General features: G+C 40.8%; 99 protein-coding genes, 1 tRNA gene and 1 pseudogene (2 of these 101 only partly in view). 39 read left to right on the top strand and 62 right to left on the bottom strand.

The genetic code is table 11. The features are described 5' to 3' along the window. Together rho and GVX98_RS02775 are read left to right on the top strand one after the other, a co-directional pair. Positions 1-668, top strand: the 3' portion of a protein-coding gene (rho, locus tag GVX98_RS02780) for a transcription termination factor Rho (RefSeq protein WP_004692266.1). It extends 601 nt beyond the left edge of the window; only the last 668 of its 1269 coding nucleotides appear in the window; its start codon lies beyond the left edge, outside the window; it ends in the stop codon at positions 666-668. Positions 669-1079: 411 nt separating this feature from the next. Continuing rightward, entirely contained in the window at positions 1080-1337 is a 258-nt protein-coding gene (locus GVX98_RS02775) for a hypothetical protein (protein ID WP_087011554.1), read from the top strand. Positions 1338-1479: 142 nt separating this feature from the next. On the opposite strand, the gene GVX98_RS02770 is transcribed toward GVX98_RS02775, so the two are convergent. From GVX98_RS02770 to pheS, 3 genes are all read right to left on the bottom strand, one after another. Next, on the bottom strand, positions 1480-1776 hold the full coding sequence (locus GVX98_RS02770; protein WP_004649746.1) for an integration host factor subunit alpha: 297 nt from the start codon (positions 1774-1776) through the stop codon (positions 1480-1482). Continuing rightward, positions 1773-4154, bottom strand: coding sequence for a phenylalanine--tRNA ligase subunit beta (gene pheT, locus GVX98_RS02765; protein WP_159127199.1), 2382 nt, complete (start codon positions 4152-4154; stop codon positions 1773-1775). Before pheT ends, GVX98_RS02770 begins: the two co-directional genes overlap by 4 nt. Positions 4155-4294: 140 nt before the next feature. Then, a complete protein-coding gene (pheS, locus tag GVX98_RS02760) occupies positions 4295-5275 on the bottom strand; it encodes a phenylalanine--tRNA ligase subunit alpha (RefSeq protein WP_004979194.1) in 981 nt (326 codons plus the stop codon). A 157-nt stretch (positions 5276-5432) separates the two neighbouring features. Between pheS and GVX98_RS02755 the strand changes: the two genes are divergently transcribed. After that, on the top strand, positions 5433-6449 hold the full coding sequence (locus GVX98_RS02755; RefSeq protein WP_159127198.1) for a hypothetical protein: 1017 nt from the start codon (positions 5433-5435) through the stop codon (positions 6447-6449). Positions 6450-6509: 60 nt separating this feature from the next. On the opposite strand, the gene GVX98_RS02750 is transcribed toward GVX98_RS02755, so the two are convergent. Beyond that, positions 6510-6722, bottom strand: a complete 213-nt coding sequence (locus GVX98_RS02750; RefSeq protein WP_004692273.1) for a hypothetical protein — start codon at positions 6720-6722, stop codon at positions 6510-6512. A 129-nt stretch (positions 6723-6851) separates the two neighbouring features. Next, entirely contained in the window at positions 6852-7403 is a 552-nt protein-coding gene (locus GVX98_RS02745) for an adenylate kinase (protein WP_035326386.1), read from the bottom strand. A gap of 192 nt (positions 7404-7595) precedes the next feature. Between GVX98_RS02745 and GVX98_RS02740 the strand changes: the two genes are divergently transcribed. Beyond that, complete coding sequence (locus GVX98_RS02740) at positions 7596-8804, top strand: hypothetical protein (RefSeq protein ID WP_159127197.1); 1209 nt, start codon at positions 7596-7598, stop codon at positions 8802-8804. A 29-nt stretch (positions 8805-8833) separates the two neighbouring features. On the opposite strand, the gene rplT is transcribed toward GVX98_RS02740, so the two are convergent. Together rplT and rpmI are read right to left on the bottom strand one after the other, a co-directional pair. Next, the gene (rplT, locus tag GVX98_RS02735; protein WP_004692276.1) at positions 8834-9193 is read right to left on the bottom strand and encodes a 50S ribosomal protein L20; all 360 of its coding nucleotides are present in this window, start codon (positions 9191-9193) and stop codon (positions 8834-8836) included. Positions 9194-9204: 11 nt separating this feature from the next. Next, the gene (rpmI, locus tag GVX98_RS02730; RefSeq protein ID WP_004278281.1) at positions 9205-9399 is read right to left on the bottom strand and encodes a 50S ribosomal protein L35; all 195 of its coding nucleotides are present in this window, start codon (positions 9397-9399) and stop codon (positions 9205-9207) included. A 221-nt stretch (positions 9400-9620) separates the two neighbouring features. Between rpmI and GVX98_RS02725 the strand changes: the two are divergent. Both GVX98_RS02725 and GVX98_RS02720 read left to right on the top strand, forming a co-directional pair. After that, positions 9621-10873: pseudogene (locus GVX98_RS02725) on the top strand (MFS transporter). A 104-nt stretch (positions 10874-10977) separates the two neighbouring features. Next, positions 10978-11709, top strand: coding sequence for an energy transducer TonB (locus GVX98_RS02720; RefSeq protein WP_078388717.1), 732 nt, complete (start codon positions 10978-10980; stop codon positions 11707-11709). Between the two features lie 104 nt (positions 11710-11813). Here GVX98_RS02720 and GVX98_RS02715 read toward each other — a convergent pair whose 3' ends face one another. The 3 genes from GVX98_RS02715 to GVX98_RS02705 form a co-directional block, all read right to left on the bottom strand. Next, positions 11814-12242, bottom strand: coding sequence for a YqaA family protein (locus GVX98_RS02715; RefSeq protein ID WP_078388718.1), 429 nt, complete (start codon positions 12240-12242; stop codon positions 11814-11816). Position 12243: 1 nt separating this feature from the next. Continuing rightward, the gene (locus tag GVX98_RS02710) at positions 12244-12537 is read right to left on the bottom strand and encodes a hypothetical protein (RefSeq protein ID WP_114836810.1); all 294 of its coding nucleotides are present in this window, start codon (positions 12535-12537) and stop codon (positions 12244-12246) included. Between the two features lie 115 nt (positions 12538-12652). Further along, the gene (locus GVX98_RS02705; RefSeq protein WP_159127196.1) at positions 12653-13273 is read right to left on the bottom strand and encodes a glutathione S-transferase N-terminal domain-containing protein; all 621 of its coding nucleotides are present in this window, start codon (positions 13271-13273) and stop codon (positions 12653-12655) included. Positions 13274-13595: 322 nt separating this feature from the next. Here GVX98_RS02705 and GVX98_RS02700 point away from each other — a divergent pair, with 322 nt between their 5' ends. Then, positions 13596-14048 carry an Hsp20 family protein gene (locus GVX98_RS02700; protein WP_125274092.1) on the top strand — a complete coding sequence of 151 codons (453 nt, stop codon included), beginning with the start codon at positions 13596-13598 and terminating at the stop codon, positions 14046-14048. Positions 14049-14109: 61 nt separating this feature from the next. Here GVX98_RS02700 and infC read toward each other — a convergent pair whose 3' ends face one another. Both infC and thrS read right to left on the bottom strand, forming a co-directional pair. Beyond that, complete coding sequence (infC, locus tag GVX98_RS02695) at positions 14110-14661, bottom strand: translation initiation factor IF-3 (RefSeq protein WP_078425166.1); 552 nt, start codon at positions 14659-14661, stop codon at positions 14110-14112. A gap of 5 nt (positions 14662-14666) precedes the next feature. Beyond that, positions 14667-16589, bottom strand: coding sequence for a threonine--tRNA ligase (gene thrS / locus GVX98_RS02690; RefSeq protein WP_159127195.1), 1923 nt, complete (start codon positions 16587-16589; stop codon positions 14667-14669). A 497-nt stretch (positions 16590-17086) separates the two neighbouring features. Here thrS and GVX98_RS02685 point away from each other — a divergent pair, with 497 nt between their 5' ends. Further along, positions 17087-18730 carry an acyl-CoA synthetase gene (locus tag GVX98_RS02685; protein ID WP_159127194.1) on the top strand — a complete coding sequence of 548 codons (1644 nt, stop codon included), beginning with the start codon at positions 17087-17089 and terminating at the stop codon, positions 18728-18730. Positions 18731-18808: 78 nt separating this feature from the next. Here GVX98_RS02685 and yjgA read toward each other — a convergent pair whose 3' ends face one another. From yjgA to mazG, 9 genes are all read right to left on the bottom strand, one after another. After that, on the bottom strand, positions 18809-19342 hold the full coding sequence (gene yjgA, locus GVX98_RS02680; protein WP_159127193.1) for a ribosome biogenesis factor YjgA: 534 nt from the start codon (positions 19340-19342) through the stop codon (positions 18809-18811). Positions 19343-19344: 2 nt separating this feature from the next. Then, the gene (locus GVX98_RS02675; RefSeq protein WP_010325935.1) at positions 19345-19614 is read right to left on the bottom strand and encodes an HPr family phosphocarrier protein; all 270 of its coding nucleotides are present in this window, start codon (positions 19612-19614) and stop codon (positions 19345-19347) included. Next, entirely contained in the window at positions 19611-20462 is an 852-nt protein-coding gene (rapZ, locus tag GVX98_RS02670) for an RNase adapter RapZ (protein ID WP_004692298.1), read from the bottom strand. The genes GVX98_RS02675 and rapZ overlap by 4 nt, the downstream gene beginning before the upstream one ends. A 26-nt stretch (positions 20463-20488) precedes the next feature. Continuing rightward, entirely contained in the window at positions 20489-21331 is an 843-nt protein-coding gene (gene panC / locus GVX98_RS02665) for a pantoate--beta-alanine ligase (protein WP_004979164.1), read from the bottom strand. 3 nt (positions 21332-21334) lie between these two features. After that, a complete protein-coding gene (gene panB / locus GVX98_RS02660; RefSeq protein WP_159127192.1) occupies positions 21335-22144 on the bottom strand; it encodes a 3-methyl-2-oxobutanoate hydroxymethyltransferase in 810 nt (269 codons plus the stop codon). Between the two features lie 36 nt (positions 22145-22180). Further along, positions 22181-22669: a 2-amino-4-hydroxy-6-hydroxymethyldihydropteridine diphosphokinase gene (folK, locus tag GVX98_RS02655; protein WP_159127191.1), complete on the bottom strand. Its 489-nt coding sequence runs from the start codon at positions 22667-22669 to the stop codon at positions 22181-22183. Then, on the bottom strand, positions 22666-24135 hold the full coding sequence (pcnB, locus tag GVX98_RS02650) for a polynucleotide adenylyltransferase PcnB (protein ID WP_078388725.1): 1470 nt from the start codon (positions 24133-24135) through the stop codon (positions 22666-22668). The genes folK and pcnB overlap by 4 nt, the downstream gene beginning before the upstream one ends. Positions 24136-24271: 136 nt before the next feature. After that, a complete protein-coding gene (locus GVX98_RS02645) occupies positions 24272-24670 on the bottom strand; it encodes a ComEA family DNA-binding protein (RefSeq protein WP_159127190.1) in 399 nt (132 codons plus the stop codon). A gap of 18 nt (positions 24671-24688) precedes the next feature. Then, positions 24689-25450, bottom strand: a complete 762-nt coding sequence (gene mazG / locus GVX98_RS02640) for a nucleoside triphosphate pyrophosphohydrolase (protein ID WP_004979152.1) — start codon at positions 25448-25450, stop codon at positions 24689-24691. A gap of 117 nt (positions 25451-25567) precedes the next feature. Between mazG and GVX98_RS02635 the strand changes: the two genes are divergently transcribed. After that, positions 25568-26335 (top strand): SDR family oxidoreductase, encoded by a 768-nt coding sequence (locus GVX98_RS02635; RefSeq protein WP_004692309.1) that lies wholly within the window; start codon positions 25568-25570, stop codon positions 26333-26335. A 39-nt stretch (positions 26336-26374) separates the two neighbouring features. Here the strand turns inward: GVX98_RS02635 and GVX98_RS02630 are convergent, their stop codons facing one another. Genes GVX98_RS02630 through cysM form a run of 4 tightly spaced genes read right to left on the bottom strand, consistent with a single transcriptional unit; the run spans position 26375 to position 31883 of the window. Next, the gene (locus GVX98_RS02630) at positions 26375-28681 is read right to left on the bottom strand and encodes a bifunctional (p)ppGpp synthetase/guanosine-3',5'-bis(diphosphate) 3'-pyrophosphohydrolase (RefSeq protein ID WP_004979149.1); all 2307 of its coding nucleotides are present in this window, start codon (positions 28679-28681) and stop codon (positions 26375-26377) included. Positions 28682-28714: 33 nt separating this feature from the next. Further along, complete coding sequence (gene rlmD / locus GVX98_RS02625; protein WP_159127189.1) at positions 28715-30103, bottom strand: 23S rRNA (uracil(1939)-C(5))-methyltransferase RlmD; 1389 nt, start codon at positions 30101-30103, stop codon at positions 28715-28717. Between the two features lie 6 nt (positions 30104-30109). After that, positions 30110-30931: a 3'-5' exonuclease gene (locus GVX98_RS02620; protein WP_159127188.1), complete on the bottom strand. Its 822-nt coding sequence runs from the start codon at positions 30929-30931 to the stop codon at positions 30110-30112. A 22-nt stretch (positions 30932-30953) separates the two neighbouring features. After that, positions 30954-31883: a cysteine synthase CysM gene (gene cysM / locus GVX98_RS02615; RefSeq protein ID WP_159127187.1), complete on the bottom strand. Its 930-nt coding sequence runs from the start codon at positions 31881-31883 to the stop codon at positions 30954-30956. 153 nt (positions 31884-32036) lie between these two features. On the opposite strand from cysM, the gene GVX98_RS02610 reads away from it, so the two are divergent. The 5 genes from GVX98_RS02610 to rsfS all read left to right on the top strand — a co-directional run bounded on the left by GVX98_RS02610 (position 32037) and on the right by rsfS (position 37952). Beyond that, positions 32037-34850, top strand: coding sequence for an ATP-binding protein (locus GVX98_RS02610; RefSeq protein ID WP_159127186.1), 2814 nt, complete (start codon positions 32037-32039; stop codon positions 34848-34850). 113 nt (positions 34851-34963) lie between these two features. After that, the gene (locus GVX98_RS02605; protein WP_159127185.1) at positions 34964-35752 is read left to right on the top strand and encodes a crotonase/enoyl-CoA hydratase family protein; all 789 of its coding nucleotides are present in this window, start codon (positions 34964-34966) and stop codon (positions 35750-35752) included. 34 nt (positions 35753-35786) lie between these two features. Next, the gene (locus tag GVX98_RS02600; RefSeq protein ID WP_159127184.1) at positions 35787-36662 is read left to right on the top strand and encodes an NAD(P)-dependent oxidoreductase; all 876 of its coding nucleotides are present in this window, start codon (positions 35787-35789) and stop codon (positions 36660-36662) included. Positions 36663-36677: 15 nt separating this feature from the next. Continuing rightward, positions 36678-37472 (top strand): hydroxypyruvate isomerase family protein, encoded by a 795-nt coding sequence (locus GVX98_RS02595; protein WP_159127183.1) that lies wholly within the window; start codon positions 36678-36680, stop codon positions 37470-37472. A 75-nt stretch (positions 37473-37547) separates the two neighbouring features. Beyond that, positions 37548-37952 carry a ribosome silencing factor gene (gene rsfS / locus GVX98_RS02590; RefSeq protein WP_004692321.1) on the top strand — a complete coding sequence of 135 codons (405 nt, stop codon included), beginning with the start codon at positions 37548-37550 and terminating at the stop codon, positions 37950-37952. 47 nt (positions 37953-37999) lie between these two features. Here the strand turns inward: rsfS and GVX98_RS02585 are convergent, their stop codons facing one another. From GVX98_RS02585 to GVX98_RS02560, 6 genes are all read right to left on the bottom strand, one after another. Further along, positions 38000-38608, bottom strand: a complete 609-nt coding sequence (locus tag GVX98_RS02585) for a hypothetical protein (RefSeq protein WP_159127182.1) — start codon at positions 38606-38608, stop codon at positions 38000-38002. Positions 38609-38624: 16 nt separating this feature from the next. Next, positions 38625-39962: an ammonium transporter gene (locus GVX98_RS02580; RefSeq protein WP_159127181.1), complete on the bottom strand. Its 1338-nt coding sequence runs from the start codon at positions 39960-39962 to the stop codon at positions 38625-38627. A 185-nt stretch (positions 39963-40147) separates the two neighbouring features. Further along, positions 40148-40849: a hypothetical protein gene (locus GVX98_RS02575; RefSeq protein WP_004979135.1), complete on the bottom strand. Its 702-nt coding sequence runs from the start codon at positions 40847-40849 to the stop codon at positions 40148-40150. A gap of 97 nt (positions 40850-40946) precedes the next feature. Further along, positions 40947-42401 carry an NAD(P)(+) transhydrogenase (Re/Si-specific) subunit beta gene (locus GVX98_RS02570; RefSeq protein WP_004692329.1) on the bottom strand — a complete coding sequence of 485 codons (1455 nt, stop codon included), beginning with the start codon at positions 42399-42401 and terminating at the stop codon, positions 40947-40949. Positions 42402-42404: 3 nt separating this feature from the next. Further along, positions 42405-42728: a proton-translocating transhydrogenase family protein gene (locus GVX98_RS02565; protein ID WP_004692331.1), complete on the bottom strand. Its 324-nt coding sequence runs from the start codon at positions 42726-42728 to the stop codon at positions 42405-42407. A gap of 11 nt (positions 42729-42739) precedes the next feature. After that, on the bottom strand, positions 42740-43867 hold the full coding sequence (locus GVX98_RS02560; RefSeq protein ID WP_004979125.1) for an NAD(P) transhydrogenase subunit alpha: 1128 nt from the start codon (positions 43865-43867) through the stop codon (positions 42740-42742). A 1065-nt stretch (positions 43868-44932) separates the two neighbouring features. On the opposite strand from GVX98_RS02560, the gene GVX98_RS02555 reads away from it, so the two are divergent. Continuing rightward, complete coding sequence (locus GVX98_RS02555; RefSeq protein WP_159127180.1) at positions 44933-46123, top strand: MFS transporter; 1191 nt, start codon at positions 44933-44935, stop codon at positions 46121-46123. A gap of 61 nt (positions 46124-46184) precedes the next feature. On the opposite strand, the gene GVX98_RS02550 is transcribed toward GVX98_RS02555, so the two are convergent. The 4 genes from GVX98_RS02550 to GVX98_RS02535 form a co-directional block, all read right to left on the bottom strand. Continuing rightward, a complete protein-coding gene (locus GVX98_RS02550) occupies positions 46185-46829 on the bottom strand; it encodes a HEPN domain-containing protein (protein ID WP_159127179.1) in 645 nt (214 codons plus the stop codon). A gap of 1011 nt (positions 46830-47840) precedes the next feature. Then, on the bottom strand, positions 47841-49805 hold the full coding sequence (locus GVX98_RS02545) for a DUF3732 domain-containing protein (protein ID WP_159127178.1): 1965 nt from the start codon (positions 49803-49805) through the stop codon (positions 47841-47843). After that, the gene (locus GVX98_RS02540) at positions 49802-50287 is read right to left on the bottom strand and encodes a three component ABC system middle component (protein ID WP_159127177.1); all 486 of its coding nucleotides are present in this window, start codon (positions 50285-50287) and stop codon (positions 49802-49804) included. Before GVX98_RS02540 ends, GVX98_RS02545 begins: the two co-directional genes overlap by 4 nt. Next, positions 50284-51492 (bottom strand): ABC-three component system protein, encoded by a 1209-nt coding sequence (locus GVX98_RS02535; protein WP_159127176.1) that lies wholly within the window; start codon positions 51490-51492, stop codon positions 50284-50286. The genes GVX98_RS02540 and GVX98_RS02535 overlap by 4 nt, the downstream gene beginning before the upstream one ends. A 260-nt stretch (positions 51493-51752) precedes the next feature. Here GVX98_RS02535 and GVX98_RS02530 point away from each other — a divergent pair. The 3 genes from GVX98_RS02530 to GVX98_RS02520 all read left to right on the top strand — a co-directional run bounded on the left by GVX98_RS02530 (position 51753) and on the right by GVX98_RS02520 (position 55364). Further along, positions 51753-51837 (top strand) — tRNA-OTHER (locus GVX98_RS02530). Between the two features lie 10 nt (positions 51838-51847). Next, the gene (locus GVX98_RS02525; RefSeq protein WP_159127175.1) at positions 51848-52615 is read left to right on the top strand and encodes a hypothetical protein; all 768 of its coding nucleotides are present in this window, start codon (positions 51848-51850) and stop codon (positions 52613-52615) included. 46 nt (positions 52616-52661) lie between these two features. Next, positions 52662-55364 (top strand): ATP-dependent RecD-like DNA helicase, encoded by a 2703-nt coding sequence (locus tag GVX98_RS02520; RefSeq protein ID WP_159127174.1) that lies wholly within the window; start codon positions 52662-52664, stop codon positions 55362-55364. Between the two features lie 47 nt (positions 55365-55411). On the opposite strand, the gene GVX98_RS02515 is transcribed toward GVX98_RS02520, so the two are convergent. From GVX98_RS02515 to GVX98_RS02500, 4 genes are all read right to left on the bottom strand, one after another. Next, positions 55412-56296 carry a hydrolase or metal-binding protein gene (locus tag GVX98_RS02515; RefSeq protein WP_159127173.1) on the bottom strand — a complete coding sequence of 295 codons (885 nt, stop codon included), beginning with the start codon at positions 56294-56296 and terminating at the stop codon, positions 55412-55414. Between the two features lie 184 nt (positions 56297-56480). After that, a complete protein-coding gene (locus GVX98_RS02510) occupies positions 56481-57524 on the bottom strand; it encodes a YqaJ viral recombinase family protein (RefSeq protein ID WP_159127172.1) in 1044 nt (347 codons plus the stop codon). 143 nt (positions 57525-57667) lie between these two features. Next, entirely contained in the window at positions 57668-58714 is a 1047-nt protein-coding gene (locus tag GVX98_RS02505) for a DUF932 domain-containing protein (RefSeq protein ID WP_159127171.1), read from the bottom strand. 66 nt (positions 58715-58780) lie between these two features. Next, positions 58781-59005, bottom strand: a complete 225-nt coding sequence (locus tag GVX98_RS02500; RefSeq protein WP_227557090.1) for a hypothetical protein — start codon at positions 59003-59005, stop codon at positions 58781-58783. A gap of 693 nt (positions 59006-59698) precedes the next feature. Between GVX98_RS02500 and GVX98_RS02495 the strand changes: the two genes are divergently transcribed. From GVX98_RS02495 to GVX98_RS02485, 3 genes are all read left to right on the top strand, one after another. Then, the gene (locus tag GVX98_RS02495) at positions 59699-60115 is read left to right on the top strand and encodes a hypothetical protein (protein WP_159127170.1); all 417 of its coding nucleotides are present in this window, start codon (positions 59699-59701) and stop codon (positions 60113-60115) included. A 50-nt stretch (positions 60116-60165) separates the two neighbouring features. Further along, entirely contained in the window at positions 60166-60756 is a 591-nt protein-coding gene (locus GVX98_RS02490) for a hypothetical protein (RefSeq protein ID WP_159127169.1), read from the top strand. A gap of 447 nt (positions 60757-61203) precedes the next feature. Further along, positions 61204-61518 (top strand): helix-turn-helix transcriptional regulator, encoded by a 315-nt coding sequence (locus GVX98_RS02485; RefSeq protein ID WP_159127168.1) that lies wholly within the window; start codon positions 61204-61206, stop codon positions 61516-61518. Positions 61519-61670: 152 nt separating this feature from the next. Here the strand turns inward: GVX98_RS02485 and GVX98_RS02480 are convergent, their stop codons facing one another. The 3 genes from GVX98_RS02480 to GVX98_RS02470 form a co-directional block, all read right to left on the bottom strand. Then, a complete protein-coding gene (locus tag GVX98_RS02480; protein WP_159127167.1) occupies positions 61671-62546 on the bottom strand; it encodes a type II toxin-antitoxin system HicB family antitoxin in 876 nt (291 codons plus the stop codon). 276 nt (positions 62547-62822) lie between these two features. Further along, positions 62823-63785, bottom strand: a complete 963-nt coding sequence (locus tag GVX98_RS02475) for an inovirus-type Gp2 protein (RefSeq protein ID WP_159127166.1) — start codon at positions 63783-63785, stop codon at positions 62823-62825. Between the two features lie 253 nt (positions 63786-64038). Then, a complete protein-coding gene (locus GVX98_RS02470) occupies positions 64039-65460 on the bottom strand; it encodes a hypothetical protein (RefSeq protein ID WP_159127165.1) in 1422 nt (473 codons plus the stop codon). Between the two features lie 247 nt (positions 65461-65707). On the opposite strand from GVX98_RS02470, the gene GVX98_RS02465 reads away from it, so the two are divergent. The 4 genes from GVX98_RS02465 (at position 65708) to GVX98_RS02450 (ending at position 68217) form a co-directional block, all read left to right on the top strand. Further along, positions 65708-66055: a hypothetical protein gene (locus GVX98_RS02465; RefSeq protein WP_159127164.1), complete on the top strand. Its 348-nt coding sequence runs from the start codon at positions 65708-65710 to the stop codon at positions 66053-66055. 484 nt (positions 66056-66539) lie between these two features. Beyond that, positions 66540-66917 (top strand): hypothetical protein, encoded by a 378-nt coding sequence (locus GVX98_RS02460; RefSeq protein ID WP_159127163.1) that lies wholly within the window; start codon positions 66540-66542, stop codon positions 66915-66917. Positions 66918-66947: 30 nt separating this feature from the next. Beyond that, complete coding sequence (locus tag GVX98_RS02455) at positions 66948-67907, top strand: hypothetical protein (RefSeq protein WP_159127162.1); 960 nt, start codon at positions 66948-66950, stop codon at positions 67905-67907. Positions 67908-67944: 37 nt separating this feature from the next. Then, entirely contained in the window at positions 67945-68217 is a 273-nt protein-coding gene (locus GVX98_RS02450) for a pyocin activator PrtN family protein (protein ID WP_159127161.1), read from the top strand. Here the strand turns inward: GVX98_RS02450 and xerC are convergent. Continuing rightward, positions 68201-69349: a tyrosine recombinase XerC gene (gene xerC / locus GVX98_RS02445; protein WP_159127160.1), complete on the bottom strand. Its 1149-nt coding sequence runs from the start codon at positions 69347-69349 to the stop codon at positions 68201-68203. The genes GVX98_RS02450 and xerC overlap by 17 nt on opposite strands. 142 nt (positions 69350-69491) lie before the next feature. Here xerC and dusA point away from each other — a divergent pair, with 142 nt between their 5' ends. After that, positions 69492-70499 carry a tRNA dihydrouridine(20/20a) synthase DusA gene (dusA, locus tag GVX98_RS02440; protein ID WP_171503321.1) on the top strand — a complete coding sequence of 336 codons (1008 nt, stop codon included), beginning with the start codon at positions 69492-69494 and terminating at the stop codon, positions 70497-70499. Between the two features lie 76 nt (positions 70500-70575). Here the strand turns inward: dusA and GVX98_RS02435 are convergent, their stop codons facing one another. The 12 genes from GVX98_RS02435 to GVX98_RS02380 all read right to left on the bottom strand — a co-directional run bounded on the left by GVX98_RS02435 (position 70576) and on the right by GVX98_RS02380 (position 87331). Then, on the bottom strand, positions 70576-71466 hold the full coding sequence (locus tag GVX98_RS02435) for a LysR family transcriptional regulator (RefSeq protein WP_004979118.1): 891 nt from the start codon (positions 71464-71466) through the stop codon (positions 70576-70578). 343 nt (positions 71467-71809) lie between these two features. Then, positions 71810-72319, bottom strand: a complete 510-nt coding sequence (locus GVX98_RS02430) for a hypothetical protein (protein WP_004979114.1) — start codon at positions 72317-72319, stop codon at positions 71810-71812. Positions 72320-72383: 64 nt separating this feature from the next. After that, positions 72384-73493, bottom strand: a complete 1110-nt coding sequence (locus GVX98_RS02425) for a DUF695 domain-containing protein (protein ID WP_004979111.1) — start codon at positions 73491-73493, stop codon at positions 72384-72386. 99 nt (positions 73494-73592) lie between these two features. Further along, a complete protein-coding gene (locus tag GVX98_RS02420; protein WP_159127158.1) occupies positions 73593-74360 on the bottom strand; it encodes a ThiF family adenylyltransferase in 768 nt (255 codons plus the stop codon). Positions 74361-74474: 114 nt separating this feature from the next. After that, positions 74475-77228, bottom strand: coding sequence for an aconitate hydratase AcnA (acnA, locus tag GVX98_RS02415; RefSeq protein ID WP_004979107.1), 2754 nt, complete (start codon positions 77226-77228; stop codon positions 74475-74477). A gap of 127 nt (positions 77229-77355) precedes the next feature. Beyond that, positions 77356-78171: a TatD family hydrolase gene (locus GVX98_RS02410; protein WP_171503320.1), complete on the bottom strand. Its 816-nt coding sequence runs from the start codon at positions 78169-78171 to the stop codon at positions 77356-77358. A gap of 12 nt (positions 78172-78183) precedes the next feature. Further along, on the bottom strand, positions 78184-79134 hold the full coding sequence (locus GVX98_RS02405; RefSeq protein ID WP_004979103.1) for an RsiV family protein: 951 nt from the start codon (positions 79132-79134) through the stop codon (positions 78184-78186). 47 nt (positions 79135-79181) lie between these two features. Further along, positions 79182-80000: a hypothetical protein gene (locus GVX98_RS02400; RefSeq protein WP_004979100.1), complete on the bottom strand. Its 819-nt coding sequence runs from the start codon at positions 79998-80000 to the stop codon at positions 79182-79184. Between the two features lie 90 nt (positions 80001-80090). Continuing rightward, positions 80091-81680, bottom strand: coding sequence for a peptide chain release factor 3 (locus tag GVX98_RS02395; protein ID WP_004979098.1), 1590 nt, complete (start codon positions 81678-81680; stop codon positions 80091-80093). Positions 81681-82060: 380 nt separating this feature from the next. Continuing rightward, on the bottom strand, positions 82061-82567 hold the full coding sequence (locus GVX98_RS02390) for a hypothetical protein (RefSeq protein WP_159127156.1): 507 nt from the start codon (positions 82565-82567) through the stop codon (positions 82061-82063). 224 nt (positions 82568-82791) lie between these two features. After that, the gene (locus GVX98_RS02385; RefSeq protein ID WP_159127155.1) at positions 82792-84870 is read right to left on the bottom strand and encodes an EAL domain-containing protein; all 2079 of its coding nucleotides are present in this window, start codon (positions 84868-84870) and stop codon (positions 82792-82794) included. A gap of 265 nt (positions 84871-85135) precedes the next feature. After that, complete coding sequence (locus tag GVX98_RS02380) at positions 85136-87331, bottom strand: carboxy terminal-processing peptidase (RefSeq protein WP_159127154.1); 2196 nt, start codon at positions 87329-87331, stop codon at positions 85136-85138. A 241-nt stretch (positions 87332-87572) separates the two neighbouring features. On the opposite strand from GVX98_RS02380, the gene nagZ reads away from it, so the two are divergent. Together nagZ and GVX98_RS02370 are read left to right on the top strand one after the other, a co-directional pair. After that, positions 87573-88589, top strand: coding sequence for a beta-N-acetylhexosaminidase (gene nagZ / locus GVX98_RS02375; protein WP_159127153.1), 1017 nt, complete (start codon positions 87573-87575; stop codon positions 88587-88589). A 158-nt stretch (positions 88590-88747) separates the two neighbouring features. Then, positions 88748-89623 carry a class I SAM-dependent methyltransferase gene (locus GVX98_RS02370; RefSeq protein ID WP_159127152.1) on the top strand — a complete coding sequence of 292 codons (876 nt, stop codon included), beginning with the start codon at positions 88748-88750 and terminating at the stop codon, positions 89621-89623. Between the two features lie 58 nt (positions 89624-89681). Here GVX98_RS02370 and GVX98_RS02365 read toward each other — a convergent pair whose 3' ends face one another. Then, on the bottom strand, positions 89682-91013 hold the full coding sequence (locus GVX98_RS02365; protein WP_159127151.1) for an alpha/beta fold hydrolase: 1332 nt from the start codon (positions 91011-91013) through the stop codon (positions 89682-89684). Positions 91014-91319: 306 nt separating this feature from the next. Between GVX98_RS02365 and GVX98_RS02360 the strand changes: the two genes are divergently transcribed. The 4 genes from GVX98_RS02360 (at position 91320) to GVX98_RS02345 (ending at position 97828) form a co-directional block, all read left to right on the top strand. Next, positions 91320-92585: a glutamate-5-semialdehyde dehydrogenase gene (locus GVX98_RS02360; protein ID WP_159127944.1), complete on the top strand. Its 1266-nt coding sequence runs from the start codon at positions 91320-91322 to the stop codon at positions 92583-92585. 611 nt (positions 92586-93196) lie between these two features. Continuing rightward, positions 93197-94414: an acetate/propionate family kinase gene (locus tag GVX98_RS02355; protein WP_125281610.1), complete on the top strand. Its 1218-nt coding sequence runs from the start codon at positions 93197-93199 to the stop codon at positions 94412-94414. A 55-nt stretch (positions 94415-94469) separates the two neighbouring features. After that, positions 94470-96611, top strand: a complete 2142-nt coding sequence (gene pta, locus GVX98_RS02350) for a phosphate acetyltransferase (protein WP_159127150.1) — start codon at positions 94470-94472, stop codon at positions 96609-96611. 233 nt (positions 96612-96844) lie between these two features. Beyond that, positions 96845-97828, top strand: a complete 984-nt coding sequence (locus tag GVX98_RS02345) for a hypothetical protein (protein ID WP_228716253.1) — start codon at positions 96845-96847, stop codon at positions 97826-97828. A 55-nt stretch (positions 97829-97883) separates the two neighbouring features. On the opposite strand, the gene GVX98_RS02340 is transcribed toward GVX98_RS02345, so the two are convergent. Further along, on the bottom strand, positions 97884-98393 hold the full coding sequence (locus tag GVX98_RS02340) for a DinB family protein (protein WP_004979069.1): 510 nt from the start codon (positions 98391-98393) through the stop codon (positions 97884-97886). Between the two features lie 111 nt (positions 98394-98504). Further along, positions 98505-99410 carry a DMT family transporter gene (locus GVX98_RS02335; RefSeq protein WP_159127148.1) on the bottom strand — a complete coding sequence of 302 codons (906 nt, stop codon included), beginning with the start codon at positions 99408-99410 and terminating at the stop codon, positions 98505-98507. A 179-nt stretch (positions 99411-99589) separates the two neighbouring features. Between GVX98_RS02335 and GVX98_RS02330 the strand changes: the two genes are divergently transcribed. The 3 genes from GVX98_RS02330 to GVX98_RS02320 all read left to right on the top strand — a co-directional run bounded on the left by GVX98_RS02330 (position 99590) and on the right by GVX98_RS02320 (position 103520). After that, positions 99590-100450 (top strand): AraC family transcriptional regulator, encoded by an 861-nt coding sequence (locus tag GVX98_RS02330; protein WP_159127943.1) that lies wholly within the window; start codon positions 99590-99592, stop codon positions 100448-100450. A gap of 891 nt (positions 100451-101341) precedes the next feature. Next, positions 101342-102868: a fumarate hydratase gene (locus GVX98_RS02325; protein WP_131263948.1), complete on the top strand. Its 1527-nt coding sequence runs from the start codon at positions 101342-101344 to the stop codon at positions 102866-102868. A 103-nt stretch (positions 102869-102971) separates the two neighbouring features. Beyond that, on the top strand, positions 102972-103520 hold the full coding sequence (locus GVX98_RS02320) for a DUF2059 domain-containing protein (RefSeq protein ID WP_159127147.1): 549 nt from the start codon (positions 102972-102974) through the stop codon (positions 103518-103520). A gap of 5 nt (positions 103521-103525) precedes the next feature. Here the strand turns inward: GVX98_RS02320 and GVX98_RS02315 are convergent, their stop codons facing one another. The 4 genes from GVX98_RS02315 to tig form a co-directional block, all read right to left on the bottom strand. Further along, positions 103526-104242 (bottom strand): DUF2846 domain-containing protein, encoded by a 717-nt coding sequence (locus tag GVX98_RS02315; protein WP_159127146.1) that lies wholly within the window; start codon positions 104240-104242, stop codon positions 103526-103528. A gap of 158 nt (positions 104243-104400) precedes the next feature. Continuing rightward, positions 104401-105711: an ATP-dependent protease ATP-binding subunit ClpX gene (clpX, locus tag GVX98_RS02310; protein WP_010325894.1), complete on the bottom strand. Its 1311-nt coding sequence runs from the start codon at positions 105709-105711 to the stop codon at positions 104401-104403. Positions 105712-105739: 28 nt separating this feature from the next. Then, positions 105740-106345 carry an ATP-dependent Clp endopeptidase proteolytic subunit ClpP gene (gene clpP / locus GVX98_RS02305; RefSeq protein ID WP_004692427.1) on the bottom strand — a complete coding sequence of 202 codons (606 nt, stop codon included), beginning with the start codon at positions 106343-106345 and terminating at the stop codon, positions 105740-105742. A gap of 192 nt (positions 106346-106537) precedes the next feature. Next, entirely contained in the window at positions 106538-107869 is a 1332-nt protein-coding gene (tig, locus tag GVX98_RS02300; protein ID WP_159127145.1) for a trigger factor, read from the bottom strand. Between the two features lie 272 nt (positions 107870-108141). Here tig and GVX98_RS02295 point away from each other — a divergent pair, with 272 nt between their 5' ends. The 4 genes from GVX98_RS02295 to leuA form a co-directional block, all read left to right on the top strand. Beyond that, positions 108142-110280, top strand: a complete 2139-nt coding sequence (locus tag GVX98_RS02295; RefSeq protein ID WP_159127144.1) for a TonB-dependent receptor — start codon at positions 108142-108144, stop codon at positions 110278-110280. A 338-nt stretch (positions 110281-110618) separates the two neighbouring features. Next, positions 110619-112919: a TonB-dependent siderophore receptor gene (locus tag GVX98_RS02290; protein WP_159127143.1), complete on the top strand. Its 2301-nt coding sequence runs from the start codon at positions 110619-110621 to the stop codon at positions 112917-112919. A gap of 100 nt (positions 112920-113019) precedes the next feature. Further along, entirely contained in the window at positions 113020-113703 is a 684-nt protein-coding gene (locus GVX98_RS02285) for a Fe2+-dependent dioxygenase (protein WP_004979045.1), read from the top strand. 426 nt (positions 113704-114129) lie between these two features. Next, positions 114130-115343: the 5' portion of a 2-isopropylmalate synthase gene (gene leuA, locus GVX98_RS02280; RefSeq protein ID WP_159127142.1), read on the top strand. The gene runs 484 nt beyond the window's last position; the window shows 1214 of its 1698 coding nt (coding positions 1-1214); it begins with the start codon at positions 114130-114132; its stop codon lies off the right edge, out of view.

Raw genomic sequence — 115343 nt, 5'->3', positions numbered from 1 at the left:
AGTGCTTCCTGATCGTTCTTCTCATTGACGAACGTCCTGAAGAAGTGACGGAAATGGAACGTACAGTTCGTGGTGAAGTCATTGCGTCAACGTTTGATGAATCTCCTGCTCGTCACGTTCAAGTGGCTGAAATGGTGATTGAAAAAGCAAAACGTTTGGTTGAGCACAAGAAAGACGTTGTGATTCTACTCGACTCCATTACCCGTTTAGCACGTGCTTACAACACGGTTGTTCCTTCATCTGGTAAGGTTTTAACTGGTGGTGTGGATGCACATGCGCTGGAACGCCCTAAGCGTTTCTTCGGTGCAGCACGTAATATTGAAGAAGGTGGCTCACTAACCATCATCTCTACTGCCCTGATTGAAACTGGCAGTAAAATGGATGAAGTGATCTACGAAGAATTTAAAGGTACAGGTAACCAAGAAATTACACTAGATCGCCGTATTGCGGAAAAACGTGTCTTCCCTGCGATGAACATCAAAAAGTCGGGCACCCGTCGCGAAGAGCGTCTAATGTCTGAAGACAATCTACGTAAGGTTTGGATTTTACGTAAGTTACTTCATACTCAAGATGAACTTGCAGCAATGGAGTTCTTACTTGATCGCATGAAAGAAACCAAAACCAACGATGATTTCTTTGATCAAATGAAGCGTAAAGCGACCAGCTAACCCGATCTGCTTCACCTAAAAAGGCTGTCTTAACGACAGCCTTTTTATTTGGTTGACTTAGCTTACACAAAGCAACATTTCATCCGATTCTCTGTAAACTTATTTGCAAGTTTTTGATAAACAAAAATTTGAAATAAAAAACCTTCATCTTTTTAAATGTTTATTCAGCACTTCTCCAATACAAACCTCATCATTGATTGTTATTTTCTGTTAAAAAATCCCTGTTTTTAGACCTTTTTTATCACTTTTTTCATCCCAGCTAGTAGCAATTCAAAATGCGCAGTGATAGCATATTTGCAGACCAGTTAGGCTGCTCCTGCATTGTTAGTCCCTAGCAAAATTAGGAACAATAAAAGCACACAACAGACTAACGTCGGTTTTTTTTAATCTCATATTTTAGAGAGTGATGCCATGTTATTCAAAAAAATCGCTATTGCTGCTGCAGTTGCTACTACTTTAGCTTTCGTTGGCTGTGCTAAGAAAGAAGAAGCTCCTGCTGCTGCTGCTGCATCTGAAGTTGCTGCTGCATCTGAAGCTGTTCAAGCTGCTTCTGAAGTTGCTGTAGACGCTGCTGCTGCTGCTTCTGAAGCTACTGTTGCTGCTTCTGAAGCTACTGCTGCTGCTTCTGAAGTTGCTACTGCTGCTGCTTCTGAAGCTAAAGCTCACTAATCTCTTAGAGATTAGTCAGAAAAAGAGAGCCCTTGGCTCTCTTTTTTTATGCTCAAAATTTATCAAAAAACGACGTTCCATTATTTGGCAATAATTGAATCAGCCAAATGATCACCAAAAATTCTAAGCAAAAAAAAGCAGATCAATCGATCTGCTCATTTCCCACACGCTGGCGGAATTTCTGCCCTGCGCGGAAGGTTACTACACGGCGTGCAGAAATCGGAATTTCTTCACCCGTTTTCGGGTTACGACCTGGACGTTGACGTTTATCACGCAACTCGAAGTTACCGAAACCAGAAAGTTTAACTTGCTCACCAGAGATTAGCGCTTGGCTAATCTCGTCAAAGAACAACTCGACCATTTGCTTAGCTTCACGACGGTTTAAACTCGTGAGCTCACTTAGATGGTCAGCCATTTCCGCTTTTGTTAATGCTGTCATGAAGCCCTCAATGTCGCCTGATAAGTGTTTTCCAACACTTGTAAAATATGATCCATACCGGATTTAATTTCAGCATCTTCAAGCGTACGTGATGGGTGTTGCCAAAGAAGTGCAAATGCCAATGAGCGCTTACCGTCTTCAACGCCTTGCCCAGTGTACACATCGAACAACCAAGTCGAGTCTAAAAGCTCACCACCTGTTTTTTCGATAAGTTGCTGAATTTCACTTACATTTATCTTATCACTAATTAAAAGCGCAATATCACGTCTAACCGACGGAAAACGTGATAATTCTGTAAAATTAGATACATAAGTTTGCAAAACAGCCGATTGATCAAGTTCAGCCACCCAAGTTGTGCTCAAATCCAATGCATTTTCTAAAGATGGATGTAAACGACCAAAGTAACCAATAGACTGGCCATCGACTAAGACCTCAGCAGACTGTCCTGGATGTAACCAGCTACGCTCAGAACGAACATAGTCTACTTGCACACGACCTGCTGCCAATACTTCTTCAATTTCACCTTTGAAATCAAAGAAATCCATAGCTTGAGGTTTAGCATGCCAAGTTTCTGAAGTTTTTGCACCTGTTGCAATCACTGCCAGGGTAGGAATTTGTTTCAAATCATGAATAGATTCAGCATCTTGATAGTCAAAACGTAAGCCTAGTTCAAAGAAACGTACACGGCTTTGTTGGCGGTTTACGTTGTATTGCACACACGGAATCAAACTAGAAAGCAGTGTTGAACGCATCACCGCTAAATCGCTTGAAATTGGGTTAGCCAAAGCCAAAGGATTCACAGCCGCATTGAGTTGCTTCTCAAGCTTTAAATCTGCAAAGCTAAAGCTAATTGCTTCTTGATAACCCAAAGTCACGAGAGTTTGACGCAGCTGAGTCATTTCAAATTGGTCTTGATATTGCGCCAATTTCGCTTCAATTTTTGGCAAACTGATTTGAATATGGTCATAACCATGAATACGCGCAACTTCTTCAATCAGGTCTTGGTAGATCGCCATATCATAACGGTGTGATGGAGGAACGATAGACCACTGACCTTCTGCTTTAACCGTCACAGCACAACCTAAACGGGTTAAGGCATCCGCAATAAATGCAGCATCTACACGATAACCGAGCAATTGATCCACTTGTGCTTGTTCTAGCTCAATCGCTTCACGCTTAGGCAAAACTTCAGCTTGTTCAGCAACAGTAATCGGACCGAACTCACCACCCGCCAATTCTGCAATCAATTGTGATGCGCGGTACATCGCGAGCATTGGGAGTTCAAAATCCACGCCACGCTCATAACGCTGCGATGCGTCGGTATGTAAGCCAAAGCTACGGGCACGACCTGCAATTGCTAATGGGGCAAAGAATGCAGACTCTAAGAAAATGTCTTGGGTTTCATCGCTAACAGATGAAGATAAGCCCCCCATGATGCCTGCAATCGCCAATGCTTTTTCATCATCCGCTATCACCATGACTTTTTCATTGAGCTCAACTTCTTGTTCATTCAGTAGAACCAATTTCTCCGCCGTATTCGCTTGACGAACTTGGACTGAACCTTGAATTTTTGCTGCATCAAAAGCATGGAGCGGTTGACCCAACTCCATCAGTACATAATTGGTAATATCAACCAAAATACTGTGTTGGCGAATCCCTGAGCGAACCAAAGCGCGTTCCATCCACTCTGGGGTTGCTGCTTTGGTATTCACGTTTTTAATCACACGACCTAAATAACGTGGGCAGCCTTCAGTACTCACCACAACTTTTTTCTCATCAGCAATAGTCGCAGCAACGGCATTAATTTCAGGTGCAGTCACAGTCAGTTGGTTAATCACCCCAATTTCACGGGCAATACCACGAATACTGAAACAGTCACCACGGTTTGGCGTGATGCTGATGTCAATCACATGATCATCTAAATTTAAATATTCACGAATATCCACACCGACAGGTGCATCAACGGGTAACTCTAAAAGGCCATCAATTTTATCTTCTAGATCAATTTCAGATGCACCACACAACATACCTTGTGATTCAATGCCACGAAGTTTGCCTTTCTTGATTTTGAAATCACCTGGAAGCACAGCACCAATGGTTGCCACAGGGGCTTTCATACCAACCCGTACGTTTGGTGCACCACACACTATTTGCAACGGCTCGCCTGAACCAATATTCACTGTGGTCACACGTAAACGGTCTGCATCAGGATGTTGCTCTACCGTCAACACTTCACCAACAACCACGCCAGTGAACGGTTTTGCCGCAGGCGATAAATCATCGACCTCTAAACCCAGCATGGTCAGTTGGTCAGATAAAGTATTGCTATCAACGGCTGGGTTAACCCATGTACGCAACCAATTTTCGCTAATTTTCATAAATTCAATGTCCTTAATCTCCCCTAACCCCTCTTTTAAAGAGAGGAAAACACACCACCGTTTTAGGTAGACCAGTCCCCCTTTATAAAGGGGGATGATTTAGGGGGATTTCAATAATTCTAAAATAACTGTTTAAACTATTAAGCAAATTGGCGTAAGAAACGCACATCGTTTTGGTAGAACATACGCAAGTCATTGATGCCATAACGAAGCATCGCAAAACGTTCCACACCTAGACCGAAAGCAAAGCCTTTGTATTTTTCAGGATCAATCCCTGCTGCCTGTAGGACATTTGGATGTACCATGCCACAACCAAGCACTTCTAACCATTTACCACGCTCATCCATAATATCCACCTCAGCGCTTGGCTCTGTGAATGGGAAATAAGATGGACGGAAACGTACTTTTAAGTCTTTTTCAAAGAATTCATTTAATAGATTAACCAATAAACCTTTCAGTTCTGCAAAGCTAGTATTTTCAGCTACATACAAACCTTCAATTTGATGAAACATTGGCGAATGCGTTTGGTCAGAGTCACAACGATATACACGCCCCGGGCACACAATACGAATCGGGGGTTGCTGGGTTTCCATGGTACGAATCTGCACACCCGAAGTATGGGTACGTAGCAAATGTGTCGCATCGAAATAGAAAGTATCGTGCATTGCACGCGCAGGGTGATGCCCTGGAATATTTAAAGCTTCAAAGTTGTGATAGTCATCTTCAACTTCTGGGCCAGTTTCAATCACAAAACCAGCTTTAGTAAAGAACTGACAAATACGCTCTTGTACTTGAGTAACGGGGTGAATACTACCAATCGTTTGACCACGACCCGGTAAAGTAATATCCACCGTTTCACTTGCAAGTTTTTGCGCCAACGCTGCTTGTTGTAATTGTGTTTGGCGTTCAGTCAAAGCACCGGTAATTGCTTCACGGACTGCATGAATTTGCGCACCAAAATTTTTACGCTCTTCAGGGTCCATTTTACCTAAAGCTTTGGATTGCTCAGCGAGCTGGCTTTTCTTACCCGTAAACTGCACTCGTACTTGATCGAGTGTAGCAAGGTCCTCTGCTGCTGCAATCGCAGCAAGCGCTTCAGTGGTCAGGGCTTCCAGTGACATAGTAACTCTCAAAGCAACAATTTATAAAATTAATAAAACCCCATATTCTATCAGTTTTTAAGCACGTTGATGAAGCTCTACGATCAGGAAAATTTGTTTAGTACATGGTTTTATAAACAGGTTAAGATAGTGTCATTACAGAAGAGAACAACAAACGATGTCGCTTGATCCTATTTGGCAACAACAACTTACTTTAGTTACTTATGGCAATGAATATTTACGCCACAACCTAAGTTTCCAACGTTGGTTAGAACATGCCATTTTTGACCGACATTGCTTTCAGTTTCGTGATCTAAATAGCCAACATTTACTGGCTCAGCATTTTCAGGTCTGGCTTGAAGCCTTAAAAAAACAAGGGGTCAAACAGCTCAGTCTGCATAGTTCAAAATTGCTAGCAGATGAAAAGAACCCCAACTCAAATATTGAACTGCTTGCTACACCACATATTATTGTGAGCCATCAAGCACAGCAAAAAACTGCTTGGATTTTTGGTAAAGAACTGGCAGAGTGGTACAGCGCTGAACACGATTTTATAATTCCAAAAACACAACAAAGCTCAATCCGTAGTGAAAATTTATGGCGTTTTGAACTGAATCACAAACTCAGCAAACGCATTGAAGCGGACTTACAAACGCCGAAATGGGATGAAATCGAAAACTTTACCGAACAAGAACTGTTTAGTGCGCCATTTGCACAAGGTTTAGTAGAGCCTGAGACGATAGACTTACCTTACTATGGGCAACAAGATGCCTCAGATGAAGCTCATCATCTCGCTCTTTTACCAACAGACTACGCTGCTGATTATGCACACCAAACGCTGTATCGTTTAGATGCACTATCAGCATTGATCCAAACTAAGATTCAACATCCTTACAATGCCGAAGGCCAAGTGCTCACGCCAGATGAGCAATTGAACCTACGTCATTTTGAACAAAAGGTTGATGATTTAAGTACCAAGTTTATCGTGAAAGTGGCCAATCACTATCAAACCGCCCAGCTCACACCCAAAGATACGACCACACCACTGGATGCACGTAATCATCCAACACCTAAATTAAGTGCGATAGAGAGCAAGCCTCATGAAATACACCATAAATCAGGGAAAACTGGGGTATTTGCTTTAATCGTGATTACGATTTTGATCTGCGTAGTTGGCTATTATTTTGGCTTATAAGTTATTAGCGAGATATCAAAGCGCTCCTCTCAAAGGGCGCTTTTTACGGGCTCAACTTCTTCAGGCGGTAATTAGAAGATTGAAGGGCCGGATTTTGATTTGTACCTTATGCTGATTGGCATGTTGATTAATATAATGATTAACCGAAACAACCTCGCCCTCTAGCTCCGCATCAGGTCCATACATAATTTTGACTGACTCACCTTTTCTGGGAATCATTTGTAATTCCACCGTGATACTTCCCTGTCCCATTCCAGTAATTTCTGCAAGCATATCCCGCTCCTTTTCTTTTTAATCTTTTTATTTATTAGGCATCGACCACCTTTGAGATTAAAGCAGATTTATGTAACTAAAGCTTAGAGGTTCATCTTAATCGCTGAGTATGCACTGCTATTCTCTGATTTAAACGCTAAGCTTTTCAACAGCCAACTGATCTAAAAAATGACTCACCTGCTTCGGTGTCTTTAAATGAATCCACTGTATATGTTGATATTCAGGCATCTGCATCATTTTTAGGTATTTCTGTCGGTTTTTAGCATGTGTTTTAATCATCCACCAAATAATCGAGTCCCGACCAAACATCCGCAGCAAACTTTCCCGATTATTCGAGTTTTCCCATAAATCCTGTTGTGCCCATGCCCGCTGAACCGCACGCTTCACAGAACGGTAAAGGTTGACTGGAAACGGTAAGTCCAACCAAATGACAGTATCAATTTCCGCCCATTTCACAGGAATGGCGCGGGTATAGTTACCATCGATCACATAGCCCTGTGTCGCCTTCTGTACTTCTGCCTCAATCTTGGCAAAGAACACCTCATCGGGACATTCTTGCCAGTCATCAAGCCAAAATAGATTATCCAACTCGATATAATGCAAATCTAACTTTTCGGCCAAAGCTCTGGAAAATGTAGATTTGCCTGTAGCAGAAGTTCCTACAACATTGATTCTTTTCATAACCATCTACCAAGACTCGAAAAGAGTTAAAAAAACTATATCTAGAAGTTTCAATACTTAAAACATTATTAGCAATAAAATTACAATTAAAGTAATAGCCTAAAAACGTAAACACCGATATTCTCTGCACCGACAAAACAATAATTTTTAGTATTTATTCAATTAGTAAAATATAGTTATCGGAATTAAAAAGTGTACCTAAATAGAGCTTATCGCCAAATTGCATTTGTGAGTTATGGAAATGAATATTTAAATGGTGCGGTTGATACAGAGATCCTAGATAGGCATCCATTATTATTCAACCATTTTCCAATATTACGTGATACTAAATACGGTACGCTTTTATGCGGTTCTGCTTCACATCTCTTAAGTAGGTTACAAGAATCCGGAGCCATAAAACTGAGTTTACATGTTGCTCAAGACTTGCATATGGAACTCAATGACTCTTCGATTTTTTATTTTTCAACCGATGAAGAAAGTTTCTGTATTGTTGTGCATTATCCTCATAATGAATATAAAGTTTTAATCCATAGCGATGAAACACCAACATGGCAAAGTTTTGATGAACATGGAAACAAAGATTTTTATAATTATTCCAATTATTACCAAAATGTAGAGGCATACACGTTGCACCACCCATCCCCTCAAGCAATTTCTACTATAGAACAAGACTTAAAGCCAATTAATTGGGATACTTTTTTTAAAGACACAGAAGCACGTCTTTATTTTAATGATATGGCAAAACAATATGGCAGTTATCCAATTCCATTAGATATCAATAATTGCTATGTCGGCGATTTATTCAATGATTCTATAAAAGAGCAGTATCCGATATTTCCATTCACTATCCGAAAAAATTACGCTTCGAATTTGATAGAAAATACAGCTTTATTAGAACAGCAATATTCCGCTGCATCACATTCAAAAAATGAATATTCCGATTATATTCAAATGAATAATAACGAAAGGGATACTTTTTCAGCAGCCTATAATCAACTGACCCTACTCCGCCCACTAATCTTTAAACACTGTGCAAATCAATATCAGTTTTCAGACATTAAAAATTGTAATTACTTGTCCAATATTCCAGAAACAACAAAAGATTCTTCTTTTTCTATTGAAAAAAATACCGTTCAAATTCGGACATCTAACGATGTAGTAGAAAACACCGCACACCTAAAAGACATAGAACATCAAGTAGAAACAAAGTGCGTAGCTGTAAGCTCTTTTAATTTATTCAAAATCATGAAATTTTTATGGCACATCATTTGGTGTTACTGTGCATTGTGGACTTTGGCTTTCTATTCCGTATCATGGGGAAATACTTTTATACTAACGATTGCATTTTTATATGCACTTTATAAAAGCATCATTCATTCAAACAATAAAAAAGACCGCTAAAAAGCGGTCTTTCTTTAAGTCTTAAAGACTTATGCAGCTAATGCATCTTTAGCTTTAGAAGCTAAAGCAGCAAATGCAACTGCGTCATGCATAGCGATGTCAGCAAGTACGCGACGGTCGATAATCACTTGAGCTTTTTTCAAGCCAGCGATCATACGGCTGTACGATAAACCATTTAGACGAGCACCAGCATTAATACGCGCAATCCATAGAGCACGGAATTGACGTTTTTTCTGACGACGGTCACGGTAAGCGTATTGACCCGCTTTGATTACTGCTTGGAACGCTACGCGATATACGCGTGAACGAGCGCCGTAGTAACCTTTAGCACGAGCAAGAATTTTTTTATGACGGCGATGAGCCTGTACACCACGTTTTACACGAGCCATTTATAATCTCCTTAGATGTATGGGCACATACGACGAACTGAAGCAACGTCACTCACGTGAACCATTACACAGCCGCGTAATTGACGAATACGCTTAGCAGATTTTTTGGTCAAAATGTGGCGTTTGAACGCTTGTTTACGCTTGAAACCGTTAGCAGTAGCTTTAAAACGCTTAGCTGCACCACGGCGAGTTTTCATCTTAGGCATAACAACCTCTTTTGAACACCTGTTCGGAACGTTTGCACCATTGCAAAACGACCTGCAGGTAAGGGAGCGAATATTCTAATCGAACTTTGTCTAAAACAAAAGCAAATAATCAACAATAAAAGCAAGCTTAGTTTATTTCCCGATAAGCTTTAAGCGATGAATTTATAACCGTGGTTTAGTCCAAGTCGTATAATGCCTCATCCATTCCATACTGTACCCTTATGAACGCTACACAGGATGCTTTTGCCGCACTTCGATACCGAGACTTCTCTATTGTTACGCTCAATCAATTTTGTCTGACGCTTGCCATTTTAATTCAGGAAATTATTGTGGCGTATTCTTTGTATAAAATTACCAAAGATCCTCTCACTTTAGGCTTGATTGGTCTGGCAGAAGCAATCCCCTTTATTGCGCTCTCCTTATGGGGTGGTTATTTTGCAGATCGCTTTAATAAGCAAACCATCATGAAAATCTGCTTATTCTTTGCCATTCCTCTGCCCTTGATTTTATGGGGGTTATTTCATGCTTATACCTTAAAGCAAATTGAACTCTCCACCCTGTCATGGGGTGTCTATGCCGTGATCTTTGGCCTAGGAACAATTCGGGGTTCTATAATCCATCTGCAACATCACTCAAACCCTTTTTAATTCCACGAGACATTTATACCAATGGCGCCACATGGACCACCATTGGTTGGCAAAGCGGGGTGATTATTGGGCCGATGCTCGGTGGATTTATGCTGGCATTTTTAGGCCGTGAAACCAGTTTAATTAGTGTAGCGGTACTGCTCAGCCTATGCTTCTTACTCGTCAATCTTTTAAGCAAACGCACTTTTCCTAAAATTGAAACGAAACGTGTACTACAAAGTTTAGGTGTAGGTTTTCGCTTTATTGCTAAAACTAAAATCGTCCTCTGGGCCATCTCACTCGACTTAGTTTCAGTGCTGTTCGGCGGTGTGATCGCTTTACTCCCGATCTTTGCTGAAGATATTTTGAAAATTGGGCCTGAAGGATTGGGCTATTTACGGGCAGCACCATCGATTGGTGCACTCATCACCATGATTGCGCTGACGCGTTTTCCGCCCACCCGACATGCATGGCGCAATATGCTGCTTGCTGTTGCAGGTTTTGGCCTATTCACCTTATTGTTCGCTTACTCAAACTACCTCTGGTTGTCTTTGTTTGCTCTTGCTATGACGGGTGCATGTGACAGTATTTCAGTGGTAATTCGTCAGACCATTTTACAAATTTATCCTCCTGAGAATATGCGAGGCCGTGTTGCAGCGGTAAATGGCATGTTTGTGTCGAGTAGTAATGAACTGGGAGCATTTGAGTCAGGTCTTGCAGCAAAATATTTAGGCCCTGTGATTGCAACGGTTTTTGGCGGCAGCATGACGCTCTTGGTGGTCGCACTCAGTTGGGCTAAAACCAAAGACTTATTTGGTGTAGACATCACCCAAGCCGAGCAAAAATAGTTTTAATTTAACAATATAACTTGCGAGTCTTTCTAATTCAGGAAATACTCGCAACAATTATTTAAGTCATGCGCACTGGATGCGTTATAAAAGAAATCGATCATATGAAACCACTCTTCTTGCTCGCATTATCTACACTGCCCTTTCATCTCAGTCATGCAGCTCAGCCACCATTAGAACTCACCATTCAAAAAAGTTCAGCTCAATCGGCGCATTTGACCACGCGTATTCAATGGGTAGATTTTCCCAAACCCCAATATAAAAATAGTGATTTAAACCAACAAAACCGTGCAGCGATTATTCGTGTGTATGCAGATGAAACAGGTGATGTAACCAAAGCGACAGTCCAAGAAACAACTGGACTCAAAGCTTTGGATGAAAAGCTGGTAAATGCCGTGCTTCAAGCCAAAGTAAAACCGTTTATAGAGGACGACACCGCTTTAGCTGTCATTGGTTATCAAGTTTTTAATTTAAACTTGACCCCAGATGATGCCGAAGCATGTAGCTATAGCTTTGACTCGAAGAATTGGCGTGCGCAACAACAGCAGCAAAAAGTGCCTTTTCAATATCAGGCTCAACCTACGCTTGCGCTAGATTCAACCCAGTTAAATGATCATGACCGTCAAATTAAATTTAGCTTTAAAGCCGATAAACACGGCAACATCAAGAAGCCTAAAATTATCAAAGGTTCAGGTATTTACGCGCTTGATCAACAAGTTTTACAAGCCGTTGCAAACAGCAAAGTCAGTGTTAAACGCACGGCAAGTACACTGTGGCTCTATAAAAAGTCTAAATTTAAAGATGCAATTGAATTCGATCTGAATGCTTGTCGTTAAAAATTTAGCATGACACGAGTTTTCACTCACTCGTGTCATCTCTATATCAACTTTAAACCCATTCAGCCAATATAAGCATGTGGCCAGTTGGTCTCTGAAAATAATTAGAACTGACTAAACATCCAATACACAAAAAGATAGCGTCCTATTTTTGCAATACTCACCATCACGACAAAACGAACAAAGTGTTCCTTGAGTAATCCTGCAATGAGGGTAATCGGATCACCAATAACGGGCACCCAACTGAGCAATAAAGACCAAAAACCATATTTTTGATAAATGCCCTGCGCCTGCAACATCTTTTGCTCTGAGACGGGAAACCATTTTTTGTTTTTGTATTGCTCAACTTTCAAGCCGAGCCACCAATTCACACAGCTACCTAAGATATTACCTAGACTGGCAACAGCTACCAACAACCACACTGGATACTGCGTCTGAGCCAACAATCCCACCAAGACTGCTTCTGACTGTAACGGCAGCAGTGTCGCCGCCCCAAAAGCAGAAAGGAAAAGTAGTCCTAAGGCCCACATCATTTTATGATTTTAAACCCAGCTTTTTCTTGGTTGAGCTATAGGCAAAACTTGACCAGATCAATGCAAGAATCAACAAAGACCAACGTGACCATGAATATTTATCGGCAATCGGTTCAATTGCAGCACGCAGTACCACCTGATCTTTAGTATTCAGCAGTTCAATGATTTTTTGAATGTGTACCGCTTCAGCTACAAATAGCACCAAACATCCTGCAATCCCCACAATAATACTGAGATAGATTTTAGGATTCGCTTCAATAATACGGGTTAAATTGAGGAAAAACTCTTTTTTCATTACGCTGATGTCCAAACAACCTTTCAACAAAAAAGCCACCCATCGGTGGCTTTAAAGAATGGCTTATACCTTGAAGGCGCTAAGCTTAACACAGTTCAAGTCAGCGCTTCTGTAACTAATTAACTCGAAGCGCCAACGCACGCTGAACCGCAGAACGCGCTTGAATACGCTCCCTATAAGCCTTCACATTTGGATAGTCATTTATGTCAATTTGCTGCCACTCATAACGCAAAATCCATGGGAAAATTGCCATATCCGCTATCGAATACTCTCCAGCCACATAGTTTTGACCAAAAAGCTGCTTGTCTAGTACACCATACAAGCGCTTGGTTTCATTGACATAGCGTTCAGTTGCATACGCAATACGTTCGGGAGCAAATTTATTAAAGTGATGGTTCTGTCCAAGCATTGGACCGAAGCCACCCATTTGCCACATTAACCACTGCTCAACCTCAACACGAGACTGTTCATCGCTTGGATAAAACTGCCCTGTTTTACGCCCTAAATACTGCAAAATCGCCCCTGACTCAAACACAGAAATGGCTTCACCTTTAGGACCATCTTGATCCACAATTGCAGGGATTTTATTGTTGGGGGAAATGCGTAGAAAGTCGGGTTGAAACTGATCATTTTCTAAAATATTGATGGGAAAGACTTGATACTCCAAACCCATCTCTTCTAATGCGATGCTAATTTTATGTCCGTTGGGTGTTCCCCAATAGTACAAATCGATCATGTGGTTATCCTGTTACTTTTCTCGTTTTAGTTCATATTGTCGAGGTTTGATACTGTTTATAGCATGATTCCATGCTTAGAAACATCAGGTTAAACTAAAATTGAAATCTTAAAATATGCATGATTAACTTCATATAAATAGAATAATTATCAACCAAAGCGAATTTTAAAAAAATCTTTTTTTAATCTTGAAATTTTATAGAGCATCCAAATATTAAAAGTACAGCAAACATCCACACCGATAATTGCTGTGACAACCATGCTAACCGAGTCGCATAGGTTGCTTATTTATATCACTTTTCCTAATAGTGGAGGTTTTATCAATGAGTAATTTAAGCTTAATGCCATTATTCCGTCGTAGTATCGGCTTTGACCGTTTAAACGATTTGTTTGATCATGCAATGCTCAGTGAAGCACCACATTATCCTGCGTACAATATTGAAAAAGTCGGTGATAATCACTACCGCATTGTCGTAGCTGCGACTGGTTTCAACAAAGATGAGCTCGCGATCGATTTAGAGAATCAGGTACTTAATATTTCAGGTCAACATGCTGATCAGACCAAAGACAATCATGCTGAGTTCTTGCATAAAGGCATCACACAGCGCTCATTTAAATTATCTTTACGTTTAGATGAACACATTGAAGTACAAGAGGCCAATTATGAAAATGGTTTACTCACCATCCAGCTACGACGGATTGTTCCAGAAGAAAAAGCGCCATGCCGAATTCCAATCGGACAAAAGAAATTAACAACTGAAAACACTTCGGCATAGTCAATCAACAAAATAAAAAAAGCACTGCATAGGCAGTGCTTTTTTTAAGATCAATGGATCATTACTTTTTCTTTTTAGGACCAAGCAACATACCCATTTGACGACCTTCCATTTTCGGTGCTTGTTCAACTACGCCCAAGTCAGCCACATCTGCTTCAACTTTTTGAAGTTGAGCCAAACCAAGCTGTTGGTGCGCCATTTCACGACCACGGAAACGAAGAGTAATTTTTACTTTGTTGCCTTCTTCAAGGAACTTAGTGATTGCACGTAGTTTTACGTTGTAATCACCAACATCAGTACCCGGGCGGAGTTTGATTTCTTTCACCTGTACTTGATGCTGTTTTTTCTTCGCTTCTTTCTGCTTTTGCTTTAGATCAAACAAATGCTTGTTGAAGTCCATGATTTTACAAACAGGCGGTTCAGCGTTTGCTACGATCTCAACAAGATCAAGCTCAACACTTTCAGCAGCGCGTAATGCTTCTGCCAAGCTAACAATACCTTTTTGCTCACCATTTTCGTCTACAAGACGGACTTCTTTCGCACGAATTTCATCATTCAAAGCAGGACGGTTTGATTTGTTACCGCCCTGTTGATTACGGTCAGGCTGTTTAATCGCTGTTACTCCACAATGTACCGGCCGCGTTCGGCAACGGCTGCTTTTACTAGGTCAACGAAAGCGTCGATTGACATAGTACCCAAATTTGTTCCTGAGCGGGTACGCACGTTCACTGTACCTTCCTCTACCTCACGGTCCCCAAGTACCAGTAAGTAAGGAATACGCTCTAATGTACGTTCACGAATCTTAAAGCCGATTTTCTCATTTCTCAAGTCTGAAATCGCACGGAGACCGTTTTCTTTAAGTTTAGCGACGACTGACTCACATGCTTCCGCTTGTGAATCGGTAATGTTCATCACACATGCTTGAATTGGTGTTAACCAAGGTGGCATAAAGCCCGCATAGTGTTCGATTAGTATACCAATAAAACGTTCAAAACTGCCAAGTATTGCACGGTGCAACATTACAGGTTGATCACGATCATTGTCTTCAGTGACATATGACGCATCTAAACGTTCTGGCAAATTGAAGTCACATTGGATTGTACCACATTGCCATACACGGCCTAAGCAGTCTTTCAGTGAGAATTCAATTTTCGGACCATAGAATGCACCTTCACCCGGTTGAAGTTCCCACTCCAAACCAGCAGCATCTAAAGCATCTGCTAAAGATTTTTCAGCCATATCCCAAAGTGCATCATCACCCACACGTTTCTCTGGACGTGTAGACAACTTCATTTGCACTTCTTCGAAACCGAAGTCTTTATACACATCTAAAGTCAGTTGAATGAAATCAGCCACTTCTTGACCAATTTGCTCTTTGGTACAGAAAATGTGTGCATCATCTTGAGTAAAGCCACGAACACGCATAATGCCATGCAATGAACCCGATGGTTCGTTACGGTGACACGAACCGAACTCAGCCAAACGAATTGGCAAATCACGGTATGATTTTAAACCTTGGTTGAACACTTGTACGTGACAAGGACAGTTCATCGGTTTAATTGCATAGTTACGGCTTTCTGAATGCGTCGTGAACATACCATCTGCATAGTTTGCAGCATGGCCTGATTTTTCCCAAAGCGTGAAATCAACCACTTGTGGGGTACGAATTTCGAGGTAGCCATTATCTTGTTGTACTTTGCGCATGTATTGTTCAAGTACTTGATAAATGGTCCAACCGTTTGGATGCCAGAACACCATACCTGGTGCTTCTTCTTGCATATGGAATAGGTCTAAAGCTTTACCAATTTTACGGTGGTCACGCTTTTCAGCTTCTTCAATACGTTTAATATATGCAGCTAACTGTTTTTTATCAGCCCAAGCAGTACCATAAATACGTTGTAACTGCTCATTCTTCGCATCACCACGCCAGTAAGCGCCTGACATTTTAGTCAACTTGAATGCTTTTAAAAATTTAGTATTTGGCACGTGTGGACCACGGCACATATCCAAATAATCTTGATGGTAGTACAAGCCCATTTCTGTTTCTTCAGGCATGTCTGCAATCAAGCGTAATTTATAATCTTCACCACGCGCTGTGAATTCTGCAATCACCTCATCACGTGGTGTCATTTTTTTGATGACATCATAGTCTTGATCGATGAGCTTTTTCATGCGCTCTTCAATGGCTACCATGTCTTCTGGTGTAAATGGCTTTGCGGTAAAAATATCGTAATAGAAGCCATCTTCAATGACAGGACCAATCACCATTTTCGCTTCAGGGAACAATTGCTTCACCGCATGTCCCACCAAGTGAGCGCAAGAGTGACGAATGATTTCGACACCTTCTTCGTCTTTAGGCGTAATAATTTGAAGGCTAGCATCTGTGGTAATCAAGTCAGATGCATCGACTAAACGACCATCGACTTTTCCTGCAACTGTATTTTTCGCAAGACCTGGACCGATGCTCAGTGCAACGTCCATCACAGATACAGCTTGATCAAATTGTTTTTGATCGCCATTTGGCAAAGTGATAATTGGCATAAAAAATCCTTAAGGAGTGATGCCCCGTACCATGGAGCATGTCACCGCGAGATTATGATCGAGGTATAACCTCAAAAGATAAAAACGGTGGATAAATAAAATCAGTCGAATTTTACACGTGTTATCCACAGGATTAAACCTTTTCCCCTAGAAAATTCACGTTTCGGCGCATTTTGAATTCATTTGCCAATCCCGCAGCCTCCCTAAAATGGGGGAATTGATGTGCCGCAATCCTCATCGCTACATTTTATAATGACTGTATCGGTCACTTTTTATTGAACAATGTAGCAACACAAGCATATACATATTGCTCATAAAATAGGCTAAAATCGCTTATATCGCACAGAATCCATAGATTCAGTTTAGATAAACTAAACAAAAAAGTTCAATGAATTCATCTAAAAAGCGCAACTCGACTAAAGCATAAATGCAAGATGGCTGAAAAATGCATATCTTTTAAGCAATGGAAAAATAATACTGAATTTGGAGTGATAAACATGGTCAGCGCTTATGACGAACTACCAAGAACCCCCGCAAACTTTGTGGCTTTGTCACCGCTGCGTTATTTAGAACGAGCTGCCTATATTTATCCCCATCAAGATGCCATCATTCATGGTCACCGTCATATTTCATGGCGTGAAACCTATCAACGTTGTCGCCAATTTGCTTCTCAGCTGCAAAAACTGGGGATCACTAAGAATGATACCGTCTCGGTACTATTACCCAACATCCCTGCAATGATCGAAGCACATTTTGCAGTACCCATGACAGGTGCGGTACTAAATACGCTGAATACACGTTTAGATGCAAAAACCATTGCGTTCATGTTGGAACATGCCGAAACCAAAGTCCTTTTGGTCGATCCTGAGTTTGCATCGGTTGCACAAGAAGCTTTGACTTTGGTCAAGCGTGACATTTTTGTGATTGATGTAGATGATGCTGAGTACGAAAACTGTTTTGCAGCTCCGATTGGTCAGATCGAATATGAAGACTGGTTAACCGAAGGCGATGAAAACTTTGAGTGGCATTTACCTCAAGATGAATGGGATGCCATTAGCCTAAATTACACATCGGGAACGACAGGTAACCCAAAAGGGGTGGTGTATCATCACCGCGGGGCTTATATCAATGCAGCCAGTAACATCATTGCTTGTGGCATGACACCACGTGCGACCTACTTGTGGACCCTTCCCCTGTTTCACTGTAACGGCTGGTGCTTTGCATGGACTATGGCAGCCAATGGGGGCACCAACATCTGTTTACGTAAAATTGACCCTGAACTCATTTTTAAACTCATCACTGAACACAAAGTCGATTATTTCTGCGGTGCGCCGATTGTGTTATCAATGCTGATCAATACCCCTGAAGAACAACGGGTTCACTTTGAACACCGCGTCGAAGTAATGGTGGCAGGTGCTGCGCCCCCTGCTGCAATTATTGAGGGCATGCGTCATATTGGCATCAATGTCACCCATGTCTATGGCCTCACTGAAACCTATGGCCCTTCTGCGCTTTGTGCCTCTCAAGCAGGTTGGTCAGACTTATCGATTCAAGAACAAGCGCAGCTGCACTCACGCCAAGGTGTACCGTACCCTCTGCAAGATGGCATGAAAGTCCTTGATCCAGACACCATGCAACCTGTCCCACATGACGGTCAGACCATGGGCGAAATTATGTTCCGTGGCAACATTGTGATGAAAGGCTATCTCAAAAACCCTGAAGCGACCGCAGAAGCCTTTGCAGATGGTTGGTTTCATACAGGCGATCTTGCAGTCTGCCAACCCGATGGCTATGCCAAAATTACTGACCGCTCTAAAGATGTGATCATTTCTGGAGGTGAGAATATCTCATCACTAGAAGTTGAAGAAATTCTCTATCAACATCCTGCTATTTTAACGGCTGCGGTGGTCGCGAAGCCCGATCCTCGCTGGCAAGAAGTGCCCTGTGCATTTATTGAACTCAAAGCAGGTAAAGAAACCACACCTGAGGAAATCATTGAATTCTGTAAGCAACATCTGGCACGTTTTAAAGTTCCCAAAGATGTGGTGATTACTGAAATTCCAAAAACGTCGACAGGCAAGTTACAGAAATTTGTCCTGCGCGATTGGGCCAAAGAGCGTGCAACTGGCGAGTTTAGCTAAACATTCAGCAAATCGTACAAGCAAAAATCCTCACATAAAAAAGCGACCGTTAAGGTCGCTTTTTTATGTCTAAATGGCTTAATTATCTGAAATTAAAGCCACTTGCTGAATGTAGTTAAACAACTTCAAACGCGAAGCTTTAAGTTGTTCTTCATCAGCCTGCTGTTTCACATCACGGTGAATACGCAATACATGCTGACGAATGGTATGACGTTCCGCGGCATTATAGGTTTTGGAAAACTCATTAATGACCACATCACCATCTTTGATCATACGATCAACCCAACGCTGCAATTGAGCGGTTTTTTTCGCGCCTTGTTGCGGTGTCAAATAAGACAAAATCACCGTTTCATCTTCATTACGCAACAACTTACCAATACGTAAAAATTGGCGACGACGAGCTTCATTTGATGTAATTAGTTTTACATCCAAAAGAGCTTCAATCAAACGCTCTTCAACAGGTAAGTTTTGAATTTGTTTAGTGTTCAACTCTGCAAGTTGAGAACCCAAAGATGCCATACGTTGTACGGCTTTTTTCTGTTCAGTTTTACTTGCACGTCCTTCTAAAGATTCAAAGTCTTCTTCAGTAAAACTATGCGGTCGACGTGCCACGATTAATCTGCCTCGTAAAATTTTGCTGCAAATAGTGCCTGAATCTCAGATAAAGCTTGTTCTTCATCTGCGCCTTCAAGCACCAAGCGTAAAGTGGTGCCCTTTCCTGCGCCTAGCATCAGGAGGGACATAATATTTTTGGCATCCACCAATTTGTCTCCTTTTCCAATTTGGATTGAAGAACGGAATTTGGTGGTCACTTCAATGAGCTTGCCAGATGCACGCGCATGTAACCCTAGTTTATTAATTACGTCAACAGTTGTGTCAATCATGCCCAGTGCTTCATTTCTCGATGGAGGACCTGAATAGACCATTTTGCCTCAAGGGCTTTTTTTAGTCTATCCACAATATATACAGAGCGATGCTGCCCACCCGTACAACCAATTGACACGGTCATATAGTGACGATGCCCTTCAGCAAAAGCTGGTAACCATTTATCTAAAAACTTATAAATATCTTGGAACATTTCGTGCGTTTGCTCACTTTGTTCCAAAAATTTTTGCACAGGGGCATCCAGTCCTGAATACTTCCGCAGTTCTAAATCCCAATGAGGATTGGGTAAATGTCGAACATCAAACACATAGTCAGCATCTAACGGAATGCCATGTTTAAAGCCGAAAGACTGCAAAATCAAAATCAGGTTATCTGACTGCCCCAACTTTGACAGTAAGGTATGCTTTAAATCGTGCACACTTTTATCGGTGGTATCAATATGCACGGTTGAGCGCAAATTAATCGGCAATAAAAGGGTTTTTTCTTCTTGAATACACTGGTTCAAACTTTGAAAGCGTGTCGCCAACGGATGCGGACGACGTGAAGCACTAAAGCGCGCAATCAGCTCTTGGTCACGCGTGGTCAAATAAATAATATCGACCGTACCATGCCTTTGCAATTGTTCAAACACCAAGTCAAACTCTTGCAAATCTGCACGTGTACTGCGTACATCCACACCAAGCGCCAACTGCTCAAGATTATTTTCCCGATCTAGCTTAGCCACAATCTCTGGGAGTAGGGCCAAAGGCAAATTATCAATACAGTAATAACCGAGGTCTTCCAATACTTGTAATGCAGAGGATTTACCCGAACCAGACTGTCCTGTAACAATTAAAATGCGCTTCATCTTAATCCTTTGAGAGGTGAGCTTGCCTAAATATGTTTCACTTTCAAGTTATCAATTAAACGAGTTGCCCCGAGTTTTGCCGCAACAAAAAGCACCACATCTTGGTCAAACGCATCCAATTTCTGCAATGCAGGTGTGCGTGCTTCCACATAATCCACAACAAAACCAGCCTGTGTCAATGTCGCCTTTATATTTGCTAACACATCAGCTAAAGCGGTACCAGTTTGTAGCGACTGTTCTGCCGCTTTTAAGCTTTGATAAATGGTCGGTGCCTTTTGACGGTTTTCTTCGCTTAAATAACCATTACGGGAACTTAAAGCCAAACCATCTTCAGCACGTGCAATTGCCACACCCATCACTTCAAGCGGCATATTCAAATCGCGAACAAACTGACGAATCACAGCCAACTGTTGATAGTCTTTTTCACCAAAGAAAGCAAAATTAGGTTGCACAATATTGAACAATTTCGTCACCACAACGGCGACACCATCAAAATGACCTGGGCGTTGTAGACCACACAAATCATTGGTGATATCTGAAACAGTAATATTGGTTAAACGTGGACTGTTGCCATACATTTGCTCAACCGATGGTGCAAACACGATGTCACAACCAACCTCGGCCAACAAGCGCTGATCTTGCTCCAAGGTGCGTGGGTAACTGTCAAAATCTTCATTTGGTCCAAATTGAATAGGATTCACAAAAATGCTGACTACAACCACATCACAGAGTTTTTTCGCTTCGCGCACAAGGTTCAAATGCCCCTGATGCAAGTTCCCCATGGTCGGGACGAAACCAATACTTTTTCGAGCCGTTCGCGCAGGGTTCAATGATGCTGATAGGCCTTGGATCGTGGTTTCAGTTTTCATGTTTTACAGCTCGACTTGGAATGTTTGTTCTTTCGCAGGGAATGAGCTATCTAGCACCGCTGCATGGTATGCCTTGAACGCATCCAAAATCGCCGTTTCCCCTGCTTGTTCTTTCATAAAGTTACGCACAAATTTTGCAACACGACCAAAAGTCAGTCCAAGCATGTCTTGTACCACCAAGACTTGACCATCGGTATCCACACCTGCACCAATGCCAATCACAGGGACATGTGGGAACAATTCACTAATTTCTTTGCCTAATTGTGCAGGCACACATTCTAATAATAATAAAGCAGCACCGGCTTCAACCACCGCTTTACAATCGGCAATCAATTGATCCGCAGCTTCACGGGTACGTGCTTGTAATTTATAACCACCAAACACATGGACAGATTGCGGGGTTAAACCCAAGTGTACACATACAGGAATACCATTTCGGGTCAAAACCTGAACCGTTTCAGCCAGCCATGCACCACCTTCCACTTTGACCATTTGTGCACCCGCTTGCATTACCGCTTTTGAGCTTTGTAAAGCATCATTTAGGGTGGCATAGCTCATGAACGGCAGGTCAGTCATAATCAAAGCATGCTGGTTGCCCCGACGTACAGCAGTGGTATGGTAAACCATATCTTCAACCGTAACAGGCAAAGTGGAGTCACGACCTTGAATCGCCATACCTAGTGAATCACCAATTAAAATCGTATCAATTTCAGCAAGTTCCATTGCCTTTGCCATGCTCGCATCATAGCAAGTCAGGCAGGAAAATTTGCGACCTTCTGCTTTAAATTTTCTTAAGTCATTTAAACTAATCATCAAACCATTCCTTTCAACATCTTTAGCTCGGCTAAATTAAATCTTTGCCCAATTACCTGCATCCAGCACGCTCAACGTAGGTTGTTGTACAGCAGGCAACTGTTTCAACGCAATACCATCAATGTGTAAATCTGGGTCTAAATCCAGCAATGGAATCAACACAAAATCACGTTCCATTACACCAACATGAGGCACAACTAAACGTTCATGCTGAATTTTTTCTTGTGCGTAGATCAGTAAATCTAAATCTAAACTGCGCTCACCCCAACGGCGTAAACGTACACGTCCCGATTCTTGCTCAAAACGTTGCAGCTCATCCAGCAAAGCCAACGGCGCCAAGTTTGTGCTGAGTTGCACCACGGCATTTAAATAATTAGGCTGGTCTTGTGGTCCCATCGGTGGGCTTTGATACAGCTTGGAGGTTTTTACATCTCCTAGACTGGCCAACTTGTGCACCGCTTCAGTCAAAATCACTTTAGAATCGCCTAAGTTACTACCTAGACCAATGTACGTGACGATGCTCATTGTGTCGGTCCAAAAATCACGCTGCTTAAATCACGCTGAACACGTTTACGTTTTAAAATTGGATGATCTGCACTAATCTCGGTTGAGCTGTGACCTGTTCCCTTACCAGTCTGGGTACGAGCTTCAGCGTGTTGCTTCGGTTTACGTGCACGACGACTACGCGATTCTTGCTCTTGCACCAGAGGCTCAATTTCATGACTTACCGTTTTGGCAATCGCCGCTTCTTCAGCACTTGCTTTACCACTGCGACGTGATTTTGCACGTTGGCGGTTATATTGGCTGATGGCACGTTCTTTTTCATCGGTGCTCATCAACTGATAGGCATCCCACCACTGTCCCATGCCGAGCGTACCCTCATCACCGGATTTTTCGCGAAGCAACAAGAAGTCAAAGCCTGCACGGAAACGTGCATGGCTAGATAAGGCTTGAATTTGCTGTGCTTTCGGGTTGAGTAGTCGAGTTTGCATTTCCCACACTTCACGAATGAAGGTTTCGGCAAAGCGCGGAATAATAGTCCGCGTGGCTTGGCGTTTTAATACATCAAGTCCCGCTTGTGCACGAGCTTCAGCCGCAACCATACCTTTACTGCTATAAAACTCACAACGCTCTAAGAACGGCTGCCATAACAACACCGCATAGAAAAATGCAGGGTTGATGGTTTTGCCCACTTGAATACGCTGATCGGTATTTTTAGCGGCACGTTCAATAAATGGGGTGATATTCGGTTGGATATCTGCAAATAACTGCTTCCAAATGCCGAAATCGATCAACATTGGCAACACACGATTTAAATGTCCCATCGTGAACAACTTCTGAGATTCATCATATAAACGGTGCGGCGAAACATCACGCAGTAACTGCGTCATTTCCAAGGTGAAAACGTCGAGAATTTGCTGATCGATTGAGAAACCTAATTTTGCAGCAAAACGCAAAGTCCGTAGCATTCGCACAGGATCTTCTTCAAAACGCGTTTGTGCATCGCCCAGTAGACGTAAGGTTTTATTTTTAATGTCATCCACAGCATGACAGAAATCTAAGACAACGCCCTTGCGTGGCTGATAGTACATTGCATTAATTGAAAAATCGCGACGGGCAAAGTCTTGCTCAATCGTGCCCCAATTGTTATCACGCAAAATCATGCCTTGCGCAGAGGTGACTTCTTTCTTCGGCGGTGCACGGAAAGTTGCCACTTCAACCAACTCACGACCTGAATAGACGTGAGCCAGCTCAAAACGGCGCCCAATAATACGGCAACGTCGTCCGAAAACTTCTTTTACCTGTGACGGTGTTGCATTGGTCACTGCATCAAAATCTTTGGGATTTAGGCCAAGCATCATGTCGCGGACACCGCCACCGACGATATACGCTTCATAGCCTGCCTTAGTTAATGCATCGATCACATCTAAAATGTAAGAAGGTAATTGAGCGGTTGATAAACCACATTTTGACGCGCGCAAAGTTTGCAAAAGCCGCTGTCTCCTACGCCTAAACGTAAAATTCTAAGATGACGCTAATCATATATCTAACACAATCAAAGGGCAATTTGATTATCGAAAGCAAAGCAGGATTCTGATCAATTCACCAATAAATGACACCGCTTTTTCACAAGCCCAAACGGGTTTTATTTTTTGCAAAAATTGCCGGTCCAATCCCGCGCACCTGTTGTAGCTCATCTATACTCTTAAATGGCCCTTGTTTCTGGCGATAGGCCACAATTGCCTGTGCCTTTTTTAGACCCACACCCTGAAGTTGCTGTAATTGATCAACACTGGCTTGATTTAAACTAATTTTATTTGTGCTCGACACAGGTTGAGCCTGAAGAGGAGACACAGCACGTTTCACGCTTTTAGGAGCTTGAATACGATCATCCCACGCCTGCTGCTCTGCTTTCCAGTTCAGGTAGTTCTGATCAAAAGACTGCGCATAACCACTGGGTATCCAAGCCAGTAAACTCAGTAACAACAACGCAATGATCAAGAAACTTACTTTTATTTTTATCAATTCAAGCCACCATTTTTATTATTTCAGTTGTAATTTGGCTTGCTCCCACAGTTGATCCATTTCTTCTAAGGACATCTGCTCAATCTTTTTTTGTTGTTGCAAAGCTTGATCTTCAATGAAAGCAAAACGAGTACGAAATTTATGAATCGTACTCAAAAGCGACATTTCGCTTGAGACGCCCAGTTTACGTCCAACATTGATCATTGAAAATAAACAATCGCCAAATTCATCTGCTATTTCATCGGAATTTTGCTGTTGAACCGCATCTTTCAGTTCAGCTAATTCTTCTTCAAGCTTGGTATAAGCACCGGCTACATCAGGAAAGTCAAAACCGATTTGTGCTGCATTTTTTTGAATCTGTTCCGCTTGTTGTAAGGCTGGACCATGTTTGATGCTGTCTAATCGTGACTGTGCCTTACCTTGTTTTTCCTGTTGTTTAATTTGCTTCCAAAGCTCGCCCACATCTTCGGCAGACAAAGCTGAAAACTGCTGTGCTTGAAAAACATGGGGATGACGACGAACCAGTTTTTCTGTGATGGCATGGACCACATCTTGAAAATTAAAAGCCCCTTGCTCGGCATACATCTGTGACTGGAACACCACCTGTAGCAGTAAATCACCCAACTCATCGCGCACCTCATCAGCTTTACCTGAACGCACAGCGGCTTCAACTTCATAAGCCTCTTCAATGGCATAGCGGGTTAAGCTTTCTGGGGTTTGTTGTTGATCCCATGGACATTTTTCACGTAATTCACGCATCACGTTCAGCAATTGTTCCATGTTTATCTCTCTTCAAAAATCATATTGATAAAATTACATTATGACGGCATTCATTTGTTATGCTCAATCCAATCACAACAATAACATCAAGAAAAAAAGCAACAAGGAGCCATTTCAATGCGCAGTATTTTGATTAGCGGTGCAGCCCAAGGTATTGGTGCGGCCATCGCCCGTTTATTTTATGCACATCATTATAAAGTGGGAATTTACGACATCAATAGCGCTCAAGCCCAACAGTTGGCAGCTAGCCTCGGCCCAAATGCCAAAGCAGGACAACTCGATGTTTCCAACTATCAAGACTGGCAAACGGCTTTAGCCGAGTTTGTCGCATGGGCGGGCGAGCTCAATATCTTGGTCAATAATGCAGGAATTCTATTCTCAGGGCCTTTTGAACGAACAGAGATCAGCGCACATCACAAAACTATCTCGATCAATGTCAATGGTGTACTGAATGGCTGTCATGCTGCATTGCCCTACCTCAAACAAGCGAATTTTTCCCGCATCATCAATCTTTCTTCAGCTTCAGCCATCTATGGTCAAGCCGATTTAGTCTCGTACTCGGCCAGTAAGTTTGCGGTACGCGGCATCACCGAAGGCTTAGATACCGAATGGCAAAAATATGGCATTCGCGTATTAGATGTCATGCCGTTATTTGTACAAACTGCCATGGTGCAAGATATGCAAGCGAAGAGTATTCAAAACATGGGAGTACACTTAACTGCAGAAGATGTAGCGCACCACGTTTTTCAACGTGCTGTTGCAAAAGATACGGCACTCACTGCAACCCATCAAGCCTTGGGTGCCAAAGCCAAGCTTTTATTTCAACTGAGTAAAATCAGTCCTCAATTTCTCAATCGCCTGACCAATTTGTACCTTTCCAAATAAAAAGAGCCTGCAATTGCAGGCTCTTTCTTTTCAATTCGCTTAGTTACCTTGCACCAAACGACGCGCACTAATAATGCCTGGTTGTTGCTCTAACCGCGCCAACAGTTTTGATAATTGTGATAAACCTTTAACTTCAATCAACAATTTCATATTGGCAATACCGTCTGCTTCAGAGATGGTGTTGACCTGACGAATATTGATTTGATCGGAGAAAATCACTTGGGTCAAATCTTTAAGCAAACCACGGCGATCATAAGCTTCCACCACAATTTGTACACTCTGACCACGCGTTGGCTGCATTTCCCAATCGGCTTCTACTGCACGCTCCGGTTCATTTTGAATCATGCGTAAGTAGTCAGGACACGCCACTTTGTGAATACTCACCCCACGGTTCAAGGTGATATAACCCGCAATTGACTCACCATGCACAGGCTGACAACACTGCGCCACATGCAGCTCAACGTTATCTAAACCATCAATCAGAATGCCATGCGCTGACAAGGTATGACTAGCACGTGGATTCAAAGTTGGCTTCAGCACCAGTTCAGGTTCGTCCTGATCCAAATGCATATGGCGGTTCACCTGATTGATCAAGGCATGCAGACTAATGTCACCATTGACCAGTGCAATCAGAATATCTTCACCTGCTTTGACATTAAAATGATTGCAGTAATCATTCAAATCAATACTTTTTGGATGGATTGCTAAACGTGAAAGCTCTTTGTTGAGCAGGTCACGGCCCACTTCCAAGTTTTTGCTGCGGTCTTGTTGTCTAAACCAATGGCGCAGCTTGTCACGCGCACGTGCCGTCTTGATATAACCTAAAGAGTTCACCAACCAATCACGGTTTGGCTCACGGTCTTTCTTGGTTAAAATCTCAACTTGCTCACCCGTTTTTAAGGTATAAGTCAGCGGAACATAACGCTGATTCACCCGCGCGGCATAACACTTGTTACCAACTTGAGTATGCACATGATAAGCAAAGTCGAGTACGGTCGAACCACGTGGGAGCTCTTTAATATCGCCATCACGGCTAAATACATAAATCTTTTCAAAGTCTTCAAAATCTTGAATTTGCTCAAAATTTTCAGAGTCCTCATCCGACTTATGTACATTCGCATCATTGCGCTCTTGATAGTGTTCAAGTACTGCACGCAATGAATGTAAACGATGGTTAAAAGAGCGATCGGTATTCTTACCGCCTTCTTTATAGTTAAAGTGCGAACACACCCCGAGCTCTGCTTCTTCATGCATGCTCTTGGTACGAATCTGAACTTCAAGTGACTTGTTTTCCGCAATCACAGCCGTATGCAGTGAGCGGTAACCATTGGCTTTCGGATTGGTAATATAGTCATCAAACTGATGCGGAATATGCCGCCAAATTTGATGCACAATCCCCAACGAGTGATAGCACTCAGGTACGGTTTTAACCAAGACTCGAACGGCACGAATGTCATACAGCTGATCGAAGCTCAGGTTCTTACTTTTCATTTTTCGATAAATCGAATAAATGTGTTTTACCCTGCCGCTAATTTCAGCTTCAATGCCATGCTCGTTCAAAGATGCACGCAATGTATCAATCACAAACTGAATATATTGCTCACGCTCCAGTCGCTTTTCATTCAGCAGCGTCGCAATTTCTTTATAGCGATCGGGTGCTAAATAGCGAAAGGCTAAATCTTCCAGTTCCCACTTTAACTGCGCAATCCCTAAACGGTGTGCCAGAGGTGAGTAAATGGTTAAGATTTCTCGTGCTACACGCTCTTGACGTTCTTTAGATGAAGTCGCCAATTCACGCAGTGCATAAGTTCGCTCAGCCAATTTGATCAATACAACGCGCACGTCTTCCGTCACCGAAATCAACATTTTATAAATGCCGTTTAAGTGCTCGCGCTGATTGTTATTAAAGTGATCTTCGAGGCGTTTATTCTGCTCAATGAGGTCAGACAACTTACCCATAGCCAAAGTGCCTTTGACCAGTGCATGCACTTGTTCGCCAAAATGCTCTTGTACTTCCGCCAATGGAATCACGCCTTCGCGTACACCACGATAGAGCATCGCAGCAGCCAAGGTGTCTTCATCGACATGTAAATGGGCCAGAATATCCGCCATTTCAATACCGGTATAAAAGGTATTGGAACGATGATTAACCGTGGTTTCTAACTCTTTTTGTAAAGTCAAATTGGCAACTTCTTCGAGTTGCTCAAGCTTCGCATCATCTAATATGCTTCGAACACGATCTAACCATTCAGCCAAATCATGTTGAGCTTGTTCGGCATGCTCTACAGTCGCCTCCTGAGACAACTCATTGAGTCGCCCAGGTAGTTGCTCACGTACTGTGACCATACCCTTCTCCTACACTTTTACGCTTCATATTCTTTAATCGTTTATCTCATTATCTTTTTCAAACAATGCTATCGACTCAACATGACCTGTGTGGGTAAACATGTCCATCACACCGGCTTTGACTAATCGATAACCCTGCTGTACCAACAGCCCCGCATCCCTTGCGAGTGTCGCTGGATTACACGACACGTAAACGATTCTTTTTGCACCAAAGTTAGGCATATAATGCATTATTTCCTCTGCACCTGCACGTGGAGGATCTATCAATAATGCATCAAATCCTTGATTTGCCCAAGAATGATGCGAGAAATCTTTTGTTAAATCTTGTGAAAAGAACTTCAACTGGTCAAGAGCATTACGTTCCGCATTTTCTGCACCACGTTGAACCATTTCTTCACTGCCTTCAACACCAACCACTTGTCCTGTTTCACCCACGCATCGAGCCAAAGGCAAAGAGAAATTTCCTAGACCACAGAACAAATCGAGAACACGTTCTCCTTGTTTTAAATCTAGCAAGTCACATGCCAATTTCACCATTTGCGAGTTAATGGTTGAGTTTACTTGAGTAAAGTCGTGTGGGTTAAATCCAAATGCCACATCAAAATCATTTAAACGATAATGTAAACGCATCTCTGCATGTTCATCATCCATACGCTTTAGACTGTCTGGGCCTGCAGCTTGTAAATACAACTGCCACCCTCTGTCTAACGCAAATTGTTTTAATCGGTTGACATCCTCTGTGTTTAATTTTTCAGTATGTCGCACCGTGAGGGCGATGTCACAATCCCCCATGGCCAATTCTATATGACCAATGGCCGCTTTGGCTGTTAGACTTTGGAGTAACTGCTTCAAGCGTGTGATTGAACCAAACGCTTGATCTAACACCATACAACGATCAATTGAAGTCAGTTTATTGGTTTGACGCTCTCGGAAACCCACGACCAATTGGTCTTTATGTGGCAAATAACGCACCCCAATGCGTGCTTTACGACGGTAGTCTTCACGTAAAGAGCGCAAAGGCGGCAACCATTGTTCAGGTTGAATCCCCGCAAAATGCTGCAAATGCGATTTAAGCACATCTTGCTTTAAACGAATTTGCTCATCGGGATGAATATGCTGCATATTACAGCCACCACAGCTTTTAAAATGCGGACACTTCGGCTCAACCCGAAAAGCAGAGGCTTCACTGAGGAGTTGAACAGCATCGGCTTCCTCTAAACGCTTTACCGCATGGGTAATCTGCGCTTTGACCGTTTCACCCGGCAATGCATAGCTAATAAAGACTTTTTTACCCTGCTTCTCTGCAGGATGGTCTGGATGCGAACCATAGTGCGCAATGCCGCGTCCTTCATGCGAAAGTGACTCAACCTGAAAAATATAACTGGGTTTTTGAGTTGGACGAGGTTTGGCTCTATGTTTCATGTGTACCTAAAGATGGGAAGGGGAAAAATCGGCAGCGGTAAAGGCCGTCTGCTGTGAGGTCTCACGCCACACCGACAAAAAGTCTTGATGCTGCGGTTGAGCCTGTAAAAACTGGATGGTTTGATCGATAAAATGACGGTGGTCTTGAGCGAGCAATTGCCCTTTGAGCAAGAGCCAACGCAAATACACCAACCATGTATTTAGCACATCACCTTCACAATAACTGGTGAGTTTGAGCCATTCCTGAGCCCGAACATATTCAGGTACATGATAAGCCCCATCGCCTCGTTTACCGGGATACCCCAATAAATGAGCAACATCATCCAGCTTTTGGAAATGACGTCCATTAAACATTGCCATCACATCCATCAGATCGATGTGACGCTGATGATAACGGTTCTGATAGTTATTATAGCGCTTTTGTGTGTCAATTTCGCCCTGATCGAACAAAGCAGGTGCAGTTAAACCATGATACATAGCGCGAAGCATGATTACAGGTAAGTCAAACTGAGCACCATTCCAACTCACTAAAGTCGGTAAACGCTTATCAAATATAGATAAAAACTTACTGAGAATTTCTGCTTCAGAATAGTGTTCGCGGCTAAAAGAAAAGAGTTTCATCTGGCCTTGGTCATCCAGCCACAAGCCTGAAATACACACAATTTCATGCAATGCCAAACGCTGAAAATCCATGCCTGACTCTTGACGACGCAATTTGGTCAGGGCCGCCTCCAAATCTGCTTCAGGCAAATCTAAACCATATAAATGCGCCCCCGATCTCAAATCAGTCATTGTTTCAATATCAAAGGTGAGAACAGGTAAACGCATAGCAGGACTCTCTTTTATTGTTTTATTCAGGATCGACCACAGAGAAAAGACCCGTCGATAAATAACGGTCACTACGGTCACAAATAATGCACGCAATGACAGCATCTGGATTTTCTTCAGCAATTTTAATTGATGCCCACACCGCACCACCTGAAGAAGTTCCTGCGCTAATCCCTTCTTTTTGCGCCAATTTACGCATGGTTTTTTCCGCTTCAATTTGCGGAATATCAATAATCTGATCAATCCGACTGCGGTCAAAAATGGTTGGTAAATATTCTTCAGGCCAACGGCGAATCCCAGCAATACTTGAACCATCTGATGGCTGTAAACCAATAATTTGAATATCGGGGTTCATCTCTTTAAGATATTTAGAAACTCCCATAATGGTGCCTGTAGTGCCCATTGAGCTCACAAAGTGAGTGATTTTGCCACCCGTTTGCTGCCAAAGTTCAGGCCCAGTCGTTAAATAATGTGCTTCAACATTATCAGGATTACCAAACTGGTTGAGTACATGCCCTTTGCCTTCTTCTTGCATTTGCAAAGCCAAATCACGTGCACCTTCCATGCCCTGTTCTTTGGTCACTTCAATCAGTTGCGCGCCATAAGCACGCATGGCATCTTTACGTTCTTGGCTCATGTTGTTGGGCATAATCAGTTTCATCTGATAGCCACGCATCGCAGCAACCATCGCCAATGCAATGCCAGTATTTCCACTGGTCGCCTCAATCAAGGTATCGCCCGGCTGGATTTGCCCTCGCTTTTCCGCTTGCATAATCATGTTATACGCGGGACGGTCTTTGACAGAACCTGCTGGGTTGTTACCTTCTAACTTTGCCAATACTGTTGCTTGAGTGTGACTTGCCAGACGCTGTAAACGCACCAGTGGAGTTTTTCCAACATAGTGATCTAACAAAAATTCGTCTGCTTGAAAATCAGTGGATATAGTACTCATTCTTTTTACCTTGATCGAGGTGCGCCTATTGTATGGAAAAATGCTAGTCCCTGCACCCATTTAGCATGCTTTTTCGTGAAAGTGATTAAAGCACCATCGATTTTTTATAAAGCGTGCTACACTTCAAAGCATAGGGAATAAATCACTTGCACCATGTCAAATATCAATAAAAAGTTATTTAATCGTCTGCACTTAAACCATGCTTATGGACAGCTCATTGCACTTATTTTCGTGCCGATTATGATCTTGGCTTGTGTAGGTGCATTACTGGTTATTACCGAAACTTCAAATGCCGCCAAAGCCCAGCAGCGACAAATGGCGATTGCAATTTTAACGCGCTATCAGCTAGATGCGGAAGCGGCGATCAATTTGGTGAATGCCTCCCCTTGGCAGTATGAAAATGCACGTTATTTGATGCAAAAGATGTTAGATGAAAAACATCTGATTCGTGCCGCAATTATTGATGAAAAAGGCAATAACAAACTCAGCATTGGCTACCAAGACCAAGCGCCGTGGCCTGCGCTGAAAAAAAATACTGATTTTTTTGGCCCGATGAATTTTAAAGGCAATACGGTATATGGTTTACCCATCAACCAATTTACAGGCACGCCTGCACAGTTGGTGGTTGAATTAGATAACCAACCCTTACAAATTGCCCGTTATCGCGTGTTGATTGTGTTGATTGCGACAGGTCTGTTGACACTCTTATTGCTTTTACTCTGTTTAAATTTCTACTCGCGTCGCTGGATTGCGCCGATGTATGAAATTCGCATGCAGCTGCAACGTTTAAATGCCGACACCCTCGATCAGCACATGCTGATTAACAGTACCGGTGAATTACGCTTACTACAGCGCGATATTGCCAATGTGGTGAAACGCCTGCATTTTAGTTTTTTAGAATTGAAAGAACACACTGAGCAGACAGAAGACGATTTACGTCGAACCCTTGACACTTTAGAAGTGCAAAACATTACCTATCGTCAAGCGCGTGACCAAGCCATTTCAGCCAGTCAATCCAAGTCTGTATTCTTGGCCAATATCAGCCATGAACTGCGCACGCCACTGAACAGTATTGATGGTTTTATTCACCTCTTACTGCGTCAAGACAACCTTAACAATGATCAAAATCTTTATTTACAAACCATCCGAAAATCATCTGCACACTTACTGGCACTGATTAATGATGTTTTAGATTTTTCAAAAATTGATGCAGGTAAACTAGAACTCGATACTGCAACTTTTGATCTAGAAGAAGCAATTTTTGATGTTATGGATATGCTGTCTCCTCTTGCTGCACAAAAGCATATCGATATGGCCTTTTACTATGCCGACAATGTGCCAAAGCATGTGGTTGGAGATGCCCTACGCTTCAAACAAATTTTAACCAACCTAATTTCCAATGCCATTAAGTTTACTCCTGATGGCGAGATCATCGTCCGCGCAAGAATGGAACAAGATGATATTGGACAGTGCCTATTGCACTTTAGTGTACAAGACAGCGGCATCGGACTCAGTGGAACCGACCGTAAAAAACTGTTTGAGTCTTTCTCGCAAGGCGATGCTTCAGTCACACGTCAATTTGGCGGTACAGGTCTGGGCTTAGCGATTTCCAAACAGCTGGTGCATTTGATGCAGGGGCAAATTGGATTTGAGGACAACCAAGAACGCGCGCCCACCGAAAAAGGTTCCACCTTCTGGTTTACAGCCATGTTTATGGTCAATGAAGAAGATGAGTACGTTGAGCATCCTCAGTTTAGCGATATGCAAGTGGTCTCGTATTTGGCACATCCTGCAACGGCCAATATTCTGCGTCATTATCTTGAAGACTATGCTGTGGAACACATCGAATCGAGTTCAATTTTAGACTTGTTCAGCCACCTCAACAGACTGCCTCAAGATGTGGAAAATACATGGTTAATTGTTGATCACAGTGGTGATACCGAAGCCTTATTAAAAGAAATTCGTCAGCGTTATAGCGGTAACCTTGCGGTTTATGGTTACCAGATGTCACTCGATTTGACCACGCTGAATGAATATCGCGCACGACCACTATACCAACCGCTCAGTCGGAGTGCTTTGATTCAATTGCTCAGCAATCAACCACTATTTGAAGAAGACGAAATGGAGTCCTTCAATGGTCAAGGCTTACATATTTTAGCGGTGGATGACCATCTCCCTAACCTGATTGTCCTTGAAGCCCTACTAGGCGAGTTGAATGTCACGACAACAAAAGCTTTAAGCGGTCAACAAGCCTTAGAGATTTTACAAGAGCGCGCTGAACACGACAGCAAAGCTTTTGATTTGGTGTTTATGGATATTCAAATGCCTGTCATGTCGGGTGTCGACACCACACGTGCCATTCGTGCGCTGGAGTCAACCATTGAAAACCATAAGCGTTTGCCCATCATTGCCCTCACCGCACATGCATTGGCCGATGAAAAACAAAAACTACTGCAAGTCGGCATGGACGACTATGTCACCAAACCAATTCAAATTGATCAGATCATTCAAATCCTGACCCATTGGACCACTGATCGCTTCAATAAAGGCTCGCCTGTTGAAAAAGCCATCGTGATTGAAGCACTTGATCCGAAGGTGCTCGACTGGCAGCAAAGCTTACAGTTGGCCGCCAATAAAGAAGACTTAGCGGTCGACTTATTGCGTATGTTAATGGACAGTTTTGATACTGAGCTACATGAAATGAAGCAGTTGATTGAAATGGAAGATTTCCCACAATTAGAACATGTGCTACACCGTCTGTATGGTGCAACACGCTATGTCGGTGTACCCAACTTACAAGAAGCAACAGGGACATTTGAACAGTTTGTTTCAACCTTACGTAAAGAGCGTCGTAAAGCAGATGAACAGTTTGTTCAAGAAACCATAAAGCGTTTCAATGAACTCAAAGTCGTGATTGAACAAGTACAACATGCGGCACAGCAAATTTTAATCAAACATAGCCCATAAAACATTCAAAAGAGCATGGCACCAAAGACAAGTTGCGACGTGACTCTTGGTGTCATTTATCCGCACGGGAGCTATGCTATGCTCCGTGCGAGCAAAAAATAAGAGTTCTCATCATGGCTTTACTTCGCATTGAAAACAAAAATGGCATTGCCACTGTTTCACTTAACCGCCCAGACAAACGTAATGCGATGAGTTTCGACCTATTGCGCGAATTGGTTAAAACTGCTGAAAAAATTAAAAAAGACCGTAGCATTCGCTGTGTCATCCTTACTGGTGAAGCGCAAGTCTTTAGTGCAGGCATTGATCTTGCCGATTTGAACAATCCGAAGAATCGCGCCTATGCCGCGTGGGAACTGATCAAACCTGGACAAAGCCTCTTTCAAAAAGCCTTCCTGATTTGGCAAGAACTGCCTGTTCCTGTGATTGCCGCGATTGAAGGGTTTTGCTTTGGCGCTGGCATGCAATTGGCTTTAGCAGCGGATATTCGTGTGGCACACCCTGCAACCCAAATGTCGATTATGGAAAGCCGTTGGGGACTAGTTCCGGATATGGGACTGACGCGTTCTTTGAAAGGTCTAATAGGACTAGATCTTGCCAAAGAATTAACGCTTACGGCACGTATTTTCGATGCAACTTATGCCAAAGAAATTGGCTTAGTCACACATCTTGATGGATCACCGCTTGCAAAGGCTCAAGCCATTGCAGAAGAAATGTTACAACGCTCACCAGATGCGCTCATGGCCTCAAAATATGTGCTGGATGCTATGCAGCATGAGCCTAAAAAATCCTTACGTTTGGAAAAAATTTGGCAGCTCAAATTACTGTTAGGGAAAAATAGCCAAATCGCACGTAAGAAAGATAAACAACCCGACGTGCAGTATCTACCACGCCAATATAAATAACAGTATTTAAGCACTGACAATCAAAGAGGGTTCCATGAGTTTCGATCGACACACTAAAATTGCATTTCTCGGCATGGGACTCATGGGCAGCCGTATGGCCACCCGCTTACTTCAAGCAGGTTTCGAAGTCGCTGTATGGAACCGTACCCGCAGTGCCTGCGATGCACTCATTGATTTGGGGGCGACAGACTTAGCGCTACAGAATATTGCTGAATATCCTATAGTCCTAACCTGTTTAGCCGACGACAAAGCTGCACTCAGCGTTTATGAACAAATCGAACCGTTTTTGACGGCGAAGCAAGTAATCATCGACTTTTCCAGTCTTTCGGTGGAGCAAACCCTGAGTCTTGCAGCACGTGCCGAACAAAAACAGGTGCATTGGATCGACTCACCTGTTTCGGGGGGAACTATCGGTGCAGAACAAGGTACGCTAGTCATCTTTGCTGGTGGCGATGCACAGACGATTCAAGACTTGTCTTTGATTTATAATATCTTGTCGCAACGTGTCACCTGTATGGGCAACACTGGAACAGGACAAGCCACCAAAATTTGTAATCAACTGATTGTGGCAGCCAATAGCACGCTGATTGCAGAAGCGGTTGCTTTAGCAGCCAAAGCTGGCGTGGACACTCGCTTACTTGCACCTGCGCTTGCAGGCGGTTTTGCCGATTCGAAACCCTTTCAAATTTTAAGTCCACGTATGGCGACTCATCTATTTGAGCCCGTACAGTGGAAAGTTCAAACCCTGTCCAAAGACTTGAACAATGCTTTGCAGCTTGCTGCGCAGCACCAACTCGACATCCCTGTTGCAGCGCGAGCACTTCAGCAATTGCAAGCACACCAACAACAAGGCTATGCTGAAGCTGATCTTGCCTCAGTCATCTTACAAGTAGAACAAAAAGCCAAATAAAATCAGGAGAAAATCATGACCAAACTTGCTGTAAATTTATCCATGATTTTTACCGAAGTGCCGCTACTTGAGCGTTTTGCTTTGGCTCAAACCGCTGGCTTTAAACATGTGGAAATCCAATTTCCCTATGAACTCAGCATTGAACAAATTCAAACTCAGCTTATGCTTCATGACTTAAGCCTCTGCCTCATTAATGTTCCTGCAGGCGACTTAATGACCGGTGGAAATGGACTCGCAGGTGTCCCCGGCAAAGAGCTAGAGTTTCATCACGCTCTTCAGTTAGCAGTGCAATATGCCAGCGCACTCAAAGTGCCAAGTGTGAATATCCTTGCTGGCAAACAACCCCTAGATGCAGACCTACTGCCCTGTTTAAATACCTTGTCCAAAAACCTGAAACTGGCCTGCCATATATTCGGTGAACATGACATTCAACCTGTCTTTGAAATGATCAACGGCACGGATATGCCGCGCTTCTTAGTGCAAAATATTGCCCAAGCACAGGAAATGCTAGAAGCAGTACAACACCCTGCACTTAAAATGCAATACGACTGCTATCACATGGCCATGATGGGTGAAGATGTGTTGCAAGGGCTACAAGAAAATATTCAAGCTATTGGTCACATCCAATTTGCAGACTGTCCGGGGCGGCATGAACCAGATACTGCACAAATTATGTATGCAAATATTTTTGAATGGCTACAACGCAGCCGTTATGACGGTTTTATTGCGGCGGAATATCGACCAAAAACTGTTTCAACTCAGTCCTTTGCATGGAAGGCCAAATACTTTGCTGCACATCCTCAAAGTTGAACTGTTGCGGATTTGAAATTTTCGCCTAAAAACGCTATATTATAAGATGAGTTATTGTCCGGAAAAATTCCCTTTATGAATTTAGAACCATCGCCCAGCGCTTCTAATTCTCACGATTTCGCAATGAATACCCAAGCTGCCGACGTACAAGCTTGCTTAAAAGTTGTACATGAAGCCCTTGAAGATGTAAAAGCAAAAGATATTTTAGCGATTGATGTCAGCCTAATCAGCAACGTCGCTGATGCAATTGTGATTGCAAGCGGTACATCAACGCGTCACATCAAAGCACTTGCTGATAACGTTGCTGAAGAAGCACGTAAAGCAGGTTTTCGCCCTCTCGGTGTCGAAGGCGAACGTGATGCAGAATGGATCTTGATTGATCTTGGCTTTGTTGTTGTGCACGTGATGTTGCCAACAGCACGTCGTTTCTACGACCTAGAAAGCCTTTGGCGTGCAGCCCCAGAAGAAACTGTAGCCTAATATGAAAAGAGCGACCTGAAGGTCGCTTTTTTTATGTCTAATTTTATTTAAATTAAGCGATGCATATCGACCATTGGGTAACGCTCTTTCACTTGGCGCTTCACGTGGGCATAGAGTTGATCTGCTTTTGCAGGACCATAAAATTCACAATAATTTTCATAACAGACTGTCAAGACCTGCGCATATTGAGTCATGGGCAAAGCTTCGAGCACCGCTCGATCATTCAAGGCCTGATACCTATCAATCACAATGGATAAAGCCTCTAGCTGCATTTTCACTTCACGCTCAAACTCCTGCACATCAACGGCTTTGACTGCTTGACAGATATTTTGCATAAAAAACGTCAATGCATCGAGTAACACTGCTCCCCCTTGTTCGCTTTTCGATGCTTTTGCAGATGGGTTCAACAAAACCTGTTTTTCAACTTGGGCCATCTCGGCCAAGACATTTTTGAGCATGTCTTTTCGGAAGTAACGTAATTCCTCTGTGGTACAGATTTCACTCAAAAAACGATTCAGGACAAAGGAGGGTTGATCACCATATTTCGCTTCCCAGTGATTCAATACTTGATCTAAAAGTGTTCCTTGTAAGTACTGACTCAATCCACGTTCGATCGCTTGGCGTTTTTGTAAAATAGTTAATGTTTCGGTCGACATGAGCTATCCTCTTTCATTAATGACGTTTGGTCATATCATCAGTTTCAAATGTCACATCACGCTGAAACTCGGGATAAGACAGTTCTGCATGTTCGGTATAGTCCAAGCCATGTTGTTCATGTTGTTTACTCACCCGCAAACCACCAAGAACGAGGTCTAAGACTTTAAAGACGATCAACGCCACACCAAAACCCCACGCAAAGGCTGTCAAAATACCCAAGCCTTGTACCGCAATGATCCCCGCATTAAACATTTGGTTTTCAAAAAACAACCCCGCAGCCAATGTGCCCCATGCTCCACAAAAACCATGTACAGTCACCGCATCGACCACATCATCCAAGCGGAGTTTTTCCATCACCACTGGTAAAATACTGACCAGCACACCTGCAACCGCACCACTGATAATGGCATACACTGGACTCATGGTTGCACAGCCCGCCGTAATTGCAACCAGTCCACCCAAGGAGGCATTAATGGTGCCGCGCATTAAAATCGCTTTACCACGTATTAGGGTATAAACCATATAGGCAACTGCCGAAGCACACGCCGCCAAATGCGTATTCAAGGCAATCCGCCCAATACTCACATCCGCCTTCACGGTAGAGGCCGTATTAAAACCAAACCATGCCAACCATAGAACAAAACCGCCTAGCGCCACCAACGGTAAATTATGCCCTGCCAAATAATGGACCTGTCCATTGCGCCCAAACCGCCCTAAACGGGGTCCCAGCACGATAATTCCAGCTAAGGCCACCCATCCACCGATCGAATGCACCACTGTTGAACCAGCAAAGTCGATAAAGCCCATAGCTTTTAGCCAACCTTCGCCATCAAATAAGCTCCCCCAAGCCCATGCACCAAAAATCGGGTAGATCAAGCCACTGACCACCGCAGCACTCACGATATACGCCACAAAGTGAATCCGCTCAGCCATCGCCCCACTGGCAATCGTCGTGGCGGTGGCAGCAAACATCATTTGAAAGAACAAGAGGTTCCAGTGCCAGTCATCCATGGCATTGGGTGCAAAATGCGAGGTCCCTATCCAACCACTCGAATTGACACCAAACATCAAACCAAAGCCAATCAACCAAAAGACCAGGCCCCCTAAACACGCATCCATATAGTTTTTCATGAGTACATTAATGGTGTTTTTAGAGCGCACCGAACCACTTTCAATCAGGGCAAAACCTGCTTGCATGAAAAATACCAAGATGCCACCCAGCACCACCCAGACACTGTCAAGCGAGAGGCGAATTTCTTGAATATTTTGAGCCTGTGTTGGCAGGGACTCTGCGGCAAAACTGGGTAAGGCAATACAGCACACAAAGAAGAGTAAGTATTTTATTTTTTTCATGAATAATCCCCCAAAGATTATTCATCTCAATTGCAAAATCAATGCCAGTGTATCAACACCTTATAGATATTTAAAAATGATCTATGTTCGCCCATATAAACGGAGCGATTTAAACAGGGTGAAAAAACGATACACCATACAAGAAGTCAAAATGAATTTATAAGCTAATTGCTAAAATATGGCTTTTAGTTTTTATAGTACTCATCCACAGCATAATAGTGGACCTTCTCTATCCATCGACCACGATTCAGCGTTCGCTCTGTCACTTTAACCTTTCCCGCTTGAACTGTTGCATCTTCAATAAACTCTTTCACTAAACTCAAGCCGTGTTTAGGAATCACGATATATTCCGAACGGATGTGATAACAACACCCACTTTTATTGAAGGTTAAGATTCTTTTTTGTTTTGGATCGACCTCAAACATGCCCAAATTTTCATGGGTTAAGGCCGACAACTCCTCACTCAGAACAAATTTATTCTTGGTTCGATGAAAGACATAAATATCGTAGGTTGGCCCGCCATAGGCACCATAGTTACCATTACGGATGGCCATATCCTCACTCCCGTCAAAGTTAAAGTCAGCAAAAATTAATGCGCTTTGCTCTCCATAAAGCTGTACGACATTAACAGACGGTTTGTCAGTTTCGTCCAGATCCATCGTCAATTCAGCCGAGGAAAAATGCTGAAAGTGCTGTGTTGTCCCTTTTAGGTAAAGATCAATATTGGCTTGTCCATCACAGCTACTGTCCGTACAGTTCCTCGTCATTTTTACATCATAGTGCTTCGATGCATTTTTTATTTCGAAGACTTGAGCCTGAGTAGTTTGACTCAAAACGAACACACCAAATATCAACAGCAGCTGACACGAGATCTGATTTATGTTCATATTGTTTTCTTATTGAAAAGTTAAACATCATCTTAGCAAAAGCTGCAAACATAAAAAAACCACCCGAAGGTGGTCTTTATACAATCTAATAAGAGGATTAGTGTCCACCACCATTGATTGCTTTAGTCATGTCTTCAACCACTTTCTTCGCATCACCGAAGATCATCATAGTTTTTTCGTTATAGAACAAATCGTTGTCTAGACCTGCATAACCTGTCGCCATAGAACGTTTGATGACCATAATGGTACGTGCTTTATGTGCTTCAAGAATTGGCATGCCATAAATTGGAGATGTTGGATCGTCTTTCGCTGCAGGGTTGACCACGTCATTCGCACCAATCACAAGCACCACATCTGTTGCAGGGAAGTCAGAGTTAATCTCATCCATCTCTAAGATGTCTTCATAAGCCACGTCTGCTTCAGCCAAAAGTACGTTCATGTGACCCGGCATACGACCAGCAACTGGGTGAATGGCGAAGCGCACTTTTACACCCTGTTCTTTTAGGATTTCACACAGTTCTTTCACCGCATTTTGTGCACGACCTTGTGCCATACCATAACCCGGTACGATCACAACGCTGTCTGCATTTGACATCAAGAAGCCTGCGTCATCTGCTGAACCAGAACGATGGTTACGCTGTGCTTGTTCGCCTTTGTCTGCAGAAGCTACCGCAGTTCCACCCATTGCACCACCAAACAAAACGTTGATGATTGAACGGTTCATGGCTTTACACATGATGTAAGACAGAATCGCACCTGAAGAACCCACCAGTGAACCCGCAACGATCAACATATTGTTTTCAAGTGTGAAACCAATACCTGCTGCTGCCCAACCAGAGAAGGAGTTCAATAGCGATACCACCACTGGCATATCACCGCCGCCGACTGGTGCAATCCACACCCAACCGAATGCAAGTGCCAGTGCAGTCATAGCCCAGAATGCATTCATGTTGCCTGTTGTGAAGAAGTACACACCACATGCCAACATTGCAAGGAAAATCAGCGCTTGTACAGGTTTAACCCATGCACCAGAAATGGTTTTTGCCCATTTTTTCGCAGCCAATTTACCATAAGCGAATACAGACGCTGTAAAGGTAATCGCACCGACGAAACAACCCACGAACAATTCAAATAAATGAACCTTGCTCATGTGTGCATGTTGCACCCCTGCAGCAGTTAATGCAGCTTCATTTTGTGCAAATAATGCAGTCAGTTGGTTGTTATGTAGAATTGCCGCAATCGCAATCAATACCGCAGCCAAACCCACCAAAGAGTGCATCAATGCGACCGTTTCAGGCATCTGCGTCATAGGTACAGTACGTGCGCGGGCAATACCCACTATCGCACCCAGCACCATCGCACCGCCAATCATCCAAATCACAGGATGATCTGCCACAAAGAAGGTGGTCACTACAGCAATCGCCATTGCGATCATGCCGTAACGGTTACCTTGAATTGCCGTCTTCGGGCCAGACAAACCACGTAAAGTTAAGATAAAGAGGACAGCACCAATCAGGTAGAACCAATCCGCATAGTCTCGAATGAATTCCATATATTAGCCCTCTTTTTTCTTTTGCTTTGGCTTGAACATTTCAAGCATGCGAGCAGTTACTGCGAAGCCACCAAAAATATTGATACTTGCTAAGAACACCGCAATCGCACCTAAAATGCTCACCACATTCACACTTTGGAATGCAACATTCGCATCAACACCAATTGCAGGAATCCCCACCGTTTGAATCATTGCGCCCACCACGATGATCGATGACAACGCATTGGTTACTGCCATAAGCGGTGTATGTAGTGCTGGCGTAACGCCCCACACGACGTAGTAACCTACAAAGATGGCAAGGACGAAAATTGTAATTGTTTCAACCATGATCTATCTCCTTAACCACGCTTCAGCAGTACTTGACCGCCATGAGTTACTAGAAGGGCTTTTTGAATTTCTTCTTCAGGATTGATAGCAAAGTTTTTCTCTGCATCAAATAAAGTATCTAAGAAGTTCAAGACATTTCGTGCATACAAAGCAGAAGCTTCAGTTGAAACTGTAGAAGGAATGTTTGGAATACCTAAAATGGTTACGCCGTTGTCAGTCACAACATTTTCACCATTCTTAGAACCTTCAACGTTACCGCCTGTTTCAACCGCCATATCGAGGATGATTGAACCTGGTTTCATTTTGGCAACTGTTTCCGCCTTAATCAGACGTGGTGCATTACGACCTGGTAAAAGTGCAGTGGTAATCACGATGTCAGCATTCGATACGGCTTTATCCACAATAATGGCTTGATCGCGGATATAGTCTTCACCCGGCATCCAGCCATAACCGTTTTTCGCAGCATCGGCTGCTTTTTGCTGTTCTTCCGCTGACATAGGTACGTCTAACCATTTGCCACCCAAAGATTCCACCTGATCTTTCGCAGTCGGACGTAAATCTGTTGCTTCAACCACAGCACCCAAACGTTTTGCTGTCGCAATCGCTTGCAGACCTGCAACACCGACTCCCATGATCACGACACGTGCAGGTTTTACAGTACCCGCAGCTGTCATCAACATTGGGAACATGCGCTGGTACTCTGCCGCAGCAAGAAGCACTGACTTGTAACCTGATAAGTTGGCTTGTGAAGATAATACGTCCATGTTCTGCGCACGAGATAAAGTCCGTGGCAGTAGCTCTAAAGCAAATGCAGACACTTGTTGTGATGCAAATTGATCAAGCTCCGTATTACGGTACGGGTCAAACATGGCAATAACCGATGTATTTGGCGCAAGCTTTTGAATTTCAGCACCCTGAGGAGCACGTACTTTCAAAATCATTTGGCTACCGGTATAGGCATCATCAGTCAGCGTAGCACCGACTTGCTCATAAGCACTGTCGATATAAGCAGCTTTCACACCTGCTCTACGTTCAATCACTACACTATGACCAGCACTGATCAACTTTTTTACCGTTTCTGGCGTTGCGGCTACACGATTTTCACCGACGACAGTTTCGGCTGGAATTCCGATCTGCATGAGCGTCCCTCAAGCTAGTTTTTCTTAAAGTAAACATCACCCATTAGGCAATGTTTCCTCACAGGATGTTCTTATGAATTTTTGGATTCTAATGAAACTTTTTTAAAATACCACCCACTATTTATTTAATAAATACCCATATACTGAACTGGTGATTCATAAATAATATTGAGTGATATCTCGTATATTTGCTTTGAATCCGCTTAAAAATTGATTTATTTCTATTCAAATTCTGAACTACAGATCCTTTCACACTCAAATCTGCACTTTTTTTGCACAAAGCCAAGGACTTTAATTCCGCAGTATTGATCTTTTTGACCAATCCAATAATAAGAACCGCCACGTTCACATTAACCCGAACCTGTCATTCATAGAGCTTTACCATCTCCCATCGCGCAAACTTTGCAGGCATTGACTTAAATGACAGTTTTGCCCCATTTGCAAAAGCTTAGAATTGGCCTGTTCCTATTTTTCATCGATCAAAAATGCCAATGCTCAAAATTTAGCCCGACTGAAACGTGTATTTGAAATGGATTATATAAAAATACGAGGAGGGATTGATCACGTTTAAGTAGATCTGAAACGGGGAACGACCAACAAAAATGTTTTTTTCATATTTTATGGGATGATAATGGCGTGCATTGACACACTAGTCTTAAGCAGAAATGCACCATAATTGAGCAAAAACACTTTAAATAGATGAATATTTCATCAATCAGCCCCAAATGCTTGGTGTGCTTTACGAGTAAAAATGATCGAATGCAACAATTTCATACAAATTAGACGGGTACGTTCAGAATTTTTTAAAGATTTTTATCATTTTTTTGACAGGAAATTCTAAATATCATTATTTTTTGATTGTATTAGACGAAAATGCTCTCCTAAGAACAGGTCATGCTATTTTCTATGTCTTCATCTTCTACTCATTTTTTATGCAGTCTTTTCTCGCCTGTTTTGGGCTTTTGACCCAGCTTCGTATACAATTTCTGAAACGATGCATCTATTTAGCTCAAGCACGATGTAAACGTCTTTCTGAAAAAAATATTCCCTCATCAAAGGCTCATTATGAATACTTCTTTCGACATCAGTCGAGACAAATCTCTGTTCTGGCTGATGGCAATTGTCTGCGGCTTATGTGCAGGGGCAAACTATTATTGCCAGCCTTTGATTTCCTCTATTCAGCAAAGCTTTCAAGCACCAGAAGAACAAGTGGCTTTGACCGTGACCTTTGCGCAAGTTTCCTATGCTTTGGGTTTACTGTTCATTGTGCCCTTAGGCGACATGCTGAACAAAGCCAAACTGATTCCATTCCTGATGTTTGGAGCATCTGCTGGGCTGTTTATCTGTGCGACATCCACCAACTTATCGATGCTCTGGCTAGGCACCATTATTACAGGTCTCTTTTCAGTTGCAGCACAAGTGCTGATTCCTCTGGCCACGATGGCAGTCAAACCTGAAAAAACGGGAGAAGTGGTCGGTTTCCTCATGAGTGGCTTATTGGTCGGGATCTTACTATCGACCAGTGTGGCGGGATTACTCTCAGATTTATGGCACTGGAAAATGATTTATGTGCTGAGTGGCATTGCCATGTTTGCTTTGGCTCTTCTGATGAAAGGAAAACTGCCGCAACTACCAAAACTCAAAATCACCTATTTCGACATTTTTAAGTCCATGGGGAGTCTGCTGCAACAAGAGCCTCGTTTGGTGTTTCGCTCAATCACGGGTGGATTTGCTTTTGCTGCCATGAGTATGCTGTTTTCAACCATTGCCCTACTTTTAACCTCTGAGCCATTTCAACTTTCGGATGTTTTAGTCGGCGTGGTGACTTTGGTCGGCGTATTTGGTGCACTCTCCACCCAGTGGATTGGTAAATGGGCCGATCGCGGTTATACCCTTCTTTTGACTTGGGTCGGCTGTGGGACTTTAGCCCTCAGTTGGGCCTTTCTATACTTAGGCGGAAGTTCACTCATCAGCTACATCATCGGTTATGCACTGATTAACTTAGGACTTGCAACCACACACAGTTGTAACCAAAACGTGATTTTCCGTTTACGCCCCGATGCGAAGTCTCGTGTGAACTCCATCTATATGACCTTATATTTTATTGGCGGCGCGTGTGGCTCGGCGCTGGGTGTCTATGCATGGCATCACGGCGGCTGGAGCAGTACGTGTTTAGTCGGTATTACACTGGTGATAATGGCGGGTGTCTTTGCTCTGCTGGATACCCTGTACAGCAAAAGACATGGTATTGCTTAACCCTCAAAAAGACAGTTGACTCAGTAAACTGTCTTTTTATTTGAACACTTCATTTTTAGCACTAACTGACCTGAGCCACTGGGTAAAAAGGTTTGCCCAAATCGAGACTATCGGCATTATCCAAAGCTATGTACAAAAATGCGGGGAGCAAAGCCGATAAAATTTGACAGCCATCTTGTAGCTGCTTGCGGTTCAATGAACTCTTATAGGTTGAACCGCCATGCATCAGTTGATTTCTCAAGGTATATAAACGGTTAAACAGTACAAGTAAAATATCGACCGAATGCTTCTGCTGTAGCGCTTTCGCCACTTTCTTCTTTTCCTGTTCAAGCTGAGCCTTACAGACCTCTAAACCAATTTTCTTATTTTGATAGTCCCAATACCCTTGATAAGTGTATTGGTTGTCTAAGAGCATACGAATGGGTTGACTAAATTTGTCCCATAAAATGCTATAAATTCTATGATCAACATCATGCTGGCAAATTAAATGTAAGAACTGACGTAGACTCTGTTTGTCCTGACTTTGACCCAAGTCTTGTGCATATATCGCATTGAAAGAAATCCAGAGGCTGATAAATTGCAAATCGGGATCATGATCGAGCAGGAATGCTTGCTTTAACCAACTCAGCCCACGATGTATTCTCAGATTAAACTCATCACTCTGCTGTACTTTTTTAGTTTTAAAAATTTCTTCTAAAAGCAACATCGGCTTTTCCTATACTTTATTCTTCTATGTATTCAACATACTGAATGATTAAGCTAAATTCAATTCAATCCTGCTAGGACATAGTGATTGATAAATCCCGCTATTTCAGTGTGAATGTTCTATCGAAAAAAAACATTCTGTTTTCTATATTTCAATGTATCTAATGAATATTGGCTGCTCCTCTTACCATTAATTATAAGTTCTAAGCTTGATAAAAGCAGATAATACCTCTCAATGAATGTATTCCATTTTTGTGATAGTATTGCGTGCTATCGGAAATACCTGAATAAAAATGAAGCATCGAGTTTCATTTTTCGTCCACTCCCAAAGATCCTCCTATCGGTAATGAATGCATTTCAGCTCATTACATTGTGCTGTATCGTGCTCAATAAATGGATTGACGCTTTGGCTTTGCGACATCTGATTTTCATGTAATTTCCCACATATTTCTTTGCACCGCTTCTGCTCCAATACATATGTTAACTATGTCTTTGCCGCCAAAGCTGATAAACACTGATCAAGAGTCTGATTTTTTTAATGAATACTGACAAAAACATTGAAACCCCTCAATCTCCACGTATCAGTGTTGCACCGATGATGGATTGGACGAACAAAAAAATAATAATACATAAATTCAATTAGATACATTATTTAAAAATCATCATAGTGTAAATTTGGTGTAGATTCTAGCCAATTAATCAATAGTATGAATATTATTCAATTACGATTAACAGAGTGGGAAATGATTGAAAAAGTCCTGCGAGTCGCTACTTCTTTAGCTAATTGCCCTTTAAACATAAAGCAAATCTTCAATATATACACAATTATAAATGTATATCGAACCAGTGAAGTGATTACTTAAAATTAGCACAATTGTAGCAGATTTCAGCTTATATTCATTAACTCACCATAAACCCTATCCTCCAATATTTTAAAATAAAATATCAATTACCTTTATCTCTCCAAAACCCTAAGTTAATACTTTGAAATTCGAAATAGCATACTAATATATTATTTTTTTAGATCTGCCCTAACATCCCAATCTAAAGGAATTAAAGCCTTACTTGATCCTTTCCCCCATCGCTCCTTTGTTGCACCAACATATTTTTTATCTTCTGAAAAATAAGCGTGTTCAAGCAAAATAACCTGTAACCCTTCTATTTTGGTAGTTTCATTAAAAATAAATTCAATATGTTTCTCCAGTGCATTGATATCTTCATCGTTATCAATCCCTAAAATCACATTTTCATCTTTTAAAGTTGAGGGGAAGTAAGGTCGACTAATTTGATCTAAAAATAAGACACCAGGTACTGAGGTTTTTCTTGTTTCAAAGTACTTATGCAATGCAAAGGCCAGAGCAATATGTATAGCTAAGTAGTTTTGATCTGAACCAAGATCTGACATTTTAAGTACAGATTCTGTTTTATCTTCTATGATATTAATTTCAGGCTTTAAGGCATTAAAATCTAATTCTGCATTGATACATGGCGCAACCGTTGGTAAACATTGAAAATTCTCTGTTGCGAATTTAGAGATTTTTAATTCAGCTCTTCTTAGTTTGATTTCTTTAGCCCTCTTATCTATCTGAGCTTCCAGCTCCTGAATCTCTGAATATAATTCTTCTAAATCAATATCTTGATGCTCAACGCCTTGCGAAAATAATTCTAAAAAATAAGATATCTTTCCTCTAAGATGCGCTTGCTGCTTAGAACAGGCATCATACTCTTGTAATTCTTCTGTCTGCCTATACCAAGAATTAATCTGTGCATCTACTTGTGATAACTGAGAGTTTAATTCGCTCAACCTAGCATTCAAATTTTCTTCTAGAACTATTAGTTTTGGCTCTACTCTTTTAATGTTTATATTCTCATCTCTGATTTGCATTAGAGTCGATTTCAAGTACTCAGCAATCGAAACTCCTATCTGAGACTCCGATTTACAAACAGGACACTTCTCAGTGGTATTCGAGAGATTAAAATGATCTACTAATTCGAGTTTATTTAGTTGCCTAGCTACTGTTCCCTTATAACCAGAAGCCTCAAGAATCACTTTCTTAGTAGCATTTAATTTGCTATATAAACCATTAACTTCATCAAGAATAGACTTTCGGCTACTATTTAATAATGCTATTTCACTGTTAGTTGGATAACTACTAGCTTGTGTATCCATTTTTAAAATTTCTTTGAGTGCTTGAGTAATTTCATTAAAATTTACTTCATCTTCTAATTCATAACTCAAACCTACCCTTCTAGCTTCGTCTAGAAATATTTTAGCCTGATTTATCCATTCTTCTTGGGAATTAAAATTTGATTTAATTTTATTATTTTCTAATTCTAGCCGATTCTTTAGCTTCTTCAACTGCTGTTCAATATATATAGTTTCTTCATTTGATATATTAAGGTAATAGGGCAATGCAGCTAAGAAATCTTTAGATTTATCAGCATCATCCATTCCATGAAATAACAATGCTTCACTATCAATAACTTCTTTTGTAATGAACATAAAAGGGACTAAATTTCTAACAGATGCCTTACCTATAGTTTTACCTGTAAAATTATTTTTCTTTTTGATATCGCCTATACCAAAGACTTTTTCAATATATTCTTTTGCTGAGTCAAGAGTGCATGCACCATCTAAATCTTTAAATTTTTTAGGAACTTCCAGTCCTCGACCAGATCTTACAAACATTTTTGTACTAGTCTTTTGCCCAACAGGAGGTATAACTCTAGCTATAATTAATTCTTCGATCCCTGCAACCCATTTAACCCCAACACAAATACTTCGCCTACGAATATGAGCAGCTAATTCACAAGTACTAGAACCTAAACAATAATCGAGTGCCTTTATAATAGCTGTCTTTCCAGTGCCAGATGCACCAGTTATAATATTTACAGCATTTATATCAAAAGTTATTTCTCTAATTTCATCGCCTTTAGCATTAAAAAAGAAAATTTTACTAATATTCCAACGATTCAAACTGTTAACCCCATGATATCAAAAACTGCTTTCGTTGAACCTGCATGTGCAAACCAACACCCCAATCTATCAGCACATTTAACTATTTTTAATAGCTCACCATCAATCCTCTTAATTTTTGATTTTATTAAAAATTTCCCCCCAAGTGATATCTGCGCATTTTCTTTTAATTCTAAATATCCAGAAAAGCAACCAAATTGAAGTGCTTCACTTACAATATCTAAGCAACCATTCAAACGGAAACTCAAATCTAAATCATAATTTTGATTTCTACTTAACCACTCTCTTAATCCAGTTGTTTTATTAGTACCTTCAAATTGCTGAATATATTCCTCAGATAACAACAAAGGCAATGCTATATAAATTAATGGCAGATCAGGAAATCTATTACCTGTACTAACATACGACTCGACAAAAGTAGCTAGAAGCAATGCACAAAATGCTGGATTCATTTCAGCGTAAATATCATGTGAAATTCTCATTTGCTTTTTAAATGCTCAATATAGTCAGGGTGCCAACCTATCGTTAAATTAATAGCTAGTACTTGATAAGAGCCACGAACATAATATGCAGAAGACCACTCTTCAGCAATTGGTCGAATTTGATTTGGCGCTTCATTATGTGTCCATCTCAATAATTCTAGCCCCTCATTACATTTTTGGCTTTCATCACTACTTTCACAGTTTTCGCACATAGCCAAATACTTATCCTCCCAATACTCTTTCAGAAGGACATCATATTCATAAATTGTAGCGGATAGTCCTGGGTTTTTTCGAACCCATTTAGAACGTTGCTCTCTAGCTCTCCATTCCTCACGAATTGCTTTAGTTTTATCTGATTCTCTACCTTTGACTAAATCAATCTGGGCAATAAGTCCTGAATGAGGTATATGCCCCGCAGGTACGCCACTTCTCTCAAATTCAGGCAGTAACTTTTCATGCTCAATTTCGGCAGAAATTTCCATAATCTTAGATAGCAGTTCAACCCTTAAAATATATCGATCACGAACTCCACTTAAGGAATAAATTACTTGTCGGTCCCACCATTCCACTAATTTTTGCGTAATATTTTTTTTATGGATAGTAGGAATAAGTGTTAGTTTATGCTCAATAGAGTTTTCAATGTCATTAATATTCGGTGAGTTAGATATTACAATGACACGGTCGAATAAATTTTTCCTTAGCGCTTGCGACATTCCCAGAAAAGCTTCACATCCATCTTTGCGATCTGCATGTGGTAATTTTTTTTTCAGTTCCTGTGCAGTTTTTCTCTCACTAATAACTCGATTAGCCTCAATTTCTAAAGCTTGCAACAAGCTACTTCTTTCCTGAGCTGAGTCTACCAATACATTTAAAGGGTCGGCCTCACTTATTCCACTAACAACAACCAAATGAAATTTTGTATCTGGCATAGAGATTTGAGGGAGGATATCTACCCAAGCTTTAATCGTCTTCCATAATGATTTTGATTTAATTGTTAAAGAAGCAGGTTTAGCTTTAATAGAATGTTTTAATTGATATAGTAAATTTTGGCCATCTTGATCCAATTGAACATCATCTAAAGTCTCAATTGATATTGCGGCATTATCTGTTGATAAGCCAAGAAGTGCATCTAGTGCATACAAAGATTGATAGAAAAAACCTAATGCAGATGCTTCAGCTGAATGATCAGTATTATTAGCACTCATCCCTCCCCCCATATCAAAAAAAACTTTGAAAAAAGTATCTTAACATTTATAAAGCATATTTATTAACCATACTTAGTTTAAAAATTTAAATTCATTTTTCTTGTAATTGTATATTTTCATTCTCTTTCTAATATTTCTTTGTTTTTTCAATATAAAGTGATAGTAAAATATTGCTCAACTATAGGTTTTAAAGTATAAGTATCTAGAGATACTGAAACTCATATCATGTTTAAGAAGAATGTAACATCCCAAAGGATTATGTGCAGAAGTTAATGGTTAAACGCCGGCCGATTAAAGCAGTACTCTTAAAGCCGGAGTCTGGGTTCGATTCCTAGCTGTACACCAATTTAAACTTATGAAAACACCAGCCTATAAGCCGTTTATCGATTCAGTTGGAAAAACTGTTCACCATCTTAATACTATAGCTGTAGGTCTATCTGGTGTTGAATCAGGTAACTGTACCCAACCAGAAGAGCTTAATATTTCTTGGACTCCCTCAAATATTAAACATTCGAGTCGTGATGCCCGTCAATTTACTTTAAAAGCAACAATTGTATTTGTTGCAGAAGAACTAAATAGTTATAACTCTCTAATTATAAATTCTGCAAATATTGGCAATATAACTTTACCTAAAGATGCTGATAGAAGCCAAAAACATTTAGCACTAACTGATCACTTTGAAATTAATGATCCTATCTTACAGCTAGGTCCACTACTTTTGATTCATTGGCGTAATAGAATAATTCACAAAAAATCGACTGCTAAACTAACATCATCCCAAATTTCAATTTTAAAAAATTCTAATGCCGAAATTAAAGATAAGTATAAGAATCTATGTACTACAAAATTATTACAAGACTTTGAAAAGGGTCTTCCTACATTGAAAGATGTATCTTCATTAATTGCAATGACAATCAATTATGTCCATGCTGTTGAAAAGTTAATTCCTGAACCAAAATCTATAAATGACTTAGAAAGTTGGTTAAAAAATTTAGGTTTATATAGTCAATATGAGAGAGCTCAAAGAGTTTCAATAAGTAAACCAAACCCTTTAGGTTATATGACAAACTTCTTTAATACTCAATGCCCTCAATTATTAAAAGTTTACAAATCATTTTATTAAAATCACTTCACAAATATTTTTTGTTTAGCATTAAAGGGGTACTAAAATGTCGACTGCTTTATTACAAATACAAAATTCGGACACAGTCATTTGTCAAAATATTGAAGCTTTAAACGATCAGAGAAAAATACTTTCACAAAATATTCTATCGCAACTTAGAAACCTAATTGAGGGTATTTCGGTAGCATTAAAAGCCAACTCACTATATACCGAATTTAGTTACCCATTAATTGAACCAGGATTATCTTTTGTCAGAAGTCAATCTAAATATAAATTTCTTGGTAAATTTCATAAGCTACTACAGATAAGTGCTTCGCACTATACACTAGATGGTGATTCCTCAGAAAGATTAATGTTAAAGTATTATGAATACCTTTATAGAATAAGAATTTTATTAAACCAAAAATTCAATATCTTAATACTTAAAAATTTAGATCTATTCCCTATAGATTTAGATCCATCCCTTCGTGAATATCATGAAAAAATTTCAGAAAAGATTAATTCAATTAATCAAATACAATCTAAAAATCACAAAATAGATAAATATTACATCCACAAAACACGACCTTTTTATATTAATAATGAGATCTATTATGAAGTAACTTTTTATCGTGCCTTTAATAAAGTTAACAAATACGATAGAATAATCGCCTTTACAAATATAGATATTTCTAAAGAATATGCTTGCAATTTAACACTTCAAAAAGATTCAATCGAAGTATTAGGATACAACATGCCGATAATAATTATCCGCAATTGGGAAATATCAATTCGAAAATGTGAATTTAACAACTATGCAAAGATATTAGGATCAAGACTCCAAATTAACACCAAATCCAATGAATATAAATTCCTAATGGCTTGGTTAACTGAAAGGTCGGGAACGTTATTAGATTTAATAGAAACAAACGAAAACACTTACCACCAAATAAAACTACAAGCGACAGAAAACAACCTTAATAACATTCAAATTTTTAAAATCATAGATAGAGTAAGAAATTTTTGTACAAATAAATCTTCAGGTTATAAAACCCTAAGATATTTAATGTTAAAAATGAACAATCAGATAATAAAATCACAATATGATTCTCGTGGATGCCCATTACTATCCAACCTAAGCCTGTCTTATAGCTGTATTCCTTTCGAAAAAATGCCTTTTTGTACATCATTAAGAGGACATAATCCTAAATTAATAGATTTAATCGAAAGTATAGATTCTCGTGAATGTAAAGAAGAGTTTCTAGCAAGACATATAAAAAATAATATTGAACAAAAAGGCATACTTTATACCCCATTAAATGAAATACAAAATTTTAATCCTATTGAAGATTTAATTAAAAAATACAATAATCAACTTTACTACAAGCATAAAGAAAATCGAAAATTAGTGTCTGATAAAGGCCATATTTTTATTAATCAATATGAAAATGATACCTCTACTATTATAAAAAATCTTCAGGGATTTTCTGTGGAAGGAATTGCCGGCTATACTCAAGCTGTTGACCGCTGGATGAACTCCTCTCCAGTATCAATTGATGATCCAGTAAAAGTTGATGCATTGAAGCATTTATTTAGAAATTCTAAAGTAGCTATCATTTATGGTGCTGCCGGCACTGGTAAATCAACTATGGTTGATCATATATCCCATTACTTTAATGATAAGAAAAAGTTATTTCTAGCACACACAAATCCAGCTATCGACAATCTAAAACGTAAAATTAGTGCTCAAAATTCAGAATTTCGTACTATTAAAAGCCATATTAGTAAGCAAAATATGTCAACAGAATATGATTTACTTATTATTGATGAATGCAGTACCGTAAGTAACACAGACATATTAGATGTTCTTAATAAAACTAATTTTAAATTACTAATTTTAGTTGGTGATGTATATCAAATTGAATCAATACAATTTGGAAATTGGTTTAGTACTATTAAGTCTTTTATACATAAAAATTCTGTATTTGAATTAACCACTCCTTACAGAACATCTAATCCAAACTTATTGACATTTTGGGGGAAAGTAAGAAATATTGAAGATGATATTTCTGAATTAATGGTTCGCAATCAATATACAACTATATTGGATAATAATTTATTTGAAAATAAGTTTAATGATGAAATTATTCTATGTCTTAATTATGATGGGCTATATGGAATAAATAATATTAATAGATTCCTTCAATGTAGTAATTCAGGAAAATCAATCACTTGGGGAGTTAATACATATAGAGTTGGTGATCCTGTTTTATTTTCTGAAACTGAAAGATTTAGGCCTGTCATCTATAATAATTTAAAAGGAAAAATTATTGATATTTCAGAAATCGCTGGAGGGATTCAATTTGATATTGAATTAGGTAGACCACTAACTGAATTCGATGTGTATGGAACTGATCTTGAGTGGATCAGGGATTCTATTGTACGTTTCTCAGTATACCATTCTGACAATAGTGATGATGATGATGATTCATTAAATGCTTTTGTGCCATTTCAAGTAGCTTATGCTGTTTCTATTCACAAGGCACAAGGGCTTGAATATGACTCTGTAAAAATAGTTATTACTGATGCAAATGAAGATGAAATAACGCATAGTATTTTTTACACTGCTATAACCCGAGCACGTGAAAATTTAAAGATTTTTTGGACTCCCGAAACACAGCAAAATGTCCTAAAAAAATTATGCCGCCCTAATAATGCTAAAGATGTTCACTTACTTGCAAGTCGAAAAAATTTAGCAACTATAAATTAATTTTCGTTTAAGAGTTAGAGGAGAGGCTGATCTCTCCTCTATACGTGTTAAATTAAAGCCACTACAGATCCGTTCAATTCCTGCTGTATATCAAAAGCATTGGTTTCATTGCTTTTAGGCTGCTGCTGATCATCCGAATAAAACTCTTCAACGACCTCCAATCCATCCTCTCCATCCATTTCAAAATGCGCATTGGCTAAGCCTTGTCTGGCGATATGGTCTAAAGCCTCCTGATAGAACCCAGCCTGTTTACTTTGCTCATCAATTTGTTTTGCCATGACAATCGCTTCATTCACGCTAATACGATCCTTCAAAGTTAAATCCACGTAATACACGGGCTGTCGATAACTCTGAGTTGTGCTTTTACCTCGTAGCGTCAATTGCAAAGGCAAACATGACAGCAAACCATTCGATGCTGCGTGGTAATAGCGGAGTCGTGCTGCCAAAGTCCGAATACTGTTAAAGCCTGTCGTTCTAAATACAAAACTGCCAAACTCATCCGATTCATCTAAATTCACATATAGACGACCATAGGGCTTACATAACCCTCCCTGTGCCAATGGACATAGATCAGGCGATGGACATGGATGTTGCTCTACTCCTTGATTGGTTAAGCGCTGACAAGTCTCACCGTTACCAATACACACAGGTCGGCCTGTTTGTCGGTCAAATAAGCTGTACTCTGCACGTAAGTTCAGTTCAGGATCATTAAAGATCATGCGTACTGGAATGCTTCTAAGTTTTTGGTTTTGAGCTTTAGCTCGTAGTTGCTCATCTAAGGGGTGTTTGACCCAACCTTCTTTATTTTGGATTTGGCTGGTAATGGTGAACTGATCATCTTTTTCAGGCAGGTGCTTGCCATTCTTCTCCACCATCTTACCGATGCTAATCCGACCTAATATCGGTGGTGTAATCGCTAAACCTTTAATCATATTGATGTCCTCAAGTTATTTTTGACTGTTGTCTGGTTGATATGTAGAAATCATTTATTTTTCAGATGCATAAACATCAGCGCAATTCAGTCCATTTTGTTCTCTGTAAGTACCTCGGTGCTTACAGGGAGCGGGGGCTGTTTTGCGCTTTTTTTGCAGATATGCGCTGAGTTGAATAAAGCCTTTAGTCATCATTGCAATAGATGTTGAAGCGCCGTGTGCCCTGCTTGCTTTGTGGGTACTGGTTGAGATATTCAGGGTGTGATTTGAGTAAAGCCTTGCTATCCAAGCTGATCGAGTCTTTTGACTTCTTCCATGTCACTGAGCCCGCTTTAAAGGTGGCACGCTCAGCCTCTTGCATCTGGCCTTGCAATTGGTGCTTGAGTAGCTCAAATTGCTGTTGGTATTTATCAACTTGATTACGTACTCGAATCAGTTGTTCAAACTGTTGATTGGCTTGCTCATCTTCAGATAAGTCTGTCGTACTGAGTGGCACATGTTCGGGATAAAGCAGTTGTAGAGCTTTGGCTGCCGACTCACTGGCATCCGCTTCAGGTGGGGTATCCTTTTCCACACAGTCCCAGAAGTAGCGTTCAGCATTGACGATGTGTTGAATCACAGACTCAGAACGCGTCACTTTGAAGATGCGGGTTTCATGTCCACAGATCAGTACACAAATGTGCGCTGCTTGTTTGCCTGTGACTGCTAACTGATGTTGTACTTGGCAAAGGACATAGAGCGGTACGCCATCTCGCCACAGCTTAGCCCCATATTCCCCTGCGGTTTTGCATTCCAGAATTTGGACCTCGGCATTACCCACCACGGAATAGTCCAAGTTAGCCAACATGAAATGCTTATCGGGATCAGGATGTTGCAAGACTGCATTGACCCGACGAACTTTATGCTGGGTGTGCATGCTGTAGTATTCAGCAACGAGCGGCTCTAACTGCTTGCCCCAATACAAAGGTGCATGGCCTTCGCTGTCATCTTCAATGTTTTGTTGAATCCGTCCTGTCTTGATCATCCACAGCTCTAGCATCGACATATAGGGATTGAGCCCACAAGCAGCAGCACAGTCACTGCTACCAATGCCCCTGCGTCTGACTTCCAGCCATTCGGCTTGAGTCATATTTTTAGTCTCTACGAAACGTTTTGCGGTAAACAGTTTTGGACGGTCAGCATGGATATGTGGTGTTACATTGTCTCGGTGAATTACGGCTGAGTTCATAAAGATTTCCTGTAATTGTTAAATTTTGGGCATAAAAAAAGCCACATCTGGAGATGTGGCAAAGAGGTGTCTGGATTTAAGGAAATTTACAGGATCATATTAATTTCATGTCCTGATCTTAAATCCTGAATCTGAATCGAAACTTAAACAACTAGACGTAGTGCTTGTTCGAGTCCACGTTGCTTAAGGCCTGCGCCTGCACCGAACCATGCTGAATCTAAGCGATGATCCTGACTCATGGCACGTCGCTCGTGGTCTGCAAATTCCGTGATTGAGCACAACAAGCCATAAGCGGTATCTTTGGCTGAACTGAGTTCTGCCCCACGACCATGTCCATTAAACATGCTCATGACTTTAGACATCGCTCGTCCATTCGGTTCAGTCTTGTTGTCAGCTTTGGCTGTGTGGTTGGCTTGGGTGGCGACATTGCGGTAGAACTGAATAATGCCCTCGTCTTGATCCGCATTGCTTAGGCTAGTGTTGTTAAACACGGCATCAAAGTAAGCTGCTGCTTCAGTCTGTGTGACTTTACGTTGACTGAGTTGTTTCATTTCATACATGTGTTCATCCCATGTACGCACTGAAATACCCAATTGCTGTTTAATCTTCTCTGCATCGAACTTGGTGCTGTGTGGCACTTTCACCACACCTGCACTAGAGTTTTGACCTTTTAAGGCAATCGCTAAGGTATTGTTACAGACCACCCGGATACTGGTGAATTGCGCCGTGGTTGCAAGAGTTCCATCACACGCGGTGGCTAAGAGGATGTAACCATTACTGACATCCTTGCCTTTCAAAGCAGATGTTTGCCCTGTTCTGGCTAATGCCCAGAATTTCTTGCCGCCTTTCAGAACCCCTGCGGTTTCCAGCTCAAAGCCTGATTGCTCTGTTAAATCACGATAGAATTCTAAAATCTGTTTCGGTTGCACTTCCTGATAACGCTGACTGACCACAGATAACGGGGCATGGGTATCAGATCGATACAGTACTCGTTGTTCCTCATAGGGCATGATGATGCTTTGACCCCGTTGGTTTTGGGCCATGTAACTGACATCAGAGGATTCAATGCGCCAATCCATACCTGCCTGCTGTGCCCAGACTTCAATCGGTTGGTTTTGGCTGAGTTGATTGCCTAGGCCATGCCAAGGGGTTTCACCGACATAGGCCATGTGTTCTAGTTGATGTGCCATAAAATAATCCTGATTGTAAATAATGAATATTTTGAAATGTGTGAAGAAGTAGAAATTAGATACGTGTTATTTGTGCAATGGCGGACGGCAAGCGGCCTGTGTCTGATCCGCAATCACGAGAATCACGCCGCCCAGCATGGCCCCTGCGATCCCACCAATGAAAGGTGAATAGCCCAATGACTTTGCCAACGACATGCCCAGCACAGCCAAGGTGGTCGGTGCATTGCTGAGACCTAAGCTCTGCATCATTGGCTTGATTGGTTCACGCTGCGGGAACATGGCATCTTCCATCTGATCAAAATCTCGATACGGCATAAAAAAACTCCTGAATATGGGTGCTATCGCTCAGCTGCTCATTCATCCTGAGATGAAATCAATGTTCAGCTTCTGCTTCATTCAGGTGTTATGTATCTGAAATTATTTACAATCTGTTTTTGGTTATTATTTAAGCCACAGTGGTTTAAACATTAAGAAATGAAATTGACCCGCTTTCAGCTTGGCATTATGATGGGCTTGCTGGCCTACATTGCCAGTCGGTTTTAGCAGACCGTTTCCTAAGTGCACTAAAAGATTCTTTCTTTTGGTGTGTGCCCTCGTGCTCCCCTCTGCGGTAGAACGGGAGGGGGACACCTTCGGGTGTGCTGATTCTTAGGTTCAGTCTGCTAACCCCTTTTCGTTCTGCCACCATTATTTAGCAGTAATTTGGTAGAACTTCTTAAATACCTAAGGAGTCAATCATGACTGTTTTTATTCTTGCTACGTATTCCCCGCCCGTGCTCCATTTCTATGGCACGTTGCCTGATCTCGTCGATCCGATGACGGAGTAATTCGGCAAAGCTACACCTTTGTAGATCATCAGCCATGCTCATTGGAATTGCATAATACATTGTCATTGTGATGGACAGACTCGTCTAAAACATTGCGGTCAAGCCATTGCTGCGCGCTCTATAAAGTATCCAACAACAATAATCAGGATCTAACTTCATGAATAAACAAATCAAGACCTTTCTACAATATGGGGCAATTGCAGCCTGTTTATCTGGCTCCAGTCTCAGCCATGCCGATATGAATCAAGTGATGGCACTCATCAACAATCCATCCACAGCACCTGTAGTGAAACGTTGTGAGGGCAATGTAAATTGCAATGCGTTTGTGGCACTTAGCAAACAATGGCAGATCATCCCTAAAGATGACCCACTGCGTTATTTCATCTACAGCGGTGATTTGAATGCCCTCATTCGAGAAGGCAAAGATTTACATGATCAGCAACTCTTGGACCTTGATGACTTTGCGTATCAAGTTTTTGATTATCGTGCTGAGAATTTTAATGACCGATGGCTGTATGTCAAAGGATTAAGCATTCTGAAATATGTGCAACGTACCCAGTTTGCAGCTCAGTAAGCCAGCCCTTTGGATTCACCCTCATTCTCGATTTAAAAGGACATTCCGCCATGAAAAGACTGCTCATCACAGCTGCAATTTTTACCGTACTCACCGCATGTAATAAAACACCTGAAAACACGACCTCTGCAACAGATACAGCAGCTGAATCAGCTCAGCATGAATCCGATGCTCAGCTCAATGACCATGCGGCTGAGAATCAAGCCAAAGAACGCGAAGCTGAAGCTGCTGCGATAGCGCATGACCGCTATGACCCAGACAGTATTTATGAAGGTGCTGAAAATATTGATATTCCACCACCACAACTCAAAAGAAAACTGCTGCTGGGCGAAGCGCTTGAAGTGAAGTTCAGACCTGCCGATACTTATGTTGGATTTACAGTCATTACGTCTACTGTCTTAGACAGCACCCGCTTAAAAGTGGTCTCTGAAGTTGACGATGTACTAGATAAAGTCGAAATGAACAATCCAAACTGCAAGGTCATTGGCGTAGAACCGTATACAGTCGAATTTCCTAAGCGCGTCTACTATGGCAATACCTTCAACCTGATTTTGGATGGCTGTACAGCTAATGAAATCAGTGAAGTTTATCTGTATACCACACGTGGCAAACTCACCCACCGTGCCATTGTTGAAGAATAACCTCTATGCTGATCAGATTGGTTAAACTAAAAAATACTCCCCGCCTATAATCAATCAAAATTGTTTAACTGAGATAAACAAATTTGTGAAGCAATGATCATATCGAAAGCGTGGAACGTGAAGAATCATAAAAAAGCCGTTCTAGTACGCTGAACCCTAGGACGTCTTTGAATAACATATTGATACTTATATGAAATTTTCAAGAATTTCGTATAACGTGTATTATGTTAATTTTAGGATTTCTTAACCTAAGAACATCAAATAATTGGCTAGAATCAATAATTTTTAGTATTGCAGCATCACTAAGACCTTAAAAGCACTATAAACTTGCTTCGCTCGTATTTTTTCAAAAGACAAGTATTTGATGCATCAAATACTTGTCTTTTGAAATCATTAGCACTAATATAGTTCCAATAATTAACATCTAGTACAACAAAAGGATACGTAATGGAATCATTTAGCCCAGAAAATCCAAAATTTCACGAAACTCTTCGTGAAAAACGTAATGCTCTTCATTTAACTCAAAATGAACTTGCGAGTGCTCTTGGTATTTCAAATGTAATGGTACAGCGTTATGAAATGGATAGCTCCAAGAAAAATAGTGCTAGACCAAGTCCTGCTACTATGAAGAAAATTAAAGATTTTTTTTCAGAAACCACAAAAAATACGAATAAAAGACCATTACAAAATATTGGGCTTGAGGACTTACTTACAGAACTCAAAGAACGTGGTTTTCAAGTTCAACTGAATAGCATCGTGTGATTTTTTTAGGTTATCTAACTGGATCAGCAGTTACATTAGTTCGAATTTTAGATGCTCATCCAAGCCTTATTTAAAGAATAACTTTAAAAATGGGAGCTAAGCTCCCATTTTTAATTTTGTATAAACTCTATTATGTTAGTTTTAAATTATTTTCATGGATCAAATGTACTGTCATCCATAATTACACCTTCTGATTTCAAATATGCTCTAACGAATTCATTACACCAAGTATAATTTTCTTCAGCTATTTCTGTATCTAAAAAAGATATATTAGAATCCCAGAAAATTCTGAATAACCAATACTTGAAGCTTCCATTTTCTAAATACTTTTCCTGAGTAATTTGGAAGCCTTTTTTCTCATATTTTTGCTTAAAATTTTCTAAAAAGGTTTTCACATTTGATTCATTTTCTAGAAAAATTCGATCCCCATTGAAAGGGAATGAATATGGATGATAGTTTCTAACTTCATGTGGAGTTAAATTGTGTACCAAAAGATCAACATAATTCTTAGAATTTCTTTTAGCATATTCTATAAATGTATGAATATAAGCAAATTTAGTTGGATAGTAAGCTGGATTATCATCTCTTAAAGAATTAAGTGATGAGACTCGAACATCTTTCAACATATATACTTCTTCTTCTTTTTTTAATAAATCCTCTGTTGCTTTTAACAAAAATCCAGATCGAGATTTATAAGATGGATTTTTTAGTAATACCTCTTCAATTCTTTTTAATTGGCTTCTTGGAAAACTAATAGTCACTTTATCAATAATATCGCCTAAATGATTTGGTTCAATTTCAACAACAGAAAAAAGACTACCTTTTAGATGATCACTTCCTAAAAGAACTGATATTTCAGTAGGTTGAATAAAATTATTTTGCAATTCTTGAACCATTTTCATTTTCGCCTGTCGTATTCCTTCTTCAATAGAAGATGCACTGAATGCTACTTCAGGGAGATCTGGTGCAATAAATTCATAATCATCAGAATCGTCTAAACATTTTTTAAAAAACACAGAATAAAGCATAACTCACCAGGTACGTACTTACGTAAATATTAATATATACCACTTAAGTACGTACAAGTATAGTCTTTTAATACCACTCGGATTAAGTTATTAAATTTTATATAGACATTTTAATTGGTGAATAACAACTTATGCTTATGATTCTATTTCACGAGAAATTTTCTACATCAAAGACTGGCTTTTTATTTCAATCAGCAATTTAAGCACAAGCTTATCAAACTAATTCATTCTACATAGCATGTGTAATGCTGTAATACATTACACATGCATTCTGTATCAAGGGTATGCGTCACATAGTTTGAAACCAGCACATTCCTTTAAAACGTTTACGGCACAGCCTCGACGTTTATCAATCTCATACTGCCCTTTACCAAAGCTACGCATTCTCTGTGTTTTAACTCGTAAATGCTGATGGTCTTTTTCAGGATTGACCAGATACATCGCAGTATTAATTGCATTTTGTACCTGTTCAGGCTTGTTACGGTGGATCATACCAATGCCTAAAATACCTTTTTGATTAAAGCGTTCTTTGTATTCAGGAGAGTTTGAAGTAAAAACATAACCTTTCCTCTCTGTTATGTTAGTCCAACATTGCCCAACCTGTATGGCCATACCGAAATCTTTTTGGTGCTTATGTCCATCATAGATCAGTAATACATGGCAGTGATACCCCTTTTTCTCACCCTGCTCTATTGCCCATGCGTAACCCTGTAAGTCTTTAAAGCAAGTATCTTGATTCTGTATACGGTTAATGAAGATTCGTAGGTAATGATTAAACTGTTCTATACCGACTTCATGCTGATGATCTAGTGCTATACTTAAATCAATGCGTATAAACAGCAATTTCGAGTAGTGTTTAGTCAGTTGAGTTAGGTACTCTTCTAAACCATTACGATTTCTTTTTTCTTGATTCTTAAACCCTAGTAACTCTAAATTAACATCTTGAGAATAAGCTAAAGCATTGTTCCATAAGTAACGTAATTCAAAATTACTTAAATCATCAATGCTCTTATGTCCTAACAATATTTTATCTAATGAACATACCATTCTCTTAAAGACACAGATACTTTCACTGTACTGCAAATGAAGTTTATAAACTGCTTTGAACTTGGGAACCAGATCATTCAATATATTCTTAAATAGAGTTTCATTAAGTTCATTTTTATAGATTGACTGTATAAACTGATCCACATCAATCAAGATTTTTGATTCGTTATCATTTAATAGCATTAAGCACATATAATATCCTAGTGAATGTTTAACACATACCACTAGGCATTAAGTTATCTATTACATACAAATAAATGGTATGTAATAAACCTAATTGGTTAATATAATAAATATACTAATACTAAGATATATATTCATTATATTAAAAACCCACTAAGAGCAACAAAGTAAAGTAATCTTACTTATGAGAACCAAAGCTTGTAGACCTCTGTATATTACGTGAAATCTAAGCTAGCTACACAAGCTAAAGTTACGTGAGCATTCACCCAATAGACCTGCCAAAGATAGCCGTAAATATATCACCCACACCTAGGAAATCCTTACTTTCAGAGCACTCAGAACTACTATAAAAATTGGATATAAAGCTATCCATTTTGTCTGACAATGTATGAATAGGTATCCTATAAAATAGTTTTGTTTCTTTTAACTGGATCTCTAAATGTGTAAACAGACTACTTCCTTTTCCCATTTTTATTAATTCCACATCTAACCTCTCATCAGATTTTAAAATTTCAGATATCCTTTCTATTAGTTTTTTAAAATCATATTTAGCTTGATCATCAAAAAAACCTCTCCGATGCTTTAATACCTCTTGGCGGAATTCCACATCGTAAATATTATTTTCTTTTTTATACTTCCAGTGTGATGATATAATTGAATTACAAAGATCAATTTTATTCTTAATATTAGAAGTCCTTAATTCAAAAACCTCATCAAAATAAACCAAACTAATTAAGGCACTAACTAACGAGTCTGCTCGAGCTAAATTTTTATCCCTATTATTTATCCCATCAAGTACTGAAATTATTTTATGTGACACCTGTCCTAGCCTTTTCAGCTCAAAGTCAATATATACTTTTTCAGTCGTACCTCTCCTTAAATAATCCAATCGCATAGATTGATACATTAAAATATAATCTGTAAAAATATTTGCTATTTTGTTTGGATCCTCATCAAGATGAATATTCAACTTCAAAAAAGCCTCATTCAAATCACTATTATAATGCTCTATAAAGGCTTTCTTAGTATTTAATAATGGGCGATTATAACGAAACAAAGGACTAATATTATTTTCCAATTGTGCATAACTAGGTCGAAACAGGGGTCCTGAATTTTGATTATCTATAACCTTAGAATCGTTATCAAACTGATGGTAATTAAAAAATAATACAACATAATCTCGTAATAAATCTGTCACATCCCAATCAGGAATTAAATTAGGTAAATACCAATCTTGACTTTCAAGTTGATTTAAAACATCATCCAATATTATTTCAGCAGATTCACTCCCTTTTATTCTAATTATAAATTTTTCTTTGACTTTATTATAAATACATAAAATCTCACTTAAACTCATCACATAACGAATTAAATATTCATCTTGTGAGGTAATTTTCTCAGTTTGTATATAACCAATCATATAATCCAACAAACGACGATCATTAATTAGGTCATCAATAATCCCTTTAATCTCATCTTTTTCATACTTATTCTTTCTAATCAAAAATAACTCTAACTCATGTACTAAATCGGCTTTTATAAATCTTTTTTGCTTAACAAGGAATGCATATGAAGTAGGAAAACATGCCTTAAATTTCCTTATTTCAATCTCATTTTCTATTAATCTTCTTACTATCGGATGGGCAATATCATAAATTGGATGCTTAAAATTCGTCTCTGCCATAACAACCCCCTAAAAATTCTGACTTCAATTTCTTAAATCTTTATTTCCATTTCAGCAAAATAAACTCAGTTAAATCAGGCGATCTAATTGGAGTTTTAAATGAAATCCTAAAAATTTATTGATCATTTTCAATACATTAATTTCAAATATTAGCGTAAACAATGTATTGAGCCAATAAAAAACACAAAAGTGTTTATTCGTAATTTTAGCTATCTAATTATTACATTATTAAATATGCGAGATGTATATGTCAGAAATTAAACCTGTAATAAACCTAAAAACTTCTAAACCAAAAGCTATAGCAATACTGCTTAAGGTTGAACCTTTACCTTTAAAAATTGAGTCTCTAGATAAGTTCTTCAAAAAAATTGAAGTAGATTCTGGCGATATGTCTAAGTTTGACAAAACCCAGCATACAGCAAGACTTTCAGACACTCGGATTGCTTATGATATTGATTTGCAGCGCCAATATTTATTGTCCGAAAATCCTCAATTATTTTTGATTTTTCGATGTATTGATCTTGTCAACTATATTAAAAATATGAATTTGGCTTGTGCTTACCTTGAAGACATACCCAGTACAGGCTATTCCTAGATGGGTTGCAAATGATCACTCAGTACTTGGACCGCTTAAGGAAATTATTACTCTAAGTCAAGAATCAAATAGTGATCAATATCTATGCATTCATTATTCATGTGTAATGGCTGTTTTAGAGAAATTCAGACCTTATTTTTTAGAGTTTTTAACTTTCTGGAATACACCTGCCGTACCTATCACAATCGACAACGGCGAAAAAAAAAGTCTGGCTGAGTTACTCAACACGGTCACAAGGGAATTAAGTGAACAAATACAGAGTGACACATTTAAGACATCTATCAGACAAAATACGAGAGGTGCTGAAGGTCGGATTAAAAGTGCACAAAAGTACTTACTAACTTTGCGAAACGAAAATCCGAGCTTAATCGTGATATGCGCAGATTTGATAGTCGACTCAAAAGTTAACGACGGAAATATTGATGAATCGAATACTGTTTTTGATCTATTTAAGCGTGCCTTAGGAAGGACTAAACGACTCAGTATGAAAGGTTTTATTTGGAAGTTAGAGCGTGGCTTTGACAATAATTTTTACTATCACTGCATTTTCTTCTTAGAAGCGAATAAAGACATGACAACACCTCAAATGGCAGAACTGGTTATTGAGCTATGGAATAAAAAGCTTCGTGACCAAGGCTACATCCCACTGTTATCTAGCCAACTAACGCATTTCAAAGATCTTGCGGTTGGGCATGTCGGCTCTAGTGATGATTATACCTATGAACAATTGTTCAACCTTATACGTTATCACTGCAAGAAAGACCAGTTCATCGTACATAAAAGTATGTCGGGTGAACTCACCTTTGCTACAGGACGCTCACACTCAATACGCCAGCATTTAGGTCGTCGAGCAAGCATTTAAAGATTTAATTAACTTTATTAGGTATTAATGATGAACCAAATGATTTTACCCACAATTAACAATTTTGATTTTAATACCCCCTGCAACTTAAATATCCAGCCACTAAATTTTTACTCCTCTCAACAACAAGCTTTTATTGAGATGAATAAAGATGCAAAGGCTATTGAAAGTGGAAAGTTTAAATTAACTATAAATAAGCAAATTAATCCACAAGCCATAAGTCTTATTAATAATCTCAGAATTCTTTCTCATCAAAATATGTTTTCCAATCCAGCATGTGAAATAAATCCATATTTACAGGTTTTATTTGATGAAAGCCAGAATCACATTCACTCTACTTACTGGAGCGGTCAAATGCCTAATCTGTCATATCAAGATTACTTCATTGGTTCATTTAATCGCATAGGTGAAGCCCTCACAAAAAATAAATGTGCTTTAAAATGTGCTTCTTGGAGGAAAGAACTCGCTATTCAAACCAATCAGCAAAAAACTAATACTGATAAGTTGCTTAAAAAGTACAAGCAAATGAAGTGTGAATATATTGAACTGCCCTTTGTTCCAGATCGCACTCTATGCGTTAACCTTACTCTAGAACAAAAGGAAGCCTCTTATCCCACCGTATTAAAATCATTCTTAAAAATGTGCCATGGAGCTGAGGGGCTTCAAGGCACATTATGTGATATGCAATGGCGTTTTGTTAAAGGTTTAGATGGTGTACCAACTGCTCATATTCTTATGTATGTGGTTGGTGATGATATTAATTACGCACCTCTTCTAAGTAACAGCTGGAACAAAGTCTGTATTGAAAAAGGTCTTTGTACTCACTCCTCACAAATTCAGATTCGAAGCATTCATTGTTATCAAGGTAATGGTCTTGCTAGTAAACACTGGAAAAACTTAATTGATTCTTGCCAAGCCCCCCTAGAGTTTTACCGTTACAAGGTAAATGGTTTGAGCCATGTCTGGAAGTCCTATACGGGAAATATCTGAAATTTAAATAACCTAATATTTTTCAAGGAATTGATTAATGGGAGTTTTGAAAATTGATACATCAGACTATCTATTTATGAAGTATCGCTCTATGACCATTGAACTGATGATAATTGTTGCAGACTATTATCCTCATCTTAGTAAAGCTGAAGCACTGAGAAAGGCGAATAATCAAGAGTTCCCTTTCTCAGTTTTTAAAATAGATCAAAGTAAACGTGCACCTTTTTTAGTGCACATTAAAGATCTGGCAGATATTTTAGACAGTAAGTATTCAGAAGCTTCAAAAGATTTTGCTACGTTTCATCGATGAGGCGTAGCACCTCTTCTAACTGCATAGTATTTCTTCTTGCCTTCACTGACACATAACGCTGTAAACTACTCCAAGAGTCATGCAAGCTGACCTTCTGAATCTCAGGAATCGTAAAGCTCTGTTCTGCTAAGCGTGTACAGCCTTCATGTCTCAGATCATGAAATCGTAAATCATCAATACCTAACATTCGGCATGCTTCTCTAAACTCCTTACCTAAACTTTTCGGATTCAAAGGCAGTAGCAAATTTTCATCATGCCCAAGCTTCAACATCCGTTCACGAACTTCTGACTGCTTTAACCTTTTAATCATTTCCTTACAAGGATCAAGGACATCAAATGATTTATGATTGCCTTTGGAGCCATTCGGATTCTTTAGATCATGTACTTTCCATGTAGAATGATGTGAATCATAATCCCGCAGATGCAGTCGTGTTAATTCAGCTTCACGTCTGCATGAAAAAATAGCAAACCACATAATCAAATGCATTGGATACTTAGAACCATAACGGTTTAGCTTCCATCGTTCTGTAAAATACTTAGTCAATGCAATCAGCTCATCCGTTGAAGGAAGTCGGTCTCTTTTTTGACTAGAGGATATTTGGCGTGTTTTTCTTAACTGAGCCGTAGCCTTATCAAAACCATTTAAATCAATATCCATTTCCCACATAACAGCAGCATGAGAAAGCACACCACGGATATGTAAAAGCTCATGTTGCTGTGTACTAGTCGCAATAGGCTCAAGTTCCAAATGAGGGACACCTCCCTTCCTTAAAGCAACATGCTCGGCCAAATGTACTGATTTTATTTTTGTGATAATATTGCGCGCAATTGGTAGCTTCTTAATTAAGAGCAGAGAATAGCGTTTCGTCCTTCCGTACTCGCTCCCGACTTCATCCAAATATTTATCTATGGCATCTGATAAGGTCAGATCAATCAGCTTTTCTTTGCCAAGCAAAATATCAGGATTTTCTTGAATTTCGACTTCTCGTTTCTTAACCCAGTTTTCGGCCAACTTCTTTGAGTGAAATGTTTTACTTTCAGAGAAAGTAGGAAAGCCCTTTCGATTAACTCGAATCGCAGCACGATAGTTAACTTTGCCATCTGCACCTTTCCTTGCTGTAATTGACCCCATAATTTACACCAAAACCTGTTTCTTTGATTATGGTGTAAAATTTGGTGTAAATGCAAACCGATTAACCCACCTAAACACAGGTTAAAACAGATTCTCGCAGGTTGAGAAACACAGATTAAAGGTATGATTTTTAATGACTATTATCAAAAACATTGAAAACACTCAATCTCCGCGAATCAGCGTAGCACCGATGATGGATTGGACGACCAAAGATTATCGTTTCTTTGCCCGCTTATTTAACCCGAATGTCATCCTTTATACCGAAATGGTGACCACTGGCGCGATTCTGTTTGGCGGTGCAAATCGCCATCTCGACTATAACAATGAAGAGCACCCGATTGTGCTACAACTCGGTGGCTCAAATCCTAAAGACTTAGCCACTTGTACCAAAATGGCACAAGACTGGGGTTATGATGAAGTCAATTTAAATGTCGGCTGTCCAAGCGACCGTGTACAAAATAATAAAATCGGGGCCTGCCTCATGGCAGAACCTGACCTCGTCGCTGAATGTATTGCTGAAATGCAAAATGCCGTGGAGATTCCAGTCACGGTAAAGCACCGTATCGGGATTGATGACATGCATTCTTATGAAGAAATGCTACATTTTGTCGATACAGTTGCGAAAACGGGCTGCAATAATTTTATCGTACACGCACGTATTGCCTTGCTTCAGGGGCTTTCTCCGAAAGAAAACCGTGACGTTCCCCCACTGCGTTATGAAGATGTCTACCGTTTAAAGCAAGAACGTCCAAATCTATTGATTGAGATTAATGGCGGAATCAAAACCTTTGCAGAAACGCAAGAGCATCTCAAACATGTTGATGGTGTGATGATTGGTCGTGAGGCCTATCATAATCCCTATCTTTTGGCTGAACTTGGTCAATTATGGAATTTGGATCTGCCTGATCGTTTTGAAATTATCGACCAAATGCTGCCGTATATTGCAAAGCGTATGCAAGAAGGGGCACCATTGTCGATTATCACTCGTCACATTCTAGGCTTATTCCAAAATCTTCCAGGTGCACGTAAGTGGCGTCAGGCTTTAAGTGGTGGTAATGCAAAAAGTTTTGCTGATGTCGAAAATGCGATTATCAACATTAAAGATGCAATGCAACGCACTGAAGATTATTTAAAAGAACAGTCGGTCTAATCGCAATTGAATATTTACATCATTCAAAAATTTTGCGCCATGCCAATCTGTTGAATCCAACGATGATCTGTACAGATCATCGTTGCAAACGCTGCAGCAAATATTCAGCACTTTTCTGTATCACCTGATCTGCATTTTTACGCCACGCCATCACCACATCGGACAAACTATTTTCAGCCTCCAGAGGAACTAGCCTCACCTGCTCCGGCAAAATCTCTGTAAATTCTTCAGGGACAATACAAAGCCCAATATCAGCAGCAACCAGCTGAAGTTGGGATACTTTACGGGACTGGATAGGCGCTTGCTTTGGAGTAAAACCCGCATTGAGGCAAAGGTTTGAAACTAAATAACTCAGCCCACCTCGTTCAGCATGTGGTGTCGAGACAAAACTTTCATGTCTTAACTGCTGAATTTTGATAATTTTCTCTGTGGCTAAAATATGACGTGGGTGCAAGGCTACATATAATGGCTCATGATAAAGCTTTGCCACCTGTAACTCATCAAAGTGATTTAAAACAGGTGGACGAATAAAACCGACGTCAATATTACCCGTCTTGAGCGCTAGAACCTGATCTTCTGAAGATAAAGTATTGAGTTCAAAATGGACCCCGAGATGCCTTGAGGCTTGATCAAATACTTTGACTTTTTCCAAGCTCATTATAATAGTACTTGAGTGTGCAATTTTAATGAGTCGATTTTTTCCATTTGCAATATCTTTAGAGTTTTTAATAATATGTTCTAAATTCAGTACATTATTCTTAAGCTGAATATAGAAAAACTGCCCCGCTTTAGTCAGCTTTATTTTTTTATCAACCCGATCAAAAATTTCAAAGCCAACTTCCTCTTCTAAAAGCTTGATCTGTCGACTCAAAGCTGATTGAGCAATAAATAACTTTTCAGAAGCCGCGATAAAACCGCCCTCTTCGACAATTTTAATCAAATAATTAAATTGCTTGAGTGTTGCCATTATCATCTCAAAATTAGATCAACCCTTATTTATTCTATATTAGATTAGATCATTTAATTTAACTAGACTTTACTTAAAGAAGCTTAGATATGAGAAAGATCATGGGAATATCCAAACAAATATTGGTGTTAATCTGTATTCTCAGCACCTTGGTTTTACTCCATCTTTATGATGGTTTTATCAAGAAACAAACGGGGAAAAATAAGCATCCAATCGAATTGACATCCTTAGAAGACTGATTAGCGCAATACTTAGGTCATACTCATTATGCTTTCCACACGTTAATTCTCAGTTGCTCATGATCTCTGCTGAGTCAATCGAAATATAGTATTTCAAAAATAGGTTATTCACGTATGCAAGATTTCACTAAAGCACGCTTGTCTATATTGGTAACACATTTGATTGTTTCAGATTTAAAATCATAATGATAGGAAATATATTTTCCTGTAATAAGCTCACTGACGAAGGGTTCTTTTCTAAAATAAGCCGTGGTTATACAGTGGTGTAAATCAGGCTTAGCATTGACTTTGATCTGTTCAACAAATTGACTTTGCTGACGAATTTGATCCTGTAATTTTAAAATACGATTCATATTTTGAAATTCTACAGATTGAGCAATCTGTTGTATATTTTTAAAATGACAAGCTTTCATTATATCATCATGATACTGATGCATTGACCAAACCAATAATGACTGTATATCACTCATCATTTCTTTGGCTTCATTGACCTGTTTTAAAACATAAAAATGACGAACGGTTGAATAAATAGCATATACAACGCCACAACTCAAAATGATCCCTAAAGCCACTATTTTAAAATCAAGTTTGAAACGCTCAGAAAAATGAGTCATGGAGTTGCTTTATCCCGTTATATTTTAAAAGTGCTTCAGGCGAACTCTTCTTTTAAATAAGAGCTTAACTGGTAAATTTACTCAGAGCACGCCAGTATTTGTCTTTAAACAAACTGACCTCTATTTCAAAGTTGCCTTTATATTTTTCAATCACTTGATCAATGACCTTGGATGGTTTTCTAAACTCTTTACACGCAAAATATATAGTTCTTAAGTGATTACCCGTTTCACGACCTATATTTAAATAGCCATCCACATCCTTAAGCTCTTGTAATAATGAATCTTCTATCAAATCCATCAGTTCATAATCTGTAGACGTAGGCATACCATTTGAATGCTGACCATCATAGGAGATTTCTATCAGCATCATCCACGGATGCGAAGCTTTTTGATCCCATGTTAAAAGTGTGCGATTTAAAGTCGCCAGCAACGGTACACCTTCATTGGTTTCACCTTCCAAACTGACAAATTCATCGGCATCCGTATTTGAACGGGTAATTTTGTCTAATCTTGAAATTTCACTACTTTTTAAAATTAAAATGTTTTTGAGCAAGTGAATCGGTAGCAATTCGTTTTCGGCATCTTGCTTAGACTGGACAGAAACATTGTCCAATTTGGTGACCGCATCATACTCGCCCAAATAGTTATCGAGAAAAATATACACAGCCTGTAAAAACGCATCGTTTTCAGCTGCATTATATTTATCATGTACCACGACCAGATCAATCTCATCGGGATACTCGGCTTGCTGATTAAAATAAAAAGACAAAGTCTGCTGACTAAACTCATAGCCATGCATATTAATCCCGACTTGATGAATATCGCTTTCAGGTTTAAGCGCAGTGAACTTCCACCCTGCAATCTCAGGTGCAGCTGCAATCAGCTCTTCCACAAAAACAATATTTGGAATGATGCCATCGGGGGTAAGAATTAATTCAGCTGTTTGTGAAGTTAACATGCCCGTCAGAAAAAAGATGCCGCTATGGACTTTTTCCAGTTCAGGCATCAGTTGATCAAAGAAATCTCGCTCGATTTCAGTTTTACTGCCTTGATTCACAATGTGGTGAAAATGCTGTTGATGCTGCTGAAACCATTGCCAAAATGCAGTATATGCATTTTCATTCGCAGGCGTTTTTTGTTTTTGAGAACCCCATAATTTTTTTAAAAAGCTCATTTTTCTTTTCTCTTTTTTCTATTGATTTCAATATTTTTTGTGGTCTATGGACTGTATCAATATATCGATGTATACAGTCCAATTAAACCTAAAACAGTCTTATTGTTTCGCTTTCATTCCATCTAATTTTTTCAGCACTTCCGCCACTGCCACCATCGCAAAGCTTGAAGTCATCACCACCGCAGAACCATAGCCACCACAGCGTAGGCCTGCACTTGGACACACATCTGCACTGGAAAATGGATTATCAATCGAATAGACACAGCTAATGCCGAACTTTTCTTTTGGTTTTTTACAAATCCCCATGCCACGCAACTGGGTTCGAAGCTTTGCCAACATGGGATCTTGTTCGGTTTTAGACAAATCAGCCACTCGGATTTTCAATGGGTCGAGCTTACCACCCGCTCCCCCTGAAACAATCAATGGGATCTTATTAAAACGACAGTGCAACATCAGTGCTAATTTAGCTTTGACGTCATCAATACAATCTAAAATTAAGTCTGGTCGATGTTCTAAAATTTCTTTGACGTTTTCTGGGGTTAAATAGTCATCGATCAAATTGATTTTGATTCGTGGATTGATGGATCGACAACGCTCGGCCATCACTTCAATTTTTTCATGTCCCAAGGTTGAACTCATGGCTGGCAGTTGACGGTTAATATTCGAAGCCGCAATCGAGTCCATATCAACCAGTGTTAATTCGCCAATGCCTGTACGTGCTAAAGCCTCTACTGCCCACGAACCTACACCACCAATTCCAATCACCATCACATGACTTTTTTCATAATATGAAAAGGCCTCGTCTCCATAAATTTTGGCTACACCAGCAAAACGGCGGTCATATTCATCATGTTGCAGATCAGTCATGCGTACATCTATATCGGTAAAATCGTGTTCATTTTACCTGAATACGACCTTGGATTGAATGTATCGCTACAAACAATAAAGCCCTGCTACTGACAGGGCTTTATTTCATTGAGATTAGGCTGCAATTAAATTACGCAGTACATAATGCAAAATGCCGCCAGCTTTAAAGTATTCCACCTCATTCAAGGTATCAATACGGCACAACACTTTGAACTGGATTTGGCTGCCATCTTCTCGAAGCACCTGAATTTCCAAAGTTTGATGCGGCTGGATATCATCCGACAGTCCATGAATCGAAAGCACTTCACGACCTGTCAAATTTAAGGATTGGCGCGTTTGTTCATCGACAAATTGCAATGGCAATACTCCCATACCAACCAGATTCGAACGGTGAATGCGTTCAAAACTTTCGGCAATCACCGCTTTAACCCCCAATAAGTTCGTGCCTTTGGCAGCCCAGTCACGTGATGAGCCTGTACCATACTCTTTCCCAGCAATAATGATTAACGGCGTATGTTGCTGCTGATAAAGCATAGAAGCATCATAAATCGGCAAGGTTTCTCCTGTTGGAATATAGATCGTGTTCCCACCTTCTTCACCGCCGAGCATTTCATTCTTAATGCGGATATTGGCAAAAGTGCCTCGCATCATCACCTCATGGTTTCCACGTCGAGACCCGTAAGAGTTGAAGTCTTTGGGTTCAACCCCTTGCTGTTGCAAATAGCATCCAGCGGGGCTGTCTTTCTTGATATTACCCGCTGGGGAAATATGATCGGTGGTGACCGAGTCTCCAAGCACAGCCAAAATACGTGCCTGTTCAATATTGGTAATCGGTTTCGGTGGCTGACCAATCTCTTCAAAAAATGGCGGATGGCGAATATAGGTTGAATTCTCTTGCCAAGCATAGGTCTGACTTTGAGGAATCTGAATCGCCTGCCATGCTGCATCACCATCAAATACTGCAGCATATTCTTTATGGAACATCGCGGTATTCACGCTCTGTAGCGCATGATCAATTTCAGCCTGACTCGGCCAAATATCTTTCAAGTAAACCGCTTGCCCATCTTTGCCTAGACCAATCGGTTGCGTGGTCAGATCTGTACGGATATTGCCCGCCACACCATAAGCCACCACCAAAGGCGGCGAAGCCAACCAGTTGGTTTTCACCAAAGGATGCACACGCCCTTCAAAGTTACGGTTGCCTGAAAGCACTGAAGCAACATTCAGATCATGGCACTGAATGGCTTCTTCAATGGGTTCAGGCAGTGGTCCAGAGTTACCGATACACGTGGTACAACCATAGCCAACAAGGTTATAACCCAACTCATCCAAATACGATGTTAAACCTGCCGCAGCCAAATAATCGGTCACCACTTTAGAACCGGGCGCAAGCGAACTTTTCACCCACGGTTTACGCTGTAGGCCTTTTTCAATGGCTTTTTTGGCAAGAAGTCCTGCAGCCAACATTACACTTGGGTTTGAGGTATTGGTACATGAGGTAATGGCTGAAATCACCACATCACCATGATTCAATGGATAGGACTTTCCATCAATAGTGCAAGATGGCTCCTCATGCGGTAGATTGGCTTTTTTAGCTTCAACAGCTGTGCCACCACCTTCATTTTCTAAACGCTCTTTGGCTTCTTTGGCTGGCTTGAGATTTAGTTCCATCAAGTCATGAAAAGTTTTAGGTACATCTGACAGCAAAACACGATCTTGCGGACGTTTAGGGCCTGCCAAACTGGCCTGCACTGTACTCATGTCCAAGCTCAAAGTATCGGTAAAAACGGGTTCATCACCTGCATTTCGCCATAATCCCTGCGCTTTACTATACGCTTCAACCAAATCAATCCGTTGTTGCTCACGACCTGTCAACGCTAAATAGGCCAAGGTCACATCATCAATCGGGAAGAAACCACAGGTTGCACCATATTCAGGGGCCATATTGGCAATAGTTGCGCGGTCAGCCAAAGGCAAGTCGGCCAAACCATCGCCATAGAATTCAACAAATTTACCAACCACACCTTTTTGGCGTAGCATTTGTGTGATGGTTAAAACCAAATCCGTTGCGGTAATACCTTCATTGAGTTTTCCTGTGAGTTTGAAACCGATCACTTCAGGAATCAACATGGATACAGGCTGCCCGAGCATCGCCGCTTCAGCTTCAATCCCGCCAACACCCCAGCCCAGCACGCCTAAGCCATTGATCATGGTGGTATGTGAATCTGTTCCCACCAAGGTATCAGGGAACGCAAAAGTTTGTCTCTCATCCTCCCCTAGCCATACCGCTTGAGCCAGATACTCTAAATTGACTTGATGGCAAATTCCTGTACCGGGCGGGACAACGCTAAAGTTATTAAAAGCTGATTGTCCCCAGCGTAGGAATTGATAACGCTCACCATTGCGTTGCATTTCAATTTCGACATTTTCAGCAAAGGCATCTTTATCCGCAAAATGATCGACCATCACGGAATGGTCAATCACCAAATCGACAGGGGACAAAGGATTAATCAAATTCGGATCGCCACCCGCTTGTGCCATTGCGGCACGCATGGCAGCCAAGTCAACCACAGCAGGAACCCCTGTGAAATCCTGCATCAACACACGTGCAGGCCGATATTGAATTTCCTGATCAGAGCTTCTGGTTTTTTGCCAATCGACTAGGGCTTGAATATGCTCTACTTTTACACTTTTTTGATCTTCAAAACGGAGTAAATTTTCGAGTAAGACCTTTAAAGACTTGGGTAAATGATCAATATTACCCAATGTTTGGGCGGCTTGAGGGAGGTTAAAAATTTGATAGGATTTTTCACCCACCGTGAGTGTTTGTAATGCATTGAAACTATTGATTTTGCTATATCTGGCCATTCGGTTGCCCTCCCAGTATTGGCGAATTTATTTATTATGATGTTCTTTCTTTAATGTAAGCCTGTTTAGAAAAGAATGTGTTCCCTTTTGGTTATCTTATTTTTATCGAGATTATTGTCTTATTCTTCTAAAATTTTAAATGCAACGCAGCCAATGAGTTCTGCCAGAGTTGAGTTGCTAACGACCGCTCAGACTGATCCAGTGTCTGTGCGAGACTCTCCAAAACATAAGGTAAATTTACCGGTGTATTGCGGGTGCGATGCTCGGTCGATGTTTGACAACACAACGGTGTCATATCTGGACAGTCCGTTTCAATCACCAAATGTTCACTACCAAGTGCTTGCACCACTTGATGCAATTTTTTGGCATTTGGATTGGTGATTTGCCCTGTCACCCCAATTTTAAAACCGAGTTTGACCAAGGCCTTGGCTTCTTCCACCCCACCACTAAAGGCATGAGCGATACCACCGAATTTAAATTTTTGGGCTTTTAAAATGGCAATACTTTCTGCATGTGCTTTGCGAATGTGCAATAACACAGGTTTTTGATATTGCTTAGCAAGTTCTAATTGTTCAGAAAAATAAGATTGCTGCTTGGCGAAAATTGCAGGCTGTTTATGCTCTTTTAAAAAGGTGTCTAAACCAATTTCACCCACAGCTACGCAGTCCTGCTGCTGCAAAACCTGCTCTAAATGCTGTAAGTGTTTAGTCTGATGCTGTTCGATATAAAACGGATGTAAACCTGGTGCAAGGTAAGAGCACGGAACATTCTTCCAGCTTTTTAATTGCTGATGTGTCTGAATCAGCGCATCAAATCGTGATTCAAGAAAACCAATAAGGACCAGTGCCTCTACCCCAACACGTTTTGCTTGCTCGGCCAAATGTTGCCGATCAGTATCAAAATCGGCAACATCAAAATGAGTATGGGTGTCGAACAGAGGCAAGCTCATGCTTGATTAGCTCTTGGCTTCTGAAGCAGCCTGTACGCTCTGTTTGGCTTTGGGTAAATACTCAGGCTTTAAAATTTTCTGGAGTTGATCATAGCCAAGAGTTAAGCGCGGTAAACCCACCACATAAGGGCCAATTTCATACTCGCCATATTGCAAAATCAGACCTTCAGTGCCCAAGTAATAATTGTTACTCAAGCTAAACTTCCACGCTTGCTCATATTCATCGACATTGGTCGCTAACTTAGAGTCGACGACCCAAGCACGAAAGGCTTCATGCGCTACTCTATTTAACGCCGCCTTCTGATTCGGCAACAATAGATCATCCAGACTCACCAGCTTTTGCTGCTTCAAGTCAAAATTATAATAATGCTGTGATGATGAACCATGTGCACCGCCTAAGTAGCTGCTGGTGTTCAACACCACCGTGGCCAAAGGATCTTTGGCATTTAGAATTTTCGGCTTAATCATCAAACTAATTTGATGGTTAGAACTTAAGGCTTTCAACTCTTGATCTAAACCCAGAAAAGCAGCCAAATAAGGTTGAACTTGTTTCTCTAATTTCAGTTTAGGGGTGAGGACTTGGCCCACTACCGCAGGTTCAGAACTTGCCGCCACAGCACTTGATGCCTCGGTAGCAGAACTGCTATGCATAGGCGAAATATCAATAATCTGCGATAAATCTTTCACAATTTGTTGATCAATAAAATCATCAATAAACGCTTGATTACTTTGCAAACGATCAATGTTTAATTCTGGGCAAGCATTGCCATCACATTCAGGTAATTCGAATTGTAATTTTTCGGTGTCACCGACCAGCTTTAAGGCTGTTTCTATCTCTGAAGCCGCTGTGGTTTGCGTTGCAGGAGTTTGAGGCTCTTTATCTTTTGGTTGGCAGGCTGTCAAACTGATTGCAGCTGCAAGTACGCTGATTGTAAATATTGTTTTGCTTTTTAACATAAATAACCTATTACCTTGTGAAGCCAGCTCTTGCTTTGGCCAATGCATTAAAACAACTGGGTATAGACATCGGCTTTTAATACCTGTTGAGTTTGTGCTTTCGTCAAATAAATATCAAGCTGTGTCCCATCTTTTACAATCTCATGAGTCCGATAATGTAAACCGATGCCCTCTTGGTCAAAAAACCAATCTGCTTGCCCCCAGTACAACTTCGCTGGTGCAGATTTTCTCACGTCAGGTTCTTGTTTCTTCAACCAGTCTTGATACGCTTTTTGCACCAACACATTCATCGCCAGTTGCTGTTTCGGGTGAATTAAATCTAATAATGCCACCGCTTTTTGGTTTTTACGATCCGCAACAAAGAAATAATAACGTTCCTTAACATTTACATTCTCTTGATTGGTATCAACCCCAATTTGCATGAGCACAAACTGATTGCGCTGATACGGTATACGGGTATACATCGCCAAGCTATAAGCCTTGTTACCCTTAAATTCGGCTTGCCATGTATCCGACTTTTTCACATAGGCATTAATGGCTTGCTGTAAGTTCATGTCTTGTTTTAAGCCAATTTGATCTTGAATCACTCGAGCCTGACTTTTGGCAATCCATTGGTTTAACCACGGATCTGCCGTTGTTAGACTTTGCAGATCTAATTCAATACAATTCTTGGTTTCACAAAATGGCTGTGCAATATCAGCCGCTTGTTGCTGAATATTTAAATACGGTAAGACCTCAGCCTGCTCTGTTTTAAATACCGAGCCTTTGGCATCTGCATCTGTCTCAGATTGTTTAGAGGAGTCACATGCCGTCAATAAGACAGTCAAACTCACCAATGTTGTATAAATAGCCTGTTTCTGCAACATGCGTCTTCCATGAAATTCATGATTAAAATAAAGTATCTTGCATAATAAAACAGCTTCACGAAGAAGCTGTTTTATTTTTTAACATCCCGATTAGTGTTCGCGGGTATTGCGGAACACGATGTCTGGATAGCGCTCTTGCATCAGTTGTAAGTTCACACGACTCGGTGCCAAATAGGTCAAGTGACCACCACCATCTACCGATAGTTGATCATGTGCTTTTTTCTTAAATTCATTGAATTTTTTGTCATCATCACATGACACCCAGCGCACAGTGTTAATGCTCACAGGCTCGTAGACGCAGTCGACTTTGTATTCTTCTTTCAAACGGTATGCCACCACTTCAAACTGAAGCACACCTACCGCACCGACAATCAAGTCATTGCTATTTTGCGGCATGAAGACCTGTGTTGCACCTTCTTCTGAAAGTTCTTTTAAGCCTTTTTGTAACTGCTTCGATTTCAATGGATCTTTCAAACGTACACGGCGGAACATTTCAGGGGCGAAGTGCGGGATGCCCGTAAATTGCAATTTTTCACCTGAGGTAAAAGTATCACCAATTTGAATCGTACCGTGGTTATGTAAACCAATAATGTCGCCCGGCCATGCTTCTTCTAGATGCTGACGATCACCAGCTAAAAAAGTCAAAGCATCACTAATACGCACATCTTTATCTAGACGCACATGCTTCATTTTCAAACCTTTTTCATATTTGCCTGAACAAATACGCATAAAGGCAATACGGTCACGGTGTTTCGGGTCCATATTGGCTTGAATTTTAAAAACAAAGCCAGTAAAACCCTCTTCAGTTGCTTCAACCAAACGATTTTCTGTTGGGTGTGCTTTAGGTTCAGGCGCATAGTTGCTAAATGCATCTAACACATGGTCTACACCAAAGTTACCTAATGCTGTACCAAACAATACAGGCGTTTGACGACCCGCAAGGAACTCTGTGCGGTCTAAAGGCTCATTGGCCATTTGCACCAACTCTAGAGACTCTTCAAATGCCGCCCAAGCCAGCTCACCGACTTTTTCACGTAAGTCTGGATAGTCATAACCATCACGGACTTCGATTTCGGTAATGGTTGAACCAAAACCTGCTTTATACACATAAAACTTTTCTTCGATCAGGTTAAACACCCCAGCGAAGTCACGACCTGTACCAAGCGGCCAAGTGATCGGCACACATTTGATTTTGAGAACGTTTTCAATTTCATCCAACAGCTCTAAAGGCTCACGGATTTCACGGTCCATTTTGTTCACAAATGAAATGATCGGTGTGTCACGCATACGACACACTTCCATCAGTTTCACAGTACGATCTTCGACACCTTTTGCACCATCGATCACCATCAAAGCTGAATCGACCGCCGTTAAGGTACGATACGTATCTTCAGAGAAGTCTTCGTGTCCCGGCGTATCCAGCAGGTTGATCATCTTGTCTTTAAATGGAAACTGCATTACAGAGGTGGTGATCGAAATACCACGTTCTTTTTCCATTTCCATCCAGTCCGAAGTGGCAGCACGGTCCGATTTACGGCTTTTCACCATACCTGCAATCTGAATGGCCTGTCCCCACAACAGTAATTTTTCTGTCATGGTGGTCTTACCAGCATCGGGGTGGGAAATAATAGCAAAAGTCCTACGAGCCGCGACTTCTTTCGCCAATTGATCTTTAAACATAAGAGAAATCTTCAATAGGTACACGGTGTTGTACACAACTTATGGATGTGTATCCAACCCGTAAAGTGATAACTTAAAATTGGCGCAATTGTAGCAGATTTATGAATGAGATTTTATTGATAATTTTCCCTTAACCCATCAGCTTAGTACATCGCATTCGTCGTCCATTCGGATGCTTTCCCGCTCTAGTAGTGGGTAAGAATAGAACGCTAGTGCTATCAGCTACAACCTAGATGTACAGAAACATGCTTGATCCGATCTGAACGTACACTTAATCACGCTGTACCCAATGACAACTTGGGGCAACACTTCCGTTGCCCCTCATACATCAAGCATTATTTTGTCTTGTTTAAGCCTAATCTGAGGTCATTTTATAAACTTCATTCAAACTCTGGATATACGAAACTATATTTCCCTGTTTTTATACGTTCTACTATAGCAAAAGGGGGCATAACCACACCTATTTCTGCTTTACGGTTTTCTCCCTCTAGATTTCCAACATATGTAAATTCATCATCATTAATGTGCCATACAACCCAATTATGAGAAATTTTTATTGGTTCTTCCCCTACCATAAGACCATAATCATCTGTGTCTCTGAATAATATTGTAGAAGTTCCACCCACATCAGATATGTTTCCAACTTTTTCCCAAAGATTCATTTTTATGCCAAACTTAGTGACACAATGCGCATAAAAATCGATATCATCATTAACGATATCCAATAACGTAGGAGTTGCATGGATAGGGTACACTTTTTTAAATGCTCTGATCACATCACTATTTAATTGTGTTAAATCAAAAGCAATGAGCTGGAAATATTTTTTCACCTCATTATCCAACTTTACAGAAAAAACATCACCAACCTTAGTCACTACTCTAACCATAATTATTTAATTCCAAATGTTCCCAATGTTTTGAACTGATTGAATTGAACAGCTTGGTATACGGACAACAGGACACTAAAACGAATAGATTCTAAAGAATACATAAAAAGCCGATATCACTAGATAGAGGATTTTGCGAACACTGCTTATTTTTTTATTAGACTCTCAACTGAATTAGATCACCATAAAAGCGATCAGCCATCAGCACAAATTGTAGATATCGCTTAATTGAAATAAGTTGATGATGTGTACTCAAACTCTTCTAAGCGCTTAACATCCATAGGCATACCCAACAAATAGCCTTGTAATTGCTGACAGCCTAACCGTGATAAAATTTCCATTTGCAGAGGACTTTCAACACCTTCTGCCGTCACGACTAAACCCAAACGAATCGCCAGATGAACAATACTTTCTAAGATCATTTCATCTTTTGAGCCAACGGTCAGCTCATGAATAAAACCACGATCAATCTTCAACTCATCCACAGGAAGATTTTTTAAATATAAAAAACTGGAATGTCCTGTCCCAAAGTCATCAATCGCCAAACGAATCCCCATTTCACGTAACCGCTGTAAGGTACGAATGCTGCCTTCGATATGGTGCATGGCCGTACTTTCAGTGATTTCAATAATTAAATGGTTTGGGTTGACTTTATATTTATCAAAAAGATGCTCAAGATTATTAAATAAATGCTTATGCTCAAACTGCACCGCTGATAAATTCACGGCAATCGGATACAGTTCAATTTTCTCTCGCTCCCAGATTTGCAGCTGTTTACACGCTTGCTCCAAAGCCCAATAGCCCATCTGGATAATCAGCCCCGTTTTCTCCGCGCCTTTAATAAACATATTCGGGGTCAGCAAGCCTAAAGTCGGATGCTTCCAGCGAATCAGCGCCTCGACTCCACAAATCCGTTGATCTTGAATGGTAAATTTAGGCTGGTAATACAAAACAAACTGTTGTTCTTCTACGGCTTTATATAAGTCATTGATCAGCTTAGTTTGGCTTTTCGCTTCTTGTTGGTCAAAACTGTAATTAAAAATAGAATAGGTATTTCGTCCCTGATATTTTGAGGTCAGCATCGCTGCATCGGCATTAATCAATAAATCTTGCAAATTACTACCATGTTCGGGATACATCGCAATACCAATACTGGCAGACACATTGATTTCTTTACCCGCAATCAAAAAGCTATCTTGAATCAACTCCAGCACGTGCTCCGCCATTTGGCACGCTTGCTCTGGAGTGGCCTGCTCCAGCACCATCAGAAACTCGTCCCCACCAATTCTGAGAATTTTTTCATTTTTACTTAAGTGGCGATGAATCCGAGTGGTCAGTTGAACCAATAATTGATCCCCAACATGATGCCCAAAGACATCATTTACGGCTTTAAAGCGGTCTAAATCGATATATAAAAAGGCAATGCTTTCATTGCGGAAGCGTTGATCTGTAAACAAAAAATGGGCGTATTCCGCCAAATACAATCGATTGGGCAGCTTGGTTAAATTATCCTGTACCGCCTGATTTGCCAGCTCTTTATTGGCCAGAGAAAGTTGAATATTGCGCTCTTCTAAACGTTGTTCCAGCACCGCAACAACAAATGCTGCCACCAAAATCAAACAGGTAATAAAGATAACAACAAATAAAACGATGCTTTGACCTGCTTCAAGGGTCATCACCAGTTTATCACTATGGGTTGGATAGAACGAGACTGCAAGCATGCCCGTATAATGCATACTCACGATGGTCAAGGCCATCATCCCTGCAACATACCATTGGTACAACAGTTTCTTACTGACCGCACTTTTATATCTAAAGATCAGCCAAAAGGTTAAACCCGAGCCACTGATGGCAAGCAAAATAGAGAAAACTGTCAGCAAGGGATCGTAAACACTCTGATAGCCCTCAATAATCAGCCCCATCATGCCAGTATAATGCATGCCCGAAATACCAAGCCCCATCAATACCGACCCCAAAACCAATCTTAAAAAAGGTAAAGTCTGACGCGTGGTCAACCAAATTGAAAAAACAGATGCAATAAAAGCAATAAAAAAAGAAAGAATCGTCAGTGCAGGGTCAAAATAACTATGCGTCGGCAAATCACAAGCCAACATGCCCACAAAATGCATGGCCCAAATGGCACAGCCTAAGAAAAAACTACTGAGTAAAATTAACCCTGTTTGAAATTTTTTACGCCAAGCACGAAATAATAAGCGTTCGGTCGACACTGCAAAAAAACACGCCAACAATGCCACAACAATTGAACCTAATACCAAACTAAAATCGTAATGCACATGCATCATATAAAGTGTCCGTATTAATTGCTCTTTTTCTTCATTTATATATCCTTTTTATCAAAGGCGAAAAGCATTGCTACCCGATTAAGAATCTTATACAAACAGGTTCAGGTCAAGAAAAAAACATAGAAATCTTATTAGAATTTATAGATTTATTTTACCTTGAAGATCGGTTTGGTAACCCGCCAAACCCGCATTTGTGTTTCAAATCACAATTTAAATAAAAAGCCAGTCGAAACTGGCTTTTTAATATACCTACTCAACAATTGAACTACTTTGCAGAGCCTTTTTGCAACTTGGCATAATCTAACAAGACATTTGCAGATTCAGTCACAAATGCTTCCTCTTCAGGCAATGCAGGACGCTGATTCGCTTTCATTTTAGCGCGTGCTTCAACCAAAGCTTCCATAGAAGCTTGATAGCTTTCCCAGTTTGCATAAGGCTTTTGTCCTGCAATCTGACGGCGCTTGTTTTCCGAATCTAAAGTCTGTTTTTCCAGTGCCAACAATTCAGCTTTACGTTGATCAATATCTAAAACCACACGTTTTTGATCTTCGGTCTTTTTCGAGATGTCTTTACGCTGTTCAAGATAGTTAAACTGTGGGTCGACTTTAACACGTGCTTGCGACAGCTCACCTAAACGTTTCACATACGGTGCAATGCTGCCTTCACGTTTAAACGGTGCGGTTGGAATGGTGTCCCACTCAAGCGCATTTTTCGCTTTACGTTCACCAAACTCTTCATTGTAAATATCTACCAGCTTCACGTCTGGAATTACGCCTTTGTTTTGCGTACTGCCACCCGTCACACGGTAAAACTTACGTTGCGTTAATGTCGCTTGGCCATGTGCCAAGTTGTCGAGCTGAACTTGTGCCGTTCCTTTACCAGTGGTGGTGCTACCAATCACAATGCCACGCTCATAGTCTTGAATCGCAGCAGAATAAATTTCGCTTGCAGACGCAGATGCTAAATTCACCATCACTGCCAGTGGACCTGCATAGGTTTGCGCACCATTGTCATCGTCTTCGAAAACGCTCACATTGCCGTTACCATCTCGAATTTGCACCACAGGACCTGACTTAATCACCTGTCCAAGCATGCGAGCCACTTCTTCAAGCGACCCCCCTGGGTTATTACGTAAGTCGATAATAATCCCTGACACATTCTTGGCCGCTAAAGTTTTCAGCGCATTGTTGGTATCTTCAGATACAGAGCGATATTCTGTGCCCGCACGACGTGCACGATAGTTTAAATAGAAAGACGGTATTTCAATCACACCAAAGGTGTACTGCTGACCATCACGCGTCACATTCACGGTACGTGAACGTACCCCAGCATCTTCTTCTTGAATGACGTCACGGGTAATGGTCACATTACGCGCTTGGCTCATCGACGCACCCGAGCTGAGTAAACGTATGGTGACTTTGGTACCACGTTTACCACGGATTAAACCCACAATTTCATTGCTCGGCCAACCGATGACATCCACCATTTTTTCGCCATCTTGTGCCACACCAATGATGCGGTCACCCGACTTCACCTGTCCAGACTTGCTCGCAGGACCACCTTCCACAATGGTTTCGATTTTGGTGTAGTCTTCATTGCCCCGTTCAGGTCGAATTGACACCCCAATCCCTTCCAATTGCAAAGTCGTCTGGCGGTTCAATTCCATTGCATCGACAGGTGGGAAATAGTTACTGTGCGGATCATATGTAAGCGTCATCGCATTGAGTGTTTTGTCTAACACATCATCACTTTTCACCCGTGAAATACGTTCTAACTGGCGCATATAACGCTTGGTTAAGGTTTGTACTGGGGTTAAATCTTCCGAGCTAGTGAGATCTTGTCCATTGGCCAATTCTGGGTTGGCTTTAAGCGCTTTTTGCTTCGCCAACTCTTCTTCTTTGCTGATGGTCAAATTAATCAGCTGCGAAACCAACATTTTGTTCCAATGCTGACGTTGCGCCGCTTCATTGGCAAAATACGGTGCCTTTTCACGATCCGTTTCGATATAAACGTTGGCTTGTTTTAAATTCTGCGGCTTTTTCAGCTCATCCAGCATATAGGTATAAAACTGGGTCAAACGATCACGATACTGTGCATGAATCGCATACGGTCCACTTAAGTCACCTGCTTTTAAAGCCGCACCTAAGTTTGAGCCATATTTACGCTTATAACTCTCTACTTCAGAGGCAAGAAACAGCGAATGGTCTGGATCTAAACTGTCCAGATAGAAATCGAGAATACGCGCCGATGTTTTCGCATCTAAACGTTGATTGAGATAATGTTGACGGTCAACCAAGGTCGCCAGTTGACGAGACACCAAAGCCTGCTCCTGCGACGGAACAATAGCTTGTTTGGTTACAGCGGTAGTTTCAGTCGCTGCGATGGCTTCATTAATGGCATGGGTGAAAAAGAATCCACCCGTTGCAATTGCAACCGCACAAGCAATGGTTTGAAGTTTCATAAATAATTCTTAGTTCCTTGGTTTTTGACCAAAATTACAATGTCATTTTTCGACATGAATTGAGAATATTCAAAATCTTAAACAACTTAATCTGTTTATGTCGTGTAGTTTTATCATAATCTGTGCTGACAAAATGTAGCAAATCATTGCAAAATTCGGGTATTGTTTTCGACGACCTGTTTCGCTCTCATTTCAGAGCCAAAACAGTCACTGACCAAAAAATCAAATACGGACACCCAATATGATTGGCGCATTGATGCTCGACATCGCAGGCACAGAACTTACTCAAGAAGATATTGCACTATTACAAGCACCGCAAGTCGGTGGCATGATTTTATTTGGACGAAATATTGAGTCTCCTGCACAAGTTCGCGCCCTAACCGACCACATGCGCCGAATTCGTCCTGATATTTTGATTGCTGTCGATCAAGAAGGCGGACGCGTTCAACGCTTAAAACAGGGCTTTAGCCTACTTCCAGCAATGGGTAAGTTTGGCGAGCTATTCTTAAGCGAACCTGAAAAAGCCTTAAGCTTGGCAGAACAATCTGGCTGGTTGATGGCGACAGAAGTGCTTGCCGTCGGTATCGACTTTAGCTTTGCCCCTGTACTCGACCTCAATGACATCAGTGATGTGATTGGTGACCGTGGCTTTGCCAAAAATATTCAAGACATCGCACCGCTAGCCAGTGCGTTCCTAAAAGGGATGAAGGCCGCAGGCATGGCATCGACAGGCAAACATTTTCCGGGTCATGGTTCAGTCCAAGCAGACTCGCATGTCGCAGCAGCCATCGACTCACGCACGTATGATGAAATCTATGCCAAAGATATGCAGACTTTTATCAAACTGATGCCGCAGTTAGATGCTCTCATGCCTGCACATGTAATTTATGACCAAGTCGATCCAAACCCAGCAGGTTTTTCACCGTATTGGATTCAAACCATTCTACGTCAGCAACTGGGCTTTGATGGTGTTTTATTCTCAGATGACTTAAGCATGCAAGCCGCATGTGTTGCAGGCGGTGCAGATGCACGCATTCAAGCCGCACTCTATGCAGGCTGTGACATGGGACTGGTGTGTAATGACCGAGCAGCTGCATGCGTGGCTTTGGAGGGGATTAACCAACTGGCTCTGCCAAACCAAGCTCGCCTAGAACGCATGCGTGGTCAGATTCCAAACGTCAACGTTAAATCGACGCTGCATTTAGGTGAAGATTGGGCCAAAGTACGCGACCAAGTGGAACTGTTTAGATTAAGTTAAGCACCTTATCTTTGACCATTTCAACCTCGATATTTCGGACAAAGGGACATCACAAGATGTCCTTTTTTCATTATGATAAACTCAAAATAAATCAACAGGCTTGCTCTGCATTGCCCAAACAACAACGCTAAAAAAACAAAATATCAGGTACGGATACCATGACAGATGCTTTATCGGCTCATCGCCACATCTCTTTTACTGCACACTATACAGGCTATATTTGGTATAGCATGGGCATCTCACATCCTGTATTTGCCACCCGCAAAGGGAAGTTACTGGCCAAACTGGTGCATCCACTCGAAAGCTGGGCTGAGAAACATGTCGGTGGCAGTATGCGCACGACCTTAAAACAGCGTCATCAAATGATTGATGACCACCTCAGCGCGCTGATCCAACAGTACCCAAACTTACAAGTTTTAGAAATTGCCAGTGGCTTGTCGCCACGTGGCTGGAGCTTTCGCCAACAGTATCCTGAGATTGACTATCGTGAACTAGACTTACCTGACATGGCAAAAATGAAAACTCAGGCCTTAAAACAGATCGATCAGACCAGTCCAACGGTTCTCTCCGCCGACTTATTTAGCACGGATTTTGCCCGTGCCTTTGAGGTGTTTGACCCCAACCGCCCTTTGGTGGTGGTGAGTGAAGGTCTGATCAACTACTTTAGCAAAGACATGCTCGCTCAACTGTTACAAGGCATTGTCCAATACGGACAGCAGTTTGATCAGCTATATTATCTCACTGACCTCTACCCTGAACCTGTGAAAAATAAGCTGGCTAACTTTATTTGGAGCAGTAGTAAGCTTTTAAAATGGATGTCCCGTAGCGCCTTTGGTTTTCACTTTATCAGCCCACCTGAAGCGGCTCAGTTTTTCAAACAAGCGGGCTTTCATACTGTTACTGTTCACCAACCCACTTTGGCTTTCAACAATACTCAGTCCGACACTTCAAACTTAGATCAGCAGGACCACTTAGGTGACTTGGTCTGGTTGGTGCATAGCCAATGGCAAAAGCACAATCAACCCGAGCAATAACCTTAGTCCCCATAAAAAAACAGCGATGAAACGCTGTTTTTTTATTTTTAAATTTCAATTAACTCACGGCTTCGAGCAACGTCTGTTCTTGTTTCTGACGCCCCACAAAGCGAAGCAGTCGCTCCGCGAGTCCAAAACTGCCATGTTTAAATAAGGCACGAATATACGGTCCATCTTCCGAGAAAATTAAACATTCAATCTGAAACTCGCCTTCTTCATCGCTCAAGTGTAAAGCTAAATCACGCGGATATTTAGCCGCCACAGCAGCCAACTCTGACTCAAAGCGTAAAAGTACCCCAAAGTAGTTCAAATCCACCACTTCTGTCGCAATCACCAAATCCGAGTGACGATAGTTTAAGAAGGTTTCAGGGTGTTGAATCTGAACCCGTTCTTCACCGCGGCGCTCCATATTCAGCATTTGTGCTCGACTAAAGGGAATAATCCCATCTAGATGTTGAATTGACTCATCCTTCAGAAACGTCGCAAACAAGTGCATGGTTTCTTTACGGCGTTGTAGCTGTGGCACATGGTCTGCATTGGCAATTTGCGCATATTCCATGTCAGGACATTGCAACGCAAAGTTGGCATTTTCATGTGGCAAGGTAAAACTGTCATATTGGCCACAGGCCACCAAGACTCTGCACTGTGGAATCGGCACATCGGTGAGGCGAAGCAAACGATTACAGTTGATTTCATAACGCTCTTGTTCTGTTGCGGTAAACTCCGCCATCTGCCTGAAGAACAAACGCTTGGCTGTGGGTGACATTTTGGTTTTATCCATTTTGGCATGATTGACCAAATACAAAATCACGGCCTGACCAAATTCATCCATGCGTTGTTCACGCATTAAATGTAACGACTCTTCCAGCAACATCCGCCAGCTTTTACGGGTCTTTTGCATAACGCCCATTAAAATCATACGGTCAATCAGCTCTGGTCGTTGATCGGCCAGACAAGACGCCACCACTGAGCCCAGTGACATGCCCATCACTGAAACTTTGTCTAATCCTTCAATATCGAACCAGATGCCAAGCATCTTCGCGAGATCACCCAGTTCTAATGTTCCTGCAGACAAGCCCGTATCGATATTACGAATTTGTTGATTGGCACCCATTGAAGGCAGATCAATCAGGACAATCGGACCGGCATCCAGCAATTGCTCAACACAGTATTTGTAGGAATTAAAGTTTTGAAATGCCCCACCGATAATCACGATAGGCGTGCGATGGAATGACTCTGGCCGAGCAATCGCCATGTATTCGACTTTCCAGCCCTCAATCCATGTGGTTCGTGCAGGTTCTTTAAAGCTGTTACGATGGTAAACATCAAAAAAACCTAAGCGTAAATTCGCATCATCTAGCTCGGCATCCCTTTTAATCATAGAATTCATGTTTCTTCCCTCTACTCTTGCCTATACTTTTTGTTTTGCAAGAAATGCACGATCACGCCTGTCAACGACAACAGGGTGTTCAGTGTTGTAATAATTATGCAAGGACTTCATGTCCTAAAATTCATTCTATACAGAGCACTGTTTTACACGCAACAGATTGTGCAACCGCTCATCATGTTTTAGATAAAAAACAATTTCAAAATATGTATAAGTCCGCCTCTACACTGGATTTTTCATGTAGAGACTATGCGGTCGAGTGTTAGGCTGTTACTATCTTCTGTGAAATTTCTAAGTGATCAAACCGCTATGCAAGAGTCGATTGAACAATATATGCAAACGGTAGGACAGCAAGCACGTCAAGCTTCTCGTATTTTGGCGCGTGCCTCTACCGAAACTAAAAACAATGCGTTGTCAGCTATTTATACTGCGTTAGTCAACAGTGAGCCCACTATTTTAGCGGCGAACCAAGCAGATATGAACAAAGCGAACAGCAACAACTTAGACAGTGCTTTACTTGATCGCTTAGAACTGTCTCCCGCACGCTTTAAAGGCATGTTGCAAGGCTTAAAAGATGTGATTGGCCTCAAAGATCCTGTTGGTGAAATCACCGACATGGCCTATCGTCCGTCAGGAATCCAGCTTGGTAAGATGCGCGTTCCTTTAGGCGTGGTTGGCATGATTTACGAGTCTCGCCCAAATGTGACCTTAGAAGCCGCGTCTTTAGCCCTTAAATCGGGTAATGCTATTATTTTACGTGGTGGTTCTGAAGCACTCGAGTCCAATAAAGCCATTGCTGAAGCTATTCAACGCGGTTTAAAACTGGCGGGTTTACCTGAACATGCGGTTCAAGTCATTAACACCGCAGACCGCGCAGCCGTGGGTCAACTGATTACACTCACTGAATTTGTCGATGTGATTGTTCCACGTGGAGGCAAAAGCCTGATTGAACGTATCAGCAATGAAGCCCGTGTCCCTGTGATTAAACACTTGGATGGGAACTGTCACGTTTATGTTGAAGCACAAGCTGACCTACAAAAAGCCCTACCGATTGCACTCAATGCGAAAACTCACCGTTATGGCGTATGTAATGCAATGGAAACTTTGCTGGTCGATGAAAAAGTCGCAGATGAGTTTTTACCACGTGTCGCTGAGCTCTACACTGAAAAACAAGTAGAATTGCGTGGCTGTGCTGAAACTCAGCGCATTTTAGGTGCGGCAGTCAAAACAGCAACCGAAGAAGATTGGTACACGGAATACCTCGGTCCAATTTTAGCAGTGAAAGTGGTGTCTGGTATGGAAGAAGCGATTGAGCATATCAACAAATATGGCTCACACCATACTGATTCGATCATTACAGAAAACTACTCTCTAGCTCGCGAGTTCTTGGCTGCTGTTGATTCGAGTTCTGTCATGATCAATGCCTCGACCCGTTTTGCCGATGGTTTTGAATATGGCTTAGGTGCAGAAATTGGCATCTCAACTGATAAAATCCATGCTCGTGGCCCAGTCGGTTTAGAAGGCCTGACTTCACAAAAATGGATTGTGTTTGGTGATGGTCAAATTCGCCAATAACTCATCCAGCACATTTTAAATATCTATGTTCAGCTCTTTCCAAAGGGCTGAACATTTTTTATATCTGAACACCCTCTGCAAGCACTCTTAAAACAAAAGCATGATCATCATAAGATGCACGCGTATTTTACTGATCCCCTATCGGCTGTTGTTTTGACTTGATATCCCTCTTTTTTACATTAAGGCATTTGCCAACTCAATCAGTGTCATTTCAATGCAAATGATTAAAATCTAGAGGAAATCATGCTTTTTTTGATGGTCACATTGATTGTGCATGTGATTATGTATGGGTCTAAAATGAAATATTAAAAATAAACAGGAAAGCCACAATATATTCAGCTCTTTTCAGCAGATAGCGTGTTATTTTTAAAGGGTTGAAGCTGGTGAATAATTCAGCATCATTTCATGAATAAATGAAAATCATGAACCGATAAATTTTAATTATTATTCATCAGATGGTCGATAGTGCTTAAGTCTAATCACCTAAAGTCTATCTTGGACTAAAAATATACACATGATACAACATAAAAAATGATCAAGATTGCATAAGAACGTACTGCATGAAGATCAGTTCTAGGACGGATAATTCAATTAGAATCAGGTATTAAAACGTGTCTACATCAGTATTAGTAATTAACTGCGGATCTTCATCAATCAAATATGCGCTCGTTTCTGAACGTCGTGAAGATCGTATTTTCGGTTTAGCTGAGAACTTAGGTTCTGCTGACGCTCGTATCAAAGGCATTACAGCGGGTGGTCAACCCCTTGAATTGTCTATTCCACATGCCGATCATGAAAAAGCATTGGAAACCATCTTAGAACGCCTTTCACATTATAACCCTCAAGCCATTGGTCACCGCGTAGTACACGGCGGTACATTGACCAAAGCTGAGCTTTTAACAGAAGAAATTGTCGAACGCATTCGTGCAGCAACACCACTTGCACCATTACACAACCCTGCGCACTTGGTTGGGATTGACGCCACGATGCGTTTATTCCCAGAGCTACCACAAGTGGCGGTATTTGATACAGCATTCCACCAGACTATGCCTGCACATGCTTACCGCTATGCTGTGCCAAAGTTCTTATACACTGAACACAATGTCCGTCGCTATGGCTTCCATGGTACGAGCCATGCTTATGTGTCTGAACGCGGTTCAGAACTGGCAGGTAGCTTTAAACAAGGGGGCTGGTTAACTGCACACTTGGGCAATGGTAGCTCTACTTGTGCAATTTGGAATGGGCAGAGTGTCGATACCTCAATGGGCTTAACTCCACTTGAAGGTGTCGTAATGGGCACACGCAGTGGTGATGTCGATCCAAGCTTACATAGTTTCCTTGCCAATAACCTAGGCTGGGACATTTATAAAATTGATAAAATGTTGAATAGCCAATCGGGCTTACTCGGCCTGTCTGATCTATCAAATGACATGCGTACTTTGATTGAAGCCTCTGAACAAGGCAATGAAGATGCGACTTTAGCCATTGAAGTGTTCTGCTACCGCCTCGCAAAATCATTGGCCGCACTGAGCTGTGGTCTACCACGTCTTGATGGCTTGTTCTTCACGGGTGGTATTGGTGAGAACTCGGCATATATTCGTGAAAAAACAGTCGCTTTCCTACCGCACTTTGGTTTTAACTTGAGTAAAGAAGCCAATGACAGTTTAAAACGTGGTACCGAAGGTCGTATTGATACAGGTACAGGCCCGCAAATTTGGGTTGTACCGACTGATGAAGAAGGCCGTATTGCCAAAGAAACTGCATCCGTGGCCGATGAGGTGATTCAAATTGCTGCAAAAAAGTCTGAAGACAATGTAGCGATCGCTTAAGCGGTCGCTACATTCACTCAAGTCTGTTTTAAATTCTTGTATGACGAATAAATATATGAAAACGATTTTACTTGTGCCCACTGGGGAAGGCGTCGGCTTAACATCCGCTTGTCTGGGTTTGGTTTATGCGCTGGAATGCCAAGGTGTTAAGGCTGGATTTTTAAAACCTTTTTCTCAAGAACTGAGCACGGGTGCAGACCGTACCACAGCGCTCTATCACCATGTTTCAAAAAATGAAACCGTTGAACCAATTAGCTATCACACCATTTTGCAACAACTCAGTGCAGGTGAAAATGATGAGCTACTTGAAGATGCGGTTCGTTTGCACCGTGCTATCGCGCGTAAGCATGATCTGATCATTGTTGAAGGCTTAGTCCCAAATAGCCGAGATTCTTTTGCTTCTGAACTAAATGCACAACTTGCACAAGCACTCGATGCCAAAGTCATTATTGTCAGTAATGCAGACATTAATAAACCGAGCGCGACGGCTGAAAAAGTCGATAGTCAACTACGCTACTTTGGGGGTGCCAGTTCAGAGCGAACTGCGGGCGTGTTATTGATGCGCACCAAAGGCTTGCCCGATGACTCAGCACACATTCCAGTGACGTTTGACCCAAGTCTGCGTTTAATCAGCGATACCAATAAATTTATTATTGAGCTCCAAAAGACCCATCCAAAACTCGGTTCAGACAAACTCCCTGTAATAGGCTTGGTTCCATTTAGCAACACGCTCAGCGTACCGCGCATGTCGGACTTGGCTTCACACATTCAAGCGGAATGGATCAATCAAGGCGATGCGACCCAACGTCGTGTGTTACATAGCAGTTTGATTGCATCGAACATTGAGCATGAACTACATAAATTTGTCGCAGGCGAACTGATCATTAGTGCATCAGATCGTATCGATGTGCTTTTGGCGTCCAGCTTAGCCAGCAGTAACGGTATTCCATTGGCAGGTTTGGTATTAACTGAACACCATACACCAAACGAGCAAGTGCTTGCGTTCTGCCAAACAGCGATTAAGCAAGGCTTACCAATTTTACATACAACGCTCAGCACGTTCGACACGGCACAGAGCTTAGCCAATCTCAGCAATGAAATTCCTGTCGATGATACTGAACGCGCTGAACAAGTCACTCGTTTTGTCTCGAGCCATATCAATGAAGAATGGCTAAAGGTAATGTTGAATGGCTCGTACCAACCTCGTCTCTCACCTTCGGCTTTCCGCCATGAATTAGTACAAAAGTCGATTGCCGCGAAGAAGCGCATTGTTCTACCTGAAGGCGATGAACCACGTACAGTTCAAGCGGCTGCTATTTGCCAATCTCGTGGCATTGCACACTGTATCTTATTGGCAAAACCTGAAGCTGTCGTAGAAGTGGCAAAAGCACGTGGTATTGAGCTTCCACATGACTTAGAAATTATCGATCCAGATTTAATTCGTGAAAACTATGTCGAAAAAATGGTGGAACTGCGTAAAGGGAAACTGAACGAGCTGCAAGCACGTGAACAGCTGCAAGATACTGTCGTTCTAGGCACCATGATGTTGGCACTCGATCAAGTCGATGGTTTGGTTTCAGGTGCAATACATACCACAGCCAATACTGTACGCCCAGCATTCCAACTGATTAAAACAGCGCCTGAGTATTCACTGGTCTCTTCCGTGTTCTTTATGCTGTTACCCGATGAAGTCTATGTCTATGGCGACTGTGCGATTAACCCAGACCCAAATGCCGAAGAGCTCGCTGAAATTGCGATTCAATCGGCTGATTCAGCAAAGGCCTTCGGTTTAGACCCACGTATTGCAATGATTTCATACTCTACGGGTACCTCTGGTGCTGGAGCTGAAGTTGAAAAAGTCGCTGAGGCAACACGTATAGCGAAAGAACGTCGTCCTGATCTGTTGATTGATGGCCCACTTCAGTACGATGCAGCATCGGTTGAAAGTGTCGGACGCTCGAAAGCACCTGATTCTAAAGTTGCAGGTCGTGCCAATGTCTTTATTTTCCCTGACCTAAACACAGGCAACACGACTTATAAGGCCGTACAACGCTCTGCTAATGTGGTAAGCGTCGGCCCAATGTTGCAAGGTTTGAACAAACCTGTAAATGACTTGTCTCGTGGTGCTTTGGTGGATGACATCGTGTTTACGATTGCACTCACTGCAATTCAAGCAGAACAGCAAGCAACAGCGTAAAGTAATTTGAACTGATCAAAACCATCCAACTGAGCAGTTGGATGGTTTTTTATTTTATAGCGCTCAACAATATGACCAAAGCTTAACTTCTATATATTTACGAGCATAGCCCAAACACAGATAAAACAGTAAGACTTTACTTTTCAGACACTTAAACAATATACTCAAGAGATATAATTAAATTCTAAATCATTGGTCTCATAATGAATAAAAAATGGCTTCCAATTCTAATAATGACAACATTTTCACTGACAGCATGTAATGAATCTAAACAACCCCAAACACCGTCAGACTCAACCACAGCATATAAAAACTTAAGTACAGCCAATCCAGCTGATATTAAAGCGGATCTTGATGCCCTAGATCAGATTTCGAATAAAAACTCTCAAGCCATTTTGAACGCACAAGATGCACTTAAAGCGGCTCGTCAAAATAAAGAAGTCTATACCATCCCCGCCCTGCTAGAACAACTGAAAAACCATTCTCTTGCGTTTAATACTGCACTAGATGCAACAAACTTCAAAAGCCAAGAAGGTGCTGCGTTACGTGAGAAATTTAAGCAAGTCCATTTACTTGGTGTTGAACTGGCACAAGAAAATACTAAAAGTCCACCACAGATGCAGCGTATAACAGCACTTGAAGCAGAAATCAGCGTCATACAACAAAGCTCTATCAGTGAAATGAGAGCCTTACAACGCATAGTATATCCTCAACTCAATACTGGGGCATTAGACAACACACGACAACAGGTTAAATCAGACCCTGAGCTCAATGTTAAGGCTCATACCCCACCACCCCATAGCACCTCACATCTGAGTCAAGATAATGCCGCAGACATTAAATATGATCTCATCATTCTTGGAGCTGCATCTCAAACAGCCCAAAAAAAGGCGCAAGATTCTTTTATGGGCATGCAGTATGCGATAGACAGCGGTAATAAGAATGCGCTTATGACGACTGTTAAACAAACCACTACGCAAATTCATGACCTGAATCAAAAATACGATACTGTGACACTCAAAAGTGCTGAAGTCACAGCAGCTCGTGAAAGGTTAAAAGAAGAAAATAATCTCCAAATCGAAATGGGTAATATCATCTTATCGGACTCACCAGATCGACAGAGGTTTGCTGAGCTAAATGAGAAATGGAAAAATGCTCAGAAAATGGTTGAAATGGAGATGGAAACGCTTCGAATTAAAGCTAATACAGCGTCATGATGAGGGCATCGTATCAGCTCGATTCTATTATTTTACAAAACCAACCGCAGCTCTCTTAAACAGGCAGATTTTCTTCTATCAACATATATACCATATCAATCTCTGGGCATGGATAACCCATTGAAGTTAAAGCCGCTGTCACTTGCCCTCTGTGATGCGTTCCATGATTAAACACATGCAATAATGTAGCAGCATAGGGCAGACTCATTTCTTGTCCAGCTGATGTTTTGTACTGTAAATCATGTCCAAATTTTTCCACATCAACATGTTTTAAAAAATCTATCCAGTTGTAAGCCCTGCTCTCTAACTCAAACATGAGTTTATCTTTATTCCTTTCTACGATGGTATTTAACTTCAATGTAGGAGATGATTTCGATGAGAACCGAGGAAACCATAGATAATGCTCACCAACAAGCAAGTGATTCAACGTTCCAGAAATACTTTTGAAGAAAAGTCCGCATTCAGCATTGAAATCTTCATCAGAGACATTTTTTAAAACTTGGTTTAATTTTTGAGTAGACCACACGTTGTAACGAGCGAATAATTCAAACGTTTTTAAATCCATTTATAAAGCCCTGCATGAAGTTCTCTAAAATGAGCATAATACAAAGGATGAAAAACAACTAAATATTTCATTTATAAGGCAAAATAACTTTTTTTATTTTCTTGCGCACACCTAACTTCGCTTCAACATTTGACTGAATTTCAACTTGGGCGCTTGAATAAAGAAAATTGCATTACCACATAAAATCAAAATCACCCCAATGACCGCATTGATATGCCATTGATACCCTTCCCAGATGGTCGAAATCACCAAAGCCACCAAAGGAAATAACAAAGTACTATAAGCTGCCTTGCCTGCACCAATCCGTCCAACCAAATAGAAGTAGGCGGTAAAGCCAATCACTGAACCAAAAATAGCCAAATACAATAAAGCACTCACTGCACTGAATTCCATAGCAGGGAAAAACTCGTCTTGTTTAAATCCAGCAATCAATGCCATCAGAATTGAACCGTACAACATGCCATAAGCATTGGTGGTGAAAATATCCAGACCTTGTTTTTGATGGCGCGCACTAATCATATTGCCCAGTGAAAAACCATAGGTTCCCAACACACAAAGACCAATCCCCATCAGCGTATGATTGTTTAAGGTACTCCCCACCACATCATGCCAAAATAAGGCGATGATCCCCAATCCACCCAACAAAGCCGCAGGATAAAAACGTGTAGACACCTGTTGTCCAAAGAACAGTTTAGCGTTGAGGGTATTAAAAATTACCGCCATCGAAAAAATAACAGCCTCCAAACCGCTGCTGATATATTGAACCGCATAATAGAAACAAACAAAGTTAAAACCAAAAATACAGCATGCTTGCAACATACAAAATAGATGGTCTTTTACAGCCAGCTTTTGCAGTTTTCGGCACAATACAACAAAAGTAAACAACACCAGAGCCGAAATAAAGAAGCGCCAAAATACGGCTACATTGGTCGATATTCCACTTTGTTGTTGCAGACTTATCGCAATCCATGTCGTTCCCCAAATCACCACCACCAAAGCATATAACAGCGCATTCATACTCTTTAAACCAAACTCAAACGACTCACGCTATTGTGCTTGGTTTAGGTTTCTCATTTCTTGCACCTTCTTGTGGTCACTATCATAAACTTGTGATTTTTTACTGATTTTCGGATATAGATGACAAAATGAAATCAAAGTCCTACACTGAATCTTCCATTCGGCACTGCGTATAGATGATGAAATATCAGATTCTAGATCAATTACAACAACATAAAGCTCAACTCCTCGACTCAGTCGAGTTGGGTTCAGGCATGCAGTTGGCCATGTGGCAAAACAATCAAGACCGTGTCAGTGTTTGTAGTAACCACCATACGCTCAGTATGTATATTCAGGGTGGATATCACAGTTATCAAAAGACAGCTCAAGGTTGGCATAATGGCGGTGGGCCAGATCATATGTGCTTGATGCCACAGGACTTTGAGTCAACATGGGATCTGCGCGACCCACTGACTTTTGTGCATCTGTACTATACTGAACAACATTTACAACGTGTCGCCGAACAGGTGTGGGATCGTGAACCAAGCCAAATTATTTTAAATCCGCAAAGTTTCGTAGCCGACCCACAGATCGCTATGATCTATCGACACTTTTTACTCAATGGGGCTTGGCAGAACAGGGAAAATCACTTGCAGATGAGTACTGCCACGACACTTCTGCTCAATCATTTGATTAAAAATTATAGCCATACCGAATGGCAAGTCCCTGAAGTCAAAGGTGGGCTGTCCCCGTATACCCTGAAGCAGTTATTAGAATGGATTGATCAGCATATTCAGCAAAGCTTGACCTTATCAGATTTGGCCGAGCAAACTCAGCTCAGTGAATATCATTTTGCCCATATGTTTAAGCAATCCATGCACATGCCACCGCACCAATATGTGATGCAACGTCGACTTGAACTGGCACACCAAGCTTTACAGCACACATCTGCCAATATGACAGACATTTCGGAACAGTACGGATTTAGCTCCAGCAGCCATTTTAGTCATCGCTTTAAAAAGCACTTTGGCTACTCACCATCCCAAATGCGGAAAAATTAGCACCCGTCGATAGGATAAAGTGAAGATTTGAAGCAAGACAACAGCAATATCTGTTTGAATTTCAATCGTTTTGTGTTTTTATTAGTTCAGTCAGCCTATCTTTAAATAACAATCAGAGTTCGACATTAAATTTATGCATGTTATATGAGACACGGAAACGTCATCCACAACCTACGTGGTTTTTATAAGATATTGTTTTTGCAAAATAATGAATAGATTCCAAGAGGTAAAACAGGTTTTGTGGATGACAATGGTTTTGCCTACTTTTCCCGAAAGAAAAGTAGGTCGAACCGAAGGTTAATCCTGCTATATGAATTAAAACGGTAAGCCTCAGATATAATTATTCTTTTACTTTTAATATATTAGATAAAAAGCATCGAACTCAGGTTAATATAAAAATAGTGATTATTTATTATGCAAAGTATACGGTTGCCCTGAGATTTGAAGATAGCTTAAAACAAAAAAAGAAGAAAAGCTTAAGCCTGATCTTCTTTTTGACCGTACATCCAAGTCGCTGCGATATATACACAAAAGCCCGCAGCCATCACTAAACCTGTCAACATGCTCGATGTCCTATTGTTTGATGAATGCATTATGCGAAAGTTTTATGACAACTTTATGACAGTGTTGTCATATGCCAATATTTTTATTTTTAAATTATATTCAATACCTTAAGTAATAAATCATATTCATAATCCAAATTTAGACATGAAATATTTCATTAAATTTAGATATTTTTGTCATATTTACCACCGTTTATAACCTCATTTTCTCATCAATTTTGCTCAACTATTAAACTTTCGCCCAAAGGCTTCGCAAAACATCCACAACCTCGGCATTTTGTCTTATAATTTAGCCCGCTAGCTATCAGCCCGCTCAAGAGATATTTGTATGACCACTATTATCAAGCAAGATGATTTGATCACATCGGTCAAAGACGCGCTTCAGTTCATTTCTTACTATCACCCACAAGACTTCATCCAAGCGATGAGCCGTGCGTATGATCGTGAAGAGAACAAAGCCGCGAAGGATGCGATCGCACAAATCTTAATTAACTCGCGTATGTGCGCAGAGGGTCACCGCCCAATCTGTCAAGATACAGGTATCGTCAACGTATTCGTTGAAGTGGGCATGGATGTTAAATTTGATTTAACTATGAGCTTAGACGATGCAATCAATGAAGGTGTACGTCAAGGTTACTTAGAAAACTCAAACGTATTGCGTGCTTCTGTATTGGCTGACCCAGCTTTTGGTCGTAAAAATACCAAAGACAACACCCCTGCTGTGATCTATCACAAACTTGTTCCAGGCAACAAAGTGGATATTACTGTTGCGGCAAAAGGTGGCGGTTCAGAAAACAAATCTAAACTGGCTATGTTAAATCCATCAGACTCAATCGTGGATTGGGTACTAAAAACTGTTCCAACCATGGGTGCAGGCTGGTGTCCACCTGGTATGTTGGGTATTGGTATTGGTGGTACTGCTGAAAAAGCCATGATGCTTGCAAAAGAATCGCTCATGGAAGAAATCAACATGGACGAATTACTTCGTCGTGGCCCTGAAAATAAAATCGAAGAACTTCGTATGGAAATCTTCGAAAAAGTAAACGCACTGGGTATTGGCGCGCAAGGCCTAGGCGGCTTAACCACAGTTCTAGACATTAAAATTAAAGATTACCCATGTCACGCTGCGGGCAAACCGGTGGGCATGATTCCAAACTGCGCAGCGACTCGTCACGCGCACTTCCAACTTGATGGTACAGGTGTTGCACACATTCAAGCACCTAAACTTGAAGACTATCCATCAGTTACTTGGGATTCATCAAGCTCTAAGCGTGTTGACCTCGACACCATTACCCAAGAAGAAATGAACGCTTGGCAACCAGGCGACACCTTACTTCTAAACGGTACAATTTATACGGGTCGTGATGCTGCACACAAACGCATGGTCGACATGCTGAACAATGGTGAAGAGCTTCCTGTCGACTTAAAAGGTAAATTCATTTACTACGTGGGCCCTGTAGATCCAGTCGGTGATGAAGTGGTTGGTCCTGCTGGTCCAACAACAGCAACACGTATGGACAAGTTCACACGCCAAGTACTTGAAGCGACGGGTATGTTCGGCATGATCGGTAAAGCGGACCGTGGTCCTGCAGCGGTTGAAGCAATCAAAGACAACAAAGCGACTTACTTGATGGCAGTGGGCGGCGCAGCTTACCTTGTGTCTAAAGCGATTCGTGAAGCTGAAGTGGTTGCTTTTGCTGACTTAGGTATGGAAGCGATTTACAAATTTGTAGTGAAAGACATGCCTGTATCGGTAGCAGTTGATGTGAATGGTACGTCTATTCACGCAACAGCACCAAAAATCTGGCAAGCGAAAATTGGTAAAATTCCAGTAGTTGATGCTGCAGCGGGCTAAAACTTAAGTTTTACTTTTTTGGATACCCTTAACATGCTAAGGTCTTGTTAAGGGTATTTTTTTACCTATTTTTATAGACTTAATCAAAAGATATAGACCAACAATGAAAAAATTAAATCACATCCTTTGCGGTATTACCTTATGTGTCCTCAGCACAGCGTCTTTTGCAAAACCCGCGACCGAAGCATCGGTAGAAAAGGCGCTCAAACTAGGCGATATTAAAGGTACATTAGCGCAGTCTCAGCAAGAAATGCGCCCCGTTTATGACCAGCAAGCCGAAGAAATTATTAAGAATATTTTTAAAACCTCAACACTCAATGCTGAACAACAAAAAGCAGCCAAGCAAATCGCTGAAATCACGGCATCATTTAGCAGTAAATTGATTTCTGATCCGAAATTTATGCAAATGCTTAAAAATGTCTATATGCAGACCTTTACCGAAGAGGAAGTGTTGGCCAACATTCAGTTCCTCGAAACACCTCTAGGCCAGTCTATCAATAAAAAAAGCAGTAAAATGATGAGTGAAATCATGCGCAATAGCATCGCCATGTCTGCTGAAATGATGCAAGATCCGGCTATTCAGCAGGAAATGAATCGTCAAATTGAAAAGACCCTGACCCCATTATTTGAACAAGCCAAAAAAGTACAATAGCTCACTTACCAGGTTAAAGGATTCCACAGCTTAAAGGGCTTCATCAGCTGAACATCTTCACTTGGGTCATATTTGGCAGGTTTAAGTTTTTGCGCTTTCTTTCGTAGCTCACCCGTGTGTTGATCTTCCGCTACAAAGTTGTAGCTGTTCGACTTTAACTGGGTAAATGCAATTTCTTGAATCGCAATTTTTTCAGGGATAACCGCCAAAGACCCCGAAACATCACGGCGTGTGGATAAGTTCTCTTCATCATACTTGATGAAATAAGACTGCCCTGCTTCTACGGTAAAATCGATATATTTCGGCTTTTGAAAATGGTTAATGCCCAAAGGCCGACTACTCGATAAACGATAAGTCCCTGCGGGCAATTCGACCCAATAATAATGATTGTTAAGCAGGCTTGGAACACGCTCTTTATTGATAAATAAACTCGACGCCACAATTTCTTGTCGGTTCCACTTTGAGTCTGGACGATACAGATAAACCATCGCGGCTTGTTCATGCTGGGGTTGGACACGCTGAAAACGCTGTCCTAATTTTTGGTTGACCCATCCACCTACGCTAAACACACCAATGCGATACTGCTCGATCATGCCTGGGTCATGTTCAAAATCGACCTCATGGCTGAGAGTTGATGTTAATTCAGGTTGTTCAACTGTCGTTTTTCCATGACAACCCAATAAAATTAAACTGCTTAAAAGCGTAATGCTCATTGCACGCATGACTATTCCTCACGGCGTTTTTTTATTTTGATATTGAATTTTTAGTTTTAATCTAGGCATCCCAGCCTATTGACGCAGAGTAGCATTCCCTCTTTTTTTTGAATATAAAAAAACGTGTGAAAACACTCGATTTTCACACGTTTCAGATGAATAACAACTTAAGCGGACTTTGAGTTAATCACTTTTAAATCAACTTTAGCTGCATCTTTCTGTTCGATTCTTGGTAAACGCTCTGGCTTAAATAATGGTGCAGCCGTGCCGTTAATCACGTCTTCATTCACCACAACCGTACCAACATCGGTACGACTTGGTAAATCGTACATGGTTTCAAGCAGCGTATTTTCCAAAATAGAACGTAAGCCACGTGCACCCGTATTGCGGTCTAAGGCTTTTTTTGCCACAGCCCGTAGTGCTGAGTCTTCAAAAACCAGATCAACGTTTTCCATATCAAACAAATGTTGATATTGACGTGTCAGTGCATTCTTCGGTTCAGTCAGAATTTGCATCAAAGCTTCTTCATCTAACTCTTCCAAAGTCGCAATTACAGGCAAACGACCAATAAACTCTGGAATCAGACCAAATTTCACCAAATCTGTCGCTTCAACTTGACGGAACAAATCAGACAATTTCTTGCCTTCATCTTTCTTCTTCACTTCAGCCGTGAAGCCGATTCCACCTTTTTCTTGACGCTGTTGTACGATTTTCTCAAGACCCGAGAATGCCCCACCACAGATGAACAAGATATTTGAAGTATCAATTTGAATGAATTCTTGCTGCGGATGCTTACGACCACCTTGAGGTGGAATAGAGGCAACCGTACCTTCGATCATTTTCAGTAACGCTTGTTGTACACCTTCACCCGACACATCACGCGTGATCGATGGGTTTTCAGACTTACGGGTAATCTTGTCGATTTCGTCGATATAGATAATACCTTTTTGCGCTTTTTCTACATCGTAGTCTGCTTTTTGTAGAAGCTTTTGTACAATGTTTTCAACATCTTCACCGACATAGCCTGCTTCAGTAAGTGTCGTTGCATCAGCCATAGCAAAAGGAACATCGAGAAGACGGGCCATAGTTTGCGCAAGCAAGGTTTTACCCGAACCTGTTGGTCCTACTAATAAGATATTACTTTTCGCAATTTCAACAGCATCGTCGTGTTTATGTCCACCATGTGTCGCTTTAAGGCGTTTATAGTGGTTATAGACAGCAACTGACAAGGTTTTCTTTGCCACATCTTGACCAATGACATATTGATCTAGTGCCGCACGAATCTCGTGAGGTTTAGGCAAGGGTTTTGCAGCCCAGTCACCCGACTCAACTTGTTGACTGGTTTGCACCAAGTCTAAGCATACGTCCACACATTCATTACAGATGTACGCGTCCTCGCCTGCAATCAGTTTCCCAACTTCAGACTGCGTTTTACCGCAAAATGAACAATGCTTTTGTCCTTGAGGATGTTCGGACATATTCACTCCAATTCTAAACTTTTAAAACTTATGGACGTTTAGATAACACTTCGTCCACGAGACCATATTCTTTTGCAGCTTGCGCTGTCATAAAGTTATCACGGTCAGTATCACGTGCCACAGTTTCATAGTCTTGACCACTGTGCTCTGCCATTAAACGGTTTAAACGTTCTTTAATGAACAGAATTTCACGTGCATGAATTTCAATATCAGATGCCTGACCACGGAAACCGCCTAACGGTTGGTGAATCATGACACGTGCATTTTCAAGGCAATAACGTTTACCCTTCGCACCTGCATTCAACAAGAAAGCACCCATTGATGCTGCTTGACCCATACAGTAGGTCACAACATCTGGTTTAATAAATTGCATGGTATCGTAAATCGCCATACCCGCAGTCACTGAACCACCTGGTGAGTTAATGTAAAGATGAATATCTTTATCTGGATTTTCCGCTTCTAAAAACAACATTTGCGCGACAATCAAATTCGCCATGTTATCTTCAACTTCACCAGTCATAAAAATGACGCGTTCACGCAAAAGACGTGAATAAATGTCAAATGAACGTTCACCGCGAGATGACTGTTCTACAACCATTGGAACTAAGGCATTATCGATAGTTGGAATATACATACGTTTACTTATTCCTAAATTTTTTGTTACTCAACTCATAGTCACAATATGAGGGATAATTGCTGAAAATGCAAAATATTCCCAAGTAAATAACAGATATTTTTTGCATAAGCTTTGTGAACGCAAGGCCTTTTACAAACCTAGATCACAATAAAAAAGGCGCTCAAAGCGCCTTTTTTACTTTAGCTAAACTTAGCCTTGTTGACGAGCTTGTTGCTCTTTCAATAAATCTTCGTAGCTTACAGCAGTATCCGTTACTTTAGCAGACGCTAAGATGTGATCAACCACTTGGTCTTCTAACACAACAGCTTCGATTTGCGAACGTTGTTGTTTGTCATTTTTGAAGTATTCAATCACTTCAGCTGGATCTTCATAAGAAGAAGCCATGTCTTCGATGTAAGCATCAACACGTGCTTGATCTACTTCGATTTTAGCATCAGCTAAAACTTTGCTTACCAGTACGCCTAATTTTACAGATTTTTCAGCTTGTTCTTTGAACAATTCATCTGGAAGCATGCTTGAGTCAAATGCTTTCGCACCTTGAGCACCAAACTGCTGAGTGAACTGTTGGATCATTTGTTGACGTTGACGGTCAACTTCTTGAGCAACCATAGACGCAGGAAGTTCAACTTCGTTTGCAGCTACAAGTGCATCAAAAGCTGCACCTTTCACTTGATTACGCAAACCATTTTTCACTTCACGTTCCATGTTTTTACGAACGTCAGCTTTTAACTTCTCAATGCCTTCTTCTTCAGTTAAACCGAAGATTTTAAGGAATTCAGCATCAACTTCTGGAAGTTTTTGTTTTTCAACAAGCTTCACAGTGATTTTGAATTGAGCTGATTTACCAGCAAGGTTTTCAGCTTGGTAGTCTTCTGGGAAAGTTACATCGATAACTTTCTCTTCGCCTTTCTTCATACCAACGATGCCGTCTTCGAAGCCAGGGATCATACGACCTGAACCTAAAACAAGTTTAAAGTCTTCTGCAGAACCGCCTTCAAACTTTTCACCGTCTACTGAACCTTCAAAGTCGAAAGTTACCTGCATGTCTTTTTTAGCCATGCCTTTCGTTTCAGCCCAAGAAGCACGTTGCTTCTGAAGGTTTTCGATCATTTGATCAACATCTTTGTCGTTTACTTCAGATGCTTTACGTTCAACTTCTAAACCATCAAATTTCACGTTAACTTCTGGATAAACTTCAACAGTCGCTTCGTATACAAGCGCGTCGTCTTTTAATTCAGATTTTTCAATGTTTGGCATGCCAACAGCATTGATTTTTTCTTGTTGGATCGCTTCAAATACTGTGTCACGAATAATGTCGCTTACGACTTCTTGGTAGATACCCGCGCCATATTCACGACGAACAACATTTACTGGCACTTTACCTGTACGGAAGCCGTTGATCTTCACAGTTTTAGCCGTGCGTTTTAAGCGAGCTTCGAACTGCTCGTTAACACGGCTCGTCGGTACAGATACATTTAAACGACGGGTAACACCCGAAACCGCTTCAGAAGTTACTTGCATGGCTTCCTCAATCTTTTGGTAAGAACAATTTTAAAAAGTGCCACATTATATGACAACATTGAACGATATACAAAACACCCGATTGAAACCACATATTTTTCTTCATTTATCGCTTTTTTCTTTTGAATATTTTTAAATCGCTACTGACTCAGCACAAAGTATTATATTTTTTATGGCTTTTTGTTGCAAATGATAAATATTACCATTAATATTTGCGCTAACTTTGATCGTTTTTTTCAATTTTTTTCTCGTCCATCATTGGAACTCTAGTTATGAGTAAGTTTAATCTACACCCTCTTTCATTAGCATTGCTTGGGGCAATCACCACTCCTGTTTTCGCAGAAACAACAACTGAAGATTCATCTACCCATCAGCTGTCCACCATTGTGGTTTCAGCTGCCGGTTTTGAACAAGATATTAAAAATGCACCAGCTTCCATTAGCGTGGTCACAAAAGAAGATATTGAAAAGAAAAATGCAACCAGCATTGCAGACCTATTAGCTGATGTTCCTGGTATTGATATTCGTTCAGGTGTAGGAAAAACATCAGGTCTGAATATCAAAATGCGTGGCTTAGGCAATGACTATAGCCTGATTTTAATTGATGGTCGTCGCCAAACCACTTCATCAGATGTCACTCCAAACGGCTTTGGTGAAACATCAAATGGTTTTTTACCACCTTTAGCCTCTATTGAACGTATTGAAGTCATTCGTGGACCAATGGCAACACGCTATGGTTCAGAAGCCATGGGTGGTGTCATCAATATTATTACCAAAAAAATTAGTAATGAATGGAATGGCAATGTCACTGTCAGCGGCAATGTCATGGAACATGGCAGCGAAGCCGACTCATGGAAAACCAGCTTTGTGCTCAATGGCCCAATTATTCATGATCGTCTAGGCTTACAGCTCCGTGGTAGTTATTTAGACCGTCAACGCTCAGAACGCATTGTGGCTGGTTCAACCTCACGCGACCCACGCCCAAGCAAAGCTGAAAACTATGATGTTGGTGGAAAATTACAATTTACATTAGACGATAAAAACTCTTTCTGGGTTGATGGTTTTACCTCAAACCAAACCTATGACAACTCAGACCAACGACTAGGCAACTTTTTTAGTCGCGGTGGTATTGCAGGCTATGAAGATGAATTAGAGTTCAATCGTGTACAAATTTCGGCGGGACATGATGGTAATTATGATTTTGGCCAATGGAAAACTTACATTAGTCAAAATAAAACTGAAACCAAAGGTCGTACCATTCCAACTGATGCTTTCCCTGCTTTAGCTGGCCAACCACGAACTTTGGAAAATACCGATTTAGTCCTTGATTCACATTTAATTGCACCTATTGCTAACCACAAGCTAACAGTTGGCACAGAATATAAAGATGTCACTATTGCTGATGATATTGCAGGGATGGGCAAAGAGTTTACTCAAGATACTTGGTCAGTTTATGCAGAAGATGAATGGAGCTTATTAGATAACTTACATTTCACCTTCGGTGGTCGTTATGAAGATCATTCAGGATTTGGTGGTCACTTTAGCCCACGTGCTTATTTAGTATGGAACACAACTGATGCTTTAACACTTAAAGGTGGTGTAAGCACAGGCTATAAGACACCGTCAGCAAAAGATTTATACAACGGTATTGTTGGCTATAGCGGCCAAGGCACCACACCAAGTCTAGGTAACCCTGATTTAAAACCAGAAACATCTGTTAACTACGAGCTAGGCTTAAATTATCAACCTACAGATACATTAGACTTTAATGCCACTGCATTTTTTAATGTTGTAGAAGATAAAATCGTTTCTCGGAACTTTTTGTGCACAACTAATGATTGCTCAAATTTCAACAACAACGTAACGTCTTATAGTAAAAGTTTCAATGCAGATGAAGCTGAAATCTACGGCTTAGAAACATCGCTTAAGTATCAAATTATTCCTGAATGGGATATCAAAGCTGCCTATACATTTACCGAGTCTGAAATCACTAAAGGTGCAAACAAAGGTTATGCGCTCGAATCGACAGCTAAACACCTATTTAACCTAACATCGACTTGGCATATCAATAATAGTCTCGATGTTTGGTTGCAACATGAGTATCAATCAGGACGTCCTCGTTATTTAGCTGCACCAACTGGTGGTGAAGTGAGTATTGAACAGCATACAGACAATAAATTCTCAGCTTATAACCTGTTCAATTTAGGGACAAGCTATCAGTTGAATAATAATGTTCGAATCAACGCTGCTGTAAATAACTTATTAGATAAAGACTTTACTGAATATATGGACTATATCGATACAAATGGTAATGTTCAGCAAGCCTATAAATATTTATCTATAGGTCGAAGCTCAGAAGGAACCTATTTGTCAGGTCGAAATTATTGGTTATCAATTTCATATGACTTCTAAAAATAGGCATATCTAAAGAAAACCCTGCTTTGGTAGGGTTTTCTTCTTACATACCAAATATAGATCCAACATAATTTCTACAATATTCACGTGGAAACGCCTTCAAACTTAGCTTTGAAAAGTAAATTTTAAATTCCAATAACATCACAAAAACATAATCTAATTTTCCAATTTAAATAATAATCATAAACTTATGTCTAATTCATTACATTATTACATTTATTTTTTCTACACAAACACATCCAAGCATCGACAATTCCAATGTAATAGTTACGCTACAAAAAATAAGAATCATTATTATTCGCATACTAATTTACAACGCTAGAACTAGATTCGTTATGGCCTTCATCAAAACACGTAAAAAGCTGGTTTCTTCGGCAATCGCTTCAACACTCTCTGTGGTTGCAGTCAATGCTGTTGCGCAAGATCAAATCGCGCAATTAGAAACAATTCACACGGAAGCGGCAGCAGAACAAAGTTTGAAAGTAGACAAATCTGCAAACAGCAAGTTCGTTGCTCCCCTACTCGACACACCAAAGTCTGTTTCTGTTCTTTCTCAAAAATTACTCAAAGAAACCAATTCAAATACTCTATTAGAAGCATTACGTTATGAGCCCGGTATCACTTTAGGTGCTGGTGAAGGTGGTACACCATTTACGGATATGCCTTATATTCGTGGATATAGCGGTCAATCATCTATTTATGTCGATGGAGTCCGCAATACGACATCACAAAGTCGAGATATGTTCGCAATCGAACAAGTTGAAGTTATTAAAGGCTCTTCTTCTGCTCTTGGCGGTGGTGGCAGCGTCGGCGGAAGTATCAACCTCATTCCTAAAGTGGCTCATGAAGGCGATACTTACCAAGGTAGCGTACAAGGTGGCACTGATAACTATCGCCACATTCAACTCGATGCGAATAAAGATTTCGGCAACGGAATGGCTGGCCGCGTTGTAGTCATGGGTCATGAAAATGAAAAAGCAGGACAACATGACGGTGCTGAATATGCTCGTGCAGGTATTGCAACAAGTCTAGCTTTTGGTCTAGGTTCTGATACGCGGGGCTCTGTCGGTTATTACTATTTACGTAGCAATGATGAACCAGATGCGGGTATCCCATTTAATAATGCAAACCCAAGCAGCCCACCAGCTGGCGTAACTGTGACACCAGGTGACGGTCGGCCAGTCAGTGTTAAACCAGGCACATACTATGGTTGGAAAGCGCGTGATTTTGATAAGCGTGAAAATCAAATTGCAACATTTAAGTTAGAACATGATCTTAATGAAGATTTGACGCTATCTAACATTGCTACTTATAACAAATCTAAATCTGATTATGTTTATACCAATGCCGATGACTCAAAAGGGAACATCTATAGAGGAACTGTCGCGCGCCGTGCACTCACACGTATTTTAGACACAGATGCATATAGCGACCAACTTTCTTTAAGAGGCAAATTCAATACAGGTTCATTAAAGCATTCATTTAATGTAGGAACTGAATGGAGTTTACAAGAAACCGATCAAGGAATGCATACGTTTACCAATGCAGCAGGCCAAACAACCTCTACTATTTTAACGTCTAATATCAACTCATGTAATTCAACTGCTGCGGCCCTCAATGGCTGGTGTACTAGTCTAAACAACCCTGGCAATGGTCTCTTTACCGATACTATGGGCAGCATTAAAGGACAGTCTACTACGCGTAGTGAAACGATGTCTGTATATGCCTTAGACAGTATCGAATTCAATCCTCAATGGCTCTTAAACTTAGGTGTACGTTGGGACAAATTTGAAACTGAGAAAAAATATAATAAGGATGTCTACGGAACAACTGCTGGTGCTTACAACTCAACAATCAGTATTCCTAAAGGCACAAAATACGAAAGTGACTCAGACTTTTTCACCTATCAAGCAGGCCTAGTCTACAAACCAACTGAAAATGGTAGTATTTACACCAGTTTTGCAACTTCTGCGAACCCAGTTGGCGTATTGGCTGAAGGTGACAGCAGTGACAATGCCCTAGGCACCACTGATATTATTAACAACCTTAAACCTGAAGAAGCACGCACCTTCGAGATTGGCACAAAGTGGGATTTATTTAATAATCGTGCGAATTTAACTGCTGCTATTTTCCGTACTGAGAAACAGAATACACGTATCCAAATTGACTCGACGACGACTGCAAATGCAGGGGAAAGTAAAGTTGATGGATTTGAAGTAAGCTTAAACGGTAAAATTACCGACAAGTGGGAAGTAGCTACAGGTTATAGCTATCTAGATAGCGAAATCACTAAAGCTGCTTACAATGCAATTGCTCAGGAAGGTAAACCACTTCCATTTGTGGCGAAAAACAGTGCAACGTTATGGTCAACATACCGAGTATTACCAAAGTTAACATTGGGTGCTGGTGCTGAATACCGTGATCAGGTTTATGTAAATACAACTGCACCTAAGTTTTTACCGACTTACACCATTTACAATGCAATGGCGAAATACGATGTAAATCGTAATGTAAATGTTCAATTAAATGTGAATAACATTTCTGACAAACAATACTTTACCAGTGCACATGCAGCACACTATGCATTTGAAGGTAATGGCCGTAATGCGGTATTGGCAATCAACTTCAAATACTAAGTTTGATTTCCATAAAAACTTTATGGAAATTATCTAACTTAAACTAAAATAGCCTCTCTATGAGGCTATTTTTATAACCATCAAATCAAGGATGTTCTCTGTGATTCATCATATTCCAAATGTATTATCAAAAGAGCAAGTAGCTGAATTTCGTCAATTGATGGAAACAGCAGACTGGGTTGGAGGAAAAGTGACTGCAGGAACTCTATCTGCCTCGGTCAAACAAAATCAACAACTCTCCGAACAAGATCCGTTAACACATCATTTAAGTGATTTAGTCATTCAAGCCATTTGGAAACACCCCGTTTTTCAAGCTGCGGCTCTCCCACATCAAATTATTCCACCACTTTTTAACCGTTATGATGAACATGAAAGCTTTGGTTTTCATGTCGACAACTCTATTCGCCTAATTCGTGGTACAGCTCAACAACTCCGAACTGATCTTTCTTGCACACTATTCTTGAGCGAACCTGAAGAATATGACGGTGGTGATTTGGTCATTGAAGACACCTATGGATATCACGAAGTTAAATTACCCGCAGGCGATGTTGTGCTATACCCTTCTACTAGTTTACATGAAGTTAGTAGCATAACTCGCGGTACACGTTTCGCCTCTTTCTTTTGGGTACAAAGCTTGATTCGTGAAGATCAAAAAAGGCATATGTTATTCAATTTAGATGAAAGTATTCGTCAACTCCGAGTAGATCATGGGGATACTTATCCTGAAGTCGTGAAACTCACCAATATCTATCACAACCTCATACGGATGTGGTCTGAATTGTAAATTTTACTGTGAATTGAGTATAAACTCTTTGATCTATCCAAACATATTTAGTCGTAGAGCTCTCATAATCTCTTCAAAAACGCGAATGAAATAAACCAAATTCGTAAAATGAAGAAAAAGATTAAACACATCTCAAAAATACACGGAAATATTTCCCCTAAATATCAAATTAAAGGGAAATATTTTTTCAGATACGACTAAAAGCCATAAAAAAAGAAAAATCTTTTCGACCGAACTGGATTAAACTCTTAAATATAACGTTACAAGGTTACTCACGGTAAATCTAAGTCGTATCAAATATTTACGTTTACAAACACCCTGAAGACTCCCTTGTAAATAGAGACCATAGACACAATCTATATTCAGTAGTAGGTTGCTTTTTATTACCCACTCAAATGCAACCCGTACTATGTAAGGAGTTACCTCATGATGTTGGCTGATCCAAGTAAAAAATATCGTCGCATGTATCAACGTGTTGACTTGCCAGACCGTCAATGGCCAAACAACGAAATTACAAAAGCGCCTATTTGGATGAGTACTGACCTGCGTGATGGTAACCAAGCGATTTTTGAACCGATGGACATGGAACAAAAATTTAAAATGTTCCAAATGTTGGTGAAAATTGGATTCAAGAATATTGAAATCGGTTTCCCTTCAGCCTCTCAAATTGACTTTGACTTTACCCGTAAATTGATCGAAGAAAATCACATTCCAGATGATGTGTATATCGAAGTTTTAGTTCAAGCACGTGATCATTTGATCCAACGTACCTTTGAGTCTTTAGCGGGTGCAAAACGTGCAATCGTGCATATTTATAACTCAAATGCACCAACTTTCCGCCAAAAAGTCTTAAATGTCGATGTTGCTGGTGCGAAGCAATTAGCAGTCAATGCAGCCAGCAAAGTCAAAGAATATGCAGCACAATATCCTGAAACGGAGTGGGTGTTCCAATATAGTCCAGAATGTTTCTCTGCAACCGAATTAGAAGTTGCAAAAGATGTGTGTGATGCAGTTACCGAAATTTGGGAAGCATCGCCAAGCAATAAAGTGATTTTAAACTTACCTGCTACGGTTGAAGTTTCAACCCCAAACGTTTATGCAGACCAAGTCGAATGGATGCACCGCAACATCGCTCGTCGTGATGGCGTGATTATTTCTGTGCACTGTCACAACGACCGTGGCTGTGGGATTGCTGCCTCAGAATTGGCGATTATGGCCGGTGCAGATCGTGTCGAAGGTTGTGTGTTTGGTAATGGCGAACGCACAGGTAACGTCGACGTCGCTGCGATTGCTTTGAATATGTACTCTCAAGGTGTTGCACCAAACTTAGATTTCTCAAATATCAATGAAATCATTGCAACGGTAGAAGAATGCACAGGCTTGCCTGTTCACCCTCGTCACCCTTATGCAGGCGACTTGGTCTTCACAGCATTCTCTGGTTCGCATCAAGATGCCATTAAAAAAGGTTTCGAGTTCCAAAAGAACGAAGAAATTTGGGATATGCCATACTTGCCAATTGACCCGAAAGACTTAGGCCGCGACTATGATGCTGTGATTCGCGTCAACTCACAGTCAGGTAAAGGCGGCATTGCTTACTTGTTAGAAACAAATTACAACGTGGTATTGCCACGTCGTATCCA

The sequence above is a fragment of the Acinetobacter sp. 8I-beige genome, assembly GCF_902505955.1.
GTDB classification, from domain to species: domain Bacteria; phylum Pseudomonadota; class Gammaproteobacteria; order Pseudomonadales; family Moraxellaceae; genus Acinetobacter; species Acinetobacter johnsonii.
This window is presented reverse-complemented; position numbering and strand designations above follow the sequence as displayed.

Bases quoted from the DNA above. Each gene is read 5' to 3' on its own strand.
- GVX98_RS02775 (WP_087011554.1), top strand. From the start codon at position 1,080: ATGTTATTCAAAAAAATCGCTATTGCTGCTGCAGTTGCTACTACTTTA.
- GVX98_RS02770 (WP_004649746.1), bottom strand. From the start codon at position 1,776: ATGACAGCATTAACAAAAGCGGAAATGGCTGACCATCTAAGTGAGCTC.
- pheT (WP_159127199.1), bottom strand. From the start codon at position 4,154: ATGAAAATTAGCGAAAATTGGTTGCGTACATGGGTTAACCCAGCCGTT.
- pheS (WP_004979194.1), bottom strand. From the start codon at position 5,275: ATGTCACTGGAAGCCCTGACCACTGAAGCGCTTGCTGCGATTGCAGCA.
- GVX98_RS02755 (WP_159127198.1), top strand. From the start codon at position 5,433: ATGTCGCTTGATCCTATTTGGCAACAACAACTTACTTTAGTTACTTAT.
- GVX98_RS02750 (WP_004692273.1), bottom strand. From the start codon at position 6,722: ATGCTTGCAGAAATTACTGGAATGGGACAGGGAAGTATCACGGTGGAA.
- GVX98_RS02745 (WP_035326386.1), bottom strand. From the start codon at position 7,403: ATGAAAAGAATCAATGTTGTAGGAACTTCTGCTACAGGCAAATCTACA.
- rplT (WP_004692276.1), bottom strand. From the start codon at position 9,193: ATGGCTCGTGTAAAACGTGGTGTACAGGCTCATCGCCGTCATAAAAAA.
- rpmI (WP_004278281.1), bottom strand. From the start codon at position 9,399: ATGCCTAAGATGAAAACTCGCCGTGGTGCAGCTAAGCGTTTTAAAGCT.
- GVX98_RS02720 (WP_078388717.1), top strand. From the start codon at position 10,978: ATGAAACCACTCTTCTTGCTCGCATTATCTACACTGCCCTTTCATCTC.
- GVX98_RS02715 (WP_078388718.1), bottom strand. From the start codon at position 12,242: ATGATGTGGGCCTTAGGACTACTTTTCCTTTCTGCTTTTGGGGCGGCG.
- GVX98_RS02710 (WP_114836810.1), bottom strand. From the start codon at position 12,537: ATGAAAAAAGAGTTTTTCCTCAATTTAACCCGTATTATTGAAGCGAAT.
- GVX98_RS02705 (WP_159127196.1), bottom strand. From the start codon at position 13,273: ATGATCGATTTGTACTATTGGGGAACACCCAACGGACATAAAATTAGC.
- GVX98_RS02700 (WP_125274092.1), top strand. From the start codon at position 13,596: ATGAGTAATTTAAGCTTAATGCCATTATTCCGTCGTAGTATCGGCTTT.
- thrS (WP_159127195.1), bottom strand. From the start codon at position 16,589: ATGCCAATTATCACTTTGCCAAATGGCGATCAAAAACAATTTGATCAA.
- GVX98_RS02685 (WP_159127194.1), top strand. From the start codon at position 17,087: ATGGTCAGCGCTTATGACGAACTACCAAGAACCCCCGCAAACTTTGTG.
- GVX98_RS02675 (WP_010325935.1), bottom strand. From the start codon at position 19,614: ATGATTGACACAACTGTTGACGTAATTAATAAACTAGGGTTACATGCG.
- rapZ (WP_004692298.1), bottom strand. From the start codon at position 20,462: ATGAAGCGCATTTTAATTGTTACAGGACAGTCTGGTTCGGGTAAATCC.
- panC (WP_004979164.1), bottom strand. From the start codon at position 21,331: ATGAAAACTGAAACCACGATCCAAGGCCTATCAGCATCATTGAACCCT.
- panB (WP_159127192.1), bottom strand. From the start codon at position 22,144: ATGATTAGTTTAAATGACTTAAGAAAATTTAAAGCAGAAGGTCGCAAA.
- folK (WP_159127191.1), bottom strand. From the start codon at position 22,669: ATGAGCATCGTCACGTACATTGGTCTAGGTAGTAACTTAGGCGATTCT.
- mazG (WP_004979152.1), bottom strand. From the start codon at position 25,450: ATGGAACAATTGCTGAACGTGATGCGTGAATTACGTGAAAAATGTCCA.
- GVX98_RS02635 (WP_004692309.1), top strand. From the start codon at position 25,568: ATGCGCAGTATTTTGATTAGCGGTGCAGCCCAAGGTATTGGTGCGGCC.
- GVX98_RS02630 (WP_004979149.1), bottom strand. From the start codon at position 28,681: ATGGTCACAGTACGTGAGCAACTACCTGGGCGACTCAATGAGTTGTCT.
- rlmD (WP_159127189.1), bottom strand. From the start codon at position 30,103: ATGAAACATAGAGCCAAACCTCGTCCAACTCAAAAACCCAGTTATATT.
- GVX98_RS02620 (WP_159127188.1), bottom strand. From the start codon at position 30,931: ATGCGTTTACCTGTTCTCACCTTTGATATTGAAACAATGACTGATTTG.
- cysM (WP_159127187.1), bottom strand. From the start codon at position 31,883: ATGAGTACTATATCCACTGATTTTCAAGCAGACGAATTTTTGTTAGAT.
- GVX98_RS02610 (WP_159127186.1), top strand. From the start codon at position 32,037: ATGTCAAATATCAATAAAAAGTTATTTAATCGTCTGCACTTAAACCAT.
- GVX98_RS02605 (WP_159127185.1), top strand. From the start codon at position 34,964: ATGGCTTTACTTCGCATTGAAAACAAAAATGGCATTGCCACTGTTTCA.
- GVX98_RS02600 (WP_159127184.1), top strand. From the start codon at position 35,787: ATGAGTTTCGATCGACACACTAAAATTGCATTTCTCGGCATGGGACTC.
- GVX98_RS02595 (WP_159127183.1), top strand. From the start codon at position 36,678: ATGACCAAACTTGCTGTAAATTTATCCATGATTTTTACCGAAGTGCCG.
- rsfS (WP_004692321.1), top strand. From the start codon at position 37,548: ATGAATTTAGAACCATCGCCCAGCGCTTCTAATTCTCACGATTTCGCA.
- GVX98_RS02585 (WP_159127182.1), bottom strand. From the start codon at position 38,608: ATGTCGACCGAAACATTAACTATTTTACAAAAACGCCAAGCGATCGAA.
- GVX98_RS02580 (WP_159127181.1), bottom strand. From the start codon at position 39,962: ATGAAAAAAATAAAATACTTACTCTTCTTTGTGTGCTGTATTGCCTTA.
- GVX98_RS02575 (WP_004979135.1), bottom strand. From the start codon at position 40,849: ATGAACATAAATCAGATCTCGTGTCAGCTGCTGTTGATATTTGGTGTG.
- GVX98_RS02570 (WP_004692329.1), bottom strand. From the start codon at position 42,401: ATGGAATTCATTCGAGACTATGCGGATTGGTTCTACCTGATTGGTGCT.
- GVX98_RS02565 (WP_004692331.1), bottom strand. From the start codon at position 42,728: ATGGTTGAAACAATTACAATTTTCGTCCTTGCCATCTTTGTAGGTTAC.
- GVX98_RS02560 (WP_004979125.1), bottom strand. From the start codon at position 43,867: ATGCAGATCGGAATTCCAGCCGAAACTGTCGTCGGTGAAAATCGTGTA.
- GVX98_RS02555 (WP_159127180.1), top strand. From the start codon at position 44,933: ATGAATACTTCTTTCGACATCAGTCGAGACAAATCTCTGTTCTGGCTG.
- GVX98_RS02550 (WP_159127179.1), bottom strand. From the start codon at position 46,829: ATGTTGCTTTTAGAAGAAATTTTTAAAACTAAAAAAGTACAGCAGAGT.
- GVX98_RS02540 (WP_159127177.1), bottom strand. From the start codon at position 50,287: ATGAGAATTTCACATGATATTTACGCTGAAATGAATCCAGCATTTTGT.
- GVX98_RS02535 (WP_159127176.1), bottom strand. From the start codon at position 51,492: ATGAGTGCTAATAATACTGATCATTCAGCTGAAGCATCTGCATTAGGT.
- GVX98_RS02525 (WP_159127175.1), top strand. From the start codon at position 51,848: ATGAAAACACCAGCCTATAAGCCGTTTATCGATTCAGTTGGAAAAACT.
- GVX98_RS02520 (WP_159127174.1), top strand. From the start codon at position 52,662: ATGTCGACTGCTTTATTACAAATACAAAATTCGGACACAGTCATTTGT.
- GVX98_RS02515 (WP_159127173.1), bottom strand. From the start codon at position 56,296: ATGATTAAAGGTTTAGCGATTACACCACCGATATTAGGTCGGATTAGC.
- GVX98_RS02510 (WP_159127172.1), bottom strand. From the start codon at position 57,524: ATGAACTCAGCCGTAATTCACCGAGACAATGTAACACCACATATCCAT.
- GVX98_RS02505 (WP_159127171.1), bottom strand. From the start codon at position 58,714: ATGGCACATCAACTAGAACACATGGCCTATGTCGGTGAAACCCCTTGG.
- GVX98_RS02500 (WP_227557090.1), bottom strand. From the start codon at position 59,005: ATGGAAGATGCCATGTTCCCGCAGCGTGAACCAATCAAGCCAATGATG.
- GVX98_RS02495 (WP_159127170.1), top strand. From the start codon at position 59,699: ATGAATAAACAAATCAAGACCTTTCTACAATATGGGGCAATTGCAGCC.
- GVX98_RS02490 (WP_159127169.1), top strand. From the start codon at position 60,166: ATGAAAAGACTGCTCATCACAGCTGCAATTTTTACCGTACTCACCGCA.
- GVX98_RS02485 (WP_159127168.1), top strand. From the start codon at position 61,204: ATGGAATCATTTAGCCCAGAAAATCCAAAATTTCACGAAACTCTTCGT.
- GVX98_RS02480 (WP_159127167.1), bottom strand. From the start codon at position 62,546: ATGCTTTATTCTGTGTTTTTTAAAAAATGTTTAGACGATTCTGATGAT.
- GVX98_RS02475 (WP_159127166.1), bottom strand. From the start codon at position 63,785: ATGTGCTTAATGCTATTAAATGATAACGAATCAAAAATCTTGATTGAT.
- GVX98_RS02470 (WP_159127165.1), bottom strand. From the start codon at position 65,460: ATGGCAGAGACGAATTTTAAGCATCCAATTTATGATATTGCCCATCCG.
- GVX98_RS02465 (WP_159127164.1), top strand. From the start codon at position 65,708: ATGTCAGAAATTAAACCTGTAATAAACCTAAAAACTTCTAAACCAAAA.
- GVX98_RS02460 (WP_159127163.1), top strand. From the start codon at position 66,540: ATGAAAGGTTTTATTTGGAAGTTAGAGCGTGGCTTTGACAATAATTTT.
- GVX98_RS02455 (WP_159127162.1), top strand. From the start codon at position 66,948: ATGAACCAAATGATTTTACCCACAATTAACAATTTTGATTTTAATACC.
- GVX98_RS02450 (WP_159127161.1), top strand. From the start codon at position 67,945: ATGGGAGTTTTGAAAATTGATACATCAGACTATCTATTTATGAAGTAT.
- xerC (WP_159127160.1), bottom strand. From the start codon at position 69,349: ATGGGGTCAATTACAGCAAGGAAAGGTGCAGATGGCAAAGTTAACTAT.
- GVX98_RS02435 (WP_004979118.1), bottom strand. From the start codon at position 71,466: ATGGCAACACTCAAGCAATTTAATTATTTGATTAAAATTGTCGAAGAG.
- GVX98_RS02430 (WP_004979114.1), bottom strand. From the start codon at position 72,319: ATGACTCATTTTTCTGAGCGTTTCAAACTTGATTTTAAAATAGTGGCT.
- GVX98_RS02425 (WP_004979111.1), bottom strand. From the start codon at position 73,493: ATGAGCTTTTTAAAAAAATTATGGGGTTCTCAAAAACAAAAAACGCCT.
- GVX98_RS02420 (WP_159127158.1), bottom strand. From the start codon at position 74,360: ATGACTGATCTGCAACATGATGAATATGACCGCCGTTTTGCTGGTGTA.
- acnA (WP_004979107.1), bottom strand. From the start codon at position 77,228: ATGGCCAGATATAGCAAAATCAATAGTTTCAATGCATTACAAACACTC.
- GVX98_RS02405 (WP_004979103.1), bottom strand. From the start codon at position 79,134: ATGTTAAAAAGCAAAACAATATTTACAATCAGCGTACTTGCAGCTGCA.
- GVX98_RS02400 (WP_004979100.1), bottom strand. From the start codon at position 80,000: ATGTTGCAGAAACAGGCTATTTATACAACATTGGTGAGTTTGACTGTC.
- GVX98_RS02395 (WP_004979098.1), bottom strand. From the start codon at position 81,680: ATGTTTAAAGATCAATTGGCGAAAGAAGTCGCGGCTCGTAGGACTTTT.
- GVX98_RS02390 (WP_159127156.1), bottom strand. From the start codon at position 82,567: ATGGTTAGAGTAGTGACTAAGGTTGGTGATGTTTTTTCTGTAAAGTTG.
- GVX98_RS02385 (WP_159127155.1), bottom strand. From the start codon at position 84,870: ATGATGCATGTGCATTACGATTTTAGTTTGGTATTAGGTTCAATTGTT.
- GVX98_RS02380 (WP_159127154.1), bottom strand. From the start codon at position 87,331: ATGAAACTTCAAACCATTGCTTGTGCGGTTGCAATTGCAACGGGTGGA.
- nagZ (WP_159127153.1), top strand. From the start codon at position 87,573: ATGATTGGCGCATTGATGCTCGACATCGCAGGCACAGAACTTACTCAA.
- GVX98_RS02370 (WP_159127152.1), top strand. From the start codon at position 88,748: ATGACAGATGCTTTATCGGCTCATCGCCACATCTCTTTTACTGCACAC.
- GVX98_RS02365 (WP_159127151.1), bottom strand. From the start codon at position 91,013: ATGAATTCTATGATTAAAAGGGATGCCGAGCTAGATGATGCGAATTTA.
- GVX98_RS02360 (WP_159127944.1), top strand. From the start codon at position 91,320: ATGCAAGAGTCGATTGAACAATATATGCAAACGGTAGGACAGCAAGCA.
- pta (WP_159127150.1), top strand. From the start codon at position 94,470: ATGAAAACGATTTTACTTGTGCCCACTGGGGAAGGCGTCGGCTTAACA.
- GVX98_RS02345 (WP_228716253.1), top strand. From the start codon at position 96,845: ATGACAACATTTTCACTGACAGCATGTAATGAATCTAAACAACCCCAA.
- GVX98_RS02340 (WP_004979069.1), bottom strand. From the start codon at position 98,393: ATGGATTTAAAAACGTTTGAATTATTCGCTCGTTACAACGTGTGGTCT.
- GVX98_RS02335 (WP_159127148.1), bottom strand. From the start codon at position 99,410: ATGAATGCGCTGTTATATGCTTTGGTGGTGGTGATTTGGGGAACGACA.
- GVX98_RS02330 (WP_159127943.1), top strand. From the start codon at position 99,590: ATGAAATATCAGATTCTAGATCAATTACAACAACATAAAGCTCAACTC.
- GVX98_RS02325 (WP_131263948.1), top strand. From the start codon at position 101,342: ATGACCACTATTATCAAGCAAGATGATTTGATCACATCGGTCAAAGAC.
- GVX98_RS02320 (WP_159127147.1), top strand. From the start codon at position 102,972: ATGAAAAAATTAAATCACATCCTTTGCGGTATTACCTTATGTGTCCTC.
- GVX98_RS02315 (WP_159127146.1), bottom strand. From the start codon at position 104,242: ATGCGTGCAATGAGCATTACGCTTTTAAGCAGTTTAATTTTATTGGGT.
- clpX (WP_010325894.1), bottom strand. From the start codon at position 105,711: ATGTCCGAACATCCTCAAGGACAAAAGCATTGTTCATTTTGCGGTAAA.
- clpP (WP_004692427.1), bottom strand. From the start codon at position 106,345: ATGTATATTCCAACTATCGATAATGCCTTAGTTCCAATGGTTGTAGAA.
- tig (WP_159127145.1), bottom strand. From the start codon at position 107,869: ATGCAAGTAACTTCTGAAGCGGTTTCGGGTGTTACCCGTCGTTTAAAT.
- GVX98_RS02295 (WP_159127144.1), top strand. From the start codon at position 108,142: ATGAGTAAGTTTAATCTACACCCTCTTTCATTAGCATTGCTTGGGGCA.
- GVX98_RS02290 (WP_159127143.1), top strand. From the start codon at position 110,619: ATGGCCTTCATCAAAACACGTAAAAAGCTGGTTTCTTCGGCAATCGCT.